At 48.7% G+C, this 115,343-nt stretch carries 104 protein-coding genes, 2 tRNA genes and 7 pseudogenes (1 of these 113 running past the window's edge); 36 read left to right on the forward strand and 77 right to left on the reverse strand.

What is annotated here, in order from left to right; translation table 11 throughout:
• The 14 genes from IPL71_RS19190 to IPL71_RS19255 form a co-directional block, all read right to left on the reverse strand.
• Positions 1-714: hypothetical protein (locus IPL71_RS19190; RefSeq protein WP_345324419.1), on the reverse strand; the 714-nt coding region annotated here is incomplete at its 3' end.
• Positions 715-832: 118 nt separating this feature from the next.
• Positions 833-994: a hypothetical protein gene (locus IPL71_RS19195; protein WP_345324421.1), complete on the reverse strand. Its 162-nt coding sequence runs from the start codon at positions 992-994 to the stop codon at positions 833-835.
• A 76-nt stretch (positions 995-1,070) separates the two neighbouring features.
• Positions 1,071-1,331: a cyclic-di-AMP receptor gene (locus tag IPL71_RS19200; RefSeq protein WP_345324423.1), complete on the reverse strand. Its 261-nt coding sequence runs from the start codon at positions 1,329-1,331 to the stop codon at positions 1,071-1,073.
• A gap of 14 nt (positions 1,332-1,345) precedes the next feature.
• On the reverse strand, positions 1,346-1,684 hold the full coding sequence (locus IPL71_RS19205; protein ID WP_345324424.1) for a cyclic-di-AMP receptor: 339 nt from the start codon (positions 1,682-1,684) through the stop codon (positions 1,346-1,348).
• Positions 1,681-2,043: a hypothetical protein gene (locus tag IPL71_RS19210; protein WP_345324426.1), complete on the reverse strand. Its 363-nt coding sequence runs from the start codon at positions 2,041-2,043 to the stop codon at positions 1,681-1,683. The genes IPL71_RS19205 and IPL71_RS19210 overlap by 4 nt, the downstream gene beginning before the upstream one ends.
• On the reverse strand, positions 2,043-3,347 hold the full coding sequence (locus tag IPL71_RS19215; RefSeq protein WP_345324428.1) for a cation:proton antiporter: 1,305 nt from the start codon (positions 3,345-3,347) through the stop codon (positions 2,043-2,045). The genes IPL71_RS19210 and IPL71_RS19215 overlap by 1 nt, the downstream gene beginning before the upstream one ends.
• Before the next feature lie 24 nt (positions 3,348-3,371).
• Positions 3,372-5,192 (reverse strand): glucosyl-3-phosphoglycerate synthase, encoded by a 1,821-nt coding sequence (locus IPL71_RS19220; RefSeq protein WP_345324431.1) that lies wholly within the window; start codon positions 5,190-5,192, stop codon positions 3,372-3,374.
• A gap of 11 nt (positions 5,193-5,203) precedes the next feature.
• A complete protein-coding gene (locus IPL71_RS19225; RefSeq protein WP_345324433.1) occupies positions 5,204-6,031 on the reverse strand; it encodes a glycosyltransferase in 828 nt (275 codons plus the stop codon).
• Entirely contained in the window at positions 5,931-6,422 is a 492-nt protein-coding gene (locus tag IPL71_RS19230; protein WP_345324435.1) for a hypothetical protein, read from the reverse strand. The genes IPL71_RS19225 and IPL71_RS19230 overlap by 101 nt, the downstream gene beginning before the upstream one ends.
• Positions 6,419-7,462, reverse strand: coding sequence for a glycosyltransferase (locus tag IPL71_RS19235; RefSeq protein ID WP_345324437.1), 1,044 nt, complete (start codon positions 7,460-7,462; stop codon positions 6,419-6,421). Before IPL71_RS19235 ends, IPL71_RS19230 begins: the two co-directional genes overlap by 4 nt.
• A 30-nt stretch (positions 7,463-7,492) precedes the next feature.
• Entirely contained in the window at positions 7,493-7,750 is a 258-nt protein-coding gene (locus tag IPL71_RS19240; protein ID WP_345324439.1) for a hypothetical protein, read from the reverse strand.
• Complete coding sequence (locus tag IPL71_RS19245; protein WP_345324441.1) at positions 7,747-9,081, reverse strand: alpha-amylase family glycosyl hydrolase; 1,335 nt, start codon at positions 9,079-9,081, stop codon at positions 7,747-7,749. Before IPL71_RS19245 ends, IPL71_RS19240 begins: the two co-directional genes overlap by 4 nt.
• Positions 9,060-9,470 (reverse strand): hypothetical protein, encoded by a 411-nt coding sequence (locus IPL71_RS19250; protein WP_345324443.1) that lies wholly within the window; start codon positions 9,468-9,470, stop codon positions 9,060-9,062. The genes IPL71_RS19245 and IPL71_RS19250 overlap by 22 nt, the downstream gene beginning before the upstream one ends.
• A gap of 110 nt (positions 9,471-9,580) precedes the next feature.
• Positions 9,581-11,959 (reverse strand): MGH1-like glycoside hydrolase domain-containing protein, encoded by a 2,379-nt coding sequence (locus IPL71_RS19255; RefSeq protein WP_345324445.1) that lies wholly within the window; start codon positions 11,957-11,959, stop codon positions 9,581-9,583.
• A gap of 155 nt (positions 11,960-12,114) precedes the next feature.
• Between IPL71_RS19255 and IPL71_RS19260 the strand changes: the two genes are divergently transcribed.
• The 7 genes from IPL71_RS19260 to IPL71_RS19290 all read left to right on the forward strand — a co-directional run bounded on the left by IPL71_RS19260 (position 12,115) and on the right by IPL71_RS19290 (position 24,783).
• Complete coding sequence (locus IPL71_RS19260) at positions 12,115-12,564, forward strand: MaoC/PaaZ C-terminal domain-containing protein (RefSeq protein ID WP_345324446.1); 450 nt, start codon at positions 12,115-12,117, stop codon at positions 12,562-12,564.
• 83 nt (positions 12,565-12,647) lie between these two features.
• Positions 12,648-15,698 carry a transglycosylase domain-containing protein gene (locus IPL71_RS19265; RefSeq protein ID WP_345324448.1) on the forward strand — a complete coding sequence of 1,017 codons (3,051 nt, stop codon included), beginning with the start codon at positions 12,648-12,650 and terminating at the stop codon, positions 15,696-15,698.
• 9 nt (positions 15,699-15,707) lie between these two features.
• Positions 15,708-16,418 (forward strand): hypothetical protein, encoded by a 711-nt coding sequence (locus tag IPL71_RS19270; protein ID WP_345324449.1) that lies wholly within the window; start codon positions 15,708-15,710, stop codon positions 16,416-16,418.
• A 310-nt stretch (positions 16,419-16,728) separates the two neighbouring features.
• Complete coding sequence (gene rpoC, locus IPL71_RS19275; RefSeq protein WP_514130822.1) at positions 16,729-20,916, forward strand: DNA-directed RNA polymerase subunit beta'; 4,188 nt, start codon at positions 16,729-16,731, stop codon at positions 20,914-20,916.
• 188 nt (positions 20,917-21,104) lie between these two features.
• A complete protein-coding gene (locus IPL71_RS19280) occupies positions 21,105-21,911 on the forward strand; it encodes a methylase (protein WP_345324452.1) in 807 nt (268 codons plus the stop codon).
• Positions 21,912-21,924: 13 nt separating this feature from the next.
• Positions 21,925-22,800, forward strand: a complete 876-nt coding sequence (locus tag IPL71_RS19285) for a hypothetical protein (RefSeq protein ID WP_345324454.1) — start codon at positions 21,925-21,927, stop codon at positions 22,798-22,800.
• 948 nt (positions 22,801-23,748) lie between these two features.
• Positions 23,749-24,783 (forward strand): SH3 domain-containing protein, encoded by a 1,035-nt coding sequence (locus tag IPL71_RS19290; protein ID WP_345324456.1) that lies wholly within the window; start codon positions 23,749-23,751, stop codon positions 24,781-24,783.
• 24 nt (positions 24,784-24,807) lie between these two features.
• On the opposite strand, the gene IPL71_RS19295 is transcribed toward IPL71_RS19290, so the two are convergent.
• Positions 24,808-25,239, reverse strand: coding sequence for a hypothetical protein (locus IPL71_RS19295; RefSeq protein WP_345324458.1), 432 nt, complete (start codon positions 25,237-25,239; stop codon positions 24,808-24,810).
• Between the two features lie 234 nt (positions 25,240-25,473).
• On the opposite strand from IPL71_RS19295, the gene gyrA reads away from it, so the two are divergent.
• A complete protein-coding gene (gene gyrA, locus IPL71_RS19300) occupies positions 25,474-28,077 on the forward strand; it encodes a DNA gyrase subunit A (RefSeq protein WP_345324460.1) in 2,604 nt (867 codons plus the stop codon).
• Positions 28,078-28,292: 215 nt separating this feature from the next.
• Here gyrA and IPL71_RS19305 read toward each other — a convergent pair whose 3' ends face one another.
• The 5 genes from IPL71_RS19305 to IPL71_RS19325 all read right to left on the reverse strand — a co-directional run bounded on the left by IPL71_RS19305 (position 28,293) and on the right by IPL71_RS19325 (position 32,300).
• Positions 28,293-29,891, reverse strand: coding sequence for a toll/interleukin-1 receptor domain-containing protein (locus tag IPL71_RS19305; protein ID WP_345324462.1), 1,599 nt, complete (start codon positions 29,889-29,891; stop codon positions 28,293-28,295).
• A 51-nt stretch (positions 29,892-29,942) separates the two neighbouring features.
• A complete protein-coding gene (locus IPL71_RS19310) occupies positions 29,943-30,512 on the reverse strand; it encodes an HD domain-containing protein (protein WP_345324464.1) in 570 nt (189 codons plus the stop codon).
• An 87-nt stretch (positions 30,513-30,599) separates the two neighbouring features.
• Positions 30,600-31,247 carry a SanA/YdcF family protein gene (locus IPL71_RS19315; RefSeq protein WP_345324466.1) on the reverse strand — a complete coding sequence of 216 codons (648 nt, stop codon included), beginning with the start codon at positions 31,245-31,247 and terminating at the stop codon, positions 30,600-30,602.
• Between the two features lie 41 nt (positions 31,248-31,288).
• A complete protein-coding gene (locus tag IPL71_RS19320; protein ID WP_345324468.1) occupies positions 31,289-31,720 on the reverse strand; it encodes a PhnD/SsuA/transferrin family substrate-binding protein in 432 nt (143 codons plus the stop codon).
• Complete coding sequence (locus IPL71_RS19325; protein ID WP_345324469.1) at positions 31,614-32,300, reverse strand: phosphate/phosphite/phosphonate ABC transporter substrate-binding protein; 687 nt, start codon at positions 32,298-32,300, stop codon at positions 31,614-31,616. Before IPL71_RS19325 ends, IPL71_RS19320 begins: the two co-directional genes overlap by 107 nt.
• A gap of 48 nt (positions 32,301-32,348) precedes the next feature.
• Here IPL71_RS19325 and IPL71_RS19330 point away from each other — a divergent pair, with 48 nt between their 5' ends.
• Positions 32,349-33,029, forward strand: coding sequence for a DUF4230 domain-containing protein (locus IPL71_RS19330; RefSeq protein WP_345324471.1), 681 nt, complete (start codon positions 32,349-32,351; stop codon positions 33,027-33,029).
• Between the two features lie 93 nt (positions 33,030-33,122).
• Here IPL71_RS19330 and IPL71_RS19335 read toward each other — a convergent pair whose 3' ends face one another.
• Positions 33,123-33,830 carry an SH3 domain-containing protein gene (locus IPL71_RS19335; RefSeq protein WP_345324473.1) on the reverse strand — a complete coding sequence of 236 codons (708 nt, stop codon included), beginning with the start codon at positions 33,828-33,830 and terminating at the stop codon, positions 33,123-33,125.
• Positions 33,831-34,131: 301 nt separating this feature from the next.
• Here IPL71_RS19335 and IPL71_RS19340 point away from each other — a divergent pair, with 301 nt between their 5' ends.
• A complete protein-coding gene (locus IPL71_RS19340) occupies positions 34,132-34,554 on the forward strand; it encodes a DUF3592 domain-containing protein (protein WP_345324475.1) in 423 nt (140 codons plus the stop codon).
• Between the two features lie 329 nt (positions 34,555-34,883).
• Positions 34,884-35,693: a toll/interleukin-1 receptor domain-containing protein gene (locus tag IPL71_RS19345; protein ID WP_345324477.1), complete on the forward strand. Its 810-nt coding sequence runs from the start codon at positions 34,884-34,886 to the stop codon at positions 35,691-35,693.
• A gap of 1,306 nt (positions 35,694-36,999) precedes the next feature.
• Here IPL71_RS19345 and IPL71_RS19350 read toward each other — a convergent pair.
• On the reverse strand, positions 37,000-37,596 hold the full coding sequence (locus IPL71_RS19350; protein ID WP_345324479.1) for a type IV toxin-antitoxin system AbiEi family antitoxin domain-containing protein: 597 nt from the start codon (positions 37,594-37,596) through the stop codon (positions 37,000-37,002).
• A gap of 366 nt (positions 37,597-37,962) precedes the next feature.
• Here IPL71_RS19350 and IPL71_RS19355 point away from each other — a divergent pair, with 366 nt between their 5' ends.
• Positions 37,963-38,856, forward strand: a complete 894-nt coding sequence (locus IPL71_RS19355) for a DNA/RNA helicase domain-containing protein (protein ID WP_345324481.1) — start codon at positions 37,963-37,965, stop codon at positions 38,854-38,856.
• 110 nt (positions 38,857-38,966) lie between these two features.
• Entirely contained in the window at positions 38,967-39,809 is an 843-nt protein-coding gene (locus IPL71_RS19360; protein WP_514130819.1) for a DNA/RNA helicase domain-containing protein, read from the forward strand.
• A 255-nt stretch (positions 39,810-40,064) separates the two neighbouring features.
• Here the strand turns inward: IPL71_RS19360 and IPL71_RS19365 are convergent, their stop codons facing one another.
• The gene (locus IPL71_RS19365; RefSeq protein WP_345324483.1) at positions 40,065-40,289 is read right to left on the reverse strand and encodes an AbrB/MazE/SpoVT family DNA-binding domain-containing protein; all 225 of its coding nucleotides are present in this window, start codon (positions 40,287-40,289) and stop codon (positions 40,065-40,067) included.
• Positions 40,290-40,519: 230 nt separating this feature from the next.
• Here IPL71_RS19365 and IPL71_RS19370 point away from each other — a divergent pair, with 230 nt between their 5' ends.
• The 6 genes and pseudogenes from IPL71_RS19370 to IPL71_RS19395 all read left to right on the forward strand — a co-directional run bounded on the left by IPL71_RS19370 (position 40,520) and on the right by IPL71_RS19395 (position 48,102).
• Entirely contained in the window at positions 40,520-40,681 is a 162-nt protein-coding gene (locus IPL71_RS19370) for a hypothetical protein (protein ID WP_345324485.1), read from the forward strand.
• A 749-nt stretch (positions 40,682-41,430) separates the two neighbouring features.
• Positions 41,431-43,103: pseudogene (gene ettA / locus IPL71_RS19375) on the forward strand (energy-dependent translational throttle protein EttA).
• Between the two features lie 69 nt (positions 43,104-43,172).
• The gene (locus IPL71_RS19380) at positions 43,173-43,721 is read left to right on the forward strand and encodes a zinc ribbon domain-containing protein (protein ID WP_345324487.1); all 549 of its coding nucleotides are present in this window, start codon (positions 43,173-43,175) and stop codon (positions 43,719-43,721) included.
• 126 nt (positions 43,722-43,847) lie between these two features.
• Entirely contained in the window at positions 43,848-44,264 is a 417-nt protein-coding gene (locus tag IPL71_RS19385) for a protease inhibitor I42 family protein (protein ID WP_345324489.1), read from the forward strand.
• Positions 44,265-44,348: 84 nt separating this feature from the next.
• Positions 44,349-44,930, forward strand: coding sequence for a hypothetical protein (locus IPL71_RS19390; RefSeq protein WP_345324491.1), 582 nt, complete (start codon positions 44,349-44,351; stop codon positions 44,928-44,930).
• A gap of 145 nt (positions 44,931-45,075) precedes the next feature.
• Entirely contained in the window at positions 45,076-48,102 is a 3,027-nt protein-coding gene (locus tag IPL71_RS19395; RefSeq protein ID WP_345324493.1) for a PAS domain S-box protein, read from the forward strand.
• A 108-nt stretch (positions 48,103-48,210) separates the two neighbouring features.
• Here IPL71_RS19395 and IPL71_RS19400 read toward each other — a convergent pair.
• The 28 genes and pseudogenes from IPL71_RS19400 to IPL71_RS19535 all read right to left on the reverse strand — a co-directional run bounded on the left by IPL71_RS19400 (position 48,211) and on the right by IPL71_RS19535 (position 75,897).
• A tRNA-Lys gene (locus IPL71_RS19400) sits at positions 48,211-48,283 on the reverse strand.
• 48 nt (positions 48,284-48,331) lie between these two features.
• On the reverse strand, positions 48,332-48,991 hold the full coding sequence (locus IPL71_RS19405) for an ion channel (RefSeq protein WP_345324495.1): 660 nt from the start codon (positions 48,989-48,991) through the stop codon (positions 48,332-48,334).
• A gap of 118 nt (positions 48,992-49,109) precedes the next feature.
• Positions 49,110-50,087 carry a fasciclin domain-containing protein gene (locus IPL71_RS19410; protein ID WP_345324497.1) on the reverse strand — a complete coding sequence of 326 codons (978 nt, stop codon included), beginning with the start codon at positions 50,085-50,087 and terminating at the stop codon, positions 49,110-49,112.
• 261 nt (positions 50,088-50,348) lie between these two features.
• On the reverse strand, positions 50,349-51,809 hold the full coding sequence (locus IPL71_RS19415) for an NADH-quinone oxidoreductase subunit N (protein WP_345324499.1): 1,461 nt from the start codon (positions 51,807-51,809) through the stop codon (positions 50,349-50,351).
• A 97-nt stretch (positions 51,810-51,906) separates the two neighbouring features.
• Complete coding sequence (locus IPL71_RS19420; protein WP_345324501.1) at positions 51,907-53,421, reverse strand: complex I subunit 4 family protein; 1,515 nt, start codon at positions 53,419-53,421, stop codon at positions 51,907-51,909.
• Between the two features lie 69 nt (positions 53,422-53,490).
• Complete coding sequence (locus IPL71_RS19425; RefSeq protein WP_345324502.1) at positions 53,491-55,635, reverse strand: NADH-quinone oxidoreductase subunit L; 2,145 nt, start codon at positions 55,633-55,635, stop codon at positions 53,491-53,493.
• Positions 55,636-55,697: 62 nt separating this feature from the next.
• Positions 55,698-56,018 carry an NADH-quinone oxidoreductase subunit NuoK gene (gene nuoK / locus IPL71_RS19430; protein ID WP_345324504.1) on the reverse strand — a complete coding sequence of 107 codons (321 nt, stop codon included), beginning with the start codon at positions 56,016-56,018 and terminating at the stop codon, positions 55,698-55,700.
• Positions 56,018-56,545 (reverse strand): NADH-quinone oxidoreductase subunit J, encoded by a 528-nt coding sequence (locus IPL71_RS19435; protein ID WP_345324506.1) that lies wholly within the window; start codon positions 56,543-56,545, stop codon positions 56,018-56,020. Before IPL71_RS19435 ends, nuoK begins: the two co-directional genes overlap by 1 nt.
• Positions 56,546-56,586: 41 nt before the next feature.
• Positions 56,587-57,108 carry an NADH-quinone oxidoreductase subunit NuoI gene (nuoI, locus tag IPL71_RS19440; RefSeq protein ID WP_345324508.1) on the reverse strand — a complete coding sequence of 174 codons (522 nt, stop codon included), beginning with the start codon at positions 57,106-57,108 and terminating at the stop codon, positions 56,587-56,589.
• The gene (gene nuoH, locus IPL71_RS19445) at positions 57,095-58,243 is read right to left on the reverse strand and encodes an NADH-quinone oxidoreductase subunit NuoH (protein ID WP_345324510.1); all 1,149 of its coding nucleotides are present in this window, start codon (positions 58,241-58,243) and stop codon (positions 57,095-57,097) included. Before nuoH ends, nuoI begins: the two co-directional genes overlap by 14 nt.
• The gene (gene nuoG / locus IPL71_RS19450; RefSeq protein WP_345324512.1) at positions 58,243-60,714 is read right to left on the reverse strand and encodes an NADH-quinone oxidoreductase subunit NuoG; all 2,472 of its coding nucleotides are present in this window, start codon (positions 60,712-60,714) and stop codon (positions 58,243-58,245) included. The genes nuoH and nuoG overlap by 1 nt, the downstream gene beginning before the upstream one ends.
• Positions 60,715-60,724: 10 nt before the next feature.
• Positions 60,725-61,972 carry an NADH-quinone oxidoreductase subunit NuoF gene (gene nuoF / locus IPL71_RS19455; protein WP_345324514.1) on the reverse strand — a complete coding sequence of 416 codons (1,248 nt, stop codon included), beginning with the start codon at positions 61,970-61,972 and terminating at the stop codon, positions 60,725-60,727.
• Complete coding sequence (locus IPL71_RS19460) at positions 61,972-62,478, reverse strand: NADH-quinone oxidoreductase subunit NuoE family protein (RefSeq protein WP_345324516.1); 507 nt, start codon at positions 62,476-62,478, stop codon at positions 61,972-61,974. Before IPL71_RS19460 ends, nuoF begins: the two co-directional genes overlap by 1 nt.
• Positions 62,475-63,704 (reverse strand): NADH dehydrogenase (quinone) subunit D, encoded by a 1,230-nt coding sequence (nuoD, locus tag IPL71_RS19465; RefSeq protein ID WP_345324517.1) that lies wholly within the window; start codon positions 63,702-63,704, stop codon positions 62,475-62,477. Before nuoD ends, IPL71_RS19460 begins: the two co-directional genes overlap by 4 nt.
• 2 nt (positions 63,705-63,706) lie before the next feature.
• On the reverse strand, positions 63,707-64,219 hold the full coding sequence (locus IPL71_RS19470) for an NADH-quinone oxidoreductase subunit C (RefSeq protein ID WP_345324519.1): 513 nt from the start codon (positions 64,217-64,219) through the stop codon (positions 63,707-63,709).
• Between the two features lie 43 nt (positions 64,220-64,262).
• Positions 64,263-64,757, reverse strand: a complete 495-nt coding sequence (locus tag IPL71_RS19475) for an NADH-quinone oxidoreductase subunit B (protein WP_345324520.1) — start codon at positions 64,755-64,757, stop codon at positions 64,263-64,265.
• Positions 64,748-65,104 carry an NADH-quinone oxidoreductase subunit A gene (locus tag IPL71_RS19480; protein ID WP_345324522.1) on the reverse strand — a complete coding sequence of 119 codons (357 nt, stop codon included), beginning with the start codon at positions 65,102-65,104 and terminating at the stop codon, positions 64,748-64,750. The genes IPL71_RS19475 and IPL71_RS19480 overlap by 10 nt, the downstream gene beginning before the upstream one ends.
• A gap of 248 nt (positions 65,105-65,352) precedes the next feature.
• Positions 65,353-66,213, reverse strand: a pseudogene (locus tag IPL71_RS19485) (sigma-70 family RNA polymerase sigma factor); the annotation flags it as partial.
• Between the two features lie 405 nt (positions 66,214-66,618).
• A pseudogene (locus IPL71_RS19490) lies at positions 66,619-66,963 on the reverse strand (sigma-70 factor domain-containing protein); the annotation flags it as partial.
• Between the two features lie 102 nt (positions 66,964-67,065).
• Positions 67,066-68,967: a DNA primase gene (gene dnaG, locus IPL71_RS19495; RefSeq protein ID WP_345324524.1), complete on the reverse strand. Its 1,902-nt coding sequence runs from the start codon at positions 68,965-68,967 to the stop codon at positions 67,066-67,068.
• A gap of 80 nt (positions 68,968-69,047) precedes the next feature.
• Positions 69,048-69,764, reverse strand: coding sequence for a hypothetical protein (locus IPL71_RS19500; protein WP_345324526.1), 717 nt, complete (start codon positions 69,762-69,764; stop codon positions 69,048-69,050).
• 313 nt (positions 69,765-70,077) lie between these two features.
• Complete coding sequence (gene glyS / locus IPL71_RS19505; RefSeq protein WP_345324617.1) at positions 70,078-72,045, reverse strand: glycine--tRNA ligase subunit beta; 1,968 nt, start codon at positions 72,043-72,045, stop codon at positions 70,078-70,080.
• A 275-nt stretch (positions 72,046-72,320) separates the two neighbouring features.
• Positions 72,321-72,991 (reverse strand): annotated as a pseudogene (locus IPL71_RS26150) (glycine--tRNA ligase subunit alpha); the annotation flags it as partial.
• On the reverse strand, positions 72,918-73,106 hold the full coding sequence (locus IPL71_RS19520) for a glycine--tRNA ligase subunit alpha (RefSeq protein WP_345324527.1): 189 nt from the start codon (positions 73,104-73,106) through the stop codon (positions 72,918-72,920). The gene IPL71_RS19520 and the pseudogene IPL71_RS26150, both read right to left, overlap by 74 nt.
• Before the next feature lie 421 nt (positions 73,107-73,527).
• Complete coding sequence (locus tag IPL71_RS19525) at positions 73,528-74,121, reverse strand: hypothetical protein (protein ID WP_345324528.1); 594 nt, start codon at positions 74,119-74,121, stop codon at positions 73,528-73,530.
• Between the two features lie 49 nt (positions 74,122-74,170).
• On the reverse strand, positions 74,171-74,491 hold the full coding sequence (locus IPL71_RS19530; RefSeq protein ID WP_345324618.1) for a toll/interleukin-1 receptor domain-containing protein: 321 nt from the start codon (positions 74,489-74,491) through the stop codon (positions 74,171-74,173).
• 277 nt (positions 74,492-74,768) lie between these two features.
• A complete protein-coding gene (locus IPL71_RS26155) occupies positions 74,769-75,044 on the reverse strand; it encodes a formylglycine-generating enzyme family protein (protein WP_514130820.1) in 276 nt (91 codons plus the stop codon).
• 19 nt (positions 75,045-75,063) lie between these two features.
• A complete protein-coding gene (locus IPL71_RS19535) occupies positions 75,064-75,897 on the reverse strand; it encodes a TIR domain-containing protein (protein WP_345324529.1) in 834 nt (277 codons plus the stop codon).
• 118 nt (positions 75,898-76,015) lie between these two features.
• On the opposite strand from IPL71_RS19535, the gene IPL71_RS19540 reads away from it, so the two are divergent.
• From IPL71_RS19540 to IPL71_RS19550, 3 genes and pseudogenes are all read left to right on the forward strand, one after another.
• Positions 76,016-76,327, forward strand: coding sequence for a class I SAM-dependent methyltransferase (locus tag IPL71_RS19540; protein WP_345324530.1), 312 nt, complete (start codon positions 76,016-76,018; stop codon positions 76,325-76,327).
• A 16-nt stretch (positions 76,328-76,343) separates the two neighbouring features.
• Positions 76,344-77,147, forward strand: a complete 804-nt coding sequence (gene tcmP, locus IPL71_RS19545; RefSeq protein ID WP_345324620.1) for a three-Cys-motif partner protein TcmP — start codon at positions 76,344-76,346, stop codon at positions 77,145-77,147.
• Between the two features lie 69 nt (positions 77,148-77,216).
• Positions 77,217-77,919: pseudogene (locus IPL71_RS19550) on the forward strand (DUF5131 family protein); the annotation flags it as partial.
• Here IPL71_RS19550 and IPL71_RS19555 read toward each other — a convergent pair.
• The 4 genes from IPL71_RS19555 to IPL71_RS19570 form a co-directional block, all read right to left on the reverse strand.
• Positions 77,814-78,812 carry a formylglycine-generating enzyme family protein gene (locus tag IPL71_RS19555; protein WP_345324531.1) on the reverse strand — a complete coding sequence of 333 codons (999 nt, stop codon included), beginning with the start codon at positions 78,810-78,812 and terminating at the stop codon, positions 77,814-77,816. The pseudogene IPL71_RS19550 and the gene IPL71_RS19555 overlap by 106 nt on opposite strands.
• A gap of 156 nt (positions 78,813-78,968) precedes the next feature.
• Positions 78,969-79,436 (reverse strand): DUF3592 domain-containing protein, encoded by a 468-nt coding sequence (locus IPL71_RS19560; RefSeq protein ID WP_345324533.1) that lies wholly within the window; start codon positions 79,434-79,436, stop codon positions 78,969-78,971.
• Positions 79,437-79,640: 204 nt separating this feature from the next.
• Entirely contained in the window at positions 79,641-81,104 is a 1,464-nt protein-coding gene (locus IPL71_RS19565) for an SUMF1/EgtB/PvdO family nonheme iron enzyme (RefSeq protein WP_345324535.1), read from the reverse strand.
• On the reverse strand, positions 81,040-81,252 hold the full coding sequence (locus IPL71_RS19570) for a toll/interleukin-1 receptor domain-containing protein (RefSeq protein WP_345324537.1): 213 nt from the start codon (positions 81,250-81,252) through the stop codon (positions 81,040-81,042). The genes IPL71_RS19565 and IPL71_RS19570 overlap by 65 nt, the downstream gene beginning before the upstream one ends.
• A 466-nt stretch (positions 81,253-81,718) precedes the next feature.
• Here IPL71_RS19570 and IPL71_RS19575 point away from each other — a divergent pair, with 466 nt between their 5' ends.
• From IPL71_RS19575 to IPL71_RS19600, 6 genes are all read left to right on the forward strand, one after another.
• On the forward strand, positions 81,719-82,453 hold the full coding sequence (locus tag IPL71_RS19575) for a PHP domain-containing protein (RefSeq protein ID WP_345324539.1): 735 nt from the start codon (positions 81,719-81,721) through the stop codon (positions 82,451-82,453).
• An 87-nt stretch (positions 82,454-82,540) separates the two neighbouring features.
• Positions 82,541-83,686: an NAD(P)/FAD-dependent oxidoreductase gene (locus IPL71_RS19580; protein ID WP_345324541.1), complete on the forward strand. Its 1,146-nt coding sequence runs from the start codon at positions 82,541-82,543 to the stop codon at positions 83,684-83,686.
• Positions 83,683-84,132 (forward strand): acyltransferase family protein, encoded by a 450-nt coding sequence (locus IPL71_RS19585; RefSeq protein WP_345324543.1) that lies wholly within the window; start codon positions 83,683-83,685, stop codon positions 84,130-84,132. The genes IPL71_RS19580 and IPL71_RS19585 overlap by 4 nt, the downstream gene beginning before the upstream one ends.
• Entirely contained in the window at positions 84,024-84,299 is a 276-nt protein-coding gene (locus IPL71_RS19590; RefSeq protein WP_345324623.1) for an acyltransferase family protein, read from the forward strand. The genes IPL71_RS19585 and IPL71_RS19590 overlap by 109 nt, the downstream gene beginning before the upstream one ends.
• Complete coding sequence (locus IPL71_RS19595) at positions 84,280-84,849, forward strand: acyltransferase family protein (RefSeq protein ID WP_345324545.1); 570 nt, start codon at positions 84,280-84,282, stop codon at positions 84,847-84,849. Before IPL71_RS19590 ends, IPL71_RS19595 begins: the two co-directional genes overlap by 20 nt.
• 96 nt (positions 84,850-84,945) lie before the next feature.
• A complete protein-coding gene (locus IPL71_RS19600; RefSeq protein WP_345324547.1) occupies positions 84,946-85,707 on the forward strand; it encodes a PHP domain-containing protein in 762 nt (253 codons plus the stop codon).
• 36 nt (positions 85,708-85,743) lie between these two features.
• Here the strand turns inward: IPL71_RS19600 and recO are convergent, their stop codons facing one another.
• From recO to IPL71_RS19715, 22 genes and pseudogenes are all read right to left on the reverse strand, one after another.
• Positions 85,744-86,502, reverse strand: a complete 759-nt coding sequence (gene recO, locus IPL71_RS19605; protein WP_345324549.1) for a DNA repair protein RecO — start codon at positions 86,500-86,502, stop codon at positions 85,744-85,746.
• A gap of 102 nt (positions 86,503-86,604) precedes the next feature.
• Entirely contained in the window at positions 86,605-87,009 is a 405-nt protein-coding gene (gene cdd, locus IPL71_RS19610) for a cytidine deaminase (protein WP_345324551.1), read from the reverse strand.
• 25 nt (positions 87,010-87,034) lie between these two features.
• A complete protein-coding gene (locus IPL71_RS19615; RefSeq protein ID WP_345324553.1) occupies positions 87,035-87,370 on the reverse strand; it encodes a DapH/DapD/GlmU-related protein in 336 nt (111 codons plus the stop codon).
• Complete coding sequence (gene glmU, locus IPL71_RS19620; RefSeq protein ID WP_345324555.1) at positions 87,354-88,397, reverse strand: bifunctional UDP-N-acetylglucosamine diphosphorylase/glucosamine-1-phosphate N-acetyltransferase GlmU; 1,044 nt, start codon at positions 88,395-88,397, stop codon at positions 87,354-87,356. Before glmU ends, IPL71_RS19615 begins: the two co-directional genes overlap by 17 nt.
• A 109-nt stretch (positions 88,398-88,506) precedes the next feature.
• A tRNA-Gln gene (locus IPL71_RS19625) sits at positions 88,507-88,577 on the reverse strand.
• A 28-nt stretch (positions 88,578-88,605) separates the two neighbouring features.
• Positions 88,606-89,469: a response regulator gene (locus IPL71_RS19630; protein ID WP_345324557.1), complete on the reverse strand. Its 864-nt coding sequence runs from the start codon at positions 89,467-89,469 to the stop codon at positions 88,606-88,608.
• A 4-nt stretch (positions 89,470-89,473) separates the two neighbouring features.
• The gene (locus tag IPL71_RS19635) at positions 89,474-90,466 is read right to left on the reverse strand and encodes an ABC transporter ATP-binding protein (RefSeq protein WP_345324559.1); all 993 of its coding nucleotides are present in this window, start codon (positions 90,464-90,466) and stop codon (positions 89,474-89,476) included.
• A gap of 82 nt (positions 90,467-90,548) precedes the next feature.
• Positions 90,549-91,573, reverse strand: a pseudogene (locus IPL71_RS19640) (ABC transporter ATP-binding protein).
• Between the two features lie 41 nt (positions 91,574-91,614).
• The gene (locus IPL71_RS19645) at positions 91,615-93,552 is read right to left on the reverse strand and encodes an ABC transporter substrate-binding protein (protein WP_345324561.1); all 1,938 of its coding nucleotides are present in this window, start codon (positions 93,550-93,552) and stop codon (positions 91,615-91,617) included.
• Positions 93,540-93,695 (reverse strand): hypothetical protein, encoded by a 156-nt coding sequence (locus IPL71_RS19650; RefSeq protein ID WP_345324563.1) that lies wholly within the window; start codon positions 93,693-93,695, stop codon positions 93,540-93,542. Before IPL71_RS19650 ends, IPL71_RS19645 begins: the two co-directional genes overlap by 13 nt.
• A 114-nt stretch (positions 93,696-93,809) precedes the next feature.
• The gene (locus tag IPL71_RS19655; protein ID WP_345324622.1) at positions 93,810-94,307 is read right to left on the reverse strand and encodes an ABC transporter substrate-binding protein; all 498 of its coding nucleotides are present in this window, start codon (positions 94,305-94,307) and stop codon (positions 93,810-93,812) included.
• Positions 94,274-95,506, reverse strand: coding sequence for an ABC transporter substrate-binding protein (locus IPL71_RS19660; protein WP_345324565.1), 1,233 nt, complete (start codon positions 95,504-95,506; stop codon positions 94,274-94,276). Before IPL71_RS19660 ends, IPL71_RS19655 begins: the two co-directional genes overlap by 34 nt.
• 66 nt (positions 95,507-95,572) lie before the next feature.
• Positions 95,573-96,568, reverse strand: coding sequence for an ABC transporter permease (locus IPL71_RS19665; protein WP_345324567.1), 996 nt, complete (start codon positions 96,566-96,568; stop codon positions 95,573-95,575).
• 23 nt (positions 96,569-96,591) lie between these two features.
• Positions 96,592-97,589 (reverse strand): annotated as a pseudogene (locus IPL71_RS19675) (ABC transporter permease).
• Positions 97,590-97,679: 90 nt separating this feature from the next.
• Positions 97,680-99,440, reverse strand: a complete 1,761-nt coding sequence (locus tag IPL71_RS19680; RefSeq protein WP_345324573.1) for a peptide ABC transporter substrate-binding protein — start codon at positions 99,438-99,440, stop codon at positions 97,680-97,682.
• A 118-nt stretch (positions 99,441-99,558) separates the two neighbouring features.
• Complete coding sequence (locus tag IPL71_RS19685; protein ID WP_345324575.1) at positions 99,559-100,554, reverse strand: ABC transporter ATP-binding protein; 996 nt, start codon at positions 100,552-100,554, stop codon at positions 99,559-99,561.
• Complete coding sequence (locus IPL71_RS19690) at positions 100,554-101,543, reverse strand: ABC transporter ATP-binding protein (protein WP_345324577.1); 990 nt, start codon at positions 101,541-101,543, stop codon at positions 100,554-100,556. The genes IPL71_RS19685 and IPL71_RS19690 overlap by 1 nt, the downstream gene beginning before the upstream one ends.
• 510 nt (positions 101,544-102,053) lie before the next feature.
• Positions 102,054-103,085, reverse strand: a complete 1,032-nt coding sequence (locus tag IPL71_RS19695; RefSeq protein WP_345324579.1) for an ABC transporter ATP-binding protein — start codon at positions 103,083-103,085, stop codon at positions 102,054-102,056.
• Between the two features lie 14 nt (positions 103,086-103,099).
• Positions 103,100-104,056, reverse strand: a complete 957-nt coding sequence (locus IPL71_RS19700; RefSeq protein WP_345324581.1) for an ABC transporter ATP-binding protein — start codon at positions 104,054-104,056, stop codon at positions 103,100-103,102.
• A gap of 3 nt (positions 104,057-104,059) precedes the next feature.
• Positions 104,060-105,397 carry an ABC transporter permease gene (locus IPL71_RS19705; RefSeq protein WP_345324583.1) on the reverse strand — a complete coding sequence of 446 codons (1,338 nt, stop codon included), beginning with the start codon at positions 105,395-105,397 and terminating at the stop codon, positions 104,060-104,062.
• A 3-nt stretch (positions 105,398-105,400) separates the two neighbouring features.
• Positions 105,401-106,522 carry an ABC transporter permease gene (locus IPL71_RS19710; protein ID WP_345324585.1) on the reverse strand — a complete coding sequence of 374 codons (1,122 nt, stop codon included), beginning with the start codon at positions 106,520-106,522 and terminating at the stop codon, positions 105,401-105,403.
• Between the two features lie 76 nt (positions 106,523-106,598).
• Positions 106,599-109,142: an ABC transporter substrate-binding protein gene (locus tag IPL71_RS19715; RefSeq protein ID WP_345324586.1), complete on the reverse strand. Its 2,544-nt coding sequence runs from the start codon at positions 109,140-109,142 to the stop codon at positions 106,599-106,601.
• 167 nt (positions 109,143-109,309) lie between these two features.
• Between IPL71_RS19715 and IPL71_RS19720 the strand changes: the two genes are divergently transcribed.
• The 8 genes from IPL71_RS19720 to IPL71_RS19755 form a co-directional block, all read left to right on the forward strand.
• Positions 109,310-109,561, forward strand: coding sequence for a hypothetical protein (locus IPL71_RS19720; RefSeq protein ID WP_345324587.1), 252 nt, complete (start codon positions 109,310-109,312; stop codon positions 109,559-109,561).
• Positions 109,562-109,608: 47 nt separating this feature from the next.
• Complete coding sequence (gene mscL / locus IPL71_RS19725) at positions 109,609-110,007, forward strand: large-conductance mechanosensitive channel protein MscL (RefSeq protein WP_345324588.1); 399 nt, start codon at positions 109,609-109,611, stop codon at positions 110,005-110,007.
• A gap of 117 nt (positions 110,008-110,124) precedes the next feature.
• Positions 110,125-111,462: an ATP-dependent helicase gene (locus IPL71_RS19730; protein ID WP_345324590.1), complete on the forward strand. Its 1,338-nt coding sequence runs from the start codon at positions 110,125-110,127 to the stop codon at positions 111,460-111,462.
• The gene (locus IPL71_RS19735; RefSeq protein ID WP_345324592.1) at positions 111,414-112,244 is read left to right on the forward strand and encodes a 3'-5' exonuclease; all 831 of its coding nucleotides are present in this window, start codon (positions 111,414-111,416) and stop codon (positions 112,242-112,244) included. The genes IPL71_RS19730 and IPL71_RS19735 overlap by 49 nt, the downstream gene beginning before the upstream one ends.
• Positions 112,245-112,432: 188 nt before the next feature.
• The gene (locus IPL71_RS19740) at positions 112,433-113,410 is read left to right on the forward strand and encodes an aldo/keto reductase (RefSeq protein ID WP_345324594.1); all 978 of its coding nucleotides are present in this window, start codon (positions 112,433-112,435) and stop codon (positions 113,408-113,410) included.
• The gene (locus IPL71_RS19745; protein WP_345324596.1) at positions 113,411-113,863 is read left to right on the forward strand and encodes an NUDIX domain-containing protein; all 453 of its coding nucleotides are present in this window, start codon (positions 113,411-113,413) and stop codon (positions 113,861-113,863) included. It begins immediately after the preceding gene.
• A 4-nt stretch (positions 113,864-113,867) separates the two neighbouring features.
• Positions 113,868-114,425: a chromate transporter gene (locus IPL71_RS19750; RefSeq protein WP_345324598.1), complete on the forward strand. Its 558-nt coding sequence runs from the start codon at positions 113,868-113,870 to the stop codon at positions 114,423-114,425.
• 11 nt (positions 114,426-114,436) lie between these two features.
• Positions 114,437-115,343: the 5' portion of a M3 family oligoendopeptidase gene (locus IPL71_RS19755; protein WP_345324600.1), read on the forward strand. 812 nt of this gene lie beyond the right edge of the window; the window shows 907 of its 1,719 coding nt (coding positions 1-907); it begins with the start codon at positions 114,437-114,439; its stop codon lies off the right edge, out of view.

Here is a 115,343-nt window from a genome sequence, read left to right on the forward strand (position 1 = left end):
CGGGCGGTTGATGAATTCCTGGCCGGCTGGCAGGCTGGTATAAAAATAATACAACTGTCCATCGGGGGCAAGGTAGGGATCATCTGCAAAGTGAAATGTGCCGGTGCCCGGGTCGCCGTTGATCAGCGTGGTCACCGCGCCGGTGGATGTATCCACACGCCATAAGCCGGGTGCGAACATGCCAAGTGATGGATACGCCGCATAAAAAGCGGAACCATCTGCGGTTAACTCTGTATTGCCGCAGCAAATGAATGCGCCTTCTCCATCTTTCAAGCGGACAAACGCGTTACCGTTCGGGTAATAAATCGCGGCCGAGGCGCCTTCGTAATAACCAAGAGTAATGATCAACTTACTGCCATCGGCAGTGTATTTTTCAGGCCAGTACATTTCCTGCGGCACGAGCAATCCGTTTCCGAGATCATTGATTTGATTCTCCAGCACACGGTTGGATTGTCCTGAAACGATCGAATAAAAGTTCAGACCTTTATATCCAAAGGCGATCGTTTGCGCATCAGGTGAAAAAACGGGATTGGAAATATTTGTAAGATAAGGATTATTTTCATCAGCGACTCCGCCATCCACGATCATGGCGCGGTTGCTGCCATCGGCGTTGACGGTGTACATTTTATTGTTGGTGATATAGACCACGCTTCCATCCACCACTGAAACATCATAATATTCCACCTTCGCGGGTTCAAAGGTGATCTGCGTCACGGTCTTGCCGTCTCTTTCAAGGCGATAGACTTGTGCCAGCGCGGCGCTGTCGGTGTTGAGAAAATAGATCGAATGCGGGAGCAGGCTTGAGGTTGGAGGAAGAGGCGTAACGCCCGTTTCAGGAGCCGGGCGCGGATGCTGTCAGCGCTTGAAATGTGGCGGCGACAATTGTTTCCACATTAACTGGAGCGGGAGCCGAACCTCCCAGCGGATTGGCGCAGGCGAGGGCGGCGATCAAAAGCAAGATGAGCGCGAAAAAAAGTCTTGAATTTTTTTGCATGGTTACCTCATATAAAAAAAGACGTTAAACAAGTGGGGATTTCCATGCTTAACGTCTTTATTGAGCAGATGAATATTTACACTTGTTCGAAGTGCTGCACCGGAACAACAAACAAGGTTGCGCGTTTCTTTTCGCCTGAAGAAGGTAGCGCATCACGCACAACTTTGATGGCCGCATCCACCTGCGGATCTTCAACACCCAGCAGCATGGTCACAACTCCGCTGCGCATAAATCCGCCTGTGGATGCCACACGCGTCACGCGAAAATTTTCAGCCGTGAAAGCGCGTGTCAGCGTATCGGCGTCGTTGTCCTGCACAATAATAATGATCATTTTCATGGTGGTATCTCCCATTAGATTTGTTCAAATCTTTCAACAGGCAGGGCAAAGACCGTGGCGCCGCCCACAGTGACGGGTACAGGCGCGGGCATCGGCATTGGCGAACCTTCAAGCGGCAGGGTCATATATTCAATCCGCTGACGGCAGGCCGTGTGCAAGGCATCGAGTGCCTCCTTTTCTTTTGCAACCGGCAGGCCGATCAATAAGGTCGCATTGCGGCGGCCCAAAAATCCGCCGGCGCTTGAAAGATAAGTTAACGATGCGCCAATTCCCTGAAGCGCTCTGGTTGCAGTTTCAAGGTCTTGATCCTGAATCACTGCCACCAATAATAAATGGACTGGAGATGTTGTCATTTTGATTCTCCTAATTTATCAAGACCATATGCTTTAAACACGGGCACTGCCAGAAGCACGCCACTGCCTGGGGTATTTAGATCGCCCGTAATACGTTGTGTGGCGGCGAGAATCTTTTCTATCATGGCTTCTTCTTTTACGACAGCAAAGATCGTACGGCTGACCGTTTCCGGTGCTTCGTAAAAATCATCAAGCGAGGGAATAAGCGGAATATCATCGCGTATGCCCTGCTTTTGAAGGATCCTCTCCATGCCGGTGCTGAATTGGACAGGTGCGCCATTCACGCCGGCGTCATTCCATTCTTTAAGCACTTCCTCCAACAGATCAGGATTATACAAGAATAAAATGACCAGATACATTAGGATTCCTCCGATTCTTTCGTTTCAACGGTAACTGGGGCCTGCTCTGCCTCAATGGGCTTTTTCTTTTCCTGATCTTCTTTCTTCGCAAACAATGCCCGCAGAATGGGCGGGGTGACCAGTGTGGTGATCAGCACCATAACGACAATTGCAGAAAACTCTTCTGCGTTTACCAAATTATCCTTCACGCCCACGCTGGCAACAATAAGCCCCACTTCACCGCGCGAGATCATGCCTGCGCCCAGTTGAATCGATTCGTGCCGCGAAAGTCCGCCGAGGCGCGCGCCCCAACCTGAACCGATCCATTTGCCGGCAATTGCCACCACAATTATAACAATTGTAAAAAGTAACGCCTGTAATTGAAACTCACGCAAGTCAATGGACAGACCGATATTGACAAAGAAGATCGGCACGAACAAGCCGTATGCGAGCGCATGCATGCCGGTTTCAATTCTCTCTTTTTCGTGTGTGCGCGCCAGCATCAGCCCTGCTAAAAATGCGCCGGTAATGGCAGCCATGCCGCCAAAATATTCAGCAGCGATTCCATAGGCCAGCATGATAACGAGGGATATGGTGAGCAAGCCCTGACTAATGGGAAGTTTGGAAAAACGACGAATGGCCCATGGCAATGCCCATAAACCGAACATGACCGAGAGAGCAAGGAACAAGACCATACGGACAACGATAATCAAAACATCGTATGTACTTCCACCGCCGCCTTGCAGGGCGAGAAATACAGAAAGCAATAGGATAATCAAAATATCATCAAATACAGCCGCGCCTAACAGGCTTAATCCAACACGGCTGCGCAGGGCTTTTAGTTCGATCAAAGTCTGGGCTGAAATGCTGACGCTGGTGGCGCCAAGTGTCAGTCCAAGAAAGATCGAGGCAGATTGATCCAATCCAAAGAGCAGGCCTGCTCCCCATCCCAACAATACAGGCCAGATCACGCCCATCAATCCGGCAAAGGCGGCCACACGCAAATTCTTTCTCATCTCACCGAGATGCAATTCCAGGCCGGCGAGGAACATCAATAACAATACGCCAAGCTCGCCAAGTTTGGCAACGGTTTCGGTTAATTCATGTTCGATGAATGGCAGGTTAAGTATATTAATAACGGACGGGCCAAGGATGATCCGCCACCAGTAATTCGCCCAATACAGCTTTGGTGCGACCCCAGAGAATGTTAATAAACACCCCGCCATTTCCTTGCAGACGCGACGAGGCGGTTCCAGCAGAATGATCAAACCAAAAGTGAGAAACGCCGAGTTGAAGAAATAGGGTCGATATTGTGTTAATGTCATGATAGCTCGAAAAATAATTGTGGATTAAACTTTTCCCTTGAATTTATCAAGGTACTCTTTGAGTTCGATCATTGGCGGGCGTTCGCCTTCGGCGATCTCTTCAACATCAAGGAAGAAACGATCCTGTTCATAGCGGATCATCTTCATGGTTTTATTAATGTTTTCCAGGATGCCCTGTCCATATTTGATCTCCAGTTTTCTGATGACTGCCTGAATAATGGCGAAGGACATTTTGCCCAATGCTTCCAACGGCTGGTTGTGATGGATGCGTTCCTGCAAATCAACCTGGGCGATCGAACTTAATCCAAACTTGTCGAGCATGTCTATTAATAAGCCGATCTCAACGCCGTAGCCTGAGAAGAATGGCAGTTGTTCCAGCACTTTGCGCCTGCCGCCATACTCACCAGAAAGCGGCTGGACCATGCCGGAGAGTTCGGGGTAAAACAAATTAATGAGCGGGCGCGCAGTTAACTCGGTGACACGTCCGCCGGAACCGGCTTGCATTTTGTTGCCGACTTTCAAAGGGCGGCGATAAAATCCTTTGACAAAATCAATTTCAGGCCGCAGAAGAAGCGGGGCAATTAATCCATAAATAAAACGCGGATGAATGTTCACGATATCGGTATCGATCCAGATGATGATGTCGCCGCGCGTGCAATATAGACTCTTCCACAACGCCTCGCCTTTTCCTCTACGTGCGCCGTGTTGCGGCAATATCTCTTGATGAATGTGAACTGGCACGCCGATCTTTTCTGCGATCTGGCGTGTGCGGTCTGTGGAGTTTGAGTCGATCAACACGATCTCGTCTAACAGCGGATAGCGGGTCATTAAAACATTCTTGATCGTTCTAAGCACCCGGCCGACTGTCTGCTCTTCGTTGAGCGCCGGAAGCGCGAGGCTGATGGTCAGGTTTTGTTTTTGCTTCAGGGAAAGTAAATACTTCAGATCAGAAAATTCATCGGCGTGAAATGTATTTTCTGCAAACCATTTATCCACCAGAACAGAAATGGCGGTTTGCCCGGCCTCTTCACTGGCGGGATTTATTTCATAAGGCAGTTTTGTTTTGACAACGATCACGCCGTTGCGGCTCTCGCGCATGATCTTTTCAGCAACCGGCCCAATGGATGGGACTTCGTCTATCGGGCGCGCTGATGCGCCCATGATGAGCAGATCATATTTTTTTGCAGCTTCAAAAACCGCATTGATGGGATTATCGGTCACAATTTCTTCGCGCTTAATTTCAGGCAGATTCTTCAGCACACGGTCAACGCCTTTAAAGGCCACATCCTGATCACGTGTGATGTTGTTCGGAAAAAGATGAAGAGATGAAATCTGGGCGTTGTTTGAATTGCGGATCGATAATGCAATGCGTAAACTTAACTCGGCGTATGGTCCGCCGCGGATGGGGATCAGCACGTTCTTAACTGCCGCTCCGATGTATTGGTTGACAATGGCAATGTTACATGGCGCCTGCGCAAAAACTTCCGCGATCGTGACATTCAGAGAATCAAAGTGACAGGGCCATTCGAGCAACAACAGGTCGACATCTTCACGTTTTACAACATTTATCAGCTCGCTCCAGGGATTGTGCGAAACATTCACCTGCGCCCACTTGTCTCCTCTTTTTACCTTGTAAAGTTGTTTGAGCGTTTGCCGCAGTTTGCGCGCATCGATGGTTGCTGTGCTGAGTGACTGATGCTTGGGAACATGGATAAAGCCGGAGAGATAAACATTTTCATCGCCCGCGATCGAATGCGCGGCATGGATCGCGGATTTCTGGTCACAGCCAGCGAGAACAGGCACAAGAACTTTTGCAATAAAAGCGTTTTGAGGGATGGGGTACATTGTGTCTCCTTTTATGGTTTCAGTATGGATGCGATCTTTGTTGAATAAATACGCTCCCATGTAAATTGTTCGCGGACAGACGTCCGCAGGCCGAAGACTTTATCCTGCTTGAAATGCTCAGCCAGCATTTTTGCCGCACGGTCTGGATCCTCATTTGGAGAAAAGTAACCGGCGAATTCACCGCCAAGTTTTTTTAATGGAGTAATGTCTGAACAAAAAACGGGAAGGCCTGCAAAGCCGGCTTCCAAAATGGGAATACCAAATCCTTCTTCAAAACTGGGCAGCAGAAGCGCATCGGCAAGTTTATAGAAATCTGAAATGACTTCGTCAGAAATATATTCATCTGTTAATTCTGCGAGAAAATGCGCGGCGTTTTTTAATCCTAACGCTTCGCGCAGGGCGATCAGTTTTTCAAAGTACTGAAGATTGGCAGAGTTATGCGGGCCCAGCGGACCGGTCACGATCATTTGTGCAGACGGAAATTCATTTCGCAATGATGCCAAAATCTGCAAAGCAAATTCAATATTCTTGCGTGATGTGATCCGAACGGGCAGTAAAAGCAAAGGACTGGCCTGTAACAGGTCAAGTCTTTTTATGTAGCCAAGAGTCTGTTCTTCCAGTTTGAGAAACTTCCCCAGATCCACACCATTGGGAATAACATGGATTTGGGATTTGTCGATCTGCATCAACTCAGCCAACTCAATTTGACGCATCTCAGAGATCGTGACTTGAACTGCTTCAGGCCATGCGGTTTTTAGCAAGCTCCAGGGATAGCCTGCGTGCAATTCCTTTTGATAACGCGGCGTTGTCCATGCCAGATCGTGATGCCAGAGGATCAAACGCGGAAGTTTGCCCGCAATATGCAATTGATGAAGCGCGGCAGTTCAGTGCGAGATTCTTATTCAGTGAGCAAATATTATGCACGATCAAAACATCCACGCCGATCAAAGCGGACTGTAGTTGTTCGCCAAGTTCATCGCGCAGCGTTTCAAAATCTGCTGTCACTTCACCGCGATCCAACTGATCTTTCACTTCTGTCACACGCGCATGACGCGAATCGGCGAGAGGAATCACAACCAGTGGAATATCTTCACTCAAGGCTTTTCCGCGCGCCGCGATCAACCGCACGGAATGTCCGCCGGCAGACATTAAATATGCGTGATGCGCGACCACACTTTCCACACCGCCCACGATCGGCGGGACTGAATAATGCAAAATAGCAATGTTCATATTTGCTGTCCCAAACAATCAGCGAGGATCGATTGCAAACGGCGCTCCAAAACGGTAAAAGAGAAATGCCGCTTTGCAAGCTGATAATTTTCCTCGGCCCATTCATGCGCCTGTGTGGGATGTTTCAAAATATGCCGCACCATTTCAAGCGTATCTTTATTGATAAAACCATCAAACCAAACTGCGCGAAAACCTTTTGGCTTAATATCCACTTCATAGATCGAATAGTTATTCACCAAAATCGGACGGCGATAATATACAGCTTCAAGAAACGCATTTCCAAACCCTTCAATGCTGGATGGATACGTAACCAGATCGGCATGTGGATACACATCCCCAAGCGTATAAATCTTTTTGCCATCCGGTGTGACTCCGCGCTCATCCTGCACCTGATCTGATTCAAAACGAACGGTCACATCCAACAGATGAGCATATTCACGCACACGCTGTTCGTAGTCTGTGCCTTCGTCACCGGAGGCGTGCGAGATGACCAGCTTTGCAGGCAGTTCCAGTCTGCGTACAAGTTCAACGGCGTGTTCAATGCCTTTGCGTTGAATGACTCGCGTGGGTTGTAGAAAAAAAAATTCAGTGTCAGTGATGCCGAAGTCTTTCCGGACAGTTTCGGTGTACGAATCTGATGCGGGCGGCGGGGAGTCAAAATCCATCACGTTGGGAATCACACGCGACGCCAATCCATAGCGTGATGCGATCTGCTGCGCCTGCAACGAGTTGATGACCACGTGTCGAATCGATGGCAGGCCGGGTGGAAAAGCCGCCGCGAGATAATCGCCCACGCAATTCGCCTGAAAGCGCTGACGCTCCCAATGAAAATCATGATGATGCGCGATGGTGGGAAAACCCGTCTCGGCGATGAATTCTGTGATCGCCAAACCCAGCGGCAGATTAAGCGGGATCGTCACCGCATTTTCGATGACCAGAATCTCCAGATCAAAACGATGCGCAAATTCGTACAACTGCTCTTTGAGATATTCCTTCAACTCATTCACACGGCGCGTCATTTGCGGCGGGCGGATATACACCGAGAAAAATCCTTGTGCAATTTTTTGATCTCAGGATGTGTGGCGCGCCTCCTGTGTGACGGTCCAACTGCCCGAATACGCCTGTTGATTTATTTTTTCAATTTCAGGATGACGATAAAACGCCTCAGGCGTGACGTGAGACTGGTCGCTGTTTCGATCACATTCGCCAGCGAAATAGAAACACCTGTGCCCAAGCCGCTCGAAGACCGTTGCCCATTTTTGCGTTTCAAGTGAAACGCCGTCTGTGCCCGCGAAACGGGTGGAAATAAAACCGATATGATGTGTCATAGTTTCATCCATAAGATTTGATAAGGTTCAAGGGTGATCTCAGAGATCGGCAAAGACCGGCCTGTAAAAAGGTCTGCTGCTGATTCAAATTCTGTCGCAGCCATAATTTTCTGCGCACTGACATTATGTAAACATAACACGCGCGCTTTTTCATCAGGTGAAATGCGCTCCACAGCAAACACGGCCGGATGAATATTTAATATGTTCTGCCGTCCATGCGGATGAAATGCGGTCGTGCTTTTTCTCGCGTTTAATAGCTGACAATATCTTGTGAAAACTTTTGAACGCAAAGAGTCTTCATCTGCAAGTTCACTTTGCAAAATATCAAAATCACATTTCTCACGGTTGATCGTGCGGTTGCGGCCGGTTTGTTGCACGCCGTCAAGCCATCCGCGCGAACCGAATAAGCTGTGGAAATAAATTCCCGGCAGGCCTGTCAGTGCAAGTATAATGGCTTGCGCCGCAATAAACCGCTTAATTTGCAAACTCAAAGATTCGTTTCCATTTGGATTCGAGAGCGCATCAAAATAATTAACGTTCATTTCATATGGACTTTGTGTTCCGTCAGCGTTGTGTTTGTAGGAAACCAACCCACCGTGCGCGAGGGTTTTATCGACCAGTGAGTTAATCTCAGCGTTCGATAATATTCCCCGGACGGGATTCAGGCCAACGCCGTCGTGTGAAGCGAGAAAATTGAAGAAGGTTGTTTTATCAGAAGGAGGGATCAACGTCATCGCCCAGTTGGATAATGCCTGTGCATCACCAGTGTGGAAAGTGTGCAGAGTCAACGGCGGCAGGGCGAAGTTGTACACGAGTTGCGCCTCGTTCGTGCCGTCGCCAAAATAGGAGATGTTATCGGCGTGTGGCACATTGGTTTCGGTAATGAGATGCACATGCGCAGCAACTTCATCCAACGCGGCACGCAGTAATTGAATCACATGATGAGTGTGCGGCAGATGAATACAGTTCGTGCCGATCTCTTTCCACAAATACGCGATTGCATCGAGGCGGATGAATGTTGCGCCGTGTGCCACATATAAAAGCAGGGTGTCTAAAATTTCAAGTAATACTTCGGGATTTTTGAAATTGAGATCGACCTGATCTGCACTGAAAGTTGTCCAAACTTGTTTCTCGCCAGATGGCGTCTTGAAGATTGTCAACAGCGGCAAAGCCCGTGGACGAACCACCTGTGAAAGATCGGGCGCATCTTCGACCACAATAAAATAGTTTTTGTAACGCGGATCATCCTGTAAAAACGCCTTGAACCAGTCACTTTCTGCCGAGATGTGATTAATGACGCCGTCGAACATTAAACGAAAATCATTTTGCATGGCAGAAACATATCTTCCCAATTGCCGAGAGATGAATCCACTTTGCGATAATCGACAACTGAAAAGCCATCGTCAGAAGTCCACGGATAGAAGGGCAGAATGTGAATCCCGCCGATGACCTGAGCCAAATATTGTTTGCAAAATCTAGCAAGCGTTTGCAGCGGATTTGCGTTCTGCGATTGGACTTGATCGCCATAAGTAATGAGAATGGAATCATGCTCGGTTAATTTGCCATCGCGCATCTGAATACGTGGACGATACGCATCCAGTAACTTTTGTGCGCGGTCAAGCAGTTGCGGCGCTTGATCTTCTCCGTACAAAAAGATGAGATGAGTGAGAATTTCGCTGCTTGCCATGCTTTTTTTATGTTGATTAACTTTAAAAGTCATAAATTTTTATATCATGCTTTTTTTGGCTTAAGATTAATTCCCTGTAAAATAAAAAGAGACAGCCTTTGCTTTATAAAGCAAAGGCTGTCTCTTAATGAATCTTGTAAAACTTACATTTCAACGATGCAGGCTTGTTCTTCTTTTACGATCACACTTTCGCCGTTTAAGAATGTCACCACGGTTTGTTCCAGTCCGCGCACAATGGTGATGCCTTTGTATTTAATGGTCACCGGCCAGGGGAATAAATTGCGGCCTTCGAGTTTTACTTTTGTTGAAGAGAGAATGGTCACGCCCAGCGCTTGCATGAATAATCCCACAGGTGCGAAGCCTTGCAATGAATTGCGTTCGCCGATGCCTGTGCCTTTTTCTGCGTGATAGCGTTGGTAAAAAGAGCGGTTCTGTTTTAAGTTTTGAATGACGGCACTCATCAAATGCACGGTCAGGCGTGTGGCTTCGGCGCGGAAGCCGTAGATGAGCAGACCTTCGCCGATCAACTGATTCCACGGGAAGGTAACGCTCATCGAAACTGCATCCGCTTCGGGGTCGGGAGAAACGGCGAGGGAGGGAAATCCAAACGGCCGGTCAAATCTATCCGCTGTGGAAATGTTACGTCCGATCAACGCGTTGGCTTGTTGTGCTTCGGGAATGCCCGCCCAAAGCGGAAGCGCGAGTGTGATGTCTTCGCCGGTGGTGTCAATTAATTTCACAATAACTTTATCTTTTTCATCGAGGCCGGTGATGCCGATGCGGCCGACGCGTGTAAATAATTTCTGAGTGGTGGCAACCAATCCGCCAGTGCGCCATTGGAATTGATGGCCCAAAATGGTTTCAACTTCACCTTTGGATTTTGTGAAGTATTCGCTGATCTCCACTTCGGGGCGCCTCGCTGCCGGATTTTTGGTCTGGATCTCGATCAACAAGCGGACTCCACGCTCGAACTCCACTTTCGGACGCAGGTTACCGTCACCTCTTTTCTTTGCGATGACCTTGCCGGTTGAGACCAGTCCCGTTTCGCGGTCGCGGTACGAATAAAAACTTTGATTCGCATTCCAGCTTGCCGCGAGGGAATTTTTTAATGATTCAGCTTGTGATTGCACAAGCATGGTTTCTTCTTCGTGCTTGCCGAGTTTTCTTGCGATCTGCACAATGGATCTGGCTTCGCGATACAGCATGGCTTCAAGTGACGGGCTGTGTACGAGGGAAATATCCAGGCCTTGCGACCAGGGATTCCAAACATCAAAGATGGGATTGTCGTCGAAACCGGTTTGTAAAATGTGATCCCATTCGGGCGCGCCATCGCGGTTGCGATCATGCGTGGAAGAGAACCAGGCCCAGAAAAATTTAATTAATTTTGGAAATACTTCCGCGAGAAAGGCATCATCTTGTGTGGTTTGATAATAGCGCCACGCAAGGCTGGCGAGTAATGGCGCGGCGATCAACTTTCCGCGCTGACCGGAGATGCCGGGTTTGCCATCCACTTCACCATCTTCATTTTGGGTGGAAAGAAAATTGAGGATGAGATTTTTTGTGACCTGCGGCGCACCATGCAAAATGCTGGAGATGTAATAGGACTCCAGCGGAGATTGTCCATTCCATGATGGCGGATAATCTGCACCGTCACCTTTGCGTGAGAATCCGTTGTCAATATGGCGCGCATTGACAAACGATGGATTTGGCAATTGTTCACTGCCGCTGAAGAACAGTCCATGCGCGGCTTTTTGACTGAATGCGAGTGCGGCATCCCAATCCGGGTCACCGGTGCGGATGTCTAATACTTGCGAGGCATCGAGCATTTCAATGCGGGCGCGTTCGGCTTCCCACGGACGCGCTGCGCTGCGGCGTGCCAATTCAAAGGATTGGGCCACGGTATCGAGCGCTGCTTCAGCGAAGCTAATCTGTCTCGTTGAACCAGGACCAAGCTCCAGTTCGAGCAGAAGCGAGGGTTGAGGTCCGGGACCATGTTTGGGACCGCCGGTCATAAACACGACAGGTGCGATTCCGCTGGTTTGTCCGGCTAATATATTTACTAATTGTTGTTGTGTGGGGATGATGGATTGTCCATCAAGCGGAGAAAGCGCGGCGCATAGTTCCAGTTTGATCTGACGTATGGCGTTGCTTTTGTTGGTGAAGATGATACGTCCGGCAACCGCATGGGATTCGGGAACCCAGTATTCGGTTGTGACATGTAGATTTTCGAGGGGAACAAAATCGAGGGTTAGGAAGTTTGGGTAGTAGCGGCGCAGTGTCGGTTTGACGATAAAGGTGTTAGGGTCTGTAACAGAGGTATTATTTTCTGTGAAGCGCAGGTACAAACGCATGGAACGTGCGCGCAAGCCAAAGGTGGTGTAGAGTGAAACAAAAGCCGGGTCTCCCGCGCCGAGTTCCACTTCCCAGATGTGGTCGTTGAGGTAGTCAGGCTTGCAGAGGCGGGCATCCGCTGCCAAAGAAAGGTAAAGCGGGTCGCCGAGACGTAAAGACCAATCGCGCATGGCGCCTATTGTACGGGCGAAATGGTGTCAGGTCAAACGGGTATAATTTGAGTAACGGATTGCTCCGCACAGCGGATAAACGGATGGATCAGTAAATAAATGAACTGGCAATTTTGCCTTTCGTTTGTGTCTAATCAAAAAGAGGAGAGAAATATATGGCCGGGCTTTATTTCGAGGAATTTTCTGTTGGTCAAAAAGTGAACACTGTTGGGCGGACGGTAAGCGAAGGAGATATTTTTAACTTCGCCGGATTAACGGGCGACTTTAATCAGATCCATACCAATGCGGCTTTTGCAAGCAAGACTCAATTCGGTCAGCGCATCGCCCATGGACTTTTGGGCCTGTCCATCGCCACAGGCTTGATCATGCAGACGGGATTTCTGGAAGGCACAGTATTGGCTTTCCGCGAGATCACCGAATGGAAATTCGTTAAGCCGTTCTTTATCGGTGATACGATCTCTGCCGAGTTAACGATCACCGAAACCAAGGCTCTGCCGCGCATCGGCGGCGGCGCGATCATCGCGGCCATCATTGTAAAGAATCAAAGTGACGAAATCTGCCAACGCGGTTCTCTGAATCTGCTGGTGTTAAGCAAACCAAAATAAGTTCCAGTTCTGCCAATCTCTGCCGACCTTTACAAATGAAAGCTCCATAAATTCGCGGAGATGGGCAGAATCGAAGGTTACAAATGAGCAACGAAGACAACGACAGATTACGCCGAATTTTAAAGTCAGAAGAAGAAACCCAGGGGGTGTATAACCCCGCCCCGATCGAACCTCCCGCCAAAACAACCGAAAAATATTATCGTCCCGCACTGGATAAGGACAACATGCCCCTGCCGCGCCGCGTGGATGAAACTGACGTGGAAGGCACACGCGTCACACGCGCCGCATATCAGATCGCTCCCAATTCGCAGCCGCACCAATCTGCACCTGTAAAGGCAGCCGCGTCTGTGGTTCCGCCTTCATCCTTCCGCTTTGCGTCATTTCGGAATATGGGATGTTTTCTGCGCGGCTTGATCGCAGCAGCTTTCATCGCTGTGATCGTGGGGCTGTGTACCGGCTCCTATTTTGTTTATAAATATTATTCGATCGCCAGCGAATTACCCGAGGTGGGAGATCTGCGCGACCGCGCTTCACAATTTGAAACCACGCGCATTTTAGACCGCAACGGACAGGTGCTTTACGAAATTCTCGACCCCAACGCGGGCCGCCGCACCTACATTCCACTTTCAGAAATTTCACCCAATCTTGTAGCGGCAACCATCGCAACAGAAGACAAGGATTTTTACAGCAATCCGGGCTTCGATCCGGTCGCCATTGTCCGCGCTTTGTGGCAAAACTATGTCACTGGCGGGCAGGGCGGCGGCGCATCCACCATCACCCAGCAGTTGGCGCGTGCGCTGATCCTTTCGCCCGAAGAACGCAGTCAACGCACGGTCACCCGCAAGGCACGCGAGATCATTCTCGCCGCTGAGATCACCCGCCGCTATACAAAAGACGAGATCATTGAGTTGTATCTCAACGAGATTTATTACGGAAACCTCGCCTACGGTGTTGAAGCCGCCGCTGAAACATATTTCGGCAAATCTGCCAAAGTATTGACGATGGGCGAGGCCTCCTTCCTGGCAGGCTTGCCGCAGTCACCGGCTGTCTATGATATTTACACCAATGCAGATACCACCTTGATCCGCCAGCAGCAAGTGCTGGTGCTAATGTTTGAGATAAGCACCCAGCAAGGTTGTATTGAAGTCAGCAACAGCGACACACCCGTCTGCGTGGATGCCACGATCGCAACACAAGCCGCAGATGAAATGAAGGTTTACGCATTCCGCACCCCTTCGTTTGACGCCAAGTACCCGCACTGGGTTAACTTTGTCCGTTCGCAGCTTGAAGAACAATACGATGCGCAAACCATCTACCGCTCCGGTTTCGTGATCTACACTACACTTGACCCTGTCATGCAGGACAAAGCCCAGCAACTTATCACCGATCAAGTGGCCGCCATGGTGGATAACAATACCCATAATGGCGCACTGGTTGCCATCCGCCCATCCACAGGTGAAATTCTCGCGATGGTCGGCTCGCCCGATTTTTACAACGATGCGATTTCAGGCCAGATCAACATGGCAACCAGCCCCACACGTCAACCGGGCTCGTCCATCAAACCCTTCACCTATATCGCCGCTTTTGAAAAAGGCTGGACCCCCTCCACATTGATCTGGGATGTGCCCACTCAATTTCCTGATGGTGTAAATCCACCTTATGAACCGCGAAACTATGATGGAAAATTCCACGGCGGACTGACAGTAAGACTCGCACTCTCCAACTCGTTTAACATTCCCGCAGTCAAAGCCCTTGAATTTGTCGGCATCTATGATGACCCGAACACGCCCGAAAAAGAAGGCTTGATCGGCATGGCTGAAAGACTGGGCATCACCTCACTCACCCGCAATGACTACGGACTCTCGCTCACCTTGGGCGGCGGCGACGTGAGCCTGATCGATATGACCTCGGCATATTCCGTCATCGCCAACGGCGGGCAGCGAATGCCGCCGGTTTCCATTCTCAAGATCACCGACTTTGCAGGCAACATTATTTATGAATACAAACCAGAAGCCGGCGAGCAGGTCATCCGTGCCGAACATGCCTACCTGATCTCATCCATTCTTTCAGACAACGAAGCCCGCTCGTTCACCTTTGGACGCAACTCCGCGCTCAACCTGTCTTTCCCTGTTGCAGCCAAAACAGGCACCACCAACGACATCCGCGATAACTGGACAATGGGCTACACTCCCGACCTGGTCACCGGTGTTTGGGTCGGCAACGCAGATTACACTCCCATGGTCAGCTCGTCGGGTTTGAGCGGCGCGGCTCCAGTCTGGTCACAATTCATGGAATTCGCCGTACCCTATCTCACCAACGGCGCACCAACCCCCTTCAACCGTCCAGCAGGCATCATGGATAAAGTTGTCTGCCGTCTCTCAGGTACAGAACCATCCAACTCATGCAACAATCAATACACAGAAGTATATGCATCTGACCAACCCCCGCTTCCACCAGGACAAGACCTCGCCCGCCGCGTAAAAATTGACTTATGGACCGGGCTTGAAGCATCCGACGCCTGCAAAGGCCCCACAGAAGATGAAACGGTTTTAAACATCAGCGACAAATGGGCGCGTGACTGGCTCGGCACTGAAGATGGCCGCTTCTGGCTTGAAGATCATGGCTTGCCGCGCAAACCATATTACGCGCCCGATCGCGAATGCAATGCCAGCGATCCGCAGCCCATCCTCGAGATCAACCTTAACGACGGCGAAGTGATCACATCCGCAATACTGGAAATCAAAGGCTCCGCAGCCGCAGATCAAGGATTCAAAAAATGGATCCTCGAATACGGCTCCGGCGCCGACCCTGCCTCATGGATTGTCCTAAGCGAGAGCAACAACCCGGTCAAAGACAACACACTCTATTCATGGAATTTAACCAGCATTCCGAACGGGATCATTTCATTACGCCTGACTCTGATCGGCGATAAAACGGAAGTGGAAAAACGCATCACCCTTAACCTCAGCCTGCCTCTTCCCACGGTGCCTACGTCTACACCCACAGAGACTCCTGCCCCCACTCTCACCCCGACAGAGACTCCCACGCTTGAGATCATCATCCCCACCGAGACTCCCAGCCCCACTCTCTTTCCCACCGAAACACCAACAGAAACACCGATAGCGACACCTTAACCTAACCCTATGAATGCGCTTAACTGTCCCAACTGCGGCGCGGCCCTGCCCGCCCACTCAGCAAAAATGGATATTGCCACCTGCGACTTTTGCGGCACCTCTTTTCGCCTCGCAAAGACTCTGACACCCCAGCCAGACATGGGCGACTTGCTGCTCGGCGCTGACTTTGGCAATAAGATCATGCCGGGCTGGGAAGCGGTTAACGAAGGTAACTTAACCTTTCATAAAGGCTCCCCGTCCGAACTGCGCGGAAAGTTCAACCCACAGACGAATTCATATTATGTTTTAAAAAGCTCCGGCCTGCTCGATAACTTTGATATTAGCGTGAACATCAAATTTACCGAAGGAGACAAGGAATGGATTCGCGCTGGAGTTTACGCCCGCTTCTCACCAGAAGGCGGATATGGGTTTCTCGTCTCAGCCCAGGCATCCTTCACGTTTGGAACTTTTGCAAAAGACGAAAAAGGTGAATTGTTATTTTATAAATTGATGGCCTGGTCATATCACACTGCATTACGTTCCAGCATGAACGAAAACAATCGACTGCGCGTGATCTGCAACGAGGAAAATTTCCGGATTTATTTAAATGGCGTGCTGGCAGCATCGTTTAAAGATGAAAAATTCAAAATGGGAAGACTATATCTGGCTGCAGAACCCAGTAATAAATCGACCATCGGGGTGGTTTTCTCAGATCTTCAACTGCGGGAAGTGCCCCAGTAAACAGAATCAGGCTCCAGATTGGGAAAGAAGCGCTGATTCCGCTTTAAAATCAGGGACTCTTCACTAGTTAACACCCTTGACGCGCATCCCCTACGTGCATATAATCCTCTAGTTGGATGTAAAAAACAAGTCATTCACAGCAAGCGCTTGAGAAAACTCTCATGGCGCTTGCCTTTGTTTGTCTCTGGTATAGACCAGCTACACGCTTTGCAGAGACACTTCGAATCGTATTTTATTTTTAGGAGAGAATCCAGTGGAAACCAAGGGATTAACCGCACTCCGTATCAGCCTTGCTTCGCCGCAAACGATCATGTCGTGGTCTTACGGCGAAGTGCTCAAACCCGAAACGATCAATTATCGCCGCTTGCGACCAGAGAAGGACGGGTTATTCTGTGAGGCCATTTTTGGTCCCACCCGCGACTGGCAGTGTTACTGCGGAAAATATAAGAACCCGCGCTATAAAGGCATCACCTGCGATAAATGCGGTGTCGAAGTAACACGCTCGGCAGTCCGCCGTGAACGCATGGGGCACATCACACTCGCTACACCTGTTGCGCACATTTGGTATACGCGCCGCATCCCTTCTCAATTGGGCATGCTGCTTGATATCTCACGCCGCAATCTTGACCGCGTGTTGTACTTCGCGCAATACATCGTCACCTATGTGGACGAGGAAGCCCGCAAGAAAGCCCTGCAACGTCTTGAAGATGAAATTTCAGTATCAGAACGTGAGCAGGCTGCTGGTGTGAACTCCAGAATTGCCGAGATCAAGCAAAAGCGCGATCATGATATTGCCGAACTCAAACAAAAGCAGGCTTCTCTGCAACAAGGCTACGATGAAAACATCGCCGAGAAGATGGAACCCATCACCAAGGAAGGCCAAAAACTTGAGAAGCAGCTTCAGGAACAAATGGGTGAAGCCGCCAAGAAAGCCATCGTCTTTGAGCTGACCGGTGAGAAGATCATCGATGCTGGTGACAAGATCCATAGCAAACATATTACTCTTGTTCAAAAGGCCGTTGCCAAGAAATTGGAAACACTTGAGAGCGAATCAAATGACAAGAAGATCCGCGAGATCGAGAGTCTTAAGACTCAAGCCGCTGCAATCAAAGCACAGGCCGATCAGGACATGGAAGCTTTACGCGGCGAATTGGAGAATCAGACCACCGCTTCTTCGAATAACTCCTCACGCTTGCGTGATGAACTGTTGGAGCTCCGCCCCTTTACATTCCTGAGCGAAATCCGCTATCGTGAATTGAAGCAGCGTTGGGGACAGGTCTTCCGTGCCGACATGGGCGCTGAGGCCTTCTTCGATATTCTCGAACGTCTTGATCTCGATAAACTTTCTGAAGAACTCTGGCATGAAGTCCGCACCACCAAGAGCAAGCAGAAGCGCAAGAAATCCACAACCCGTTTGAAGGTCGTGGAAGCGTTCCGCCGCTCTGGCAATAGTCCGGCCTGGATGATCCTGACCGTTCTTCCGGTCATTCCTCCGGATCTGCGCCCGATGGTTCAGTTGGACGGTGGCCGCTTCGCGACATCCGATCTTAATGATCTGTATCGCCGCGTGATCAACCGCAATAACCGCTTGAAGAGATTGCTCGAACTCGGCGCTCCTGACGTTATCATCCGCAATGAAAAGCGCATGTTGCAGGAAGCCGTTGATAGTTTGATCGATAACTCGCAGCGCGGCAAAGCTCTCTCCCGCCGTGGACGCCGCGAACGTAAATCCTTGAGCGATATGCTCAAAGGTAAAAAAGGACGTTTCCGCCGCAACTTGCTCGGCAAGCGCGTGGACTATTCCGGCCGTTCCGTGATCGTGGTTGGACCGAAATTGAAACTTAATCAATGCGGTCTGCCCAAGAGCATGGCGCTTGAGTTGTATCGTCCGTTCGTGATCGCGAAACTTGTACAAAATAATTACGCCGCCAATGTTAAAGGTGCGCGCCGTTTGATCGAACGCAACAGACCCGAAGTTTGGGAAGCTCTTGAAAGCGTGATCGGCGATCGTCCGGTAATGCTCAATCGTGCGCCTACCTTGCATCGCCTCGGTATTCAGGCCTTCGAGCCGATCCTTGTGGAAGGCTCCGCCATCCAATTGCATCCGCTCGTCACCACCGCTTTCAACGCGGACTTTGACGGCGATCAAATGGCTGTCCATGTTCCGCTTTCACAGAAGGCAGTTACCGAAGCCCGCGAACTCATGCTCGCTTCGAAGAACTTGCTCAAACCCGCGGATGGTGAGCCGATCATCTCACCCTCCAAAGATATGGTGTTGGGTGTCTATTACCTGACCATGGAAAAGAAAGCTGTCCATCGTGGTGATGGCCGTGCCTTCGCGACCATTGATGAAGTGGAACTCGCGTACGCACTCAATCAGGTGGATGTTCACACCGAGATCAAATTCCTCGCCAGAACCTGGTACGACGAAAACAATGACCGTCTACCCGAGGCTCAGACCCGTGTTATTAACACAACCATTGGCCGTGTACTCTTCAATCGCGTTTTGCCTGAACAAGTTCAGTTCGTCAATATGAAACTGGACAAGGGCGGCGTGAAGGATCTGATCGCTGAAGTTTACGAACTCTGCGGACAGGAAGTCACGACCGATGTCGCTGATGCAGTCAAGAGCATTGGTTTTGAATATGCTACAAAATCCGGTACCACGCTCGCGGTGGCCGATATCTCCATCCCGCCGGAACGTAAAGGCATCATCGACGAAGCTCTTAAGGCCGTTGAAGTTGTACTTCGCGATTTCCGCCGTGGTTTGTTGACCGAGCAGGAAAAGAACGAACGTGAAATTCAGATCTGGCAGGAAACCACAGACCGTGTGGGTCAGGCCGTGAAGAGACACATGGATCCCGATGGCAATCTTTCGACCATGGCGACCTCCGGCGCGACCAAGGGTGGTTTCTCCACCATTTCGCAGCTGGCTGGTATGCGTGGTTTGATGGCCGATCCTTCAGGCCGCATCATCCCGATGCCGATCCGTTCCAACTTCCGCGAAGGTCTTACTGCTCAGGAATACTTCATCTCGACCCATGGTGCTCGTAAAGGTCTCGCGGATACCGCTCTTCGTACCGCGGATGCCGGTTACCTGACCCGCCGTCTTGTGGATATTGCACAGGACATCATCATCAACGAAGTTGACTGCGGCACGCACGAAGGCATCTGGATTCGCAGCACAGACGATGTCGCTGGTCAGTCCATGATGAGCCGTATGTACAGCCGTCTGATTGCCGAGCGCGTACTTGATCCAAATACCGGCGAAATCCTTGCTGAGTACAACGATGTCATCACCCATGATCTGGCACGCAAGATCGCCAACACGGGCATCAAAGAAATGAAACTCCGCTCCCCGATGACCTGCCAGCTCAGTCACGGTATCTGCGCCAAATGCTATGGCATTGACCTCGCCCGCGGCGAAATGGTTGAGCTTGGCTCCGCAGTCGGTATCGTGGCCGCCCAGTCGATTGGTGAACCTGGTACACAGTTGACCCTCCGCACCTTCCACACCGGTGGTGTGGCTTCAACCGGCGCATCCGATATCACCACTGGTTTGCCCCGCGTGGAAGAAATCTTCGAAGCCCGCAAGATGCCAAAGGGTGAAGCCGTTGTCGCTGAGATCAGCGGTATGGTCTTCGTTCAACAATCTGAAAAATATGCAGACATGCGCGAAGTCCGCATTGAACACGCTGAAATGGTTCACGACGAATACGCACTTCCTGAAGATTGGAAATTCGTCGCTAAAGATGAATCTGAAGTACAGGTTGGCGAGATCCTCGCAACCAAAGACAAAGCCACCATCACCGCCCAGCACGCCGGACGTGTGGCCGTGGAAAAGAAAGACCGCAAGATCATCGTCTCCTACGAACAACGCGAAGAGGTCATTGAAGACATCCCCACCACCTCCCGCTTGCTCGTCAAAGCCGGCGCACATGTTGAGGCTGGTCAGCCGCTTACCGAAGGTTCACTCAACCCGCATCGCGTGTTGAAGATCCAGGGACGTGACGCCTGCCAGATGTACCTTATGACCGAAGTGCAAAAAGTGTATCGTTCACAAGGTCAGAACATCCATGACAAACATTTTGAAGTCATCATCCGCAAGATGTTGAGCAAAGTGCAAGTCACCCGCCCCGGCGACACCAAGTATCTGCCCGGTGACGCAGTCGACCGCCTTGAAATCCGCAAGATCAACGAAGCCTTACTGGCTGAAGGCAAGACCGCCGCGCGCTCACAGGAAGTTTTGCTCGGCGTGACGAAAGCCTCACTCAGCACCGACTCGTTCCTCTCGGCCTCTTCCTTCCAGCACACGATTAAAGTGTTGGCAAGCGCGGCCATCGGCTCCACCACCGATCCGCTTTACGGTTTGAAGGAAAACGTGATCATCGGCAAGCTCATCCCCGCGGGCACAGGTTTCATCCACGGGCGCTTCGCAGACGAGAAGGTTCAGAACAACGCCACACAGTGGTCAAATCTTCCAGACATGAACTTGTAAGTCAAAACGAAATAAAAGAAGGACGATCTGCAAAGGTCGTCCTTCTTTTTAATATTAGTAATTCGCGAAAACAATATGGAGTCAGACAGCTTGCTGTCTACGAAAGATGTGAAACTCAGCAATGTCGATTCAAATCCATCAGCAAGCTGATGGACTCCAAAATTTCGAAGCACTCATAATATGAATACATGAAAAAATTCTTAAGCAAAAAACCAATTGGACTTCCCACCCGCGGCAAGACTGCATCGAATCGACTTCGCCGGGTCGATAATTTTATTCTGCTCTATGAGCCCTCGCTTCTCACGCGGACCGATAACCTGTTCGCTGATTCATTCTTCATTGATCTTGGCTATGGCTTTGATCCTCGTACCACCCTCGAAAGCGCCGAACGCTTTCGGCGTATCAATCCCAATCTTCCGATCCTCGGTGTTGAAATTGACAAGGAACGTGTCGACGCGGCATTACCTTATGCAGACGAGATCACACACTTTCGGCTGGGCGGATTTAACTTGCCTTTGCAATCAGGTGAACGGGTAAGGTTGATCCGCGCTTTTAATGTCCTGCGTCAATATGAAGAAAAGGATTTTGCGCCCGCGTACGAACGTCTCGCTGAATATGTATTGCCCGGCGGATTAATGATCGAAGGCACATCCACGCCGTTTGGGCAGCTTTGGGCGGCGAATGTTGTAAGGAAGCAGGAAAAAGATTGGAAATTTGAAGCGCTGGTTTTCAGTACAAACTTCCGCTTGGGATTTGATATTATAGATTTCCAAGCTGTACTGCCCAAGAATTATATTCATCACGTGGTACCGGGCGATGAAATTTATGATTTCGTGGAAGCCTGGAAACGTTCTGCGGCAGAGACGGCTTTTGCCAAAGTGTTTGGGTTGAGACAATGGTTTGTCGCTTCTGCGGAGAGTTTGGCTGCAAAGGGGTATAAAATAGACCTGCACAGAAAATGGTTAAGTAAAGGCTGGTTAATCTGGAATCAATAAGAAGGAAAAAATTATGCCACGCTCTCATCGAATTTATTTTCCAATAACCGTATTATTGATCGCGAGCATCGCATGTGCAGTGCCTGCAATCTCCACCGTACCTGATACCGCAACTCCAATAGACCTCAACAATGCCATTGCCCAAACAGTAGCCGCATTGACATTAAACGCGCCAACGGAAACATCGTCACCCACGCTGGAACCAACGGCGATTTTTACCTTCACGCCATCTCTCACATCGACAGAGACCGCCACCCCCACACTCGAATTTACGTCCACACCGTCCATTACGTTGATCACTGTTTCGGTGGATACCAATTGTCGCAGTGGACCAGGAAAGGTCTATCCCCGGGAAGGCTCGTTATTAATTGGTGAAACTGCCGAGGTTCTGGCTGTTGACCCGACCACTAATTATTGGTATATCCGCAATCCGGATGCAAGCAACGCCGCAGAATATTGCTGGGTATGGGGAGAATATGCAACATTGACCGGCCCTACTTTGCAATTGCCGATCCATACTCCGCCGCCCACGCCCACTGCCACAGCGACCTTTATTCCTACAAATACAGTCCCGCCGCCGCCAACCTTCAACGCAGATTATGTCGGTGTAGACACCTGCAACGGTCAATGGTGGGTTAATATTAAGCTAAAAAATACCAGTTCTGTTTTATTTAAGTCAGTTTATATCTCGATAAAGGATAAAACAATGGATATAACGCAGGTGCAATTACAAAATGAATTCTCCCGCCGCGACGGCTGTTCGGGAGCAATACAAAAGATTCATTTGGAGCAGGCGAGACCTACATCCAAAGTTCACCATTATTTGGCTACAACCTATCTGGGCACGAAATCAAAGCAACCATTACGATCTGTTCAGATAAAGATTTGAACGGAATTTGCTCAACCCGGGGAGTCGGTGTAATTATTCCGTAAACGCCACATCCTCAACTTTTATTTATTTGCTTTCTACCGTACATATCGAAAAATGCCCAAATTTTTAACGCGAATTACACGAATTGACGAATTCCTCGAATTATTTTTGGTTTTCGCATCATTCGCCTCATTCAAGAAATTTGCGTTTAGATTTGTCACTTTTAATGTATCGCTTAACAATTTTTATTTATTTTTAAAAGGAATGCTGACTACTCCACTGTCAGCATTCCTTTTTGGATAATTGGAGCATACTTGACAAGCAACGAACACACTCCCGGAGAAGCTTTTGCGGAATAATTGCTAAACTTCCTTTTTCCTGCTGATAAAAAACGGCGCCAGGAAAAGTAGGATGGATAACCCAATACAAGACTGCACCAATTACAATCTCAGCAGCCCTCAAAACAAACCAAGTCTTTCTTACTTAATTATTTTTTATAAGCCGCAGTTAAAATCAGACTAATTTCACCAAGGAATGTAAGTATAATTTGAAAATATTCAGGAGTATAAATATCCAAAAAAGAAACCAAAGAAACACGGTCATTAATAACAATAATAACTCCCCCTCTACAGATTTTATGCAAACCTATGGCGGAAATGTTGTTGATCTTAATTAGTCTGGTGAATATAAGCTTTGAGCAGGAAATTATAATCAAGAAGAACAGAAAAAATATCCGATAAAATTGGATAAGTTGAAGACCCAATTAGAAGAATCTCCTTACAAACGAGGCCACCAGTGCAAAAAAAAAAATTTTAATCAGGTATATATCACCTTTATTCTTATTTTGGTAATGACCATCCTGGCTTGTTCCTCTTTTTCCAGCCCTGCAGTAATGGTCACTCACACCCCTCGTTCTATTTCGACACTTGCCCCAATTACGGCCACTGCGATTCTTATTTACCGCCAGTGCAAATATTTTCATTAGATGAAGCAGATAGAGTTCCACCAGAAGATATTCTGGTGGAGATACATTTTTCAGCTTCTGGTGGAGGCGGTGGACCTACGGAATGTCCACATTATGATATTAACTCTCCATCGGAGGGTTTCAACAGTGAACATAAGGATCCAAATTCCCCTGATCCGAAACCCATTAAGCTTACGGTTTGTGGATGGGTGTTGGGTGAGCAGGCCAATGTCGTAATTGAAACACCCAATGGCGAAATATATAAAGAAACAACCGCCGCGGCACGTCCATTTACAACGTACAATGCGTATGATGATCGTTCTTTTGCTGTTATCGATTATGAATATTTCCCAGTGGAAGGTCAGTTTGGAAAATATCGGTTTACCTTCACCGGGGATAGCGGTGTGGTTACGATCACTTTTTTTGTTCCGCCTCCAAATTTAAATATGGAGTGGGATTCAAGTGGGGAGACATTTTACGTGTCTGGTCTTCAGCCTGGTGAAAGAGTACGCATGCTCTTGTATAAAGTAGATTCAACCGGTATGAGTGAAGGTAAATATATCTTTGACTCGTGGAATGAATATTACGCAGATGAGTTTGGACAAATTCAACTGCAAGATAATTCTGATGATAGCGAAGCAGATTTTCGATTTGCAGTTGTTGGTGATATTTCAGGATGGGTCCCGGGATCTGATTTAAAGGGAGTAACCACGATCAATCCAGACGGTTCATGTGTTGCAGATCCATGGAAGAATGAAGTGTTCCCGACCAGATTATATGTGGGCGAATATGCCTACGTCGCGTTCGATCCACCTACATCCAATCGTTTGCGTAACGGCCCGGGGCGCAGCTATGACGTAATTGATATGATCAAGCCGGGTGTTGTTTTTGAGATTCTTGAAGGCCCAAAATGCATCAATGGTGTGACCTGGTGGAAGATCAAAGGAGTGGACCGACCTTTTGAGGGCTGGACCACCGAAGCAAACGAACAATACTGGCTTGTCCCATGCAGCCCTAAAAATAAAGCATGCCCATAGATAATTTCCCCATCTACAGATTTACTATGTGGACGGGGAAATTTCCTTCTTCTTGCGGATTAAAAACAAGGGCGCGAGAAAAAGTGGAATGGATAATCCGACGCCGCATAACCCGCCAAGACCAAACATGCCGCCAATGGATGCCAGCGCAAATTGCTCATTGCGGATGATCTGCGTGCTTCCATCGGCAAAGGTGCAGGTGATCTCCACAGTGTGCCCATACGTACCGTTTGGGTCGCTGGTGGTTGGCATGGACGCACCATCCTGAGTCGAAGAATTTTCCGCACCGGGGCAGTAAATTGCCACGGCGATCTTATCACTCAGGTTTGGGATGACAAAAAGTGTCGGCCCAAGCATGAAAGTTGTCACAAAAATAATTCCGCACGAAACAGCACCAATCACAACCCAGGCGATAATGCGCGCGATCCAGACTTCCTTTGCAGTATTAAGTTTCATAGTCACCTCTATATGAGTGAAATTTTATCGAATCCAAAAGTCCGATACAATCACCTAAAAGAGTGATAAACCGCCCTGCATGACTTGACGCCTTCCATCTTTCCCCGTAAGATAAGCCCCGCAATAGAACATACATTCATATATTTACCACAAGCACGAAGTAGCACGAAGGTTTAAATCTTTTCCTTTGTGTCCCTTGGTGCCGTTTGTGGTTAAAAGATTTTTGGAGCAGCTATGGAACTTGGTATTGTTAGAAAAATAGATATTGATACTGAAATGCAGCAGTCTTATCTCGATTATGCGATGAGCGTGATCGTGGCGCGCGCCCTGCCCGATGCGCGTGATGGACTCAAACCCGTGCAGAGACGTATCCTCTACGCGATGTACGACATGGGCATCCGCGCGGATACGGCGTACAAGAAGTCTGCACGTATCGTGGGTGAAGTGCTTGGTAAATATCATCCGCATGGTGACTCGGCAGTGTACGAAGCGATGGCGCGTATGGCGCAGGACTTCTCTCTGCGAACATTACTCGTGGATGGTCAGGGGAACTTCGGTTCTGTGGACGGTGATCCGCCGGCAGCCATGCGTTATACAGAAGCGCGTCTCACCTCGGCGGCGCTTGATATTCTTTTCGACCTTAACAAAGAAACTGTTGACTTCGTCCCAAACTTTGATGATACGCTTGAAGAACCGGGCGTACTGCCTGCGGCAATTCCCAATCTTTTGGTGAATGGCGCAACAGGTATTGCCGTCGGTATGGCAACCTCCATTCCGCCGCACAATCTTGGTGAAATTGTTGATGCGCTTGTATACATGATCGAGAAGTGGGACAAACTCGATGATATTGATGTTGAACAATTGATGGAATTCGTGCAAGGTCCCGATTTCCCCACCGGCGGCATCATCATTCAGGAAAAAGGCGAAGAGGATATTGAGTCTGCGTATGGCTCAGGGCGCGGACGTGTGACCGTGCAGGCCAAGGCGCACATCGAAGAGATGGAAAGAGGCAAAAGCCGGATCATTGTCACAGAATTACCGTACCAGGTCAACAAGTCCAGTTTGATCGAGCGCATTGCCGAACTGGCACGCGATGGTCATCTCGAAGGCTTATCCGATCTGCGCGATGAATCTGACAGACAGGGAATGCGCATCGTCCTCGAAATGACGAAGAATGTTGAGCCCGAAACCGTGCTGCGTGAGTTGTACAAACGCACGCCGATGCAAACTACTTTCGGTATCAATCTGCTGGCATTGGTGGATGGCGAGCCGCGTACACTCACTTTGAAACAGGCGCTGCGTGTTTATGTTGAACATCGTTTAACGATCATCAAACGCCGCGCCGAATTTGATCTGGATAAAGCCAAAGCCCGCGCACATATTCTTGAAGGATATTTAACTGCGCTCAAGAATTTGGATGAGATCATTCAGATCATCCGCTCCGCACCTGACGTGGATACTGCCCGGCAAAAACTGATGAAGCGCTACAAGCTGACAGAGTTGCAGACCAACGCGATCCTTGACATGCAATTGCGCCGTCTGGCCGCGCTCGAACGCAAGAAGATCGAAACTGAATACAAGGAAATCAGCGCCATCATCAAAGATTTAACAGATTTACTAAAATCTGCAAAACGGATGCGCGCAGTAGTATCAGATGAATTATTACGCGTAAAAGCCGCCTATGGTGACCGACGCCGTACACAAATTGTAAACTTGAAGAAGAGCGGAAAAGGTTCGAAGTCACTGACCGCCACCGACCTGATCACCGAACAAACTGTATGGATCGGCGTCACAGCAGACGGCATCATGGCACGCACACATGACGATAAAGCGCCGCGTCCTTCGGGTAATGATGCGCCGCACTTTTTAGTGAGGGCATCTTCCACCGACACACTTTATCTGGCCGCTGAAAACGGCAAAGCCGCCGCGATTGCACTGCACACCCTGCCCGAGATCGGCGCAAACGGACATTTGCACGATGGCATTCCATATTTCAAAGCATCGCCCTTAACTCAGGACGATAAACTCGCGGCTGTCTTCTCCATGCCCGCCAAACGTTCTGAATTCCCGCCCGAGACTTGTGTCATCACTGTTTCACGTTTTGGCATGGTGAAGAAGAGTCTCATCACAGAAATGCCCGGCCCCTCAGCGCAGACGTTTGTCCTCGCCAGAGTGAACGAAGGTGACAGACTCGGCTGGGTTGGTTTAACCGATGGCGCGAAGAAAGACGTTCTGCTGGTCACAGCACAAGGTATGGCGATCCGCTTCAAGGAAGATGACGTGCGCCCCATGGGACTTGTCGCCGCCGGTGTGAACGGCATCAAACTCGATGATACTGACGAATTGGTTGGCGCTGAAATTCTGCCCGCCGAAGGTGAAATCCTCTTGATGGCATCTGATGGCAAAGCCAAACGCGTCAGCGAAAAGGAATTCCCAACTCAGGGACGCTATGGTAAGGGCGTGACGGTCTGGTCATTGCCGAAGAAGACCACCATTGCGGGTGTTGCCTCGGGCAAGCCGAATCACATCGCAACCATCCATACCAGCAAAGGCGCGCCCAAATCTGCCAGATTAGATGCCGCCACGATCCGCAAACGTGCCGCCACCAAAGGTGACATGCTTGTGGAAGTGAAACCCGGTGAAGCAGTGACTTCCATCATCGTAGGCTGGACCGTGGAAAGATTTGTTAAAGTGGTGAAGGAAGAGAAGAAGGAAAAGAAAGCCGAAAGCGCGAAGAAGGGAAGTGGAAAGAAGAAAGAGAAACCCGCCAAGCCCGCGAAGAAAGCTGCGGTCAAGAAACCTGTACAGAAGAGTGTAGCGAAGAAAAAGAAGAAGTAGGATTTAAGTTAAAACTCCAGAATCATTAAGGTTCTGGAGCTTTTTGTTGACGGTGAAAAAGTTTCTGTTGAAATTTGATTGAGAAGTTAATATTCAGCAGTTCGCAATTTTGGAGCCCATTTGGAGTCTATCAGCTTGCTGATGGTTTTATAAACATTTCTGTGTTTCATATCTCAAGTGGACAGTGGATATAAAATCCGCTGTCCACTTTTATTTTATTTCCTCTGTCTCTGCGGAAACCATCTTGTCAGATCGCCCCAGTTCATCAGGCCGAAGAGAGCGATCAACACGAAACCCACTACAAAGCTAAGCGGCAGGAAGGTGATGGCTGTGCCTCGTTCGAGTACGGGCTCGATTGCATCGGTCAAAATCAGGAGGACACTGGCAATGTAGAAACTTTGGATTATGCCCAGAAATCCGATCCACAGAATGGAGACGATCAATCTCCCCAGCGAGGCGAGTTTCCCTTCCCTATTGACCAGCGCACGCCTTGATAAAAGGACTGCGCGCACGATCAAAACGGAAACAATGATATTGACGATCAAAAAGGGAATCAGGTTTTGGTATGCCAGAAATTGCTGATTGAATTCAAACCACAAGGGAATCCAAATACTGGCCGAGAAAAAAGCCAGCAGAGTTAGAAAGTAATCAAGCATTTGAATAATGCGCGGATATAAAACCTGTCCGCTGATCGGGATGACTCCGAGCGCCTTCGTCAGTTTTGCAGGTTCAGGTAGTAAGAGCGCGAGATTTTTTAGATTCTTTAATCCGCGTCGAAAATCGATCCATTGAACGCGCTGGAGTGCGGCATCATTGATCACAGTATCCTGCACAAGAATCGGGAAAACGATCTGCTTTTCAGGATTAACAGAAGTTGTGTTTTTATAACGGGAAATGACCGCGAAACTGATCTGTGCCTGCGCCGCATCTGTCACCTGCGGATGGCCGTATTTGGTCAATCCCTTAATGATCGCATTCGCATATTTTTCATCTTCGGGCGCGTGCTCAATATAAAAAGGTACTGCGTTGTGCAGTTGGTCGTCCGGAATATATCTTTGGGCGGTTTGAGGCGCCGATGCACTTGGCTTTCCCCAGGCGCGCATCCTTTTGGATGCAAGCAGGAGGAGCAAGATGGGCGCAGTAAATGAACCGGCGATCCAACAATAAGTGAAAGGCACATTTGTGAATTCGTAAGGCAGAAAAAATGCCCAGCTTAACGCCAGAACCACAGGCAGGGTCAGCAGTGCAAAGCGCACACGGTAAAAATGAAAGTTACGTTTTAAGATCTGAAACGGAAGCGGAATTAACAGAATCGGAATGAAGATTGTCCACCAGCCGGAGATCGAAGCAACAACTGTCACCAGACTGATGATGAAAGCCAGCCAGATGGTGAACGATGTTTTAAATCCCTTTTGCGGCGGCATCACCTGCGGACTCGCTTTATCAAATTTCGCGAGCAGCAATTTATATTGTTTATTGAACGAGCCGCGAAAATCGATCCACTCGCAGGATTGCAGCACAGGCGGCAATGGCACGGCTTCAAAGATCAACAGCAAAATGCGCTTCTTCTGTTCTAGCGCGCGCTGGTATTCATCTTCAACATTTTTCGAATCAATGGACGACCTCGAAACCACCAGCAGCACGATCTCAGCCGCATCGATGCCCGCCAGAATTTGATCGAACCACGGTCTGCCGGGAATCAGGCTTTGATAATCAAGCCAGGGTTGAAAGCCGCTGCCTTCCAATGCTTTAAAAAGCATGTCAACAAAAGACACTTCCTGACGCGAGTAACTAATAAAAAGAGAGTTGGGCATGTGAGGCAATCTGTCTTATTAGAGTTTGCACTATTAATAATAAGCAGAGAATTATTGCTGAATATTCCCCACCAGTCCCAGCTCTGGCGCGATCTTGCGCATGGCCGTGATGACATTGCCCACGTGCTCCCAAATATCCACGCCAAGAACTTGCGCAGCATGTTCCATTTCAGAGCGGTCTGTGCCGGCGGCGAAGGCTTTGTCCTTCCATTTCTTTTTAACCGAGGACGCTTCAAGATCGTATAAAGAGCGTGAGGGACGTACCAGTGCGACGGCTGTAATTAATCCGGTTACTTCGTCACAGGCGGCGATGGCTTTTCTGCGGATCGTATCACGTGGAAGTTCCAGATGATCGGCATGACTGAGAATATCCTGAATGATATCTTCGCTCACGCCGCGTTCGCGCAAGATCGGCGCACCCGCCTGTGGATGCTCTTCGAGTGTGGGATGTATCTCCCAATCGAAATCGTGCAGCAGCCCGATCAATCCCCACTGTTCCACATCCTCGCCATATTTCTCGGCGTAGAAACGCATCGCAGCTTCCACAGACAACATGTGGCGGACAAGTCCTTCGTTCTTTACAAACTCACGCACAAGATCCAACGCTTCATCACGGGTCATTGGTTTTCTCCATTTTATATATTTTACACAGCAACAAGATCACTGCCACAACTTATTTACCTGTTTACCTAATCAACCTGCCCCACTTCACTCAATCGGCTCCGGCTCGCCCAGCACAGGCAGAGGCTTTGCGATCATCACATCCCACACAGCCTGAAAGTTGGCGAACAATTCGCGCGTGTTCCAGTAGATGCGCGAACGTTTCAAAAAATAATGATTATCCGCTTCCACGCCCGTAGACTCGATGCCAAACCAATTGCATAAAAACAAAGCGCGCGGTAAATGAAAGGCCTGAGTCACAAGAATTGCAGAGTCTACTTGAAAGATATGCTTTGCACGATAACAAGTGTCATACGTGCGGCGGCCGGCGTAATCCAAAACGATATCTTCATCGGGCACGCCCAGATCAAGCGCGTATTGACGCATGGCTTCAGGTTCGTTGTATTCGACAAAACGATTGTCACCGCTCATCAGCAATTTATCCACTTTGGATTGTTGATAGAGCTGCACAGCGGTTTCCACACGATCACGTAATACAGGGCCCGCCGAACCATCACGCAAAAGGCCGGCGCCAAAAACAATTGCCACACGTTCCGCAGGGACATCCAGCACGGCAAACGTACGGGGCATGGCATAAAGCAGAACGATCAATTTGGGCAGCAGTAAACCCGTCAACACCAGCAGACTGAGAATCAGCGCGAAACGCCAGAGGAATTTAAATATTTTCTTGAACATGGAGATAATTTTACAGCATATATCAATTCAGCCGGAGCACCCTACTTGATCAAATCAGACAGACTCAAGCCCGAGGCTCTTACATACAGGGCAAAGTCATCATACATCGCATCTTCGGCGATCTGCAGCGTATCCATGCCATATACAGTTTGAATGGCAGCCTTCCCATCGGGCGTCAGCATCAGATCAATGAATGCGCGCTGAATGACGCGGCGCATTTCAACCGGCAGTACATTTGAAAGAGAAATATTTTCATAGGGAATGATCTTTGGAACGCGCCAGAGAACGATCACCCGCTCCATCACATCGGCGTAATCTGCTTCAAGGATGGGTGACTCACGCGCATCAATGAACGTTGCACCGAAGTCACAAATATCCGCCGCATAGACGGCCCGCACCACATTCGGTTGACCTTCGAGGAAGGCCCCGTTTCCGGTCTGCGCCCGGGCCTGATTCAGCAATCCGAGCGGCACAACATACCCCTGAAGGAGACGTGTTATCGCTCCAGCAGGGTTTTTTGTTTTCAAGTTGTTTCAAGGCTTCCGCAGCCAGGGCGGTGGTGTTCTCATTCCGCACTGCATCATAAAAAGAAATAAGACCGCTCTCACGATTGGCAATGAATTGCGCGCCGTAAAAAGCCTGTCCCTCACGTACACTTGCCATCACCGCAGTGACCGAACGATTCTCACGCGCCAGCAGATACGCAAACGGTGAAAGGGAAGCGATATGCGCGTTGCCCCTGTTCAGCGCTTCAACCAGAGCAGTCTCTGACGCGGGCGCAACCGTCACAATTCGATAGCCTGTGCGTGATTCGATAAACGCGGCGATCAAATCTCCGGCGGTGATCATCTCATCGCTGGGGCGCGGGGAAACACCCAAAGCGAGGATCAATGGATTTTGTTCAGTACCAGGCTCGGCCGTAGGATGAGGCGTTTGTGTGGGGGTCGGCAGCTGTGTGGGAGGCAGAGCGGCTGTGGGCGTGCCTTGAATCAATTGAGCAGGAAATGTACATCCAAGAATTGCGAGGGAGAGTGTAAGTAATATTTTTTTCATTTGCAATATTGTATACGCTATAATAGGGAAAGTTTAGAAAGGAGTTTTATGAAAAACGCTTTTAGTACAATCATGTCGATCATTATTTTGGCAGTGCTGGCCGCCGGTGTATATTTTATCGTACAGACCGTGCGCGAGAGCGCCGCGGCAGCGGCAGATGCGGCAACGGCTCCGTTTCAGCAGGTGAATGAGGCCAATCAGGCACTGCAGACGCAGGTGGCGCAGATGATGAATCCCACGCCGACCATCATACCTGACCCGGTGACTTATATCAATGAGATCCGTGCAATTGCCCGCCTTGAGACCATTCAATACAGCATTGAAAAAGTGATCACTGCCGAAGTGGGACAGGGCACATTTGGTTTTTTGCTGGGCGATAAACTTTTATTTGTGGCGCACGGAATCGTGATCGCTGGTATCGACATGGAGAAGTTACAACCCACCGATATGCGTTTGGATAACGGCGTGTTGTTTGTAAAACTGCCCCCAACTGAGATCTTCATTGCCACGCTTGATAATGACAAATCCTATGTCTATGAACGCGATACCGGTTTGCTGACCAAGGCCAATCAGGATCTTGAAACGCTGGCGCGGCAGGCTGCGGAAGATGAGATCCGCAAGGCTGCGCTGGAAGATGGTATTCTAACGCACGGACAAACCAACGCGGAGGCGTATCTGCTTAAATTCTTTACCGCGCTTGGATATAAATCGGTGATCTTCGAACATTAGAATTTTCTGATATAAAAACACGCGGACTGAAAAATCAGTCCGCGTATTTTTTACGCCGATCTGGTTTGCGCAAATCATTCGCAGGCGGGCAGATCAGGGTGTGCAACTGACAGGGAAGGCCACCTGTGTGATCGATTCAGTTGGAGTGAGAATGTGAAGCTGGATCCAATATTCATTCGGGGCGGCAATTTGATAATAATCATTAAGAACTTTTTTTCCTGCCTCTTCAAAGACAAGCAGCCCTTCAGTAGATGAGACGCCCGTGCTGGCCTCCCAGCGCCAGGTCATGTATGTCGGCCCGTTGACAGTGACTTCGGCTTCAAAGAAAACTGTCTGCGGAAATTGTGAACAGTTGACGACGATGCGGGTCGGCTCCACACGCAAGCGGACATCGGTCACCTCGGGAATCGGAGCATTCACAACCGGGAGTTGATCCACCGCCCCTTGTGTTTCGGTTACGCCGGCAGAGACCCAGCACGTGCCGTTTGGATTGCCCGGGTCGCGAATGTACCACCAGGCTGATAATTCATCTCTGCCGATCACACGCGCAGAGACGCCCTGTCTGATCTCATTGATCAGTGCATACCCAACCCCGGGACCAAAGCGGCAGTTGACCAGGGTGTCTTTAATGGTCAGGGTCACATTCGCCAGCGTAGGCGTGGGGATGGTCGTAGGCGTAAAAACAGGACTCGATGTAACTGTGGGTGGGGGGAAAGGCGTGGCGGTCGGTTTTGGAGCTGTCAGATTGCAGGCTGCCAACAAAATAGAGAGAAGTCCTGTAAGCAGGACGTGGTGTTTCATGATTTCCTCCTTTGGAAATACCGGGCAACACAAACCCGGTTATATTTTTTACTCACTTGCTATATCATGATAACCCCGAAAAACAGGAATCGGAGTGAAGATTTTGAAAAAAGCCGGGATTAGTACTTTTGGTCAGGAAGGCTGTAACAGGACTTCCGTGGGGTAAGTGTTTTAGTACCTTTGGTCATACGGTAATCGATGCATGTGATGTATTATCAACTCAATAGACTTTATCAGTAATTAAAAAACTTTCCGAAGGCAGCCATATTGTCTAATATAAATAAACAGGAGAAAAAACTTAATGTTTAATTTTGGTAAAAAGCAGGACGATGATCCAAAGAAAGCTTTGGAAAAAGCAGATAACGCTTTGAACAAAGGTTTGATGGGTGCGTTGACCAAAGGCTTTATGGGCCAGGATTTCGTAGACAAAATGAACAACGCGTTGACCCTGGGGCAGGCAGCAATGGATGGCACGCAACAGGCTCAATGGGTTGCGCAAAATGGCATTGCAGCCGATGCCGAAGTGATAGGCGTGCAGGATACCGGCGCTACGATCAACAATAATCCCGTTGTGATGATGCAGTTGAAGGTGACCACTTCGGTCGGTACACAATTTGATACATCCGGACAAACCATGGTTTCACGAATTGCCGTGCCGCGCGCCGGTGACAAGATCAAGATCAAATACAATCCTGCTGATCCGACACAGATCACGGTACTGTAGATTTATCGGTAATTTTTATTGGTATGAAAATTTGAGCAGACTTCGGTCTGCTCTTTTTTATACCGGGCTCAATAATCCTTGAAAGTAAGACAGAATGAATGCAGCTTACCCGGTCTTTGCCGGCCGCTTAAGTCAGACCCCTGTTTTTGCCTCGCCGCTGGACAGGGGTCGATCTTTTAATTAAGGGAAGAGGGAAAAATTAAAAAAACTCTGTTTAACCATTATTCATGTCATGTTGTTTAAAAGCCAGCAGCAAGGTCTCCAGAATTATGACTACTGACTTTATAATTGCGAAAATTAATCCGCCTTTGCCAAAGGAGAATTTTATTATGGCACCTAATATCTTTATGAGTTATTCACGGCGAGAAGTAGGATTTGTAGATGACCTGACCCACAGACTCGAAAAAGCAGGTTTTAATGTCTGGCTCGATTATCGGCGTTTGATCCCAGGCACACCCTGGGCCGGACAAATTGATAAAGGCTTAAGGGAAGCAGAAGTTGTTTTACTGGTTGTCTCTCAAGACTCCATCGCATCCCAATTCGTAGAGTTGGAATGGCGGCATGTGCTGAACGATAAAAACAAACGCATCATCCTCGTCATCTTTGAAGCGTTAAAATTACCGCCTGAATTAAAAAACTATGAATGGGTGGATTTTCGCGGCAGCTATGAAGCAGGCATCAAAGAACTCATCGGGCAGTTAAACTCACCGATTCAAGAAGCGCATCCTGTTCCAGAAAGCGGATTCAAAGCCCCCTTCATTGTCTGGCTGACGGCCATGTTAAGTTGTGTCGTTGGTTTCTATTCCCTGTTTGCGATTTGGACGATTCTGCTGCCTGTCATTCTTATCCCGCTTGCATGGCGTGTCTTTAAGCGCAGCTACAATTTTGCGCAGGTTCAAACCGCCCTGTGGATGCTGCCCGTTGGCCTTCTGCTCAGCGGGGCGTTGATCATGGAGTTTTCTGATTTTAAATGTCGATACCATGAATATAGTCTGGTCATTTTTTTGGGGGGCGCAGGTATTCATCATTCCTGCGGTTGTCATCGCGCTGATCTTAATCTTACATTCACAGGCCATGCAGCGCTGGGGCAAGCCCGAAGCCAACATGCCAAAATTTGCCAATCGATATTCTCCAAATAACCCCAACCCTTCACCGATCAAGTTTTTTATCGATCACGCCCCACAGGATAAATTGTCAGCGGCGGATATTTCAAAGGGGCTGACCAAGTATCGGCACAGCCCCGCAGCGGATATTAAATCCGCACAGGCGGTCTTTGTGCTGATTTCCCGCTTCAAAACAGACACGGAAGCTGATCCTGAACAACAGGCAGTTTATCCCGTTTTGATTCAGACCGCGCAGCCTTCGGAAAAACTTTCGCATGTGCAATGGATCGATTTTCGCAAGGGCATTCGCAATCTCGATGCCCTCGCGCAGTTATTGCCCCAGCCTGAGAATATGCTGGCAGCATTGGGCGTGCGCCCCGCGAACGGAGCGCAGGTCATTACGCCGGGCATCATTACCACCATGATAAATTTTTTGCTCATTATCATCATCATGGGCTTTGGATCTCTTGCAACCTATCCCATCGAATTGTTAGGCAGCAACCTGATGGATATTCTCGGACAGAATATGGTTTCCATTGCCGGTATTATTTTTCAGCAGGCGTTATGCATGGCACTGGCTGGCGTTCTGATCTATTTTATGGTCAAAGCGCTCATCGGGCGGCAAGGCTGGCTTGCATCCATACCGGCCTTTCTCATGGCTCAAGGCATTTTGTTTCTGCTATTTGGCTGGCAGACCTATCAAGTGGCTCTTATGGACGATTTATTTCAAAGCAACGGCATTGTGTCAAAAGCTGTTTTTGCAGGCGTGCCCTTTATATTTTATGGAGTCGGCCTTTTCTTTGTAAACCTGTTCGCGCTCTTTCGCTTTGGAGATATCCGACGCTGGTTCCCTGCGAAGGCAAAAGGTTAAGAAATACTCATAAATAACGTGGTGCAAGCGTGGATATGACGTAGGGGGAGCGTTGAGCATGTTTGGGGAGAGAGGTGATAAAGTTAACCTCGTAAGACGTTTCTTCTTCTCCTCCTCCTCCTAGCAAATTGAAAGAGCCAGTGTTGGCGCACTGGCTCTTTCAATTTAATAATAGACCTCGTGCAAAATCTTTTTCGATAAACTCATACAATGACGGAAAATATACGTCACGTGACGGATAATCGCCGTCATAGGATTCACCCATCACCACCACAAACAACAGCGGACTTCTTTTACAAAAACACCGCGCTTGAAACTTTGAACTTCTCCGTTAGAAATCGAATCTGGCGGACATTCAACTCGCGTTTCGCCAACCACCATTGTGCGACCACCTTTTCCATCGCGTTCCCTCACCTGCCTTATTCTTCAACCTTGCCTGAATGGACGCCGAAGTGTTTTCAATTTGGGGTTTCATAGCAGACTCTTCAAATAAGGGGTTATCAGCTTTTCAACGCGATTGATCTTTGCGTACTCCAGAAGTTTATGTACATCCTGTTTTGGCTGGTTGACGTAATCCTTCAAGGCTTCCAGTGCGATTTCCTCCCCGATCCTTTTTCTGAACTTGAAACAATCCGTGATCGTTTTTTCGCGGCTATAGATTTTTACTTTCACGCCATCCAATACATACTCGTCCACACCTACAGAATGCAGGGAAGTCGTCACCCAAAATACTTCAAGGGGCGGATAGGCCATGCGTGGTCTGCCTGCGTTTTGAGGCAATGCGACATACACGCTATGCGGGATTTGAGTTGTGAGCTCATAAAAATATAGCGCGGAGATCAGGCATAGGACTCCCTTGGGCACAAGCAAGCTAACCTGAACCAGATCAGAGTTTCCCAACATTTCACGATCAGCCAGACGATAGATGCCGCGCGCCTCTCTGACCAGGTCGCCGCTCTGAACCATTTCATAGACAATATGCTCAGGAACGCCAAGCCGTATCGCTTCGGAGGCGCGCAGCAAGCCGTTATGTTTCTCAAATATTTTTTTGGAAGAAGCGTATTTCATATTCATCAAAGCTATTATACAAGAAAATCAATGTATTTTCAACAAAACTACATTGATTTTCTTTTTACCTTGTTTACTTTCGCCGCCGCTTTCGCTGGGACTTTCAACTCGTGTTCCCACACGCGGACTACTCTCCACCCTGCTTTTTTCAGTTCGCGATTTACAAATTTATCCCTGTCTTTATTCCCCTGTAATTTCTTCGCCCAGAATTCAGCGTTGTTTTCCAGAATTCAGCGTTGTTTTTTGGAAGATTCGAGTGTTTGGGCAATGGGCATCCATGCCAGAAATAAATTGGGCTTGCTTATCTCATAGTTTCACTGTATGCTATGAATTATTATTAGCAAAATCCTCACAAACAGAGGGACAATGAGACGAGAATATTATTCAGATACAATTTCCGATTTTCTCAAAAGAAACAATGATGAAATCCTTGGCAAGCTTGCGCAAGGCAATGATTTTGCGCTGGAACAAACTCAAAGAGATGCATGGCTAGAAGAAATCCGTATTCTGAAAAATGTTTTGCAAGGCTATAAAGGTTCTATTTATTTTGAGTATTCAATTCCTAGAATGGGGAAAAGAATTGATGTTGTTCTTGTCATTGGCTCAGTTGTCTTCGTTCTTGAATTTAAGGTAGGAGAAAAAGAATTCCCCTCTTATGCGATTGATCAAGTTTGGGATTACGCTCTCGACTTAAAGAATTTTCACGAGACAAGCCACGACTCTTATATTTCACCAGTTTTGATTGCTACGAACGCAAAGGCTAGTGCAGCAATCGTTGCTACAACTTTACATAATGACAAACTGCTTATCCCTATTAAATGCAATGGGGAACTATTGTCCCAAGTAATTATTGATGTATTAAAGTTTTCAGATGGAAACGAAATCAACCCCACAAAATGGGAAACTGGGCGCTATCAACCTACGCCCAGCATCATTGAAGCCGCAATGGCTTTATATAGTGGGCACTCTGTAGATGAAATTTCTCGAAGTGATGCTAGTGCAATAAACCTCAGTCAAACGTCTGATGCGGTTTCTGAAATTATTAAGTTTTCTAAGAAAAACTCTGTCAAATCTATTTGTTTTGTAACAGGTGTACCTGGTGCAGGCAAGACTTTGGTTGGTCTGAACGTTGCCACTAAGCACATCGACAAAGATAATGACCTTTATAGCGTTTTTCTATCTGGCAATGGACCACTTGTTTCCATTTTGCGAGAAGCTCAGCACGTGACAAAGTTAGTCGCGAAAAGAACGTGGAAATAAAGTAAAAAAGGGGAGGCCATGAGCGAAGTCAAGATGTTTATTCAAAACGTCCACAACTTTCGAGATGAAGGTTTGATTGACTTAAAAAACCGCCAATTGAACATGTTGCATTGTTCGATGAAGCACAACGTGCTTGGGATTTACAACAAACAGCTAACTTTATGCAACGCAAACGTGGCCAAGCTAATTTTCAAATTTCCGAGCCTGAGTTTTTAATTTCCTGCCTCAACCGTCACCCCGATTGGGCAGTTGTCGTTTGTCTTGTTGGCGGTGGGCAAGAGATTAACACCGGAGAAGCGGGCATCAGCGAATGGATCGAATCACTTGAGCGTTCTTTCAGTGATTGGCATATTTATATTTCTCCCCGCCTTACAGATAGTGAATATGGAACGGAGAAGGTTTTAGATAAAATCAAGGCACATAAAAACGTTACTTACAAAGAAGAATTCCATCTCTCTGTTTCTATGCGTTCTTTTCGCGCAGAGCATGTTTCTCTATTAATTAAACAAATTTTAGATTTACAACCTGAAGAAGCCCGAAAGACTTTAAGGGAAATCCAAGACAAATACCCCATTGTGATAACTCGCGACCTAACAAAAGCAAAACAATGGCTAAAGACTCAAGCCCGTGGCACAGAAAGATATGGGATTGTTGTCTCTTCACAAGCGGAAAGACTCAAACCGCACGCAATAGATGTGAAATCACCCGTTGACCCAATACATTGGTTTCTTGATGGGAAAGACGATGTAAGATCTTCTTTTTATCTTGAAGATGTTGTTACGGAATTTCAAGTACAGGGTCTTGAACTAGACTGGGCATGTGTTACATGGGACGCTGATTTTCGTTATGCACCAACTGGCTGGGATCATTTCTCTTTTGTAGGCAACAAATGGAATCGAATCAGAAAGCCTGAAAGACAAACTTACCTAAAAATGCTTACCGCGTTCTTTTAACACGAGCACGGCAAGGGATGGTGATTGTTATCCCACCTGGTGACAAAGAAGATCACACCAGAAATAGCAATTTTTACGATCCGATTTTTGAATATCTAGCAGAAATTGGTTTCGAGATCATCTAAACTTATCCATTGCATTGCCCGCTTTGAGCGGACTTTGTAAATTATCCCCGTGCGGGCCAACAGCGTGCGATCATGTCCACTGGAAAAGAGATCACAAAAACAAGGACACCGAGATTTTTTCTCAGAGTCCTTATTTTCCACCAGTCTTTTCAGTCATCAAGGCTTTCATCAAACCCATGCCTTTATATTTTCCGCGCAAACTGTGGATATACTCGCGGGTGATCGGCGTGATGATAATCTGCCTTGTTGCAGCATTCATATCAACTTGAAGGCGGGTTCCATCTTTAATTCCCAACTGCTTCCGAATTTCCGGCGGAATGACGCTCCGCCCTTTTGAATTGATAACAGATCCCATCACGGCTCCTTTCATAAATCTAGAACAAATCGATTAACCATTTTAACGCGAATGACACGAATTAGCGAATAGCGCGAATAAAACCATAAGAATTCGTAAAATTCGTACATTCGCAAATTCGCGTTCCAGCTTTTTAGCGTATCCATCCCCAAAGATTAATCTGTTGCAGACGATAAGTCTACACACTATGAGGTCGCACGGCTGCACCGATTAGTCCACTTTGGGCGGGCTTGGTAGCAGTAGCACGGGGATTTCATCCCCGTGCGGGCCGTCAGCGTGCGATCATGTCCGCTGGAAAAGAGATCGTCACTTGTGGGGAAAGTCAACTCACAGCACGGGCTTTGCAAATCACACCTGAAATTGGTTTCGAGATCAGCCAAACTTATTTATGACATTCCCCGCGTTACAAAATCGGCTGCGCCGATTAGTCCGCTTTGGGCGGACTTGGTATCAGTAGCGCGGGGATTCACCTCCGTGCGGGCCAACAGCGTGGGACATGTCCGCTGGAAAAGAGATCATCTCTTGCGGAGAAATCAACTCCCAGCACGGAGTTTGCAAATCACACCCGAAATTGGTTTTGAGATCAGCCAAACTTATTTATGATATTCCCCGCCCGACGATAAATCATCGGGCTACTATTACAAAATCGGCTGCGCCGATTAGTCCGCTTTGAGCGGACTTGGTAGCAGTAGCGCGGGGATTAATCCCCGTGCGGGCCGTCAGCGTGCGATCATGTCCGCTGGAAAAGAGATCTTGCGGGAAAATTATCTTCCAGCACGGGCTTTGCAAATCACACCTGAAATTGGTTTTGAGATCAGCCAAACTTATTTATGACATTCCCCGCCCGATGATAAATCATCGGGCTACTATTACAAAATCGGCTGCGCCGATTAGTCCGCTTTGAGCGGGCTTGGTAGCAGTAGCACGGGGATTCATCCCCGTGCGGGCCGTCAGCGTGAGATCATGTCCGCTGGAAAAGAGATCAACTCACAGTTAAGAATGAAGCGAGGAATCCCATCCACATCTGATGAAAAAAATTCATCATTCCTCATTCTGCATTCATCATTCTTCATCCCATCTGATACAATACGCCCCGACTATTCACCAATTATCAAATAACACTCACCAACTGGAAAATACTATGGCAAACGAATCTCTTGTAATTTACTCCATGAGCAAAGTGGGACGTCTCATCCCATCCAGCAACAAAATGATCCTGCGCGATATTTCGCTCGGCTTTTATTACGGCGCCAAGATCGGCGTGCTCGGTCTGAACGGCGCGGGCAAATCCACGCTGCTGCGCATTATGGCCGGCATCGACCATGACTACATCGGCGAAATTTCCGCGGCGAAAGGCTACTCGGTCGGGTTTCTCGAACAGGAACCAAAACTCGATGAAACAAAAACAGTGATCGAGGTTGTGAAAGAAGCGGTGGCTCCCATCGTCGAAATGCTCGCGCGCTTCGATGAAGTCAACGCCAAATTCGCCGAACCCGATGCAGATTTCGACGCGCTGGTCACCGAGCAATCCAAATTGCAGGAACAGCTCGACAAGCACGACGCCTGGAATCTTGATTCGCATCTCGAAGTGGCAATGGATGCTTTGCGCTGTCCGCCCTCGGATGCGCCGATCAAGATTCTTTCCGGTGGAGAAAAACGCCGCGTCGCGCTGACCCGCTTACTGCTCAGCGAACCAGACATTCTCCTGCTCGACGAACCCACCAATCACCTCGACGCCGAATCTGTGGCGTGGCTCGAACATCATCTGCGCGAATACAAAGGCACCGTCATCGCAGTCACGCATGACCGTTACTTCCTCGATAACGTAGCCGGCTGGATCCTCGAACTCGATCGCGGCTATGGAATTCCGTGGAAGGGCAATTATTCTTCGTGGCTCGAACAAAAAGAAAACAGACTCGCGCAGGAAGAGAAGGCCGAAAGTCAGCGCCAGAAGACTCTCATGCGCGAACTCGAATGGATTCGCATGTCGCCCAAGGCGCGTCAATCGAAAGGCAAGGCGCGCGTTACTTCCTACGAACAACTGCTCGGACAGGAAGCCGAAAAGCGCCGCGAAGATCTGGAGATTTACATCCCGCCCGGTCCGCGCCTCGGTGGCGTTGTCTTTGAATTTGAGAACGTCAGCAAATCATATGACGACCGCCTCATCCTCGACGGGTTTTCTGCCTCCATTCTTCCCGGCAGTATCGTCGGGATCATTGGTCCGAACGGCGCGGGTAAAACCACGTTGCTGCGCATGATCACGGGCAAGGAAAAACCGGATAGCGGCACGATCAAAATCGGTGAAACTGTCAAACTGGCATACGCCGATCAAACCCGCACCCTCGACCCTGAGAAAACTGTCTACGAAGAGATCTCAGGCGGCGCGGACTTTCTCGAACTCGGCAAACGCAAAGTCAACGCCCGTGGATACTGTTCCTCGTTCAACTTCGCAGGCGCAGATCAACAGAAGAAAGTCGGCGTGCTCTCCGGTGGTGAACGCAACCGCGTGCATCTCGCAAAGACCTTACCGAAGGCGCGAATGTCTTACTGCTCGATGAACCAACCAATGATCTGGATGTGAACACACTGCGCGCATTGGAAGAATCGATCGAAGAATACGCAGGCGTGGCCGTCGTCGTCAGCCATGACCGCTGGTTCCTCGATAGAATCTGCACCCACATCATCGCCTTCGAAGGCGATTCGGTTGCCAAAATGTACGTCGGCAACTGGTCCGATTACGAAGCGATGATGATCGAAAAGTTCGGGAAAGACCTGCAGCCGCATCGGGTGAAATATCGTCAGTTGAAGAGATAAGATATTGGGCGGGGCTGCGAAGCGTCCCGCCCTTTTTATAATCGTATTTTTCTAAACGGAATTATTTCCATGCCAAACCTGTTCAACCTCCAATGCCCCACCTGCGGCGCCAGCCTGCAAGCAGACGGCGAAAGCCGAAACATTCTCTGCAAACATTGCGGAAATAAATACCTGCTCGACCAAAAGATCGGGCAGATGAACGAAACTGAACGCGAGCAGCTTTCCCCAACGGTCACCTACGCCAACAAGCCGCAACAGTGGATCAAAGTCGCGGCGTATGATGTTTTCCTGCATAAATTTTCAGTGGAAAAAGCGGAGAAAGACTCTGTGCTTTTTATTGAGGTTGAATACGAGAACCAAACCCCCGACCCTTTGAAATACCGTCACGACCAATGGATCGTCTTTGACAAAACAGGCTACACCTATGAAGCCGTCAAGGATTTCTCACATCCGCACTTGTATAAAAAAGAAAAGATATATCTGGGGATGCATCGCACGCTCAACCCCGGTATGCGATTAAGAGGCTGGCTTGCATTTGTTCTGCCTCCATCCAGCATCATCGAATACCTGCAATTTTCAGCGGGCACACCTGCAAAAACCCTGGAATTCAGAATCTGATCTCGACAGCTTGTATTGCTTTACCAGAAAATATACGATTGTAAGAGCAGGGCTGCCCCCTGCTCTTTTTTCTTGTGGGGAACTTTCCCCGTTTTCAAACGTTTCATATCTGGAGATAACTTAAACATGAAAAAAATATTGCTTAATTCCATACTTCCCTCTATTTTGCTTTTGGTCAGCGCCTGTACAGGACAGGCTTCCACGCCGATTGTTTCACCGCCCGCCAATCAATATACCCTAACCGACCCGGCTGTTCCGCTTGAAATCTCAAACGGCAGCGAATTTTATATCGCGGTTCCATCCAACCCGTCTACTGGCTATCATTGGCAGGTGATGAATGATTGGGACCCGAAGGTCTTTGTCACCACCGGTACGTTATATCAAAGTACAAGTCCCGAAGGAATCGTGGGCGGCGGCGGGATGGATATATTCCTGTTTCAGGCAGTTGGGACGGGAGAAGCGGTCTTTACCATCGGCTATTTTCCGCCGGCCAATACAGACACCCCGGAACAGACTCTGACATTTACAGTGCAGGTAAAGTAAAACGTAAACACAGTACCAATATCCTATAAAGCAGCGGAACAAATACCTCGTGCAGTTTGTCTTTGAAGAAAGGAGAATGAAACCATGTTAAACAAATTTCTTAAAAGAACACCGCTTGTATTGCTTGCGCTGAATTTTATTGCCTGTTCCTTCATGACCCCTAAATCTGTTCCCTCAGCCGCAGATCTTGAAAAGGAGGAGCAGGCGGTTTATGCTTTTTTTGCAGGTGATGGTCCTGTTCTTATCATGCAGGAAACCAATACGAATATTTCAAAAGATAATCCCGAACAGTCTATTGAATATATAAAATCCGGCTTGAAAAACATCTCTCAGGAAACTCTGGATAGTTACCTCGACCGTAACGCGCAGCCTACCCTGCTTTCACCGGATATGGAGCTTGGCACAGAATACACACTTGTCACTGCTGATGATCTCTATGAAATTACGAGCCAGCCTAATTGGGGCGAACTTCTAAGTGAGAAATATCAAGACACGCACGGCTATATCATCTTCTCGCGTGTCGGATTCAACAGTACGCTGGATCAAGCTGTGGTCTACGTTGGCAGCGTAGCAGGGCCTCTGATGGGCGCTGGATTTTACTATTTGATGGAAAAGAAAAACGGAGATTGGGTGATTAAGGAGCAGGTCAACGTTTGGATTTCATAACTCAGGCTGCCTGACAGGATGAAAAAAAACAGGAGCGACCTCTGTGGTGGCTCCTGTTTTTTTATAAACACATGGGGATATAATCATCCAACGAGTAGACGTATTAAAAATATGAGGCTGCGAAAGTGTTTAATAAGGAGCAGGAATGCGAAATCTGGCTGAGGCCATACAAAGGATATTGATCGAACCATCTCCAAAAATCGTGGATATCGCACTGCGCCATAAATCACGGCTGCTTAATATCTTTTTGCTGCCATTAATTTTTGTTTTTCTGGGAGTGGATGGAGTGTATTACACCATAGTCCCGGGCTACACACCACCCTGGTATGGGTACATTTTTCTGGTCGGTGCATATCTGTTAAACCGGGCGCGCTTTTACCATACTGCGGCTTTTCTAACCCTTATCATGTTTCCAATCGTGATATTCACAAACATTATCACAGGAGGATCGGTACATCCGGAACTGACTCTTTATTATTTGATCCCCGGTCTTATTCTTGGCGGAATTTTATTATCCATGCGTACCACCGCCATTTTTGCGCTGATCGAAATTATCGTGATTCTCTCGATGCCTATCATTGTGCCGGGAATTTTTCTGGAGATCGAATCGATCATTGGTCCCGCTTCAACCCTGATGATGAGCGCGGTGCTGGTATTGGTATCCATATGGTTTCGCAATCAGGTTGAAAAAGACCGTCAGGAAAACTTAAGGAAGGCCGAGGAAAAATATCGTCACATTGTCGAGAATTCCATTAATGGGATTTTTCAAAGCACAACCGACGGGCATTTCCTGAATGTCAACCCTTCCAGGGCGCGCATGTATGGCTACGACTCTCCCAAAGACATGATCCAAAATGTGACCAATATTTCCACGCAGCTCTATGTCAACCCAGATCACAGAAACGCGCTCCAGCGTTATCTCACTGAAAACGAAAAGGTCATCGCCTTTGAATCGCTTGACTATCGCAAGGACAAGTCCAAAATATGGGTCTCTGCGAACATTCAGATCATCCGTGACAAGGAAGGAAACATCCAATATTACGAAGGATCCGTTGAGGATATTTCCGTCCGCAAAAACATGGAGGCAGATCGCAGCCGCGCCGAGGAGGCTTTGCTCCAATTCAGAAATGTATTAAATGAATCCAACGACGCCATTTTTTTGATCGACCCGCAAACCAGTCGTTACATTGATTTTAACGAAACCGCCTGCAAAAAACTTGGGTACAGCCGGGAGGAATTGATCCAGCTTGGCGTGGTGGATATCGCGCTGCACATCACAGACATCAATACATGGAAGGAAAGAGTCGCTCTCGTACGCAAGAAAGGCGACCTTATCTTTGAATCCGTTTACTGCCGAAAAGATGGGACAACATTCCCGACAGAGATCAGCGCGCGCATGTTGGATTATGGTGACGAGAAAATCATGGTCGCAAATGTGCGTGACATCACCGAACGCAAACAATCTGAAAACGCCCTGCCTGAAAGTGAAGCGCGGCTTCAAGCCTTTTTCAATCAGTCATTGGATGGTTTTTTCTTCAGCATGTTCGATAAACCCCAAAAATGGGACGATACGATTGACAAGGAAAAAACCCTGCACCATATTTTTACAAACCAGCATTACACAGAAGTAAACAATGCCATGCTCAATCAATACGGCATGACCCGCGAAAAATTTACCAGCCTAACCTCCAGTGACGTTTTTGCGCATGATCCACAACAGGGGCTTCAACTGCGCCGGCAATTGTTTGACAAAGGCAATTTACATATAGAAACGTATGAACGCAAGAACGACGGCACACCCGCCTGGTTTGAGGGCGAATATGTGTGTCTTTACGATGAACAAAGATACATCACCGGCTTTTTTGGCATTCAACGGGATATTACCAAACGTAAACAGGCGGAGATCGAACGCGAACAACTGATCCACGAGCTTGCCATCAGAAACGCAGAGTCTGAAACCATGCGCGAAAGTTTCGCCACCATCGTAGGCACATTTGAATTCTCCGAGATCATTCAGCACATTCTCGATCAGATCAAACGCGTCATCCCCTATGACAGCGCCTCCGTATGGAAATGGGAAAACGGCAGACAGAAATTCATCACCGGCCGCAACCTGCCAGCCATGATTGAAGATGCGAACATCGAGTTCATTGACGATGAAACAAACTCCGCCCTGCCAATCCTCAAGGGAGATGTCCCCTATATACTAAACAACAACGTCCAAGAGGAGCTCGCAGATTTTAAAGATGCGCCGCATACCTATGTCAACTCATGGCTGGCCATTCCGTTAAGAACACATGGAAAGATCACAGGCCTGGTCGCGCTTGACGGCAAAGAGAAGGATCAATTTAACCAGCATCACGCCGAACTGGTCGTTACCTTTGCGAATCAGGTTGCGATCGCATTGGAAAACGCGCGCTTGTTCACCGAACTTCAAAACGAATTGTCCACCCGCGAGAAACTCATCAAGGAGCTTGAATCAAAAAACACCGAACTGGAACGCTTTACCTACACCATCTCACATGATCTAAAATCACCACTGGTCACGATCAACGGTTTCCTCGGTTATCTAAAAGTGGACATGGTCTCAGGCAATTCAGATCGGGTATTAACAGATATTCAGCGCATTCAAGATGCGGTGGATAAAATGCATTTACTACTCAAGGAACTGCTCGAACTCTCGCGCATCGGACGTATCGTAAACCCGCTGGAAACGGTTCCTTTTGAAGAACTGATACGCGAAGCTCTGGAAATTGTCCACGGACAACTTGAAGCGCGAAGAGTAACGGTTCAGACTCAGCCAAACCTGCCAGCCATTTATGGAGATCGTCAGCGACTGATAGAAGTCCTGCAAAACCTGATAGACAACGCCGCCAAATATATGGGAGATCAACCTGCCCCATCCATTGAGATCGGTCAAAGCGGCGAAGAGGATGGCCGGCTCATATTCTTTATCAAAGACAACGGCATCGGCATTCATGCCCAATACCACGAGCGCATCTTTGGCCTCTTCAACAAACTCGACTCCAAGTCAGACGGCACCGGCATTGGGTTGGCTCTTGTAAAACGAATTATCGAAGTCCACGGCGGCAGGATCTGGGTGGAGAGCGAAGCGGGAAAAGGAGCAACATTTTTCTTTACCCTTGCTCATGGTGATTCTTTGCCGGCCTGATCAGATTTCCGCCACAAACACGAATACCCCAGAGTGTGTACACACCAGTCCCCTTGCCGCAAGAATTAAAACAAAAAACAGCCCAATCAACAGGCTGTTTTACTTGTGTGACCGACCTGGGACTCGAACCCAGAACCAAATGATTAAGAGTCATTTGCTCTGCCAATTGAGCTAGTCGGCCATACACGCGGACGGTATTATACCGCAAAGAAAGTCCATGTCAATAAGTTTACTGCGGCTTTCGGTGTATCTCGTACAGACTAACCAGCCGCGCCATTAAGATGGCAACATAAAGTACACCGATGGTCACTTCAAGTCCGGCCAGCATCCGCGCCCACTGACTGGCAGGGAGCACATCGCCATAGCCTGCAGTGCTGAGCGTGATTAGGCTGAAATAAACAAGTTGTTGCCATGAAACCGCTGTGCCGAGGGTGTTATCGATAAAAGAACCGGGGGCAGCCACTTCCAACATGCCATAAATGGGGACGAATAGAAACGAGAGCAGGAAATACACGGCAGCGGCGGCGTAGATCACATCCGCGTTGACAGATTCAGATGTAAAAATAAATCTCATCAAGACCCAGATAATGGTGATATGAAATATCAAGAGAATAAAATATGTCATCTGGGTTTTCCAGAAACTGGCCGGGTCAAGCGCGTATAAAATTGCAACAACCAGCCAGACAACCGCGATACTGGCAGACCATATCAGGTGGGCACGGCTGTCACTGGCAATGAAGATTCCCGCCACAAATAATCCCGCGTACAGGATTTGATAAATAATCAATGCTGTGACATTCCCATTGCTTGTAATGGGGTAGATCACGTTTAAGAGCACGATCAGAATAAGCACATAAATTGCACGGCCTTTAATGGTGTCTTTTTTCATGGGAGGATTTTACCCCCATCTTATTCTGCCTGGGGCGCAGCACAAATATCAGAATCAAAAGGACAGGCAAATTGCCTGTCCTTTCTTCTTATACTTCAGTCTAGGAGAAGTGAGATGTTTACTGAGGCGGGAGGAGTACCGCGTCAATTACATGAATTACACCATTTGAGGCTTCAATATCTGTGATAATGACTTGTACGGTATCGCTCAGGAAGACATTGCCATCCTTGACGGTGATGGTAACATCCTTGCCGAGAACTGTTGTGGCACTGGTAAGAGTGACCACGTCCGCAGCCATGACTTTGCCAGAGACCACATGGTAGAGCAAAATATCTGTCAATTGCTGTTTGTTTTCAGGCAGAAGCAGGCTGTCTAAGGTGCCAGCGGGCAATGCAGCGAAAGCATCGTCAGTGGGGGCAAAAACTGTGAAGGGACCTTCACCACTCAAAGTTTCGACCAATTCGGCAGCGCCAAGAGCAGCCACGAGGGTTGTGAAGCGTCCGTCAGCTACTGCAATGTCAACGATAGTGTTTGTTTCCATCGCAGCATCCTCGGCAGGCGGCAGGAGAACTGCATCGATTACGTGGATCACACCATTGGAAGTTTCAATGTCTGTGATGATTACTTTTGCTTCGTTGATGTAAACATTGCCCATATCAACCTTTATGGCCACATCCTTACCGAGCACGGTGGTGGCGCTGGTCAGAGCGGTCACATCGGCGGCCATCACCTTGCCAGAAACCACATGGTAAAGCAGAATGTCGGTCAATTGCTGCTTATTTTCAGGCTTGAGCAATTCGTCAACTGTGCCAGCGGGCAAAGCGGCGAATGCATCATCGGTGGGGGCAAAAACAGTGAACGGGCCTTCGCCTTTGAGCGTATCAACCAATTCGGCGGCTCCTACAGCCGCTACAAGCGTTGTAAAGCGGCCATCTGCAACAGCCGTATCGACGATGTCCTTGAGCATCGGCTCAGGGGTTGCAGTGGGCTCAGGAGCCTGTGTAGCAGTAGGAGCAGGGGTGGCCGCGGGCGCACAAGCGGCCAGAATGAGTGAGGTGACTACCATTAATATTGTGAACATTGAAAAGCGTTTCATTTTTTTCTCCATTTATAAGATGTTACATTTTTACAATATTTTGAACAGGTTTTGTCCATATATTGTCTCTATTTTACATCTTATGTACAGGCTGTCAATATACTAGAATATTCTCTAATAAAACACTTAATTACCTCCCCCAACCACAACCCCTTCTGGATTGTCTATTTGTATTTCATAAAGGTAATGTCCACACACAATAAAAAGCGGGACGGCAAAAACGCCGTCCCGCAAATAATCATTCACTTATTGATTATATTTTTAGAATAACCTCAACACTGCAGTACTCGCCAACAGAAACAACCACTGTGGAACGAAACTCAACACCACTGTGGCAATCGCGGTGGACATGGTTGTGAAGTCCAGCCACATTTCGCGTTCGATGGTGGGGTCACCTTCGCGCATATACATGTTGACGACAATACGCAGATAGTAATAGGCCGAGACCAGTGAGGTGACCACGCCGATGATGGCAAGGCCGGGATATCCGCCGGCGATGACAGCACGGAAGAGATAGAACTTGCCGACCATGCCCAATGTGGGAGGGAAGCCAATGAAGGAGAGCATGAAGACGGTCATGGCGGCGGCCAGGGCGGGATATTTCTTCGCAAGGCCGGCGTAATCTGCGATCTCAAGCCCCTTGCCTTCGGCTTTTTCAAGTGCGATCACGACACCCCATGTGCCGAAGTTGGTCACAACGTAGGAAACGAGATAGAACAAACCGGCGGCAATTGAGATCGGCAAAACTTCTTTATTGCCATAGGGCACAAAGGCCATCAGGATATAGCCCGCGTGCGCAATGCTGGAATATGCCAACAAACGTTTGATATTTGTTTGCGAAATGGCGGTGAGATTACCAACCACCATGGTCAGCGCGGCGAGCACCCAGAGGACGCCGGTCAGGTCAGCGGAGAGGGCGGGGAATGCGGTGGCAAAAACGCGTAGTAAGGCCGCAAAGCCAGCGATCTTCGCACCAGAGGACATGAATGCCGTCACAGCCGTTGGAGAGCCCTGGTACACGTCTGGAGTCCACATGTGGAAGGGAACAGCCGCAACCTTGAAGCCAAAGCCGACGAGGAGCAGAGCAGCCCCGATGGTTAGGAGCAGGCTTGGGGTTTCGTGCGAAGCGGCGAAGAAGATTCCGCTCAGGGATGTGGTTCCGGTCGCGCCGAAGATCAGGGCGGTGCCGTAGACGATAAATCCGGTGGCGAATGCGCCGAGCAGGAAGTATTTGACGCCGGCTTCTTCAGACTGCAAATTGGGACGGGCGAAGGCCGCCAGCACATACAACGGGATGGACAGTAATTCAAGCGCGAGGAAGACGATGATGAGGTCTGAGGCTTGCGCCATCAACATCATGCCGGTAATGCTGAAGAGCATGAGCACGTAATATTCGCCGCGCTCAAGCTTCATGCGTTTGAGATAGCCATAGGCGAGGGCAATGCCGAGTAAACCACTGATAATGACCAGCGCGTTGACGAACAGGGAAAAGCCATCGAGAGTCACCATGCCATTGAAGCCTGTGCGCTCAACACCCACCAGCGTTTGCCAGATGATAAAACTCAGGGTGGCGGCCAGGCCAAGCGCCGCGAGGAAAGCGGTGATACCCTTGCGTCCCTTCGGGATGAAGAGATCTACGAGCAGAAGTATGCTCGCCCATGCGACAAGGACTGTCAATGGAATGATGGAGTAAAAATTAGCGTAAAAATCAGTTTGCGTCATGAACGCTCCGAAAATCTTGACGGCAGACGGTGGACAGTAGACAGTGAACAGTTAACAAAACTGGTCGACGGTCTTTGGTCTACGGTCAACGGTCTTACTATAAAGGTAACGCGGATAAAAGTTTCTCAACAGCAGGAGCTATCAAGTTGAAGAACGGGGCGGGATAGAGACCGATCCAGAACATGAAGATCAACAAGGGGGCAACAGTGAGAATTTCGCGCCAGTTGAGGTCTTTTAGTTCGTGATGTTTCGTGACCTCACCGGCAGGGCCGAGGAACATTTTCTGGAACATGTAGAGAATATAAACCGCCGCCATGATGACACCGATGGCGGAGATACCCGCGTACCAAGGACTGCCAATCGCCTTTGAGCCGAACGCGCCAAGCAAGATGGTAAATTCGCCGACAAAACCGTTCAAGCCAGGCAGACCCATCGAAGAAAGTGAGGAGATCAACATGACCGTGCCGAAAATCGGCATGACTTTCCACAGGCCGCCGTAGACTTTGATCTCACGTGTGTGAGTCTGTTCGTAGACCATACCAATGAGAAGGAACAACGCGCCGGTGCTTAACCCGTGATTGATCATTTGCAAAATCGCACCAGACACACCTTCAGCATTGAGCGCGAACATACCGAGCATGACAAATCCAAGGTGACTGACGGATGAATATGCAACCAGTTTTTTCACATCAGACTGTGCGTAGGAAACCGCCGCGCCATAGATGATGCCGATGGTCGCGAGAAGCGCGATCCACGGGGCGGCTGCGATGGTGGCATTCGGGAAGAGTTGAATGTTGAAGCGCAGGAAGCCGTAGGTACCCATCTTGAGCAGAACGCCAGCCAAAATCACAGAACCGGCAGTTGGCGCTTCCACGTGGGCATCGGGCAGCCACGAATGCAGGGGCCACATTGGAACTTTGATGGCGAATGCAGCTGCGAAGGCCACAAACAAAAGCATTTGTGTCTGTGGGTTGATCATGCCTGATGAATAAAGCCCGCGCAATGCGGCGATCATTTCAGGGAGGTTGAATGTGCCGGTCTTGACGCCGAGGAAGAGAATCGCAACCAACATCAAAATGGAGCCAGCCATTGTGTAAAGGAAAAACTTGACCGCGGCATAAATGCGGCGTGGTCCGCCCCACAGGCCGATCAGGAAGTACATCGGCACGAGCGTGAATTCCCAGAAGATGTAGAACAGGAACAGATCCTGCGCGAGGAAGACGCCCAGCATGCCCACTTCCAACAAGAGGAAGAAGATCATGAAATCCTTGACACGGTCTTCCACGGCTGTCCACGTGGAGAGGATGGAGATCGGTGTCAGGAAGGCGGTGAGCAAAACAAGCAAAATGCTCAAGCCATCTACCGCAAGATAATAGTAGATGTTCCAGCCGGCGACATTGATCCACGGGTATTTGGCTTCCAATTGAAGATCAGGATTGGATGCTTTGAATTGTACGAGCACCCAAAGTGAAATACCAAACGTGATCAGGGTGGTAACCATTGCGACCCAGCGAATGGCGGTCTTCGCTTCGGACTTCATAAAGAGAAGTACAAGCACGCCCACGAGCGGGAAGAAGGTCAGAAGAGTAAGAGGTTGCAAAAGAAATTCCATGTTCTATCCTCAAGTGCAAGATCGTCGAAGGTCAAAGGTCGAGGTCGACTTTTGACTTTCGACCTTTGACTATTTAAAAATAAGATATCCTAAAATCAAGACGACGCCCAACATGACAGAGAGCGCATATGAACGCACGAATCCATTCTGGACCTTGCGCATGATTCCTGAAACCCATTGAGTTGCTGTGCCGAGCCAGTTTGCGAAAGCGTCAATACCTTTTTGATCGGCATACTTGGTCAACGCGACTTCACTCAGCCAGTTGTAAGTTCCCAGAATAACCGTATCATGTACAAAGTCATGCCAGAAGCGCCAGTCAATTACGTCTGCAATGAATTGGGAAGCCTTTTTGAATGGATTGATGATGACGGCGAAATATCCTTCATCCACAAACCATTTGTTTTCCATGCCAGTGAAGATAAATCCAAGCGGCTTTTTGAGCGGATCGATCTGGCCGGACTTGAGCGGATTGCGTCCGTAAATAAGCCATGAAATAAAAATAGCGGCGAGAGCAAGAACTGTGGAAATTCCGGCAACCGGCAAATCAAGCGGAAGGGATCCAACTTCGCCGAGGGTGTATCCCAGCCAATGACCAAGATTGTGGAAACCTTCGAAGGGCAGATTCAACGCGCCACCCAGGACCGATAAAGCTGCGAGGACCATAAGCGGCACGGTTATCACTTTGGGGCTTTCTTCGGCGTGCGCGGCTGCTTCGTGTCGCGGTGTACCGAAGAAGACCATCCACACCTGACGTCCCATATAGAAGGCAGTTAGGAATGCAGCGAGCGTTAACTGGCCGTAGACACTTGGGTAATGCAGACTTGCATCAAGCAGAATTTCATCCTTAGACCAGAAGCCTGCGAAAGGAAAGATACCTGCGAGAGCAAGCGTACCGATCATGTAGAGCCAGAAGGTAACGGGCATGGTCTTGCGAAGTCCGCCCATGTTGCGCATATCGCCCGGGTCGAATACTTCACCATGTTCATCGCCGTGACCATGATCGTCTTTTTTCTTCTTTCCTTTTCCATGATCGTCATGCGCGGCATGATGGGCCGCGTGATGATGTCCGCGCTCAAGCCCGAGGATGACAGAACCAGCCGAAAGGAATAACAAGGCCTTGAAGAAGGCATGTGTAATGAGATGGAACATGCCTGCAGTGTACGCGCCCATACCGACTGCGGCAACCATGAAGCCGAGTTGGGAAATGGTGGAGTAGGCCAAAACTTTCTTAATATCGTATTGACCGACTGCAATCGTCGCAGCGAAGAGTGCTGTCCCTGCGCCGACCATTGCAACAATATATTGCGCCTGCGGTACAAGCGTATAAATTTCAGCAGAACGTGTAATCAGGTAAACACCTGCGGTCACCATTGTGGCGGCATGGATCAAAGCCGAGACTGGTGTCGGGCCGGCCATCGCATCTGGGAGCCAGATGTAGAGCGGAATCTGCGCTGATTTACCAGCAACACCGACCAACATAAAGAGGGTGATCGCGACAATGATTCCGGGAGGAGCTGTTTTGGCTGCCTCGAAAACTTCATCGAACTGGAAGGAGCCGAGATACCAGAACATCAGGAAGCCCGCGATCAGGAAACCAAAGTCACCGACACGGTTGGTGATGAAGGCTTTCTTGGCCGCATTGGAATTTGCCCAGGATGGCCGTCCAAGCGTGTCCATCTCATACCAGAAGCCGATCAGCAGGAAGGAGCAAAGCCCCACGCCTTCCCAGCCGACGAAGAGCATCATGTATGAATCGCCTGAGACGAGAATCATCATGGCTGCAATGAACAGGTTGAGGAAGAGGAAGAAGCGGGTAAAGCGTCCCTCTTCGTGCTTGAAGCGCACATCCTCGTGCATGTATCCGATGGCATAGATGTGGATCAGCGTGCCCACGCCCGAAACGACCAGCATCATCGTAGTCGAGAGCGAGTCAATTCGGAAAGTCCAATCGAGGCTGAGGGTGCCGATGTGGATCCATTCCGCCAAACGCCAGCGCACGACTTCGCCATGATTAATCGAGACTGAATACGCCAACAGCACCGAAACGACAAACGCCGCTCCCGATGCCAGGCTTGCCACCGTGCCGACCATGTTCTCGCTGAACTTAAACTGTTTGCTGAAGATCAAATTGATCAGCAAGCCGGTTAAGGGCGCAAAGACCAGCCACGGGGCTAAAAAGAAAAATCCGCCAACTACTGTTTCGCTTAAGTGCATAAATTTCTCCGCAATTCGATACTCGCTATTGGGTATTCGAAATTCGAGTATCGAATATCGACTTATCCTTTAAGAGAATTCATCTCATCAACATTGATGTTCTTCTTGGTCTTAAAAATTTCAACGATCAAGGCGAGTCCCACGGCCACTTCGGCGGCGGCGACTGCGATGACGAAAAATACAAAGATCTGCCCGGTGTAGAAGGGCTGTCCGCCGGCTACTTCGTAGGAACGGCCAAAGGCCACAAATGCCAGATTACCCGCGTTGAGCATCAACTCGATCGACATGAAAATGATCAAAGGATTGCGGCGGATCAATACACCCAATGCGCCGAGGGTAAACAAAATGGCCGAAAGGATGACGTAATAATCTACAGGAACCATTATTTATGCCCTACCTTTTCGCGATTTGTAAGTACGATCGCACCCACCATCGCGACCAATAATAAAATGGAAGTGATCTCAAACGGCAGAAGGAATTGATCGAAAAGGATCATCGCCATATCCCGCAAGCCTTCCATTGAATTCGTTGCAGCATCGGGCGCAGTAATGACCGTGTTTAACCGCGAACGCGCAAAGATCAGATAAACTGATTCCACGGCAAGAATGGCTGCCAAAATGAAAGCCAGCGGTCTCTGCCACGGCATGGCCTGAGGCAGAGGGACAAGGCTTTCCGCGCCGAGCAGCATGATGACGAAGAGGAACAGCACCATGATCGCGCCCGCGTATACCGTGATCTGCGACATGGCAATGAATGGCGCACCAAGCATCAGATAGAAGACGGCCACCGTCACAAAGTTCAACACGAGGAATAACGCCGAATACACTGCATTGCGGCTGAACAACATGCCAAATGCGCTGGAAATGGCAACAAGGGAAAGAACGAGGAAAACAATTAATTCAGAGGTCATAGATACCTTTTGCGTAACTGGTATATGGTAGTTCCCAATTACTAATCAGTCGGGTTTTGCATTTCAGGTACTGAGCGTGTGTACACACCTGCATCCACTTTGCGTGGAGTGAGCATTTCTGCAGTTTTGACAGGCTCAAGCAAAGAGTCTTTTGTATAAATCGCCTGACGCCGGTCAGTAAATGAGAGTTCGTAGTTATCGCCGAGGACGATCGCCTCTGTCGGGCAGGCATCTTCGCAAAAGCCGCAATAGATACAGCGCAGCATATTGATCTCGTAGGTGGAAGCAAATCGCTGTCCGGGAGAGAAACGCTTTTCATCCGTATTTTCAGAGGATTCCACGAAGATCGCATCCGCCGGGCAGGCTGCCGCGCAGAGTGAACATCCGATGCATTTCTCAAGTCCATTGTCGTAGCGTTTCAAGACATGGCGTCCACGGAAGCGCGGACTAACCGTACGCTTCTGTTCAGGGTATTGATAAGTGACGGTCTTCTCAAAAAAGAAGGAGCGGAGCGTTTCACCGAGACCGCGCCCAAGCTCAATAACGGGATCAAATACGCCCATTGGATTTTCTCCTCAAGTCACGATAAATAAGCGCCACCGCAACCATTGCACTAATAATAGAAAGAACGGGGATGCTATAGAAATAAATTTGATTATTTAATTCCTGCGCCAGCAAAATACCGGCGGCGGTAATGAAGAGCACCACCAGCGAAAGCGGCAGAAGAACCTTCCAGCCGAAAGACATCAAACGGTCATAGCGGATGCGCGGCCATGTGGCACGGATCCAGATCATGAAGAACAACAGGACGATCACTTTCAACAGCAAATAGATCGGGCCAAGGAACCAGAAACGATCCACACTAAGGATGCCGCCCGCAAAATCCTTCAAGAACCAAAACTCACGATAACCGCCGAAGAACAAAGTCGCGGCGATCATACAAATTACGATCATCTTCTGATATTCAGCCATGAAGAACAGCGCGAATTTCATGCCTGAATATTCCGAGTGGAAACCGGCGGTCAATTCCTGTTCAGCTTCCGGCATATCGAACGGCGCACGATTGACCTCAGCCAGTGTCACGATCAAAAAGATCAACGCGCCCACAGGCTGGATCACTGCAAACCACATTCCACTTTGTGCGTTGACAATGTCCACCAGATTCATGGAGTTGCCCATCACGATCGCAATCGCAAAGCACAAGCCAAGAGAAAGTTCATACGAGATCATTTGTGCCGAAGCACGAATACCGCCCAGCATGGCGTACTTGTTGTTGCTCGACCAACCCGCCAGCGTAATCCCGTATACCGCAATGGAAGCGATGGATGTCAAATATAAAACACCGACATTCAAGTCTGCGACATACAGGGTAATGACACGGCCAAACAAATTGAACGATGTGCCCAGCGGAACAACTGCGGCGAGTACAAGTGAAGGCACCACGGTCAACACGGGAGCCAGTACAAAGACCACTTTATAAACGCGGGCGGGAGTCAGCTCTTCCTTGAAGATCAACTTCACCGCATCCGCGATCGGTTGCAGCAAACCCTGATATCCGGCGCGGTTCGGTCCGACACGCACTTGCATACGTGCCAGCGCACGGCGTTCATATAAAGTCAGATACGCAAAACCCGTCAACAGGATCAGGCAGAGTACAAATCCTTTAATTACCCATTCAAGCCAGAAAGTCCAATCCATTACTTCACCTTCCCTTCGACCAGGCTCAAGACACGCGCCGCCACAGGTTCATGGATCGCAATTCCCATACTACGCGGAACCAGCGCCACACCGGCCGAGATCGTATCGTCCAACTTCACAATCACTTCGGCATTCACGCCTTCAAAACTGATCTTCACGCGCGCACCTTCCGCCACGCCCAAATTCTTCGCAGCCGATGGATGCAGAGTCACAGTCGCTTCACCGATTCGTCCTTCAAGCAATTGAGCCGGATTAACGGTCACACCACGGTCATACAATTTATTAACCGGAACGGCCATCAACTCTTTTTCTTTTGGACGAAGAGCCGCTTCTTTTCTGACCTTTGAAATGGTTACTGTTTTCCCAGACTGGGCAGCCGGGGCGAGTTGAACACCCAAACCCTGCGTATTCTCATAAGTTGTGCCGCCGTAATACAAGTCACCACGGCCCACGATCGGCCACTGACCATGCACTTCAGCGAGCTTTTCATAACTAATATCTGTAAACGCATCAAGTGAGTTTGCCAGAATATCAAACACTACAGAAACAGACGAACCCTCAAGAATGACGCCCATCTGTTTTGCAACTTGTGAAGTGATCGCAAAATCGGGTTTCGCATCGCCCTTCACCGGCACAGCCGCATAGAAGCGCTGTACACGGCGTTCACCGGAAGTAAAGGTTCCCTCACGTTCCGTATACGCCTGGGCGGGGAAGACCACATCTGCCATCTCGGTAGTTGCTGTTTCAAGAATATCCTGCACGGCCACGAACTTCGCACCTTTGAGAGCCTTCGCCAGAGCGGGGTCATCCCCTACTGGATCAGCGCCGACAATATAAACAGCCTTACCTTTAAGCGCTTTCTCCAGATCAGGCTCAGGCTGGAAACCAACCTCCCACGCACCCTGATCGTTGACTCTCTGCCAGACACCAACCAAACCGTTGTTCGGTTTGCCGATGTGATCGGTTTCTTTCAAAAGTGTGGCACACGCAGATGCGAGACCGGATGAACCGTTCAAGCCGAGTCCATCGTTGCCAAAGAATACAATCGCATTCTTCGCCTTTGCAAATTCATCAGCGATCTTGCTCTTTTTGCTCAGATCATTGATCGTTTTTACTTCATCGCCGTACGCATAGCGGATGACGAACTTCGCAAATTTATCGAGTTTGGTTTCGCGCGGATTTGCCACGATCAACGTCGCGCCGCGGTCAGCAGCCTGTTTCACACGCAGCCACCAAATGGGAGATTCCTGATACAAATCCGAAGCGACCACGAGAATGGCATCACCCTTGCCCATCTTGCCAATATTTGTTCCCTGCCCCACACCCACCAGCGCGGTAATATCACCGCCGCCCATGTCTGAGTACATGATCGCAGTACCGCCTGCATGATCTGCGAGTGACTTAAGATTGAAGAGATCTTCATTCGCCAATCGGCCTGAGGCCAAAATAACGAAATCCTTCTTATATTTTACAAAATTTTCTGCGGCGAGTTTGGTCGCTGCATCCCATGAAGCGCGCGCCAATTTCTGATCCTTGCGGATAAGCGGCCGGGTCAGGCGTTTCTTGCTTTCTGTGTAATGATAAGCAAAGCGGCCTTTATCGCACAACCAGATCTCATTGACTTCTTCATTCTGGCGCGGCATGACACGCTTGACAACAATATCGCCAGCCGCTTTGGCTTCGCGGCGGGTATTAAGCGTGGTGTTGCATCCAACCGGGCACTGCGTACAAATGGAAGCTTCTGCTTGTAATTCCCATGGACGGGCACCAAAGCGGAAGTCAGCAATGGTCAATGCGCCGACGGGGCAAATATCGGTGGTATTGCCTGAGAAAACAGAATCAAATCCCGGTTCAGACAAAGATACGATCTGTGTCGAGCGGCCGCGCTGATCAAATCCAAGAACGGCTTCGCCGGCAATTTCATCCTGAAAGCGGATGCAGCGCGCACATTGAATACAGCGTTCGCGGTCCTGCCAGATCAACTCGCCGAGTGGAACCTGTTTTTCAAAATGTAATTTTTCATCATAAATAAAGCGGCTCTGACCGGGGCCAAAAGCCATTGTCAAATTCTGAAGCGGACATTCGCCGCCTTTATCACAAACCGGGCAATCCAAAGGATGCGAGGTGAGCAGAAATTCAACTGTGCCCTTCTGACCGTCCACTGCTTTATCAGATGTGGTCATTACAACCATGCCTTCTGAAACGCGATTGGTGCAGGCTGTTTCAAGCTTGGGCATGAACTGGATCTTGGGTTGACCATTTTCCATTACAACCTGACCCGTGGCGCGGTCGAGCATGGGTCGCCCGATTTCCACCAGACACATGCGGCACATACCGACAGGTTCGAGTTTGGGATGATGGCAGAAAACCGGAATATCAATCCCTGCCATCTTGGCGGCATCGGCCACCAGTGTTCCATCCGGGACAGTTACACTAATTCCATTAATTGAAACCGTGACTTGTTTCGTCATGCGTGCTCCGTTAAGCCTTTACTACTTTTTTGAAATCTTGCGGGAATCTTTCAATACCGGTAACCACAGCCATCGTTGAGAATTCACCCAGCGCGCACAGGCACTTGCCCTGCATTTGTTTTGCCACATTCAAAAGCAGATCAACGTCCGCTTTTGAACCTTCGCCGGAATGAATACGTGTTGTGAGATTCTTCATCCAATAATTACCTTCACGGCAGGGCGTGCATTTGCCGCAGCTTTCGTGCTTGAAGAAATGGATGGTCTTGTTCACCACCCAATCCATATCAACCGTATCGTCCAACACGATCACAGATGCAGACCCGAGGTCCGCGCCGATCGTGCGGACAGTTGCATAATCCATCGGGGTATCGAGTACTTTATCATCAACAACAATAATGGAGGAGGAAGCACCCGCAGCCATGATCGCCTTTACCGGGCGTCCTTCCTGAATTCCGCCGCCGTGTTCATAGATCAACTGGCGGAAGGTGGTGCCGAAGGGCAGTTCATAATTTCCAGGTTTGCGGACACGACCCGAGAGTGAAAAGATCTTCACGCCCGCGCTGTCCAACGTTCCCATTGATTTGTACCAGTCGGCGCCATTGGCGAGGATCATTGGCACGTTTGTAAATGTTTCCACATTGTTGATAATGGTGGGTTTGCCATATAAACCAAACGAAGGCGGGAACGGCGGACGTACACGAGGCTGTCCACGTTTGCCTTCGAGTGATTCAAGCAAGGCAGTTTCTTCGCCGCAAATGTAAGCGCCAGCGCCAAGATGTGTAAAAATTTTCAGGGAGTAATCTTTGCCAAACAGGTTATCACCAAGATAACCGGCTTTTTCCATTTCAGCGATCTTTTCGTCAAGGAAGGCGGCTACCTGCCAGAACTCGCCGCGCAGGTAAACATAAGCCACAGTCGCACCGACTGCGTAACTGGCAAGGGCGAGTCCTTCCAAAAACTGGAAGGGATTGCTTTCCATGATCTCGCGGTCTTTGAAAGTGCCGGGTTCAGATTCATCAGCATTGGCAACTACATAATGCGGCCAGTTCTTGTTATCAATGAAGGACCACTTCATGCCAGTCGGGAAGCCCGCGCCGCCACGGCCGCGCAGATTGGAGTTTTTAACCACATCGGTCACTTCAGCGGGCTGCATTTTGGTTACAGCTTTTTTGAAGGCGTCAAAGCCGCCGTTCTTTTTATACACTTCAAGTTTGTTGATGTCGAGGACATCACGATGACGTAATAGAACGTGTGCCATTATTTCGCCTCCCCTTCAGCACGCTTCAATGCTTCGATCAATTCCACGGTGCGGTCCACGGTCATGTTTTCGTGATATTTGATGCCATCCGGTCCTTGTGTCTGGAACATGGGGGCTTTGTCACAGGCGGCGAGACAGGTAACAGCTTCGAGCGTTACGAGACCGTCAGCTGTGGTCTCTCCAACTTTAATTCCCAAATTTCCGCACAGGTTATTAAGGAATTCATCCGCACCGCGCAAGGCGCAAGGCAGATCGTTGCAGACCTGCATGCGATACTTGCCGGCTTTTTCATCGTGATAAAGTGAATAGAAGCCAATGATCGAGGCGACTTCGGTTTCGGTAATATCAAGCATTTTTGCGATATCCTGCATCGCGGCTTTATTGACATATCCTTCTTCGCGCTGCGCAAGATACAAAATCGGCATCACAGCCGAGCGTTTCTGCTCAGGCGGATACTTCGCCAGGATCTGTTTTATTTCCTTTTGATATTTTTTTTCGAGGCTCATCTGTCAATATCTCCGAGGACAATATCAATGGAAGCAAGGATGGCAACCAGATCAGCCACCAAATGTCCCTTAACGATCTGTGGAAGCACACCCAAATTATCAAAAGAGGGAGTGCGTAAATGCACGCGCAACGGTTTGGGTCCGCCATCGCCTTCAAGCATCAACGCCAGTTCACCGCGCGGAGATTCAACTGCGCTGTAAATGGAAGCTTTCGGCGCAGGGAAACCTTCTGTCCACAACTTGAAGTGATGGATGAGGGATTCCATGCTGACACCGATCTCTGAACGGGGCGGCGGGACGAACTTGCGATTGTCCGAACGCACCGGGCCAAGCGGCAATTTATTCAAAGCCTGTTCAACGATCTTCAATGACTCACGCAATTCCTGAATGCGCACCAGATAACGCGCATATGTATCGCCTTCCGTTAATACCGGCACATTGAAATCATATTGTTCATAGCCACAATAAGGGCGCACCTTGCGCAAGTCCCAGTCGACACCTGAAGCGCGGAGTGTGGGGCCGGTGACGCCGTATGATAAGGCGGTGGCTGAATCTAAAATTCCAAGACCCAGCATACGGTCCAGGAAGAGCGGGTTCTTCGTCAACAAGGCTTCGTATTCATCAATGCGTTTCGGGAAGATCTTGATGAAATCGCGCACGGCTTTTTCAAATTCCACGGGCACATCGCGCCATACGCCGCCCGGGCGGAAGTAGGTGGTCATCATGCGCTGGCCTGAGACCAGCTCAAAGATATCGAGGATCTGTTCGCGTTCGCGGAAACAATAAAGGAACATGGACATGGCTGCAAGGTCGAGGCCTGAAGTGCCGAGCCAAACCAAATGTGAAGCGATGCGCTGCAACTCAGTCAGGATCACGCGCAGGCCTTGAGCACGCACGGGCACATCCAGATCGACCAATTTTTCAACGGCTATCACATACGCGAGATTATTTCCCATCGTATTCATATAGTCGAGGCGGTCGGTCATCACTTCAGCCTTTTGGTAGGTCTTGGCTTCCATGTTCTTTTCAATTCCCGTATGCAAATAACCAATGTCGGGAATACAGTTGACAACGATCTCGCCGTCCAACTCAAGCAGCAGGCGCAGCACGCCATGCGTGGACGGATGCTGGGGGCCCATGTTCAAGAGCATGGTTTCACCGGTCAGCGCACGCTCTGAAACAAGATGTTTAAATTTTTCCAAACCGACTTCTTCAATCTGGGTCATGACTATTCCTTTGCGTACAATTTTCGCAGATCGATATCATCAAAATTAAATGTAAATTGCGGTTCCTCGTAACCCAGCGGGAAATCTTTTCGAAGCGGATGACCTTCGGTTTCTTCGGGCATCAAAATACGGCGCGGATCAGGATGACCTTCGACCTCGATGCCGAACATATCGAGGAGTTCACGCTCACGCCAATTGGCCGAACCAAACACACCCGTGGCAGTCGGGACCTTCGGACTGCTCCCGTTTATCGGGACTCTGATCTGCACTGAGAGATTTTTGGCGAGCGATGTTAATTGATAGATCACGTGAAAGCGCGGCGTTTCCTGAGGCCAGTAATCGGTGGCTGTTAACGCAGAGAGCAATTCAAAATTATGTTCATCACGCATGAGCACCAACGCTTCAATGATCTGCTCGGGTTTCACGAACAGATGCACTTCATCACGAAATTCTTCGTACGTCGCGCTGAATTTTTCCTGCGCCGCTTTTACAATGGGTTCGAGTTTTTTATCCATAAATATTTCCTAAAGACCTGACAATTGTCAGGTCTTCCGTATTTTATTTATACTTCTCAGCATATTGCTTGAATGATTCGCCTTTGACCTTTTCGTGAATGGTCATGACCCCATGGATCAAAGCTTCAGGACGCGGCGGGCAGCCCGCCACATATACATCAACGGGAACGATCTCGTCCACGCCTTGATAAATGGCATAGTTATTGAAGACACCGCCACAGGAAGCGCAATCGCCCATGGCGATCACCCATTTTGGTTCGGGCATTTGATCGTACAAACGACGAAGGACGGGACCCATTTTCTTTGAGACACGTCCAGCTACGATCATCAGGTCAGATTGGCGCGGACTGGCACGCATGAGTTCCATACCGAAGCGGCTCATATCATAGCTTGAAGATTGCGCAGACATCATCTCGATCGCGCAACAGGCCAGACCAAACAACATCGGCCACATGGCATTCGTACGCGACCAGTTTACAACACCTTCAAGGGTGGTGGTAACCACACCCATATTTCCAAGTTTTTGCTCTACTCCCATTCCAACGCTCCTTTTTTCCAGGCATACACATACCCGATCAATAAGATACCAATAAAGACGACCATTTCAAGCAAACCAAAAATGCCCAGCTTGCGAAACGCGATCGCCCAGGGTAAAAAGAACACAACTTCAATGTCAAAGAGAATGAACAATACGGCGATCAAATAGAAGCGGACCGGCATGCGCCGCGTCCCTTCGCCGTATGGATTCATGCCTGATTCATAGGGCATGGATTTTGCATCTGAATTTTTACGTGGACCAAACAATTCCCCCAACCCTATCGCGATAAACGCAATCAGCGTTGCTACCGCGATCATCACTGCAATGGCAATATATTCCAACAACATAAAAACACCTCTTGGTGTGTGAAATCAGTGCGTGAAATCTGGCACGTTCGGCGAAGTATATCATAAGAGACTTTTAGTAACTAGAGAAAGTGTTACATTTCACAAAATTGATGATATTAGTCATATTGAAGGGATTAAATACTTTTTTGACCTTTCCTTATTTTCTCCCGCCTTCAAACACACGTTTTAAAATAAAGAAGGAAAGCTGTCTCGACAGCTTTCCTTCTTTTGAAATTTCGGTTAATCCCTAAATAATCTCGCAGGTCGCGGCTGCGTGTGGGATGCCGCAACTTACGCAGCGCTTTCGCTTCTATTTGACGGATGCGCTCGCGCGTCACGTCGAAGTAACGGCTCACTTCTTCCAGTGTGTGTTCCCGCCCGTCACGCAGACCGAAGCGCAATTCAAGTACTTCTCTTTCACGATCGGATAGTGAAGCGAGTGCGTGTTGCATTTGCTCGCGCAGCATTTCACGTGCTGCCGCATCGATCGGAGACGGCGCTTCTTCATCTTCAATGAAATCACCCAGCGTACTGGAATCCTCGTCCCCCACCGGACCTTCAAGGGAGACAGGCTCCTCAGCCGAACGAAGCACACGATTCACCTTTTGCGTGGCGGTATCAAGGCGTTGCTGCAATTCCGGACTAACCACTTGATTCTCGGCATGTGCGTGCAAAATAACCTGCACATCAGCAGCCGAAAGATAACCAACTTCCACAGCCAACTCTGCGTGACTGGGATCTCTGCCCAACACTTGAGTCAGATGTCTTTGCGCACGCAGGATGCGTGAAATGGATTCAAATAAATGAACGGGAATACGAATGGTGCGCGCCTGTTCAGCAATCGAACGATTGATCGATTGGCGAATCCACCAGGTGGCATAGGTGCTGAATTTAAATCCGCGGCGTGGATCGAACTTTCCCACCGCGCGTAACAATCCCAGGTTGCCTTCCTGGATCAGATCGAGGAAGTTGATGCCGCGTCCAAGATAACGTTTGGCAACACTGACCACCAAACGCAAATTTGCATTGATCAGCGCCTGATTGCCTTCCACCGCGCGGACGTGGATCAAGTCCATTTCGTTGAGCAGTTCTTCGTCGGAAGGCAGGTTGCGGTAGAGAGTGCGTTGGGCCGGGAAGGAGTATTGATCGCGGACATGCGTCAGCAGCCACTCAGCATATTTAAACGGGAGCAGGTACAGGCTGAGAAAGACCGCGTAGGCATGTCGGGCAAGATTATCCCAAAGATGGTCAACGCCCCAATGGCCGTTATCCAAATAAGCACGGAAATAAGATGGAGAGTCAAATTGCCAGCCCGTGTGCAAAGACTGCGACTCGGCGACCATCAATGCCAGATTGGGAAGCTCATGATTAAGCCGTTCGGTATCTTCGATCAGGCGATCCCACGAAGTGAGCATCTCGGAGATCAGGGAATGATAAATGGAGGAGGAAAGCGAAACCCCTTTGCGTTGACTCAGTTTGCGCAGAGTTGCAATGAAGCGGTCTGCCTCGCTCAGTGTGGCAAGACGAAACTCACTATCGGAATCAAGTAATTTGACCAGGCCGATCTCACGCAGATATAAACGCACCGGGTCTTCAGAAAGTTCAATTGCCAATTCCTGTGAACGCAGCGGAAGGATTTCATCAATATCATCTTCCTGCTGTGCGAGCAGGGCTTCATCCGGTTCAACGGTTTCATCTGCCATAAGATCCAGAGAGATCCCGTTGTCTTCAACCAACGCCTCCAAAACAGGATCGGCCAAAAAATCAGGCTCGTCCATTTTTGGGATATGCGCGGAAGGCAGCGTTTTTTTATCCGGCTTGGCTGTAGCTTTGGTTGTTGGTTTTACTTTTGCGGGCATTGGCTTCCTTTTCCCTGATGGCAATGTTTCAAAAAATCCAGAATCTTTTTGAGTGACCCAAACGATGGGATCTTCAGGAAGATCTCCAAGGTCTGGTAATCATTACGCCTGCCGCTTTAATGCCATTTTCTTTTTTGCCTGATCCAAACCATGGATCAGTTTTGTAACCTGTATGGTTTGTTCCTGATACATTTTTTTATTCGTGCCATTTTGCTGTTGATCATCCTCCTGCAAAAAACGCAGTTGGTTCATATTTGTCATTGCATTCATGCGGCGCAGATCGATCAATCGCAGTAACAATTCTTCGAGCACCTTATCTTCCACGAGTTCAGCGTTTTCTATTTGCGCGAGCAGGTCTTTCGAGACATCACTCCCCAGCGCAGATAGATGACTGACGACATAATGACGATGTTCGCGTTCATCCTGCTCCACCGCCGAACGAACAATACCGAACACCAACTGATGGTCAGTATACTCGAAGTCATCCGCGGCCAGTGCACTCAAACCAAACTCTTGCAGCTTGCGATCCAGACTATATAAAAATTCAGGGCGCCGTAATAAAACACCAAGGCAATAGGATTCGATCATCAGAGTCGGATTGAGCGCCACAACCGGCGATTCAGCCTTTTTGGTTTGAGCGGTCACCCGCGGCTTGCGCCTCACCACCGGACCCTGAACCTGCGTACCCGTTAATGCGCGTTCATCCACCTTCAGCATTCGCGACAACGCCTGACGGTATGTGTCACGTTCCATGGGACTGGGCAGGTCTTCAATTAAAGGAAGCACCTGCGCCGCAATTTGATTCTTTACTTTTGCATCATTAAGGTTTTGCCCGGCCGCCAGCGCTTCCATAACATGCGTAACGATCGGCTTGGCATTCTCGATCAAGCGTGCCCATTCATCTTTATCACGCGCTACGATCTCATCGGGGTCAAGATCATCCGGCATGGATGCGACCCGCAGGTCGGCTTGCAAGCGTGCTTCGTTGCGTAATAATCCACGCGCATCGAAGCCCAACTCGCCTTCACGATCCATCGCGGAGCGCGCTGCATCGAGTCCGCGCAGCACGGCTTTTTGTCCAGCAGCATCAGGATCCAGCGCGAGGACAATGCGCCGCGTGGAGCGTTTCAACAAACGCAGCTGATCTTCTGTCAACGCGGTGCCCATCGGCGAGACCACATTCTCATAGCCGGCTTGATGCAGGGCGATCACATCCAGATAGCCTTCGACGATCACCGCCTGATCAGCCATGCGGATCGGCTTGCGCGCGCGATCGAGTCCATAGAGAATACGTCCCTTGCTAAAGATCGGCGTCTCGGGTGAATTCAAAAATTTGGGAATATCATTCGGGTCCACGATGCGCGCACCGAAGCCGGCCATTTTTCCATTTTCATCACGGATGGGAATCATGATGCGGTTGCGGAATTTATCGTAGCGTTTGCCATCTTCACGATCTGTCAGCAAACCAACTTCGATCATCTCCTGCTCGGAATATCCCTTTGGGGCAAATTGCTTCAATAGATTATCGTATCCGTGCGGGGCATATCCCAGCCCGAAGGTTTCGATGGTTGAGTCGCTTAATCCGCGTTTCTCGCGCAGATAAGTTAATATCTCTTTATTGTTGAATAAATGCGTGCGATAGTAAATAATCGCGTCTTCAAGCAGCACACGCAAATGTTCATGCGCTTCTTTAACTTCCGGCTTTTCAGTGACAAAAGACTCAACCTTCACCCCCGCGCGGTCAGCCAGCTTATTTAACGCTTCCTTGAAATCAAGTCCATCGCGCTTCATCACGAACTTGAAAATGTCACCGCCTTCATTGCATTGACCAAAACAGCGCCATGTCCCCGACTCAGGCCAGACCACAAAAGCCGGCGTGTGTTTGTTATCGTGGAAGGGACAGAATCCCGTGTAGTTCTTGCCCGCATGGCGCAGTTTCACACCGGCCTCGGAAACAAGGTCTACAATATCGATCCTGGATTTAACTTCATCAATGGTGGACATAATTGGGTGAATGAATTATAGACGTATTCCGGAATTTGGCAAAGAGAAAAAATGAGCAGGTTTTCACCTGCTCATTTGTGTCATTCGGCACATATTTCTTTGATAACCTGGATCGTGCTAAGACCTTTCACCTCATAGACTATGGTACCTGTCCCCTCCCAGCGGGTAACATCCAACACCACTTCCAAATATCCATCCTGATTGAGGTCTATAAAACTTGAAAGCAAATACGTGTAGGGATAGGTCGGCTCAGGCTGGGCTGAGTGATACACATCCACCGCAAGCGGGATGGTCACAACTTCGCTGCCGGATATTTTTCTCATAATTACAATGGAGTAATCGCCAAATTCTGTCAGCGGAGTAGATGGATCTTTGAAACGTGTTGCTGAAATAAAGATCTCATCCATGCCGTCTCCTTCAATATCCGTCCGCAGGATGCGTGTGATCTGCACATCAGGCTGGGCAATCCCCTGCGAGGTCAACCACTCTGCCACGGCCTGCTGATAGACGGGAGTATCAACCGCAGTTTCCATAAACGGACGAAGCGTCACATTCCACCCCTTGGCAAAGCCAAATAAAACCTGCGATTCGCCGCCCAGATTAGAACTTACATAATACGCTCCACAATAAGGTTCAATTTCCACTGAGGTAGCGCCAACTACTCCAAAATAATCTTCAACTTCAACTGCATCGATAAACCCGTTTAGCCCGTACACATCGTAAGGTTGATCAAATTGCAATCGCTTATAAGTTTCAGAATCGGTGATCCAGGTTCCATCCTGAAAACCTCCTAACACCTGAAAACTATAATAGCGATCAACATAGCGTCGAAACAGGATCGGCGAAAACGACACAAGAGGTGGAAGCGGGGTTAGGGTAATTGTTTCTGTTGGGATTAAGTTGGAACCGGAGTGAAAGTAGACGTTGGCGTAGACGTCTCTGTTTGCGGAGCTATTTGAATGGTTGGAAGAATGGAGACAGCAGATGGCGCAGCGCTACAAGCGCTTATCATCAAAACACAAATGAGGAACAGGCAGTATATGATTTTCATTTTGCCCTCCTCTTTCAGTATATAGAAAAAGGGACGGGGTTTCAACCCGTCCCTTCAATTTAAAATCCTTCGAGCTTGCTTAAGTCTGCGATGCCGTTCGAGAGCGACGCAATCTTTTGCAGCAAACCAAGCCGATTCTCTTTCACCTTTTCATCCTCGGCCATGACCAGCACCTTATCAAAGAAAGCAGTAATGGATGGGATAAGTTTGGCGACGATCTCAAGGAATTCGTCAACGGACGACGGACGATTGACAGTGGACGATTGAATCGCTGCCTGCAAATCGCGTTCTTCTTTTTCGACGAATTTTCCATCATCAATGGTCAGTGGTTTGTCGTCTAACCCTGCAGAGCGGATAATGCGGACGCAGCGCGCGAAGCCGTCCAAAATGGATGACCAGTCTTCGCGTCCCACCCAAGCGGACAGTTGCTTCACCGCCCGAACCGTTCCCGCCGGGTTAGTGGATTGCGCAGCAAGCACGGCTTCAATAATATCGTGTTTGAAATCCATGTCACCAAGCACGACCTTCAAACGTCCCGCAATGAATTCGAGAATCTGCTTTTGTGCTTCCTCGCTGACAGGGATCGGCTGCGTCTTCACAGATTTCTTTACAGCTTCTGACAGATCAAAATCAATGTCATACTCGATCAACGGCTGGACAACACCAATCGCCGCGCGGCGTAATCCGAACGGATCTTTTGCACCTGTGGGAGCGAGTCCTGCCGCGAACAAGCCGACAAGTGAATCGAGCCGATCGGTGAGAGCGAGCGCCATGCCCGGCTTACTCTGTGGGACGGTTTGATACTGCTCTGCAATGGCAGCGGCCACTTCAGGCGCTTCGCCGCTTCGCAATGCATATTCCCCGCCGATGATGCCCTGCAGGGAAGTCATCTCTGTCACCATCTGCGTGACCAGATCAGCCTTCGAGAGGTAGACGGCGCGCGCCAGAGTCTTGATGATCAGCATGTCTTTGAAACCCAGCAGGCCGCCGATCTCTGCACCGAGCTTTAACATGCGGTTGGATTTATCCAACATGGAGCCGAGTTTGGTATGGAAGGTTAATGAAGAAAGTTTGGGACGATATTCTTCGAGTTTGAGTTTGACATCTTCACGAACAAAGAAATTCGCATCGGCAAAGCGCGCGCCGAGAACATGTTCGTTCCCTTCGCGGACGGTGTCAATGTGAATGTCGTCGCCGTTGCGGATGGCGATAAAGTTCGGAAGTAGGGGCAGGGCTTGTCCCTGCCCTTGGGCTTTCTCATCACCCTGGGCGACCACAAGGGTCGCCCTTACGACAGGAAAGTATCTCTGATGTTTCTTCATGACCGAAATTAGTACATCACGCGGCAATGCAAGGAATTCTTCATTGAAGCCGCCCATGACTGCGGTGGGCATTTCTATTAAGTTGGTGACTTCGTTGAGCAAGCCTTCTTCGATGATGGCTTGTCCGCCGAGCAGGGCTGCGGCTTGATTGACTTGTTCGACGATGGAGGCTTTGCGTTCTTCTTTATCGAGCAGAATGCCTGCTTCGCGGATCACGTCAAAATATTTTTCAGCGGATGGGATGGTGATGTCGGGCGAGCCGTAGGGACGTAAGCCACGAGAAATGTTTCCAGAGGCCACGCCAGCATATTCAAACGGGATGACCATGTCACCGAGCAGGGCAACGTACCAGCGGATGGGACGTGAGAAGGCAATGCCTGAGTCATTCCAGCGCATGGACTTTTCGAACTTGATGCTTTCGACGAGTTTGGGCAACGCATCCACGAGGACTTCGGGAGTGGGGCGTCCCTTTTGTTTGACGACAGCGGCGACGTATTTCCCACCGTCGATCTCGCGGGCTTCGAGTGCCGCAGGGTCAAGATTATTTTTCTTGGCGAAACCAAGCGCGGCTTGCGTGGGCTTGCCGTCTTTGTCGAAAGCTTTATCAGCGGGCGGACCTTTGACGAGGTCTTCGCGGTCTGGCTGATTCGGGGAGAGAGAGTCAATGGAAACAACGATCCTGCGTGGGGTTGTGAAGAAGCGAATGTCGCCGTGGGTGGATTCAGTTCCTTGAGCAGAGTCGGCACACGGGTGGAGACTGCCGCGTAGGCGGAATCCACATCAGAGGCAGGGAGTTCTTCGACGCCGATTTCCAGTAAGAAGGTTCTTGGGTGATTAGGGATTAGGTGATTAGGCTTCTCCCTAATTGCCTGATTACCTGATTCCTTTTTTTCCTTCAACAACGGATACTCCAACCCCTTACGCTGTTCGCCATAGGAGACGGCCACGCCTTTGGCTAATTCGCGGATGCGTCTAAAAAATGCCTGACGTTCGGCGACAGAGATGGCGCCGCGTGTATCTAAAATATTGAAGCAGTGCGAGCATTTGAGGACGTAGTCGTGCGCGGGGACGATCAGACCTTGCGCGAGACAGGCGTCGGCTTCGGCGGAGAAGAGGTCGTACATGGCGCGGACGCGTTCGACGTCGGCGGTCTCGAAATAATATTTGGAGTGTTCGAACTCTTCCTGACGGCGGATCTCGCCGTAGGTGACGCCTGCGCCGTATTCCTCGTTCCAGATGGCTTTGGCGTTGTTGAGCGCGATGAGGATGCGTTCGAGCCCGTAGGTGATCTCGACCGAGACGGGGTCGAGCGCCACGCCACCATCTGCTGGAAATAGGTGAACTGCGTGATCTCCTGCCCGTCGAGCCAAACCTCCCAACCCAAGCCCCACGCGGAGATGGCGGGCTGTTCCCAGTTATCTTCCACGAAGCGGATGTCGTGCTGGCGCGGGTCGATGCCAAGGGCTTTGAGCGACTCGAGGTAAAGCTCCTGCGGATTGCCTGGGTCGGGCTTGAGGATGACCTGATACTGGGTGTGCAGTTGGAAGCGGTTGGGGTTCTCGCCGTAACGCCCGTCATCAGGGCGGACAGACGGCTCGACATACGCCCGTTCCCGGCTCAGGTCCGAGCACGCGCAGGAAGGTGGCAGGATTCATCGTCCCTGCGCCCACCTGGGTGTAGTAGGGCTGTGTGATCAGGCATCCGTGCGATGCCCAGAAGTCTTGTAGTTTGAGGATGATTTCTTGGAAGGAGGAGGGTTTTGACATTTACGATTTCCGATTGTCGATTTGGGATTTACGATTTTGGATTGATTGCGAGGGGATTATACCGTGAGAGTATGCGTCGTACCTGAGTTAAGTGAATGAACTAATTTGTGAGGTGCGACGCATTAGTGGGCAACGCTTCACGGCGGTGGGGAGTTGGTTCCTGTTTCGAGAAAGTTTCAAGAAAGTCAAAATTATTTCCATTCCCTTTTATAAGTCGAAAACCATAATAAAAAAAGCGATGATTTTCTGGTTCTCTAGGAATTTCTGGAATAAAGCTCTCCACAGTTCTTAGGTTTGAATTAAAAAAGGACGGAGTTTCACCGCAAGTTGCCCATCGATGTTCAATATTGTTATTCGCTAGTTCCACCACTCCATAACACCATACTTCATAAGTATTTGATTAGCCAATGCGTAGCTCTGGTTAGAGTTTCGGTACGATAAAGGTATTACTTCGTTGACCTTTTGATACATTGACCTTATACGTTCTCCTACTGAATTCAGATAGGGCGTCAAATCTGACAAGGGGGGCAAATAAGCTTAACGCTTTATAAGTACTTATCCATTCATCACTAGTAGGTATAGAATAATAATTATGCTTATCATTTTCATTAAGCCAGTAAATAAATTCAAGAACTTCTGAAGGAAAAACACCTGTTAGAAATAACTTGTGATAATTCCGTTTATCTAAATTTTTTGGAGAAATCCTTTCGTTAAGAGTTAATATATCCTCATACCAATGATCATTGAATTTATTGTTACTAGCAGAACTCAGGAAAATCTCAAACTCTATTTTAGTAACTGGTAACCAATGGACATATGCTTGAATCTCCTCAACCCATATCATCAAAAAGCCAGCACTATCCAAGTCGAAAAGTTTAGCAGAAGTTTTATCGCTACTATTCACTATCGGTTTTTTTGAAGGTTTTTTTTCTACGAACTCACGTTTAGATTTTTCTTTAACTACTTTCTGTTGGATAGTCATTATTGGAGCTTCACTCTTCTGTTCTTCCAACAAATCTTTCTCTATCGTGCTTTTTCAGTCTCTTCAAATTCTTTACTCTTTTTTATTGATGAGATGTAATGGGCTTTTCGCCCCTTCCTATACGTAAAGTCGCCAATTTATCTGCTCTCGCACGAAACGCACGCATGAGCATTTCATAGCCATCATCTTCAAACAAATCTACCTGATGCCATTTTCTCAGGCTTTCGAGATTATCACATTCCTCCAACCGTGCGGGAATAATGAAAATCTCGCCTTCGGGTTTTTCCATGGCGGTATCGAGGGCAAGGCGCACTTCCTTTTGACGAAACCCTGCTTGATTGAATTGTTTTGAAAGACAAACCACTACCACATCCGCTTCGCGCACAGCCTTGCGGATTTCAATGGGCTATGAGTTCGCATCCTTGGCGCAACGGAAGCCAAAGTCAAATTCTGCACTCGAAGGGCATCCAAGCACGACATGTAATATTGAATAACAGATTAACTACTATTCCAAGAGCCACCACGAATTATATGCGTGGATTATAAATTCAAATCTTCGTCCATCTTCAGCAATATAAGGATAGTCCGCAAATTTACCTTCCCAATTTCCATTACATTACCAACCATTTTTTTTAATCATAAACGCCATATACTTTTCCCATTTTCATAACTACCAAAAACTAGGAAGTGTTATCGCACCGACACTGAGTACTTATTCGCTCCTCAATAGTTTTATATGCAAAGCTACAATCTATCGCATTACCCCAAGGATAATTTGCTTCTTTTCCATTGCTCGCAGCCTTCTCCCATTCCGCCTCAGTAGGCAACCTTGCTTCACGCCATGCACAAAAAGCCCCAGCCGCATACCAGTCAACATACGTAACTGGGTGATCAGAATATTTGGGGGTTTTATAATAAACCTCATTACTTAGAGGCTTGCAAGACCCCAAACTCACGCAGACTTTGTACTGGGCATTAGTTCACTTCATATTTATCTATATAAAATGCATCCAAATAAACTTGATGAGCTGGCTGTTCATCAATACTATTACCGTTATTACTTCCCATAACAAATTCACCTGCTGGCACAAGCACCATTGACACACCTTTGACATCCGTGATTTCTGGTGAATCTAACACAATTGTAGTGGAAGTGTTGGGGGATTCTATTGTGACGGTTTCTGTCAAGGCAGGAATAGTTACAGATGGGACAAAAGTTATTGTAGGTGTTGGAACAGCAAGATAATACTTAATGATAGGCAGACTGCGTATCAACCCAGATGTCAACAATATACCGATCAGCAAAAACATAATAAAAACAAGTGGAATAATCTTACGCAGAAGTGCAGTGCTTTGCGCGGTATCAAACCTTGGCAACAAAGTTTCAATTTGCTTTGCCCGCTTTTCAAAGGTTTTTATTAATTTTTCATAACCACCCGATTTATATAACTCTACCCATTGATAACGACTTAATGAAAACGGAACTTCACATTCTTCTAATTTCACTGGGATAAGAAAGATTCGCCCTTCAGGCATTTCCAGCGCTTTATCTAGTGCAAACTTGATTTCTTTTTGGATATAGCCTTCTTTATTAATTGAACTTTTGGTTAAACAAATAATGATGGCATCAGAAGTTTCTAATGCTTTTGGGATTTCTACTTGCCAATCTTGCCCGCCACTTAAATTTTCTTCATCAAACCACGGTTGAATCCCTTGACTTTTAAGATAGCGATAGAGTTTACGCACTTTCGGCTTATCATTTGAAGCGTGGCAGAGGAAGACTTTGAGAGGACGTTTGGGTTCGGTCATGGGTAGGGTTCCCGCTAAAGTGAAGTAACAAGATTATACAACCGAACTTTCCACATTTGACAAATCCAGCATTACAATAAGCAAATCCAGTGCTCAAACATATCCGAGGGAGATATTTATGAACCAACTTGACCCCAAAATTAACCTACTCGAACATTCCGAAGCCGAAGTCAATCTATACGGTACCTATTTGGCAAAATATCTGAACATCTATGCCAGAAACCAATATGTGGATAAAGTTTTCCTTTTTGATCTGTTGTGCGGCGAAGGTATTTACAGTGACGGCGAAAAAGGCAGTCCAATAATTGCACTCGAAGCAATCAAGAATCACTATTATGCAAACAATCAAACTTGTCCAAACATGACCGTTTGGCTTAATGACATTGGACTCTCAGAAATCGAGACGGACATATTGAAAGTCAAAGAGTAGAAAGGTTTGGGGAAATATATTTCGCCCAAATAATGTCAATGTTGAATTCAAGAATGAAGATTATGAAACTATTTATGCTAAAGCTGTAACATTGGTCAATAGCACTCGCAAGGCCAAAGGATTATTTTTCATAGACCCCTACGGCTACAAAGCGATCAAACCAGATGATATACGGAGGATGTTGACAGGCAATAACACCGAGGTGCTTTTATGGCTGCCAGCGTCTTTTATGTATCGGTTTGCAAATACTGTTACACATTCTGATTTTCGTGGCGGCGAACCTTTGCGCGAATTCATCTTCACATTATTCGGAAACAATCCCCCACTCTTCAAATCCATTTACGACTTTATTGAGCGAATAACTGAAAGCTTCCGTATATTTTTGAAAGACCTGGATATTTTCGTTGACTCGTTCACCATCGAAAGGGGTGGAGGAAACATTTACTGTCTATTCTTTTTCACGAGTCATATCAAAGGTTATGAAATCATGTTAGAAACCAAATGGGGCATGGATGAAAATCGGGGAAAAGGTTTTACGCTTAACAAAGCGCCATCGTTCAGCGAAATTCAACTTTCAGGTTACCCACAAAAATTAAGAGATTTTATTGTTTCCGAAAACTCACGAACAAACTCGGAATTATACAAATTTGGCTTAGTAAATGGTTTTTTGCCCAAACATACAAATGAGATTCTAAAAGGCTGGAAAAGCGACGGCATTATTGAAATACTTTCATTAGATGGTCAACCTGCAAAAGGGTTTTATATTCAATACAACCACGAGAGGCGAGTTGCTATCAAAATAATTAAAAACACCTTGTAGACACACTAGAACATGAGTGCTATTATTAAGTAAGGCAACTTTACAAGTAGATACTTCAAAGGAGGCAGAATGGCTGAACATTCAGGTATCGAGTGGACAGAGTCCACTTGGAATCCTTTAACCGGCTGTACCAAGAGTTAGCCCTGGCTGTAAGCATTGCTATGCCGAGCGTATGGCAAAACGCCTGCAAGCAATGGGGCAACCTAATTACGTCAATGGATTCAAACTCACCCTGCACGAAAATGCAATGGAAAAACCGCTCGAATGGAAAAAGCCGCAGATCATCTTCGTCAACTCCATGAGCGATTTGTTCCACAAGGATGTGCCTGTTGAGTTCGTACTTGAAATCTTCGATATCATGCGCCGCGCTCACTGGCATACTTTCCAAGTCCTCACCAAACGCGCCGAACGGCTGGAAGAACTCAGTCCCAAAATTGACTGGCCTGACAATGTGTGGATGGGAGTCAGCGTGGAAAATCAGGATTACACCTACCGCATTGACCATCTGCGCAGAACAGCCGCGAAAACAAAATTCCTATCACTGGAGCCGTTGTTAGGTCCGCTGCACAAAATGAATCTCAAGGGAATCAACTGGGCTATTGTGGGCGGCGAATCCGGGCCGGGGGCACGTCCGCTTGACCCGGCGTGGGTGACGGATATTCGAGATCAATGTTTGAGAGCGAAAGTCCCATTTTTCTTTAAGCAATGGGGCGGCGTGCAAAAGAAAAAAGCAGGCAGAGTCCTTGAAGGCAGAACTTGGGACGAAATGCCAGTGGGAATGAACTTAGTGAAAGCGTAAATGAAAAGCCAGTCCGCTAGTGGGCTGGCTTTTGAATATATCAACTTGATAATTGTTTTACGGAGCATCCCAGGCACAACGAAAGCCAAAGCTCCCATCAGCGGCTTCCGGCGGGCCCCGTAGCGAAACCAGGTTCTCAAGACGTAGCTGTCGGGGTAGAACCATGAGCCGCCGCGCAACACGTGATTGTCCGGCCAAAAGACGCCCTCCCCTGGATTGCCCGGATACGCGACGTACGGATCAGATACCCATTCCCAAACATTACCAGCCATATCGTACATGCCATACGGGCTTTTGCCTTTTTCGTACGTTCCAACATCGACGGGGCCATAAGGTTCTTTTTGGTAGTCGTCGTTGACATTGACATACGTTGAGGAATATTCCTCGCCCCAGGGATACGTGCGCCCATCTGTGCCGCGCGCGGCTTTTTCCCATTCGGCTTCGCTCGGCAGGCGCGCGCCGCGCCATGTTTCGCAGTAGATTTTGGATTGATTCCAATCTACACTGGCCATGGGGTTGTCGGAATATGCATAGAAAGAATCGATGCTTGCAAGATTTCTTGATTCACTGCATATCCCGGCCGTTATGCACTCCTTGTAACGCGCCCGCGTCACCTCGTAGACATCCATATAGAAATCTGGCAAGGTCACTGTGTGGGCAGGTTTTGCATTGCCGGCTTTGTCGTCCTCACTGCCCATGATGAATTCTCCGGCAGGCACGAGGCGCATGGTCAAGCCTTTGGCATCCGTGATCTCGGCGGGAAGATCGGGCGTTGCAGTGGTAATGTCCGCCACAGGGACAGCCTGGCATGAAAGCACTCCAAACATAATGAATATAAAAAAAGAAATCTTAACAGGTCTCATCATCACCTCTTTAGGATATTATTTTGTCCCGCTGAAACAGGGGTCGTAAAATTATACATTCGAAAACAGGCTAATCTGTAAAGTTCGAGTGGCGATTCAGGCTTGGCGAATTTAATGGGAGCGTAAATGAAAGATACAACGACTAAGTAATGCCAGAAATTAACTCTTTCGGCGGCGAAAATCCAGGGTCAAGGGTTTATCGCGTTTGCCGCCCAGAGAGAGAAGTCCGCCCATCAGCAGGAACATCCCGATGCAGGTCGATTCAATATTGGAGAAATAATTGATACGTCCCAGCATGTTGATCTCCGCGATCTGCGGATTAAGCGCCAGATAACGCATCTGAACATCCTCTCCAATTGAGAAGCGAATGTTCTTATTCCCGTAATAAGACTTGAACGTATATTGTTTTCCGTCTGCGGCTGTGAATTGCACGATCGGGGTCTTGACTTGATCCCCGCCGGCAACCTCAACGACGGTGCCGGTCACTTCCAATCCGAAGCCATCCAACGCGATCTGTTTTATAAGCGGATATCCGCCCACAATAAATAAGACCAGCGCGCCCAAAAGCAACCCAAATCCCAACAACTTAATACTATTCTTCTTTGCAGGTTTTTCCTGTTCCATCATCAACCTCCACCAATAAGATTAAAGTACATTGCCCTATTATAAAACCGGACTTGTCATCAGGGAAAATAAATAAGGGTGCATATTCATTCTGCTATGCCGGCGACAGTGCAAGCAGCAAGGTAATGACCAGCCGATTCGTTTTTTTTCAAAATTCGACTTGAGGAATAGGATAGCGTATATCATTCCCTTGTGGGCAAGATCAAGCTAAGGCACATCCATGGCACAACGGAACCCTGTGTTATCTCCAACGGCATCAGGGGCGTAGGCAAAGCGGTGGAAAGATTGCGCATCGATATAATTTTCATTCCACGAACCCCCGCGTACAACACGCAGACCCAACCCAAAATCTGAAGCCGCCGCCGGGTTGCCACCGGGGTAGACATTGTATTCATCAACCACCCATTCGCGCACATTCCCAGCAAGGTTATATATCCCATACACACTCACTCCCAGCGGATATGCATCCACGGGGGCGGTGTCGTTATAGCCATCGTCATAGTCAGTGTTTGGAAAATTCAGGCAGTTCACATCACAAAAATTAAGTCGGCTTCCATCGAACTCATTTCCCCAGGGATAGATCAACCCTTCCTGCCCGCGCGCAGCCTTCTCCCATTCGACCTCTGTTGGCAAACGTTTACCGCGCCATTCACAATATGTATTTGCCATATTCCAGCTCACATGAATGACCGGGTAATTGGCAAATTCTGGATTCGAAAAATAACTTGACCGTGTTGCCGAAGCATCTGTCCATGGACGCACACAGAATCCGGCAGTTACACATTCCTGATACTGTGATGTAGTTGTCTCATATATGTCCATGTAGAACGCATCAAGCGGAACGGTATGAGGAGGGGCTTCCACAGGGGATTTTAGATCGCTTCCCATTGTGAACTCACCTGCAGGCACGAGGATCATTTCATCGATAGTTGCAGTGTCGAGTGGCGCAGAAGGCTGAGCAGTTGGTAGTAATGCTGTTGTTTCAATCGGCGAATTGTCTGTTGATTCATTGATGGGTGTGGATAATTCGTCAGTAAAACCAATGCTTTGAGAATACCAGCCGGCCCCAATAACAGACATCAAACAGCAAAATGCAAATGTACCAACTGCCGCAACGGGCAGCCAGGGAAATGATTTCTTTATTGAGTTCCCTTTCTTACCAGCAATCCGCTGTATATTCACCGTAAGGTCGTTTGCCTGTGTTTTCCGCTGAAGCTCAGATATTTTCCCATCCACTCCGGGTGTGGATGAGTTGATCTTTTTTATCTGACGCTGGATTTCAAGCGCATCGGCCCATTTGGCATCTTCCTCTAATTTCCCAGCCTGCTCAAGGAGAAATTTTATTTTTCTTTCCTTTTCCGCTTTTGCATCAAATCGGATAAGCGAATACGTAATGGCACCGATCCTGTCACCGCGCACACGCAAGGCGCGCAGAAATTTAGCGTATCCATCCTCTTCAAACAGATCCACCCAATGCCATTTTTTCAGACTTTCGAGATTGTCACATTCTTCCAGACGCGCGGGAATGATAAAAATTTCTCCCTCTGGTTTCTCCATGGCCGTATCCAGCGCAAGGCGCACTTCCTTTTGACGAAACCCCGCCTCATTAAATTGTTTTGAAAGGCAGACCACAACCACGTCCGCTTCGCGCACAGCTTTGCGGATCTCCAATTCCACTCCTGACCCGGCAGCAGTTTTCCTTATCCAGCCATGCATCCACACCGTCTTTTACCAGGCGGATATAGAACGCGTGGACGGGATCACGATCTGCATGAGCGTGACAGAGGAATACTTTGAGAGGACGTTTAATCTCAGACATAAATGTTTCACCACTAATGGTCAAGCTCAGGTGTAATTTCCCAACCCCGAAATTATACAACCGAACACAGGCAAGGACTGAAAAACAAAAAGCCGGTCTGTATCGAAAATTATCGCAAAACCTTAACCCGCCTATAACAGCCCATTAAGGACTCATCCTTATACTGGAATCAAATCCATAAAGAAAGGAGACTCCTCATGAACAGCATGGTATTTGCCCAGCCCGATGACGAAGCAGAAGTTGAAGAAATTGCTGCCGAAGAAACCATTCAAGAAGAAAATGCTGAAGAAGCTGATGAAACTGCAAACGAAGAGTAGCTGTGTCCTACTTTGATCTTTTAACCGTGCAGGGATCCAAATTTCTGCACGGTTATTTTTGTCCAAAAATTACGGGGATCAATCGTTTACTTTTTCTTAACCAGTTCTAAAACATATTCTTTCCAACTACAGGTATACTGAAAAACATTATGGGCAAATCAGATCTACACATACACACCACTTACAGCATGGATGGCACAGCCACCGTGCGCGAAGCGCTTGAAAGCGCACGCCGCACCGGATTGGATGTGATCGCCATCACCGACCACGACGAGGTACGCGGTTCACTCGAAGCGCGCGCCCTCTCCACCGAGTACGGAATTCAAGTCATTCCCGGCGCGGAAGTCAGCACAAGCGAAGGACATCTCATTGTGCTTTTCATTGAAAGAAATATTCCTTCAGGTATGTCGTTGATCGACACGCTGATCTGCGTCCGCGAAATGGGCGGCATGGCGATCGCTGCGCACCCCGATCACCCGATCCCGAGCAGCATTTCTCTGCAAAGCATACTCAAAGCGCTCGAACATCCACAGGCCAGAGAAGCACTGTACGGACTCGAAGTCTACAATATGAATCCTACGCACAGTCCATTTAATGCGCGGTCACAAAAAGCCGCCGCAGACCTGCCGTTGGCACACATCGCATCGAGTGATGCACATATTGCTTCGATGATCGGCGCAGGCATGACTCACTTTGATGGAAGCAACGTACGCGATTTGCGTCAGGCCATTCAACGACGCGATACACGACCTGAACAGGTCAATCACGAATGGCCGCCGCGCATCTTCTTCCGCTGGCTTCGTTTATTTCTGCGCAGAAAAATAAATGAAGTGTTCGCCAAAAACGAAACATCGCAATCACTGTCTTCCAATCCCATCGATTAATTTAAACATAAACCAAAGCCGCAGCTTAACTCCTGCGGCTTTTTATATCCACGGGAGTATCGGGCTATAATTCAGCGACTCGATCTTATGGATACCAAATACGACATCCTCATCCTTGGCGGCGGCCCAAGCGGACTCTCCACTGCGCTGCATCTCGCACGCCTCAACACGCATCTCACTTCCCGCATCCTGATTCTCGAAAAGGAGCATTATCCGCGCTTCAAGCTCTGCGCCGGCGGACTGGTAATCGACGCCGAAAGAATCCTGGAAGGCCTCGGTCTGGATGTAAGCGAAGTTCCGCACGTGGATGTGGACAATGCGCACTTTGATTTCGCCGGAAAAGGAATCAAAGTCCGCGTGCCGCAGAGACACGCCATCCGCGTCATTCGGCGCGATGAATTCGATGCATGGCTGGCACAGAAAACGCGCGCAGCCGGCATTGAAATTCGGGAAGGCATTACCGTAAAAAATATTCTTCCAGATGCAAATGGTGTCACCGTCGAAACCGATCAGGGAAATTTCCGCGCTCAATGTGTTGTCGGTGCCGATGGCTCGAACGGCATCACCCGCAGAAGTATTCTGCCCAATGCGCCGATCCAAACCGCGCGCGTGCTTGAGATCATCACGCCTGAAAATAATAATTCACACATAAAGCACGATGCTTATTTTGAGTTTCACCCCGTGCCTGATAACATCGCCGGCTACATCTGGGACTTCCCCACACAAATCCACGGTGAGCCAATGCGCTGTTGGGGCATCTACGACACGAATGTTTTGGCTGAAAGCAAACGTCCGGCGCTGAAAGATCCGCTCGCAAAGGAAATGTCACGCCACGGATTTGATCTGAATGATTACGAAATTAAAGGACATCCCATCCGCTGGTATGCGCCGCGCAATCAAGTCTCAGTGCCGCGTGTATTATTGGTCGGAGATGCCGCCGGCGCAGACCCGATCTTCGGCGAAGGCATCAGCATCGCCCTCGGCTACGGAGTCATTGCCGCGCAGGAGTTGAGCGAGTCGATTCGGCGCAACGAATTTTCGTTTAACGGGTACAAGCGTCGGCTCGTGCGAAGCGGACTGGGCCAAACGTTGTATGCGCGCTGGGTCATTACGCATATCATTTATCCGCTTAAGTGGCGCTGGTTCCAAATCCTGTTGTGGAGAATCGCAAAACCCATCGTGCTGCTTGTCGCATGGACATTCGTTTTAAACTGGAGCAAAAGACTTAAATGATCGCAGGCCTCGATGGTTTACGGGCGGTTGCTTTTTTGATCGTCTTCTTTTTTCACACACGCAACCTGCCCTTCGGCTGGATGGGCGTGCAATTGTTTTTTGTGCTCTCTGGTTTTTTGATCACTAATATTTTATTGCGCATGAAGGATCAATTGCCGCGCCGCGAGTTTTTTGTTAAGTTTTACGGGCGGCGTTTTTTACGAATCTTTCCGTTATATTATTTTTATCTGGCTTTGCTCGCCGCATTGATCTTCCTTTTGCCCGCGCTGGGATTAAAGTCATTAAACGCGGAACTTGGAAAAAGTTTTTTAACCAGATCTGGGTGGCGGCCTTGTATATGTATGATTTCTTTCATGCCAGTATATTTTTTGAAAGAAGCCGCTTCTTCACGCATCTCTGGTCGCTTTCGGTGGAGGAACAATTTTATTTATTGTGGCCGCTGCTGATCTTTCTCACTCCGCGCGAAAAATTTAAACAACTTTGTCTTTCGGCCATCGGGCTGGGATTTGTGTTCCGTTTGATCATCACGCTTGTCTATCGCACACAGGCGCTTCCATTTTTATTAAAGCGACCCGCAGCAGGCGGTGAATGTTTTGCCATTCTCACATCTTGATGCGTTTGCATTCGGCGCGTACATTTCACGCTTTGAGATCCCACGTCCGCGCTTGCAGTTGCTGGCGCTCGCAGTGACCGTCCCCGCGCTCGGCCTGCTGACCGATTTTCTCACCAAAGGCACAATGACCTTCGCACTCGGCTACGATCTGCCGATGACCGGTTATTACAAGGAAGTGTGGGGCTACACTCTGTTGAATTATCTTTTCGCTGTGCTGATCTATTGCGTGGCGCGTACCAACTTCTTAACAGGTATTCTTGAAAGCGCGCCGCTGCGTTATCTGGGAAAAATCTCCTACGGATTATATGTTTATCATTATGGCATCATCGCCATGACCGCTGCGCTTTTCCGCACTTACGACCTGCCTTATTCCATGCGTTCGCCGCAAATGTTCATTGTGACCATGAGCGCCACACTTCTGATCGCCACATTAAGTTTTTATCTGCTTGAAAGACCGATCATCAATTTAAAGGATAGACTCTTTCGAGTTCGCGTATTTTGGGTGAACGCTGAATGCGTTTTTACAATTTTAGCGTTTCCACCCCTTTAAACTGTCGGGCGGCAAGGGTTACTTTAGAGATCACCAACAAACTTCGTCGCCGCAGCGTTTCACATCTATAATAAAAATTTCGGACAATACAACACAATGGGCACCGCAGACCTTCACATTCACAGCACCTACTCCTACGATGCGACCACCACGGTTCGCGCCATTCTCAAACAAGCCGCAGATGCTGGTCTGGATGTTATCGCCGTCACAGACCATGATGAGATCCGCGGTTCGCTGGAGGCGCATCAACTTGCACCGCAATACGGCCTCGAATCCATTCCTGCCGCCGAAGTCTCCACCAAAGACGGTCACCTCGTGGCGCTTTTTGTTGAAACACTTCCGCCATCCGGGCTTACACTGATTGACACATTGATCCATATTGGAAAAATGGGCGGCGTGGCAATTGCCCCGCATCCATTTAATAACCTGCCCGGCAGCCTCTCAATGGAAGCAGTCGTTGGCGCGCTCACCAACCCGCGCGCAAAAGCAGTGCTCAAAGGAATTGAAACCCACAACATGGGAACGCAATCCTTCGACACGATCGCGCAAAAAATTTCGATCTACCTGCCGCTGGCAAAGATCGCATCGAGCGATGCGCATGTCTACTGGGCCATTGGTGCGAGCCGCACCGAATTCCCCGGCAAAACTGCAAAAGAACTTCGGCTGGCAATTGAGAACAACACGACGATACCCATTCCATACGAAGAGGAATTTTCAGCCAAAGCCATTCTTAGCTGGGTGCGCCGCATGACACTGCGTAAATTTGGATACGCTTCCGACAGCCCGTCAGCGACACAGCCCATCAACACACAGAAAATGTCTGAATCCTTCATTCAAAAAACAAGAAGAAAAAAATAAAGAGATGACGTAGAAGCCATCTCTTTATTTCATATTTCACGACTTGACCCGTTTAATGAAACCCGGTGTATTCAACTCACGCTCCAGCAGATATGTAAAATATGCCTGCATCAAAATCTCCGCTTCCTTCTGGACCTCAAAACTGGGATTTGCCCGAGAGGCATCTCTGTAGCTCGATCTTTGGAAGTGACGCAAATACTTAAGCGTCTCCACTGAGATTTTCATCAGATTGGGCAGACCTTTCCCACAACTGGGGCAGATCACACCGCCCGCAGTAAAAGAGAAATACTGATCTTCGGGCAGGATCTCACGTCCGCAGTTCGCGCACTCAAACATCTGCGGACGAAAACCCACTGTATCCAGCAAACGCATCTCATAATAACGAATGGGAAGCCAGGCATTCTCTTCCTTTTCGATGCGATCCAAAGTTTCCACCAGTAATTTGAAGATCGTGGGGTTTCCGCCTTCCTCTTCATAGGAAAAACGATACAGCAATTCAATCACATAGGCCGCATGACCGGTCTTTGTCAGGTCATCATGCAATGGCAAAAAAGCATTCACGGTCTCAGCCTGGGTGATGACCAACAGGTCGCGCCCTTTGGCGAGTTGCACTGTAATATGCGTAAACGGCTGTAAATGTCCCGCCTTACGCGAAGTGATCTTGCGCGCACCCTTTGCCAGCGCGCGTACCATGCCCTGCTCACGGGTATAAAGCGTCAACAAGCGGTCTGCCTCGCCCCAATCACTATGGCGGACAACAACAGCAGTTGCGCGAAAAGAACGAAAATCAGTCATAAAGCAAGTATACACGCAGACACATATACAAGAAAACAGGTAAACACGGTGTTAAATACACGTGTTTACCTGTTTATGTTTGTACTTATTTACGATCTTTCTTTACAACAAATGTGCCGGTGTAAACGCCTCTGGCAGCAACTCAGAGACAGTTAACTCCTTTTGTAAATTTTCATCGCCATCCGCTATTAGAACAACCGTATCCAAACCAAATTCCGACATCACCTGCCTGCATCCGCCGCAGGGGGAGCCGCCATTATTGGTCACCACTGCGATCACTTCAAATTCAGTTTCACCTTCCGACACCGCTTTGAAAATCGCCACGCGCTCGGCGCACATCGTGTGCGGATACGCAGCATTTTCAATATTCACACCCGTATAGATCCGCCCGGACTTTGTCCGTATGGATGCGCCAACCGGGTAATTCGAATACGGCACATAGGCATGTTGCCGCGCTTCATTTGCAAGATTTATTAATGTTTGTCGTTCTTCATTTGTTATGTTCATTTTTACCTGTTTAATTTATATAACACTACTTCTTTGTTTTTCGTTCCAATTTCTTGATGGCACGCGCGGGCATCCCAACTACCAATGTATCTTCGGGCACATTCTTTGTTACCACCGCTCCGGCTCCGGTACGTGCGCCTGCGCCGATCTTCAATGGCGCAACGAGCATGGTATCTGAACCGATAAAAACATCTTCACCGATCTCTGTGGCATGTTTCTTTTCGCCATCATAGTTGCAGGTGATCGTCCCTGCACCTATGTTGGTATTCGCGCCGATCTGCGCATTACCAATGTAGGAGAAATGTCCCATCTTCACGCCGTCGGCCAGATGCGAATCTTTCACCTCACCAAAATTCCCCATGTGGACATGACTTCCCCAAATGTGCGCCTTTTCGCAGCCGCGCAAACGGTCCCATATCCACGTAATCTTCAAGCACCGCTCCTTCCATTACAGAAGAAAGCACTTTGCAATGATTGCCGATCTTCGAATCATACACAATGGAGTTCGGACCGATCACATTGCCTTCGCCAATTTCAGTCTTCCCATGCAAATAAGTATTCGGCATAATGACTGTGTCTTTGCCAATGCTCACGCCAATTTCAATATAGGTTGAGGCGGGATCGATCATCGTCACGCCGTTCAACATATGCTGTTGATTAATGCGTCTGCGCATGGCGGTTTCACATTCCGAGAGATGTACGCGGGTATTCACCCCAATGGTCTCTTCCATATCATCCATGACAGTCGCCTGAACGGGAAGATTATCCCTGGAAGCCAGTTCAACCGTATCAGTTAAGTAGTATTCGCCTTTTTTGGGATTCTTTGGAATACGGCGCAGGGCATCCCACAGCCAGTTCGCATCGAAGCAATATCCGCCCACGTTTAATTCTTTAATTTGTAACTGCTCCTCGGTGGCGACATATTCCTCCACGATGGCTTCCACAGTTCCATCCGCCTTGCGGATGACTCGTCCAAATCCGCGCGGATCATCCGACACCACTGTTAACATCGAAACCGGCCCCTTGTTATTCTTTTGTGTTTCAACCAGCTTTTGCAAAGTCTCGCCGCGCAATAACGGCATATCACTGTAACATACGACCACCAGATCGGTCTTCCCCTTCAACAAAGCCTCAGCCTGCATCACTGCATGACCTGTGCCCAGTTGCGGCTCCTGCAAAACAGGGGAAGCAGAATCTCCGAGATATTTTTTCACCTCATCTGCGCCATGCCCCACCACCACGATCGGCTTCTCTGTTGTAGATTGGCTGATCGCCTGCAAGGCATGCCAGATCATTGGTTTCCCTGCCACAGAATGAAGAACCTTTGGCAAACTGGATTTCATACGTGTTCCCTGCCCGGCGGCAAGGAGGATCGCTGTTACTCTCATGATTGTCACCTCAAGAATAAATTAAAACATAAACAGGATTTGCGAGGAGGGTTACCCACACGCAAATCCTGTTTAGAAAAGAAGCCCCGCAAGAGCGGGGAATGTCAGGCTGGGGCACCTGGATTCGAACCAAGATCCACAGCTCCAAAGGCTGGTGTGCTGCCGTTGCACCATGCCCCAGTGCGGGCAAAATTGTATCACAATTTTTTTATTTTCCATTCCCGGGAACAAGCCCTAATTTACGCGCTTCTTCCAAAGAAATGACTTCCGAATTGACGGGTTTGCTGCCATGTTTTTCTGCGGCTTGATTCCAGAAATCATCCATTTCATTCGCTTTGGCTTTTTTCTTGGCGGCATCTTTTAGCAGTGCTTCCATTTCGGGAGACGGAGCTGCCTCAGCGGCTTTATCAATCAGCTTTTTCGCAACAACCGTCGGGACGGCTGTTGATGCGGAAACAGCATTTCCGGCCGTTGAGTGTAATTCTCCCGTCACACCCATCGACTTAAGCGATTTTTCAACTTGTTTTTGCAGCGCAAGCAGGGAATTAACAGTTTCAAGGATGTGCTCTTCATTAGCAAGATCGTTCCCCGCGACAAGCAATGCACTATCCTGTCTGAAGTTGGCAAGCAGGTCTGAAAGTCTGATCTGACGCGCTTCAACTTTTCCTTCTGCTTTTTCTGGAGGGAAAATAGTCCGCACCAATCCGAGGCTGCGCTCAACGACATCCAAAAAATCAGCCAGCGGAATCGGCTTATCAAAGATCGCCAGCGCTCCGGCGTTAAGCATTTCATCACGCGCCTTACGCTCTGTCATGCCGCTGATGAGAATCACTTTTGCTTCAGGGTGGCGCACGCGAACTTTGTGCATCAGTTCAATGCCGCTCATGCCGGGCAGTTTGTAATCTGTGATCAATAGGTCAATTTTATGGCGCGAGGATTCAAGCAACGCTTCCTCGCCTGACGGGGATTCAAATATTTTTACTTCCGTGTTCTTAAGTGTTTCAAGCGTGGAACGTAGCAAGCGCAAAATATCGCGTTGGTCATCAACAAGGAGAATATTGCGATCCATCATAAACCTACTTTACCATCCAGCAAGCCACACTATGATTGGGTTTGGCTTCGCGGAATTCAGGTTCCTGCTCGGAACAAATTTTTTCTGCAATCGGGCAGCGCGGATGAAAGCGGCAGCCTTTTGGCGGATTCAACGGACTGGGCACATCCCCTTTTAATACGTCACGCGTGCGCTTCAAGCGCGGGTCCGGGATCGGAATCGCAGACATTAACGCCTTGGTGTACGGATGTAAAGGCTCTCGAAACAGGTCTTCACGTGTGGCGAGCTCAACCATTTTGCCAAGGTACATCACCGCTACACGGTCTGAGATATGTTCGACCACGCTCAAATTATGCGCGATGAAAAGATAGGTAAGACCAAATTCCTTTTGCAGGTCTTTCAAAATATTAAGCACCTGCGATTGAATGGAAACATCCAGAGCAGAGACGGGTTCATCGCAAATAATAAAGTTCGGACGCAAAGCCAGCGCGCGCGCAATGCCAATTCGCTGGCGCTGTCCGCCTGAGAATTCATGCGGATAACGGCGGGCGTGATAATCTTCAAGCCCCACTTTCTTCAGCGTCTCGATCATCAGATCGTAACGTTCCTGGCGCGTGCCAATATTATGGATATGCAAACCCTCCATCACCGCTTCGCCGATCGGCACACGCGGATCAAGGGAGGCATACGGGTCTTGAAAAATGATCTGCATGTGGCGGCGTACTTCTTTAAGCTCGTTGCCGCGCAGTTTCAAAACATCCTTGTTATCATAATGAACAGACCCGGAAGTGGGTTCCACCAAACGCAGCATGGAACGCCCAATGGTGGTCTTGCCGCAGCCCGATTCACCCACCATGCCGAGCGTCTCCCCTTTCTTAACCGTGAACGAAACATCATCCACTGCTTTAACCTGGTTTACCACGCGCTGCACTAACCCTGCGCGCACTGGAAAATATTTAACCAGATGTTGAACTTCCACCAAATCTTCTTCTTTATGCGGCTCTACGATTTGACTCATACCTGTTTGCTCCAAGGCAATCATAAAATTTTATTGTTTTCAGACTACAGTTCATCCCGCCAATTAAAAACATGATTGAAAATTATTTCGCCTTCAAGGGCGCTTGATGACCTTCTGCATTCTGATACAACCAGCAGCGCACCAAATGACCGGGAACAACCTCTGTCAGATCAGGCTTCACATCGGTGCAGATCTTTAATCCAAACTTTTCACGAGACAGACAGCGGGGTGCAAAACGACAACCAGCGGGCAAATTCACCAGATTCGGCACCGAACCGGGAATTACATCCAGCCGTTCTTTAAGTTGGCCTAAAACAGGAATCGAACCGATCAAACCTTGTGTGTATGGATGCAAAGGTTGTTCAAAAAGCGGATTCACATCCGCCTGCTCAACCACTTCACCGGCATACATCACCGCCACACGTTCGGCCATCTCTGCCACCACACCCAGATCATGTGTGATCAAAATAACAGAGGTGCCCATCTTTGAGCGCAAATCACGCATCAGATCAAGGATCTGCGCTTGAATGGTTACATCCAAAGCGGTAGTGGGTTCATCCGCGATCAACAACTCAGGCACACAAGCCAATGCCATCGCGATCATTACACGCTGCGCCATACCGCCCGAAAGTTCATGCGGATAAGCTTCGGCGCGGCGCTCGGCATCAGGAATGCCCACCATCTTTAATAATTCAATGGCGCGAGCCTTGCCTGCTTCAGCGCCAAAATCTTTGTGAATATTTAATACTTCCGCGATCTGGTCATCAACCTGAAAGACAGGGTTCAACGCGGTTTGCGGCTGTTGAAAAATCATCGAGATCTTATTACCGCGCACTTTGGTCATCTCACTTTCAGAAAGATCCAAAAGATTTTTCCGCCAAACAATATTTCCCCTTCCGTGATCTTACCGGGAGGCGCGATCAAACGCATGATCGAAAGAGAAGTAACACTCTTACCGCACCCTGATTCGCCCACAATCCCCAAAACCTCGCCGGGATACACTTCAAAACTCACACCATCCACAGCACTGACCACACCATCTTCGGTGTAAAAATATGTCTTCAGATTGCGAACTTCCAACAAGGGCTTTTGATCGGTCTTTGCCACATTTGGCTCCTGAAATAAGAATTTCTTGATTATAGCAAAGTTTATGGGGACGGCATAGCGTAGGACGGCGCGCCATACAAACCGCCCCAGCCATTCAAGATATTTACCCTGGGAAATGACAAACCTCGGTACACATCAGACCGCATCACGGTAAACAAAGGCAAAAATGGCAATTCAGATGTTAAAGCGGATTCGATCTGCTGGATATTTTTCCGGACCGCGTCCAAATTCGACTCAACTCCCAGCGCATCACACGCCGACTTGAACCTGTTACTGTTATACAAAAGCAGATTCTGCCCCCCGAACCATTCACACAGATACATGGGATATTCGCTCAAACGCCAACCCATGAGCGCCATGTCATATTTCTGTGAGCTATATACCGCATAGACCATATCATTGAGTCTCGTTTCCCGCACCACAAACGGGATCCCCAAAGACTGCGCCTGCTCAGCAATATAGTTGGCGGCGGCATATCGCAGCGCATCCTCTTCTTTTGAAGGCGCAAGCAAACTGACCTGCGGAAAAGGTTCGCCGTTCGGCAGTAACAAATTTTGGCCCGCGTGATCGGCATCCGGTTCCTGCGCCCATGAATAACCGGCATCTTTTAATAGCCTTACCGCATATCCAATCCGGGCGGCACCATCCATACCGGAGCAGACACTTCTTTTTGTAGAGTCATGCCATTGAGCAGAAAGCACAAAGGAATCCAGCGGCGCGGCTTTATTTTGTAAAATATCCGCCGCGAGCATGTCACGGTCTATCATGCAGCCAAGCGCGGCGCGGAACGCCGGATCAGCAAGTTGCTCATGCAATGGATTAAACACAAGAAAACGCGCGCTGTAACTGGCGTTCAATTTTGCGTCAGCAGTTTCGCTGTTGATACCGTCTGGTGAAAGAACAAAATCGACTTCACCATTTTGGAAGGCGGCCAAAGCGGAATCTTCATCTTCAAAGATGCGGTACACAGCACGATCAAAACCCGGCATACCAAAACGTTCCGCGAAATCCGGGTTGGCAAGGTTTGTCCATGCGCCGCTTTCTTCTCCGCCGGGCATCCAGGCTCCCAAAGTTGGTTCGTCTTGATCAGTTAATTGGTAAAGTTTTTGGTGCGCGCCGGTCAGTGTGGATGAATTTTCTTCCAGTAATTTATTTAAATTGTTTTGAGCAAATCCAAGCTCAGCCGTTCTACGGGTAAGATTACTTTCAAGTTGTCTGTCTTCCTGCCCGGTAATTCTTATGGCAGTGACTTTCGCGGTCAGATCATCCACAGAAGCCTGCACTGTATCAAGATAACTACGCGCCTGGTCAATTTGAATGCGTAATTCTCCGGAAGGTAAAAGGGTCGCGGCATCAGTTACTGCCAACTCCCAAAAATCCTTTTGCACAATCGGCGCTTGCAATACGCCATATTGCCAAATGCCAACATTGGGCTTCTGCTTGAAATAATATTTCACAGTATTCGAATCCACTGCTTCAACACGTAGAAGATATTCAGGCGAATAATAAGTGCTCCAGTCATAGCCGAGTTCAAAGGCGAGGACAGTATTGGCTGTGAAGGCAACGTCTTCGGCGGTGAATGGAGAGCCGTCTGTCCAGTGCAGATCGGTGCGGAGCTTCACTGTTGCGGAGTACTCCTCTCCATCCTGTGTCACTTCAGAAGGCATATCCGCTGCAACGAAAGGTTGGAACGAGGAATCTTGTGGAAGGATGTGATATAAGCGCGGCCAATATTCAGAGCGCAGGGCATAATTGGCATGGCTTGCTCCAGCTTCATCAAATAACGCCCATACATTCGCTGCATCTGGCTCACCGATCAGCGCGAAGCGAATCTCCGGCGCATGTGCGGGGGGCGGGGTTTCTGTCGGGGAGGGAATGCTTGTTGGCTCTGCCACAGAATCAGGCTGCGGTACGCATGATGCGAGCAGAAGAGTCAGAAAAAGCGCAGTGTTGAAGAGTCGTCTCATTAATTCTGGCAAGCCTCGCCTGAGTCAATCGCTTCAATATTCCAAAGCGGGTTGGCGGTTGCATCCAGATCGAAGTGGCAAATGCCGGGGCGGGCGGCGGCGACACGCAAACGGTAATACAGCGGGATGGCGGGAAGTTCGGTTGAGAATAGCACCTGTGTCTGGCGGTATGAGTCGATATAAGTTTGTTCGTCGGGCAGGGAAAGCTGCGCGGTGCGGCAGGCGGCATCAAATTGTTCATTGGTGTAGCCGGTGACGTTGGTGCTAACCTATGAATTGCCTGCGGTGGGAATCTCTTCGGTGGTGAACCAGCCGCAGGGAGGCTCAATGCTATTGACGCCCATTGCGTATTCGATCAGGTCGAAGCGGCGGCCAAAGAGCAGACCTTCGGGGCCGGGCGCGTAAAGATCATTTTGTGAATAATACTGCACGTTGAGTCCGATGCCGCATTGCGCGAGTGATTGTTGAAGAATTTCAACCACTTGTCTGCGCTGGGTGGCAGTGGTTGTATAGTAATTAAGCTGCAAGGGTGTGCCCGCCGCAACATTTTCAACTGTCACCGCCTGACGCGGCGTGGCGGGGTCACCGTCGGTATCCTTCCAGCCGGCCTGTTCAAGCAATGAGATGCCGGTAGTGGGTTCAAATATAACCGGCTCAATATTCGGGTCATATAAAGGATGCGCTACGGGGATATACGTTGTGGGGACGGTGGTGAGTCCAAATAAAACATTATTTACAACTGATTGACGGTCGAGACAGTAGGCGATGCCCTGTCTGGTGTGTGCATCGGAAAAATATCCTGACGATCTTTTTGAAAGTTTGTGTCATAGCCGTCATCATATACGGCGGGGGTTGTACCAATCCCAAGCCATTCAATGGTCATGCCGGGGGCGAAGAAAGCTTGCGCCTGTTCCGCGGTTTGCATTTGCTGTAACAAGCCGGCCTGATTGTCGAGCCGGATGGTTGGGTCAAGAATGTCACAACGGCCTGCGACCAGTTCACTCAACGCTATATTTGGGTCTGCGATAAAGCGGAAGGATAGCGTGTCAAATTTTGGGTAACCTTCTGCGGCGCGGAAATAATACGGGTTCTTCGTCAATGTGATGTGATCGCCTGCCGCCCATTCCTGAATCATGTAAGGTCCCCAACCCAATGGAGAACGGGAAGCGATGTCGATGGTTGGCAATTGATCTGCGGGAAATTCGCTCCATACATGTTTTGGCGCGGGCGCCCAAAAGTTGGTGAAGTAGGCAGTGTCGATATAACCCGGTTTGCCCCACCATTGCACAGTCTGCGCATCGGCGGTTTCATAGGTTTGTGTGCGGTCGATCAAAAAAGTATTTGCAATTGAGCCTGCGGCACTGGCAAGTGTGAAAGCATAAACCGAGTCGTCTGCTGTGAGCGGAGTCCCATCGGCCCAGGTCAGATCGGGGCGCAAACGAAAGTTGACGATCATTTGATCCATCTCAAGCGGAGAAGTACCGTCATAGGTGAGGATGCAATCATCGCCGCGACATCCGGCAGGACGAACGCGTGTGCCCTGCTTTAATAAGACGAGGTTCCCATCCGCATCCACGATCTGACCTCCAGCCTGCACCGGCGTTCTGACAATTTGAGTGTCCCCGTTTTCAAGAGAAGGCAGTTGCGTGAGAATGACAGGTTGGTATTCATATCCAATTGTATCGATCGGCCCATCATTGATCGCAGCCAGCACACTGCGGGCGGCGGCGTTTGGTCCGCCAAAGGGATAGAGCGTATTGGGTTCCTGTCCGAGGCAAACGGTCAACACACTGGGTAAAGGAGTGGCAGTAGGAAGTGGAACCGGGGTATCCAAAGGCAGTGCTGTAGGTGTGGGTTGTGATAAGGGAAACCCGCACGAGGTGGTTACAAGGAGCAGGAAAAAGATGCGAGAGAGACAGGCGTTTTGAAATATGACATGGCAAATTCCTTTTTTTGAGAAGAGCATTTGTCAATTATACAAGCAAGCCGCCCATATGGGCGGCTTGCTTGTATACAGTTCGTCAAATAGGAATTATTGCGTGCCACGCATACGCGGATCGAGCGCATCACGGAGGCCGTCACCAACAAAGGTGAAAGCTAATACGACCAGTGCCACACATATCGCCGGAGCAAGCAACAGGTAAGGCTGCGCATTAATCGCAGACTGACCTTCCAACAAAAGCGAGCCCCAACTTGTGATAAAGAACGCTTCCGGGTCAGTTGTGGGTTTTAATCCCAAACCAAGGTAACCAAGAATTGCCTCAGTAATAATCATGCTTGGAATCGCAAAGGAACCTTGAACAATGATCGGACCAAGAATATTGGGAAGCAAATGCTTCATCATGATTCGAGAATCTTTTGCTCCAATACTTCGGGCGGCCTCAACAAATTCCTTTTCTTTCAGCGAAAGAACCTGCCCACGGACAAGGCGGGCCACACCCACCCAGTTAACAACGGCGAGGGCAAGAAACAGCAGGAAAAGCCCATTCATAAATTCGCCAATCCATGTATCACGCAGGGCAACCAGAGTGATGATGAAAAACAACAGATCAGGGAAACCATACATGATGTCTGTAAGGCGCATCAGGAAATTATCCCAACGACCGCCATAATAGCCAGCCATCATCCCCACAAATGTTCCCATCAAGAGAATGATCGCCGTAGGCGCAAAACCTACGATCATGGAAACACGAGCGCCATAAATAATACGGCTCAAGGCGTCGCGGCCCAGGGTATCTGTCCCAAGGGGATAATCTGGAATTCCTTTTGTACCATTACCAGATTCTTCCACCCATGACGGGGGTAAAAATCCCTGACCACTATTTAATTGCAAAGGATTATGAGGCGCAATCTGGGGCGCAAAAATCGTGAGCAATGTAAAGAATAAAATGATCACCAACCCTGTAACCGAAGCTTTATTTCGCATCAAACGCCCCGTGGCATCACGCCAGGGGCTGCGTGACCGAAGAGCACCGGAATCACCTTCAGAAATAAGTTTCTGTTGTTTTGCAGCAGTTGTATTCGTCATATTATTTTTACTCCTTTGGCGGCTTACTCATTTATTCTAATGCGGGGATCAATAACAACGTACAGCATATCCACAGTTAAGTTCGCCAGCGACACCAGAAAAACAAAAAGCAGGGTGGTACCCAAAATCATGGAATAGTCACGCTGACCAATAGCAGTTACATAGGCGCGTCCCATCCCGGGGAAACCAAACATAGTTTCGATAATAAATGAACCGGTTACCAGAGCGGCTAAAGCCGGGCCCAAAATTGTCACAACCGGGATAAGGGCATTGCGTAACATGTGACGGAAGATAACCACTCGTTCGTGCAGACCTTTGGCACGGGCTGTGCGAACATAGTCCTGACGTAATACTTCCAGCATGGACGCGCGCGTAAGACGGGCGGTAAAAGCCATCGTTCCAAACCCAATACAGCGGCGGGCAGTATCCACGCTTTACCATCATCCCAATCCTTTGGAACGACGTTCACCAAATGCAGCATTGAAGCGAAAATGATGATGAAAAAAATTGACATTACAAAACTGGGAATCGAGATTCCAATGGACGTAATAAACAAACTTACATAATCAATCCATGTGTTTTGTTTTAACGCGGCGATCATGCCGGCTGGAATTCCTATTAAGATCGCCATACTCAAGGCCAAACCGCCCAATCGCATGGAATAGCCAAAGCGACTATAAAGAAAGCTCTTTTCCTTTGGCGGCTCAAAAAGAATATCCTGTACAGTACGGCCACGGACACGATAGGAAGGACCCAAATTGCCGCAAACCAACCCGCAGACAAATTTATTCTCTTTATTGACATCCCCAAAAACATACGCAGTAAACTGACGCCAAAGTGGTTTATCCAAACCATAATACTCATTAAGTGTATTTTGGGTGGTCGCATCAACCTGTCGCGCGTTTAGATCGCGATCCCAGGGGCCGCCAGGCGCAGCATGCATCATAATAAATGTAATAAGTGCAACAACAAATAATATTGGGATCAGCCAGAGTAACCGTCTGATTAGATAGGTTGCCATTTGCGCATCCTCCTATGAGGAAAATTTCAGAGTTGACTGGTCCAACTCAAATGAATTGGACCAGTCAATTTTAAACTACTAAACTAAAGTTTAGTGTGCTTCGAGAGTAATGGAAAGCGGGTCGTTATCGCCGATCCAGCCGGAATCCATCGGGGTTTGGGTTGCACCCTTGACCCATGGTTTCACGAGGTAGGAATTCACGTTATTCCACATGAAGGCTACAGGAGAACCAGCAACCAACATATCCTGCGCCTGAGCATAGAGGTCAGCGCGCTTGGCGGAATCAAGTTCTGCATCAGCCTGGGTCATGAGAGCATCCAGTTCTGGGTTGGAGTAACCAATGCGCTCACCAAAAGCGCCGGTCTTCCAATAGACGCTCAACCAGTTCTGAGGATCTGGGTAATCAGCACACCAGCCGAGGATGAACATCTGAGGAGCAGTGTTGATGTCCTTGGTCAAAGCGGTGTAAGTGGTGGATTCAACAGGATTGAGTTTGACGTCAATACCAAGAACTTCCTTCCACTTGGCAACCAACCATTCATTGCGGGTACGGTTGCGGGGGGTATCGCTGAAGGTATCAACAATTTCAATGGCTTTGCCATCGGCGCCGATCAATTGGCCGTCGACAACTGTGTAACCACCATCAGTCAAGGACTGAAGGGCGGCAGCGGCATCAAAGCCGAGGCGGGTCTCACCATCCTGATAACCAGGGAAGCCTTTCGGAATCCAGGTCAATGTTGAGGAACCAAGTCCCTTAAGAACATCAGAAACCCAAGCATCGCGGTCAATCGCCATGGCGAAAGCTTCGCGGACCTTCACATCGGTGAAGGGGGCCTTCTGTTGGTGGAACATCATAGCAAATGTGCAGGAACCGGGGTAGATATTAGCTTCTGCGCTCAAGGTGGGGTCGTTCTGAACGGTGCCCAAATCTTCAGCAGCCAGACCAACGATATCGAACTCGTCGTTCTTATAAGCTTCGAAAGCAACTGCGCCATCGACAATGTAAGCATAGTCGATATCATAAGTTGCTACGCCAGCCCAGTAGGTCTCATTCGGCACAAAAGCAACCTGAGTGCCCTGTTCAAGGGTGGTCATGACAAAAGGTCCGTTACCAATATGATTGGCAGCGTCCAACCACCAGTTTTCGCCACCAGCTTCGATCAACTCTTGCTTGGCAGGATAGCCGACCCAAAGGGAGGCAACTGTGTGGAAATAAGGACCAGCTTGCTTGAGTTTGACAGTGAAGGTATTGCAGGCTTCATCATCATAGCCAGTACAAGCAGCGCCATCGGCATGAGATGCCTTTGTGTTCTCGTAGAAAGCATCGCGAACTGCATCACAATTTTCAGCGCAGCTACGGAATTCAGCGGCACCAAGAATGTCGTCGGCGATAGAGGCGTATTCGCCTGCGGTGGCAGGGTCGCTATTGCGGTGGAAAGAATACTCAAAACGAGCAGCATTGAGCAAGCTGCCGTCGCTATAGGTTAAGCCTTCGCGTAATGTGAAGGTCAAAACAGTAGCGTCATCATTGTATTCCCAGCTTTCAGCGGCAGCAGGGATGGTGTTGAGGTCTTTATCCAAGCGGGTCAGACCTTCGTAAACGAGTTTCAATACAGCAATTTCGCCTACGAAAGATGACTTCTGGGGATCAACAATGTCAGGGAATGATCCCATGTTGATACGAAGAGTGCCATGATAGGGTTCGGCGGTTGGTTCGGCAGGGGCCTCGGTGGCCTGAGGTTCTGCAGGTACAACAGGAGCTTCTGTGGCAGGTGCTGCGCCGCCGCCGCAAGCCGCAAGGGCCATGCTGGCGATTACAAGAAGGCTCAGTAAAGCAAATAATTTACGCATCTTTCTTCTCCTCACAAAAATTTAGTGAAATTTGGATACAAACTTACGACATTCATATAGTACAGCATTAGCGCGTTCTGAAGCAACCACCTCCTTTTAAGTAAAATAATTTATTCTTCTACAAAAACCGGTCTGCAAAGTGGCATGCCACAAAGTGACCAGGATTCAACTCACGGAATTCCGGGCGTGATTCCGCACATACGGATTCGGCAATCGGGCATCGTGTGCGGAAGCGGCATCCAGAAGGTGGATTCACAGGGGAAGGCACGTCGCCTTGTAAAATCGTTCGCTTATGTTTTGACTCTGCAAAAGGATCTGGAATTGGCACAGCGGAAAGCAACGCCTGAGAATAAGGATGCAAAGGCTTCTCGTACAAGGTATCGCGATCAGCCAATTCCACAATAACACCCAAATACATAACGGCAATACGATTACTAATATGCCGCACCATGGAAAGGTCATGTGCAATAAACAAATAGGTCAGGTTAAACTGTTCTTGCAATTCCTCTAAAAGATTAACGACCTGCGCCTGGATCGAAACATCCAAAGCAGAAATCGGTTCATCACAAACAATGAAAGAGGGATGCAAGGCCAGGGAACGAGCGATACCAATACGCTGGCGTTGACCGCCTGAAAACTCATGAGGATACCGCGTCGAAAACGACGGGTTCAGTTTCACAATTTCAAGCAGGTGCGCAACCTGTTCGTCAACTTCTCTGCCGCTCGCAATATTATGAACAAGTAATGGTTCCCCTACAATCTCACCCACTGTCATACGTGGATTTAAACTAGCATAAGGATCCTGGAAGATCATTTGCATTTTACGGCGCATCAGACGCATGTCTTCGCTCTTAAGCGATACAAGGTTTGTGCCGTCAAACACGATCTTCCCTGCTGTAGGCTTATAAAGCTGCAAAATAGCGCGGCCGGTTGTGGATTTTCCACAACCAGATTCCCCCACCAAACCAAGCGTCTCACCACGCATAACATCAAAACTAATACCATCCACAGCATGCACAGCACCAACCTGACGGCGGATAAGTCCCTTATAAATGGGGAAGTGCATCTTTAGATCTTCAACTTTTAAAAGAATGTTATTCTCTGAAGAAGCCATTAGCGAGTCCTCCCTGTCTTAACGTCAACCCAACACGCAATGCGATGTCCATCAGAAATATTATCAAGAACCGGATTCTCCGTCCAACAACGTTCAACCACCCACTTGCAGCGAGGCGCAAACGGACAAGATGTCGGCTTGTCGTATAGTACCGGGGGAGTCCCCTCAATAGGCTGTAGCTTTCTGCCTTTCTCTTCATCTACACGCGGCAAGCTTCGCATTAAACCAATCGTATAAGGATGGGAAGGATTGGCAAATAATTCCTGAACCATCGCTTCTTCAATAATATACCCGCCGTACATAACCAATACACGGTGAGCCAGTCCAGCCACCACACCCAGATCATGTGTGATCCAAATAATGGCCATTCCCAACTCTTCACGCAAACGTTTGACCAGATCCATGATCTGCGCCTGAATAGTTACATCCAAAGCAGTGGTCGGCTCATCTGCAATCAAAATTTGCGGGCTGCAAGAAAGCGCCATGGCAATCATTACGCGCTGACGCATACCACCAGAAAACTGGTGGGGATAATCATTCAAACGATCTTTGGGACTCGGAATACCAACCAATCCCAACAAGTCCGCAGCACGCTCACGGGCCTGACTCTTAGACATACCCACATGCAGCATCAACGGTTCTTCCAACTGACGCCCAACCGTCAACACAGGGTTAAGCGAAGTCATTGGATCCTGAAAAACCATACCGATCTGCGCACCACGCACATCTCGAATCTCGTCTTTAGACATCTTAAGCAAGTCTTGACCAAAATATAACGCTTCCCCCGCAACCACTTTTCCTGGAGGTGACGGAATCAACCCCAGCACAGAGAGCATGGTCACACTCTTACCGCAACCACTCTCCCCTACCACCCCCAACGTCTCTCCTTCCTTCAATCCAAAAGAGACACCATTTACAGCATGAACAATCCCATCGGGGGTCTTGAATTGAGTCTCAAGCCCTTTAATATCTAATAAAAGATCAGGCATCCGCGAGGTCCTTTTCTACATTGGGATAACTAACAGTTTTTTCTATCAACAAGCAGACTGAATTATACCTAATTCTTTAGGGGCGTCAACACAACAACTCCTAAAGAGGTTTTTTTGGACGTGCTTTGACTATAAAATACCCCAAAAAGGAGGATTAAACACCCTACCAGCGGACTATCTTTAAATTCTGACCATTTTTAAAAAAATAAACCCGCTTCCGACTTAGCCGGAAGCGGGCTCGATCAAACTGGCATTTTCACCCCTGAATCATATCCGCGCGTCAAAACTAAACCTACTTGTGCCCATCTTTGTCCTTACGCTTGAACCTCGTGCGCATAAGAGCCACGCTAATGATCCCCAAAAAAGAACCGAGCGTAGACGAAATAAACGACAGGAAATTCAAAAAAAACGTGGATTCAAAGATATGTAAAACCATCAGGAACGGCATCACCACGCCAAAAATCATCATACCAATCGCAGCCGCCATCAAACGCCCGGGATGATTCAACATTATTTATACAACCAGCATGTAGCAACATGTCCCGGAGAAATCTCAAATTCCGGGGGTACTTCCACATCGCACAAATTATCTATCTTTTTGGAACAACGCGGATGGAAACGACACCCCGAAGGAGGAGTAACCAGACTTGGCGGCTCTCCCGGCGGAATCTCCTTAAACGTCTCGGCATTACGCGAATCAGGATCTGAAGTAGCCGTCAATAAAGCACTGGTATATGGATGGGATGGATTCTTCAAGATATCATCAACCGGCGATTTTTCAACAACATTACCGGCATACATCACAAAAATACGCTCCGAAAAATAACGCACAGTCGAGAGATCGTGTGTAATATAGATCATTGCCAGATTATGTGATTCCTGCAAACCGCGCAGCAACTTAAGAATTTCCACACGCACAGACGCATCCAGCATGGAGACAGGCTCATCAGCCACGATCAGTTTCGGCTCCATAATCATCGCGCGCGCGATCACCACACGCTGCTGCTGCCCGCCGCTCAACATGTGCGGATATTTGGACAGGAAATCATCCACTGGAGATAACTTCACTTCATCCATCACCTTGCGCACCCTTTGCTCGCGTTCTGCAGCGTTCTTAACTCCATGCACAATCAAGGGCTCTTCCAAAATACGCTGCACTGTCATAAAGGGAGCCAGCGCCCCGAATGGATCCTGTTGGACATACCCAACCTGACGACGATACCACTGCCAATCCTGTGTACTGAAAGAATTAATATCTTTTCCATCAAATTTGACATCGCCCTTGGTAGGCTTATTCAACCCAAGGATGGTCTTCATCAAACTGGATTTGCCGCATCCACTCTCGCCGACAACTGCCACCGCTTCGCCGTAGCGCAGATCAAAGGAGACATCATCCACGGCACGAACATACCCAGCATGACCAAATCCAAAACGCCTGAGTTCAAACCATACATGCAGGTCGCGCACCGAAAGCAGCACATCCCCTTTGATGCTCTCGCCAGCAAACCCCGCTCTACTATCATCCACCATTTTTGCAACCATAAATAAGGCTCCTGCTAATTAAATAACCAGCACTTAACCAGCCGTTGATCTATAACGGTAACTGGAGGCTCTTCAGAACAACGGCCAAACGCCGCCGGGCAGCGATCTCTAAACCGGCATCCTGTGGGTAAATTCAAAAGACTTGGCGGACTTCCTGTAATAAACTCAGGTTCCTGGTCACCGCGCAGACGCGGCACACTCGCCATCAACTTCTTGGAATATGGATGTAGCGGTGCGGTAAAGAAACTCTTCGCATCTCCAACTTCCACGATCTGACCCGCATACATAACCGCCACACGATCCGCCAACTCACTGGAAGTGGCGATATCATGAGTAATCAAAATAAAGCTGGTTTCCAACTCATGTTTTAATCGCTTAAGCACATTGAAAATATTTGCCTGAGTTAACACATCAAGCGCCGAAGTCGGCTCATCCAGAACAACCAGGGCAGGTGATGTAACCAAAGCCATCGCAATCGCCACACGCTGGCGCATACCACCGCTTAATTCAAAAGCATAACGATCCAAAAATGCCTCAGGCACACCCACATGTTGAAACATGGTGCGAGCAGTCTGTAAAGCTTCCTCTTTCTTAATACCGTGATGAGTCATTAATGGCTCGGCAACCTGATCGCCAACCTTCAACACAGGATTAAGTGAATTCATCGCAGCCTGGGGCACAAGCGACATCATCACCCAGCGCACATTACGACGAAACTCCTCATCATCATAGGCCATGATATCTGTGCCATTGAGAAAGACTTTCCCGGAGTAACTTGCAACATTGCGGGGCAGCAAGCGCAGAATGGCTTTTGCAAGGGAGCTTTTGCCGCAGCCCGATTCACCAAGGACAACCACCGCCTCATTGTAGCCAAGGGAAAAATTCACACCATCAACGGCTTGAACAACACCTTTGGTGGTTTGAAAATGCAACTTTAAATCTTCCAAACGTAATAATGTATTTTCGCTCATGGCTTATAGATCTCGCAGTTTGGGATTAAAAATTCGGTCCAGGGCAAATCCCAGCATGGCAAACCCCAAACCAGATACCATTAGCAAAATGGCAGGCGACATGATCCAATAGTAAAGACCTTTATACAATGCACCATTCACAGAAGCATCATTGATAAGGCGGCCCCATGTGGGCAATACCGGATCACCAAGGCCAAGAACAGCCAGGGTCGCTTCAAGAAATACGAAGGCAGGCACCGAAGAAACCACGCCAGGGATTAATAACGGAATCATGCGCGGAATCATGTACACAAAAATAATTCTACCTGCGCCTGTGCCATAAGCGCGCGCCGCTTCAATATAAGTCGATTCTTTGACCTGGATGAAAATGGAACGATAAGCCTTGATGCCGCCCGTGAAAATACTGAGCAAAACCGTCACACCCAAAATGACCCAGGTACTGCGGGAGTAAAAAGTACCCACCATGACCAAAATGGAGAAGAACGGTAAAACCAGATTCACTTCTGTAATGCGCTGGATCAGTTCATCCACCCAGCCGCCATACCAGGCGCCCATGGCTGCGATGATCATCGTCAGCACGGATGTACCCAACGAAGCGATCAAGCCAAACGCGAGCGCAACAGGCGCGCCCCATAACATGGGAACGAGCAAGTCACGGCGTTGATGGTCGGTGCCAAATAATCCATATACATTTCCATGGAATACAAACTCAGCGTTTAGGTCGGAACCTTCTTCAAATGTTACGCCTTCTACGACGAGTTTATAAACTCCTTTTACCGGAGTCTGCCCGTCTTCTCCAACGAACAAACCTTCCATGGGAGCCACCCCCCCGAGTCGCCGAATCAGCTTCTCGTCCTGTGAGACGCGGAAGGTCTGCTTGGAGTCGACGCCAAAATCAGCAATTCGTATCTCTCGCCCGTCAGGAGTCAGCCAGTAGATCGAAGCGAACGGCTGTTTCTCTTTATATTTTGCATCAAAATAAAGCAGGATTTCCTGCGGGAATGCATCGTATGAAAAGTCGAATGAATAGGTAATGGTAATACGGCTTGTGTTCTGGTCACCAGGCACAACAACTTTTTCAATACCCGGATCAGACTCCTTCATGACAAAGGATACCGGCTGTTTTAATTTGGTAAAGTTATTAAACCAGGCTGGCGCTGCAAATTTTGGGTTTTGATACCAAATATCTTCACCGCCGCGCCATAAGATAAGCGCTTGAGAGTAGGGAATGGCGACCATTGCATAGATCGCAAGTCCCACCAAAAAGGCAACTGTTAACAAACCGGCGATGGCCGATGGATAACGCAGCATTTCCTGAAAAGTTTTCTTCATTTGATTCATTGTTTAAGCCCCCACTTTTACGCGCGGATCAACCAACGCGTAAACAAAATCGAGCAGGAAGACGGTGATCGCGAGCAAATACGCGAAGATGATCGTAGACCCCACAATGACGGGTATATCAAACAGACCCACTGCGCGATATAACGTAATGCCAAGACCCGGCCATAGGAAGATGGTTTCTGTAACAATGGCGCCAGTCCAAAGACTGATCAACAGCAGGGCGAAGTTTGTAATAATATTGGGGAGTGTGGGACGCAAAATATATTGACGTTCAATATCACGCGCAGGAAGACCTTTGGCTTTGGCCATTTCCACGTAATCTTCACTGGAATAAATAAGGAAGAACGTGCGCCAGTTATAGATGCTAATAAAGAAGGCACTCACCACCAGAGATGCTCCGGGCAGAATTAAATGTTTAAGCACGCTCATTGCATATCCAAATTTGGTATCCGGCGGCGGGGCATCCACCATCCCGCCGAATGGCAGCAGTTTAAGCACGGCGGAAAATATAAGGATGAGGAAGATGCCGTAAAACCAGGAGGGCGCGGCGGAGGTTGGAGAAAGGGAGATCACCAGTCTATCCAGCCAACTGCCGTAATTCCGGGAGAGAGACAAAGCAAAATAAATGGATGAAAAGAAAAGAAAAAGTTGGGATGAACCCATTAATAACAGCGTAGCGGGCAGACGTTCCAAGAGGATCAGCCGAACGGTTCTGGAACCGTTATCACTGGTCATGTTCTGTGCGCGGCCCAATTCAAGCCTTAGTGCATTGGTTAAATAATTAAAACTACGAATTGCAACCGGGGTATCGAGCTTAAGTCGCTTCTCTTCCACCAGAATTAAATCTTCAGCAATCTTCTTGCGAGTCTCAGGTGCCATATCCTGATATGCCTTGTTGGTCAGAACAGATTGCGTAATACGCTCACGAATCTCAGAGCGCATAATGGTATCTACATATCCGCCCATGTTGGCAATCATAATTGTCAGATAAACACCAATAACAACTGTAATAAACAACGTAGTCAAACGCGAAACCGTATAACGTGAAATACGCGCAAATGTACTCGTTGAGGTTTTCTTAAGAAACTCTGAAAACTTTCCTGCTGGTTTAGTGCCTTCAGCCATGGTCATACTCTCCAGTTATGGATAGGGGCAAGGCTTTGGCCTTGCCCCTATTTTTCTTACCCTACATAAAACGATCTTATGGGGCGGTTACGAATTCAATACTGGTGAAAGTTGGGATGGCCACTGTGAGAGGCGCAACTGCAACTTCCAGTTTGTTTGAACCGGCTTCAAGTTTGGCAGTAACGTCGGCAGGCAGGACAATTTGATATTGTCCATCTGCAACTGCAACAGCTTCGCCAACAGTTACAACTTCACCCTTGGCATTGTAAAGCAGGAATTTCACGAACTTGATCTCGCTCTGAGGATAGGCTGCGTCCCCAAAGTTTACGAATAGATCAAAGGTGGCTTCATCACCGATCTTAACCTGTCCCGGACCGTCCAATTCAGCGGTAGCGAGTTTCGGTTCAGTGAAGCCGCTCCAGCGGTTGGCAAGATCAGGATAGTCTGCAAAATGAGCGAGGGTTAAAGTCTTCTCTGTTGGGAAAGCTTTGTTCAACAGGTAGGGACCAGTTCCCTGCCAGAAATGGCCGTGTTCTGTGTAGAAAGCCTTGAGGTTTTCATAACGGGCTACGGCTTCTTCCTTGGTGATGTATTGGCTGAGCATCGGCTCAAACGGAATATAGGATTCGGCAATTGCCTGATCCAATTTACCGGAGAGGATTTCGAGGCTTGGGCCGCCAACAAAGTTCATCTGCTCAACTTCAGCAACATCAGCTTTGTCAATTGAGTAGGCGAGTTCGCCATTGGCTTCGGCCATGTTACCGATTGCGATCTGAGCAAAACTGCCTTCGCCAAAGCTGTAGGTAGGCCAGGTGCCGCCAACGTTCAATTCGGCATCGGCGCTAAAGGTGTCGCTATAGACTTCAAAGACAAGCGGCTCTGTGGATGTAATGCGGAAGCCCTTGAAGGTGCTCATGAAGGCTTCAAAATTGGCAACGTACACTTCATCGTACAAAGCGCTTTCGGGCTTGCCGCGATCAAAGGTCATGGCCCAGGCGAGCATAATATCAGCCATGGAAAGATTGGAACCATCATGCCATTTGACTGTTTCAAACAGGTCGGCAGGATAGTAGGCAACGCTCATGCGCTTGGCGGTTTGACCTTCAGGGAATTTCTCAGCAGAGGTGATGAACTGCTGGGTGGTTGCATCCCAGTCGACGATGGCATCTTCAGGAACCTTAATTTCAGGAACGAAGGAGAGTTTCACCCAATCGTTGGTTACACCAACAGGCAAACCTTCCACAACGGTCACTTCAGCGCGCTCCATGCGGAGAGGCCACAAAAGACCGGTGAACGGATCGTTCATGGTATCGCCGCTCTGTGTAGAGCGGATGATGGCCTGATCCCAAGCCCAGTTACTACCGGCAACAGGATTCCAGGGTTCAGTGAACAGATCACCGGTGGCCCACTTAAGCTGTCCACCTTCTTCGCCCGCAAAGCGAACGGTGTAAGGCCAAACTTGCGCGCCTTCAACACCAGCGGCAAGATCGTAGGTCAACTTCACATTTGTGCCGTACGGAGAATAGTTCTTGCCGTCAATCAGCCACAATTGCAAAGAATCTTCAAGAGCAAGTTCAAGACCACGCACCATCATGGCACGGCGTTCTTCAAGATTGTTGTACTCGGCATTGGCAAGCTTATCGCCCAATTCGAGGAATTCAGGATCAGCCTGATTGGCGACCATCAAATCGAGGCCTTGTGCGCTGGAGGGCAGGTACATTTCCTGGAGCATATTGCGCTGATCACGATCAATGATCGTGGCGCTCCACGCACCGGTGTAGATGTGCCAGCCGCCATCAGCAGCGGTGCCTTGCCATTTGGGGCCTAATTCAGAGGACTTGCCGTATTGGCGGTCTACTGTAAAACCGACAGCTTCCAACTGAGCAGCGAAGTAATCGCCAAGGGGCTGGCGGGTGCCGTCGCTATCAGAACGGATCAGGAAGATCACGGTGACAGGAGCGCCGTCAATTTCAAATTTACCTTCAGCATTGACAGTTGCGCCCATGCCTTCCATTTCAGCCGTAATAACTTCTTTACCTTTTTCGAGGTTATAAGCATATTTGGCTTCGAGTTCGCGGGCTACATCAGCGAGATCGGCATAATCAGGGAACTGGGTTGTGATCGGCAAATATTTAGCCAAACCACCGCCGGCATAGATTTCCTGATTAATGTAATCACGGTCTACGATCCAGTTGGTCGCTTCGCGGATCTTGCGATTCGAGAAAGGATTGAACTCGCCAGAGGTGAACTCAGCCGGGTTGTAGATCATGTCATAATACAAGCCATTCTGCTTGCTGTAATTCAAACCAGCTTCCTGAATGGAAGGAAGGTCGGCACTGGAAAGACCAGAGGCATATACGTCAATGGCGCCAGCTTCGATCTGAGTCACCGCAGAATCCTTGGCAACAACAGACACAACGATTTCATCAAGCCAGCCACCCATGCGAGTGGAAGGGGCTTCGGTGGCAACAGGGGCTTCAGTTGCAGCAGCAGGGGCTTCAGTTGCAACAGCGGGCGCATCGGTTGCTTGAGGGGCTTCAGTAGAAGTACCACAAGCTGAAAGGATCATGCTGGCAATAATCAGCAGACCCAGAACAGACATCAAACGGTTACGTGACATTTTTCTCCTCCAAAAAATTAACAGATAGATATGAACAGTTTACTTGCATGAAAGTTTTTTGGTATACGGTATCCGGCCACCTCCATTTAATTAATGATCAAAAACAAAGGGTTACTTATGCTCACAACATCTTTAATTTTCAACCATTAAATATCCCCAGCATATTTTTGCCTACACAAACAAAAGCTCAAAATATGCTGTGTAATTTCAAATTATACTGGACTTTAAGGCGAACGATAAAGCCGATTAATAAATACAATACTGGAGAACCGGACGAACCACGCGCCGCCAATCCTTCGAAATTAACTCTCGCGCATCACACCGGCCTGTTATCTGCCATCTGGACAATGAACATTCCCGCCGCTGTGACATCCATCGCCCAGCCGCGCATCGTTGACAACCCATCTTTCATAACATAAAATCCAAACGCAATTCATTCATAAATTTTTTTCTCAAGGAGAATACCATGCTAAAAGAATTCAAAGAATTTGTCATGCGCGGAAACGTACTCGACCTCGCTGTAGCGGTCATTATCGGCGGCGCATTTGGCAAGATCGTCGGCTCGCTCGTCAACGATGTCATCATGCCGGTCATCGGGTTGATCATGGGCGGCGTAAATTTCAGCGAATTATCCATCACCGTTGGAGCAACAGTCATCAAATGGGGCGCATTCGTGCAAACCATCATCGACTTCCTCGTGATCGCCTTCGTGATCTTCCTGATCGTGAAAGCTGCAAACAAAATGAAGAAAGACCCCGCTCCCGCAGCACCTGCAGAACCCACCACAAAAGAATGCCCATACTGCTTCAGCACCATCGCCATCAAAGCCACCCGCTGCCCGAACTGCACATCCGAATTGAAGTAGCTCGCAGACAGGTATAATATGTACAGGCAGAGTTTCAAAATAAACCTGCGGGACATTTTTTACTCTTTCTTCTTTTTCATCCTTCCTCTTTCATCCTTAATCAGTTATTCTCCCCTCATGGATTTTCTCGATAAACTAAACCCTCAACAACGTAAAGCTGTCACAGCCGCCGATGGACCCGTTTTGGTCGTAGCAGGTCCGGGGTCCGGTAAGACGCGTGTACTGACTCAGCGCATCGCCTACTTGATCGCGTCCGAAGGCGTCCGCCCATGGAATATTCTTGCGGTCACATTCACCAACAAAGCCGCCAAAGAAATGGACTTGCGCGTGAAGGCCATGCTGAACGATCAAGCCACCGACGGAATTATGCTTGGCACATTCCACTCGATTTGCGCACGCATCCTGCGGCGTGAAGTGGAACATCTTCCACTCGAATCCAATTTTGTGATTTTCGATTCAGACGATCAGGAACGCATCGTCAAAAGCATCATCAAAGAATTTAATTTGAACGACAAGCTCTATCGCGCAGCAAGCATTCACGCCGCCATTTCACGTGCAAAGAATGAACTGCTTGGCCCCGATGAATATCCGATCAACATCTATCGCGATGAAGTTGTGAAACGTGTCTACGTTGAATATCAAAAACGCCTGATCGCCAGCAACGCCGTGGACTTTGACGACTTGCTCGTGTACACAGCCCGCCTGTTGGAAGATAATCCCAGCGTGCGCGATAAATACGCGCAAAGATTCAGACACGTACTGGTCGATGAATTTCAAGATACCAATCTCGCGCAATATTCTTTGGTTAGACAACTTGCATCACATCATAAAAATATCTATTGCGTGGGTGATCCCGATCAAAGTGTGTACGCCTGGCGCGGAGCGGACTATCGCAACCTGAAAAAGTTTGAAGAAGATTTCCCCGAAGCCGAGATCGTACTGCTCGAACAAAATTACCGCTCGCATCAAAATATTCTTGACGCCGCCATGAGTGTCATTGACCGCGCACGCACGCCGAACCGTATCAAGAAAAAGTTGTTCAGCGATCGCGGCCCCGGCGAAAAGATTCTTTTCCACGAAGCCTACAATGATTATGACGAAGCCGCCTTCGTGGTGAACACCATCGCTGAACTCGTTGCCTCCAGGAAATTTGAGCCCGGTGATTGCGCCGTGATGTATCGCACAAACTCCATGTCTCGTTTGCTTGAAGAAGCATTCTTGCAGGCACGCCTTCCTTATAAACTTGTCGGCGCGCAAAGATTTTATGGACGCCGCGAAGTAAAAGATGTCATCGCATTTATTCGCCTCGTTCACTTCAAAACGATACCAGCCCCGGCGCAGTCCTGCTTGATCTCGCACGCGGCGCAGATTCACCCTATTACAAATCTTTCACCGGCCGCTCCGCTTTGCCGCTCGCCGATTTCGGCGGCATGTTCGCCAGTTGGCGCGCGATAGCGCCCACCGCCACCATCGTGGAACTCTTTGAAAAGATCGTCAAAGATATTAACTACAAAGCCTTCATTCTCGATGATGAAACCGAAGAAGCCGCTGAACGCTGGGAAAACGTTGAAGAATTAAAGCGTCTCGCGCTCGAATACTCCGATCGCACGCTTGATGACTTTCTCGAAAACATCGCGCTCGTCGCCGATCAAGACACGATCACAGACGCCAACGCGCCCACCCTGCTCACACTGCACGCCGCCAAAGGACTTGAATTCGGCGCGGTCTTCATCGTTGGTCTTGATGATGGCATCATTCCACACAGCCGCTCGTTCGATGAGCCCGAGCAAATGGAAGAAGAACGCCGTCTCTTTTATGTAGGCATCACCCGCGCCAAAGATAAACTTTATTTATTGCGCGCCCTGCAACGCGGCGGACGCGGCATGTCTGAAACCACAGACGCTTCACGTTTTATCGAAGACCTGCCCGCTGATTTGATCGTTGGAAAAACACGCACGGGACGTCCTGTAAGTTCATTTTCCTCCTCTCAAAGTTTTTACCGCACCCCAAGCGCCACCGAATCAAAGTATACGGTTCCTCCTCCGCCGCGATCTGCTCCCGTTACGATCAGCATTCGCTTCAACTCCGGCGACCGTGTTAAACATCAATCCTTTGGTGAAGGCATCGTCCAGGAAAGCAGAATACAAGATGGCGACGAGATCGTGGTCATCGAATTCAAATCTGTCGGGCTGAAACGTCTGGCCGCATCACTGGCGAAACTGGAAATCATTCAATGACCAAATCCCGAAGGGATGTAAAGATTATAGAATAATATAAAATGTTTGTATCAATCCCGACGGGATGACATGATTTCACAAAAATTATGACACCCCTTCGGGGTTTTTTGAAAACCGTTTGCGAACTATAATCATTTCTATAATCATTTCACTCCTTCGGAGTTATTTTGAATATACTTGGAGGCAACATGCAATACGTCAATCTCGGCAAAAGCGGATTAAAAGTCTCACGGCTGTGTTTGGGGATGATGACCTACGGCTCAAAGAAATGGCGCGAGTGGATATTGGATGAAAACGAAGCGAAGCCATTTATCAAACGCGCATTAGACGCAGGCATCAATTTCTTTGACACAGCAGATGTTTATTCCACGGGGGAAAGTGAACGCATTACAGGCAATTTACTAAAAGACAGTAAACGTGAAAATATTGTCGTCGCCACAAAAGTCCATGGTCAAATGAGCGATGACCCCAACGACCGCGGACTCTCCCGTAAGCACATCATGGATTCAATTGACAACTCGCTCAAACGTCTGCAAATGGATTACGTGGACTTGTATCAAATCCATCGCTGGGATCCAAATGTGCCCATCGAAGAAACCATGGAAGCGTTGAATGATGTTGTACGCGCGGGCAAGGCTCGCTATATTGGCGCGTCATCCATGTTTGCGTGGCAATTCATGAAAGCACTGCATGTTTCAGAAATGAACGGCTGGACAAAATTTATATCCATGCAAAATCACTACAACCTTGTGTATCGTGAAGAAGAACGCGAAATGATTCCACTCTGCAAAGATCAGGGCATTGGACTCATCCCGTGGAGCCCGATGGCGCGCGGATTTTTTGCGGGCAACCGCAAACGCGGCGGAGGCGGCGAAACAGCCCGCGCACAAAGTGACCCATTTGCAAACGAGCTTTATTTCCGCGACGAAGATTTTGTCATTGCCGAGCGTGCGGCGGAAGTGGCAAAGAGTCACAACGCGACGGCTTCACAGGTGGCATTGGCCTGGGTGTTGAGTAAACCCCATATCGCCGCACCCATTATCGGGTCCAGTAAGATCGGGCATTTGGATCAGGCGATTGCCGCTTTGGAAATTAAATTGTCAGACGAAGAGATCAAACGACTCGAAGAGTCCTATCTGCCGCATCCAATTTTGGGGCATTCATAAATGTTCATCCGCATTCTTTATTACGGATTCAGAGTCTACTGTTTTATCTTTCGCCCGATCCGCATAGGAGTGCGGGTGATGATGATTCAGGACGAAAAGGTTTGGCTGGTACGTCAGACGTATATACCCGGCTGGTTCATGCCCGGCGGCGGATTGAAAAAAGGCGAAACACTTGATGAGGCAGCGCGCCGTGAAGCACGGGAAGAGACTGGCGCGGAGCTTGGCGAAGTTACTTTGATGGGCGCGTACTCAAATTTCACAGATTGGAAAAGCGACCACAACATTGTTTTTATCTGCACTGATTTCACAGTCAAAAGCAAACCGGATGCTGAAATTGCCGAGTTGAAATCTTTTGCATTAAGCGAATTGCCCGATGACATCTGGCCCGGTCATCGCCGCCGTTTGCAGGAATATCAGGCTGGGATTAAAAATCCGCAATTTGGGAAATGGTAAAAATATGAATCTACTTTGGAGTCTCTTTCTTGTATTCTCCCGTGTTGCCCTTTTCTCATGGGGCGGCGGACCTGCTTCGATGGGATTGATGCAGCGTGAGTCGGTGAATATGGGCTGGGTCACCACCGAAGAATTTGCAGATGCGCTCGCATTAGGGAATGCCCTGCCCGGCCCAATCGCGCCGCAGGTTTCAGCTTATATCGGCTATAAAATGGCAGGGACCTGGGGCGCGGTCTCGGCAGTCTCCGGCACAATTTTGCCCTCAACCGTTTTGATGATGGTGATGGTCATCTTTTTCTTTGGCATCAAAGACAGCCCGAATGTAGCGGCCATGTTAAAAGCAGTGCGCCCGATCATTGTCGGCCTGCTATTATGGACGACCTATGTGATGGCGGCATCAGTTTTCAACGTCAGTAAATTAGGTTGGGGAAATGGCCTGACCCAGAATTGGGATAAGGTTATCATTGCCATTGTCGCATTTGCATTGCTCACACTGACCGAGATCAACCCGGTCTGGCTGGTAATCGTGGGCGCCATCCTCGGTTTTTTTGTCTATCGCTAAAGGAGAAACTCATGCTTAAGAACTTACCGTCCACGCCCGATGCCATACTCGCAATGGAATGGAAAGACTACGAAACTCATTTCAAAGCCCTGCAATCAACTGAATTAACATCAGAAAATGTCAACGATTGGCTGCTGGGATGGTCTGACCTTGCAGACCGGCTCGACGAGCAATACACACGTCTCTTCGTTGCCACTACTCAATTTACCGAAGATAATGAAATCGAAAAGAGATTTAATCATTTTGTTGAAGCCATTCAACCGCAGGCGCGGACCGAAGAACAAAAATTAAAAGAAAAGATACTTGCAAGCGGTTTACAACCCGCGAACTTCAAAATGGGCTTAAAGAAGATGCGAGCCGAAGCGGATATTTTCAGGGAGGAGAATCTCGAACTGCTGGTTGATGAGCAAAAGTTAAATGCTGAATACAACAAGATTATCGGCTCACAAACCATGCTCTGGAACGGAGAGGAACGTACGGCCTCTCAAATGTATCCGCTGCTTCAGGAACAGGACCGTGCCATCCGCGAAAAAGCATGGCAGATAATGACCGAAGCGCGTCTTAAAAACCGCGATGCCATTAATGATCTCTGGAAAAAATTCATGGCGGTGCGTTTAAAGATTGCCGCCAATACAGATATGCCCAATTATCGAAGCTATGCCTGGGCGCAAAAATTCCGTTTTGATTATTCTCCTGAAGACTGTAAAACTTTCCATAAAGCCATTGAAGAAGTGGTCGTGCCCGCTGCCCGGCGGATTTACGAAAAACGCCGCGAAAAACTGGGGATTCAATCTGTCCGCCCGTGGGATCAATTTGTAGATATTTCCAACGCAGATCCACTGAAGCCGTATCAAACGATAGACGAGCTCAAATCTAAAGCGAAGGATATTTTCTCGAAGGTAGACCCGCAATTTGGTA

Origin of the sequence: Candidatus Villigracilis proximus (assembly GCF_016717045.1) — a bacterium.
Taxonomy (GTDB): domain Bacteria; phylum Chloroflexota; class Anaerolineae; order Anaerolineales; family Villigracilaceae; genus Villigracilis; species Villigracilis proximus.

Bases quoted from the DNA above. Each gene is read 5' to 3' on its own strand.
- IPL71_RS19195 (WP_345324421.1), bottom strand. From the start codon at position 994: ATGCAAAAAAATTCAAGACTTTTTTTCGCGCTCATCTTGCTTTTGATC.
- IPL71_RS19200 (WP_345324423.1), bottom strand. From the start codon at position 1,331: ATGAAAATGATCATTATTATTGTGCAGGACAACGACGCCGATACGCTG.
- IPL71_RS19205 (WP_345324424.1), bottom strand. From the start codon at position 1,684: ATGACAACATCTCCAGTCCATTTATTATTGGTGGCAGTGATTCAGGAT.
- IPL71_RS19210 (WP_345324426.1), bottom strand. From the start codon at position 2,043: ATGTATCTGGTCATTTTATTCTTGTATAATCCTGATCTGTTGGAGGAA.
- IPL71_RS19215 (WP_345324428.1), bottom strand. From the start codon at position 3,347: ATGACATTAACACAATATCGACCCTATTTCTTCAACTCGGCGTTTCTC.
- IPL71_RS19220 (WP_345324431.1), bottom strand. From the start codon at position 5,192: ATGTACCCCATCCCTCAAAACGCTTTTATTGCAAAAGTTCTTGTGCCT.
- IPL71_RS19230 (WP_345324435.1), bottom strand. From the start codon at position 6,422: ATGAACATTGCTATTTTGCATTATTCAGTCCCGCCGATCGTGGGCGGT.
- IPL71_RS19240 (WP_345324439.1), bottom strand. From the start codon at position 7,750: ATGACACATCATATCGGTTTTATTTCCACCCGTTTCGCGGGCACAGAC.
- IPL71_RS19245 (WP_345324441.1), bottom strand. From the start codon at position 9,081: ATGCAAAATGATTTTCGTTTAATGTTCGACGGCGTCATTAATCACATC.
- IPL71_RS19250 (WP_345324443.1), bottom strand. From the start codon at position 9,470: ATGACTTTTAAAGTTAATCAACATAAAAAAAGCATGGCAAGCAGCGAA.
- IPL71_RS19255 (WP_345324445.1), bottom strand. From the start codon at position 11,959: ATGCGCGATTGGTCTTTACGTCTCGGCGACCCGCTTTACCTTTCTTTG.
- IPL71_RS19260 (WP_345324446.1), top strand. From the start codon at position 12,115: ATGGCCGGGCTTTATTTCGAGGAATTTTCTGTTGGTCAAAAAGTGAAC.
- IPL71_RS19265 (WP_345324448.1), top strand. From the start codon at position 12,648: ATGAGCAACGAAGACAACGACAGATTACGCCGAATTTTAAAGTCAGAA.
- IPL71_RS19270 (WP_345324449.1), top strand. From the start codon at position 15,708: ATGAATGCGCTTAACTGTCCCAACTGCGGCGCGGCCCTGCCCGCCCAC.
- rpoC (WP_514130822.1), top strand. From the start codon at position 16,729: ATGTCGTGGTCTTACGGCGAAGTGCTCAAACCCGAAACGATCAATTAT.
- IPL71_RS19280 (WP_345324452.1), top strand. From the start codon at position 21,105: ATGAAAAAATTCTTAAGCAAAAAACCAATTGGACTTCCCACCCGCGGC.
- IPL71_RS19285 (WP_345324454.1), top strand. From the start codon at position 21,925: ATGCCACGCTCTCATCGAATTTATTTTCCAATAACCGTATTATTGATC.
- IPL71_RS19295 (WP_345324458.1), bottom strand. From the start codon at position 25,239: ATGAAACTTAATACTGCAAAGGAAGTCTGGATCGCGCGCATTATCGCC.
- gyrA (WP_345324460.1), top strand. From the start codon at position 25,474: ATGGAACTTGGTATTGTTAGAAAAATAGATATTGATACTGAAATGCAG.
- IPL71_RS19305 (WP_345324462.1), bottom strand. From the start codon at position 29,891: ATGCCCAACTCTCTTTTTATTAGTTACTCGCGTCAGGAAGTGTCTTTT.
- IPL71_RS19310 (WP_345324464.1), bottom strand. From the start codon at position 30,512: ATGACCCGTGATGAAGCGTTGGATCTTGTGCGTGAGTTTGTAAAGAAC.
- IPL71_RS19315 (WP_345324466.1), bottom strand. From the start codon at position 31,247: ATGTTCAAGAAAATATTTAAATTCCTCTGGCGTTTCGCGCTGATTCTC.
- IPL71_RS19325 (WP_345324469.1), bottom strand. From the start codon at position 32,300: ATGAAAAAAATATTACTTACACTCTCCCTCGCAATTCTTGGATGTACA.
- IPL71_RS19330 (WP_345324471.1), top strand. From the start codon at position 32,349: ATGAAAAACGCTTTTAGTACAATCATGTCGATCATTATTTTGGCAGTG.
- IPL71_RS19335 (WP_345324473.1), bottom strand. From the start codon at position 33,830: ATGAAACACCACGTCCTGCTTACAGGACTTCTCTCTATTTTGTTGGCA.
- IPL71_RS19340 (WP_345324475.1), top strand. From the start codon at position 34,132: ATGTTTAATTTTGGTAAAAAGCAGGACGATGATCCAAAGAAAGCTTTG.
- IPL71_RS19345 (WP_345324477.1), top strand. From the start codon at position 34,884: ATGGCACCTAATATCTTTATGAGTTATTCACGGCGAGAAGTAGGATTT.
- IPL71_RS19350 (WP_345324479.1), bottom strand. From the start codon at position 37,596: ATGAAATACGCTTCTTCCAAAAAAATATTTGAGAAACATAACGGCTTG.
- IPL71_RS19355 (WP_345324481.1), top strand. From the start codon at position 37,963: ATGAGACGAGAATATTATTCAGATACAATTTCCGATTTTCTCAAAAGA.
- IPL71_RS19365 (WP_345324483.1), bottom strand. From the start codon at position 40,289: ATGGGATCTGTTATCAATTCAAAAGGGCGGAGCGTCATTCCGCCGGAA.
- IPL71_RS19380 (WP_345324487.1), top strand. From the start codon at position 43,173: ATGCCAAACCTGTTCAACCTCCAATGCCCCACCTGCGGCGCCAGCCTG.
- IPL71_RS19385 (WP_345324489.1), top strand. From the start codon at position 43,848: ATGAAAAAAATATTGCTTAATTCCATACTTCCCTCTATTTTGCTTTTG.
- IPL71_RS19390 (WP_345324491.1), top strand. From the start codon at position 44,349: ATGTTAAACAAATTTCTTAAAAGAACACCGCTTGTATTGCTTGCGCTG.
- IPL71_RS19395 (WP_345324493.1), top strand. From the start codon at position 45,076: ATGCGAAATCTGGCTGAGGCCATACAAAGGATATTGATCGAACCATCT.
- IPL71_RS19405 (WP_345324495.1), bottom strand. From the start codon at position 48,991: ATGAAAAAAGACACCATTAAAGGCCGTGCAATTTATGTGCTTATTCTG.
- IPL71_RS19410 (WP_345324497.1), bottom strand. From the start codon at position 50,087: ATGAAACGCTTTTCAATGTTCACAATATTAATGGTAGTCACCTCACTC.
- IPL71_RS19415 (WP_345324499.1), bottom strand. From the start codon at position 51,809: ATGACGCAAACTGATTTTTACGCTAATTTTTACTCCATCATTCCATTG.
- IPL71_RS19420 (WP_345324501.1), bottom strand. From the start codon at position 53,421: ATGGAATTTCTTTTGCAACCTCTTACTCTTCTGACCTTCTTCCCGCTC.
- IPL71_RS19425 (WP_345324502.1), bottom strand. From the start codon at position 55,635: ATGCACTTAAGCGAAACAGTAGTTGGCGGATTTTTCTTTTTAGCCCCG.
- nuoK (WP_345324504.1), bottom strand. From the start codon at position 56,018: ATGGTTCCTGTAGATTATTACGTCATCCTTTCGGCCATTTTGTTTACC.
- IPL71_RS19435 (WP_345324506.1), bottom strand. From the start codon at position 56,545: ATGACCTCTGAATTAATTGTTTTCCTCGTTCTTTCCCTTGTTGCCATT.
- nuoI (WP_345324508.1), bottom strand. From the start codon at position 57,108: ATGGGCGTATTTGATCCCGTTATTGAGCTTGGGCGCGGTCTCGGTGAA.
- nuoH (WP_345324510.1), bottom strand. From the start codon at position 58,243: ATGGATTGGACTTTCTGGCTTGAATGGGTAATTAAAGGATTTGTACTC.
- nuoG (WP_345324512.1), bottom strand. From the start codon at position 60,714: ATGACGAAACAAGTCACGGTTTCAATTAATGGAATTAGTGTAACTGTC.
- nuoF (WP_345324514.1), bottom strand. From the start codon at position 61,972: ATGGCACACGTTCTATTACGTCATCGTGATGTCCTCGACATCAACAAA.
- IPL71_RS19460 (WP_345324516.1), bottom strand. From the start codon at position 62,478: ATGAGCCTCGAAAAAAAATATCAAAAGGAAATAAAACAGATCCTGGCG.
- nuoD (WP_345324517.1), bottom strand. From the start codon at position 63,704: ATGACCCAGATTGAAGAAGTCGGTTTGGAAAAATTTAAACATCTTGTT.
- IPL71_RS19470 (WP_345324519.1), bottom strand. From the start codon at position 64,219: ATGGATAAAAAACTCGAACCCATTGTAAAAGCGGCGCAGGAAAAATTC.
- IPL71_RS19475 (WP_345324520.1), bottom strand. From the start codon at position 64,757: ATGGGAGTAGAGCAAAAACTTGGAAATATGGGTGTGGTTACCACCACC.
- IPL71_RS19480 (WP_345324522.1), bottom strand. From the start codon at position 65,104: ATGTTGTTGGAATATATTGCCATTGCAGTGATGATCGCGGTAGCAACG.
- dnaG (WP_345324524.1), bottom strand. From the start codon at position 68,967: ATGTCCACCATTGATGAAGTTAAATCCAGGATCGATATTGTAGACCTT.
- IPL71_RS19520 (WP_345324527.1), bottom strand. From the start codon at position 73,106: ATGTCAAAACCCTCCTCCTTCCAAGAAATCATCCTCAAACTACAAGAC.
- IPL71_RS19535 (WP_345324529.1), bottom strand. From the start codon at position 75,897: ATGACCGAACCCAAACGTCCTCTCAAAGTCTTCCTCTGCCACGCTTCA.
- IPL71_RS19540 (WP_345324530.1), top strand. From the start codon at position 76,016: ATGAACCAACTTGACCCCAAAATTAACCTACTCGAACATTCCGAAGCC.
- IPL71_RS19555 (WP_345324531.1), bottom strand. From the start codon at position 78,812: ATGATGAGACCTGTTAAGATTTCTTTTTTTATATTCATTATGTTTGGA.
- IPL71_RS19560 (WP_345324533.1), bottom strand. From the start codon at position 79,436: ATGATGGAACAGGAAAAACCTGCAAAGAAGAATAGTATTAAGTTGTTG.
- IPL71_RS19570 (WP_345324537.1), bottom strand. From the start codon at position 81,252: ATGTCTGAGATTAAACGTCCTCTCAAAGTATTCCTCTGTCACGCTCAT.
- IPL71_RS19575 (WP_345324539.1), top strand. From the start codon at position 81,719: ATGGGCAAATCAGATCTACACATACACACCACTTACAGCATGGATGGC.
- IPL71_RS19580 (WP_345324541.1), top strand. From the start codon at position 82,541: ATGGATACCAAATACGACATCCTCATCCTTGGCGGCGGCCCAAGCGGA.
- IPL71_RS19585 (WP_345324543.1), top strand. From the start codon at position 83,683: ATGATCGCAGGCCTCGATGGTTTACGGGCGGTTGCTTTTTTGATCGTC.
- IPL71_RS19590 (WP_345324623.1), top strand. From the start codon at position 84,024: ATGTATGATTTCTTTCATGCCAGTATATTTTTTGAAAGAAGCCGCTTC.
- IPL71_RS19600 (WP_345324547.1), top strand. From the start codon at position 84,946: ATGGGCACCGCAGACCTTCACATTCACAGCACCTACTCCTACGATGCG.
- recO (WP_345324549.1), bottom strand. From the start codon at position 86,502: ATGACTGATTTTCGTTCTTTTCGCGCAACTGCTGTTGTTGTCCGCCAT.
- cdd (WP_345324551.1), bottom strand. From the start codon at position 87,009: ATGAACATAACAAATGAAGAACGACAAACATTAATAAATCTTGCAAAT.
- IPL71_RS19615 (WP_345324553.1), bottom strand. From the start codon at position 87,370: ATGGGGAATTTTGGTGAGGTGAAAGATTCGCATCTGGCCGACGGCGTG.
- glmU (WP_345324555.1), bottom strand. From the start codon at position 88,397: ATGAGAGTAACAGCGATCCTCCTTGCCGCCGGGCAGGGAACACGTATG.
- IPL71_RS19630 (WP_345324557.1), bottom strand. From the start codon at position 89,469: ATGATGGATCGCAATATTCTCCTTGTTGATGACCAACGCGATATTTTG.
- IPL71_RS19635 (WP_345324559.1), bottom strand. From the start codon at position 90,466: ATGAGTCAAATCGTAGAGCCGCATAAAGAAGAAGATTTGGTGGAAGTT.
- IPL71_RS19660 (WP_345324565.1), bottom strand. From the start codon at position 95,506: ATGCTCTTCTCAAAAAAAGGAATTTGCCATGTCATATTTCAAAACGCC.
- IPL71_RS19665 (WP_345324567.1), bottom strand. From the start codon at position 96,568: ATGACGAATACAACTGCTGCAAAACAACAGAAACTTATTTCTGAAGGT.
- IPL71_RS19680 (WP_345324573.1), bottom strand. From the start codon at position 99,440: ATGCGTAAATTATTTGCTTTACTGAGCCTTCTTGTAATCGCCAGCATG.
- IPL71_RS19685 (WP_345324575.1), bottom strand. From the start codon at position 100,554: ATGGCTTCTTCAGAGAATAACATTCTTTTAAAAGTTGAAGATCTAAAG.
- IPL71_RS19690 (WP_345324577.1), bottom strand. From the start codon at position 101,543: ATGCCTGATCTTTTATTAGATATTAAAGGGCTTGAGACTCAATTCAAG.
- IPL71_RS19695 (WP_345324579.1), bottom strand. From the start codon at position 103,085: ATGGTTGCAAAAATGGTGGATGATAGTAGAGCGGGGTTTGCTGGCGAG.
- IPL71_RS19700 (WP_345324581.1), bottom strand. From the start codon at position 104,056: ATGAGCGAAAATACATTATTACGTTTGGAAGATTTAAAGTTGCATTTT.
- IPL71_RS19705 (WP_345324583.1), bottom strand. From the start codon at position 105,397: ATGAATCAAATGAAGAAAACTTTTCAGGAAATGCTGCGTTATCCATCG.
- IPL71_RS19710 (WP_345324585.1), bottom strand. From the start codon at position 106,522: ATGGCTGAAGGCACTAAACCAGCAGGAAAGTTTTCAGAGTTTCTTAAG.
- IPL71_RS19715 (WP_345324586.1), bottom strand. From the start codon at position 109,142: ATGTCACGTAACCGTTTGATGTCTGTTCTGGGTCTGCTGATTATTGCC.
- mscL (WP_345324588.1), top strand. From the start codon at position 109,609: ATGCTAAAAGAATTCAAAGAATTTGTCATGCGCGGAAACGTACTCGAC.
- IPL71_RS19730 (WP_345324590.1), top strand. From the start codon at position 110,125: ATGGATTTTCTCGATAAACTAAACCCTCAACAACGTAAAGCTGTCACA.
- IPL71_RS19740 (WP_345324594.1), top strand. From the start codon at position 112,433: ATGCAATACGTCAATCTCGGCAAAAGCGGATTAAAAGTCTCACGGCTG.
- IPL71_RS19745 (WP_345324596.1), top strand. From the start codon at position 113,411: ATGTTCATCCGCATTCTTTATTACGGATTCAGAGTCTACTGTTTTATC.
- IPL71_RS19750 (WP_345324598.1), top strand. From the start codon at position 113,868: ATGAATCTACTTTGGAGTCTCTTTCTTGTATTCTCCCGTGTTGCCCTT.